This window comes from Yimella radicis, assembly GCF_054778255.1.
This window is the reverse complement of record NZ_BAAGZR010000007.1, coordinates 1-115343: the sequence shown is the minus strand read 5'-3', so window position 1 is coordinate 115343 and position 115343 is coordinate 1. Positions and strand designations below refer to the sequence as shown.

Annotated in this window: 95 protein-coding genes, 1 other RNA gene and 2 pseudogenes (1 of these 98 running past the window's edge); 58 read left to right on the top strand and 40 right to left on the bottom strand. The window is 67.1% G+C overall.

Features of this window, described 5'->3' with window-relative positions; all coding sequences use genetic code 11:
- Positions 1–1407 carry the 3' portion of a hypothetical protein gene (locus ACYU8W_RS05095; RefSeq protein ID WP_499467177.1) on the top strand. Its footprint begins 237 nt before the window's first position, so the window shows 1407 of its 1644 coding nt (coding positions 238–1644); its start codon lies off the left edge, out of view; the stop codon is at positions 1405–1407.
- A gap of 31 nt (positions 1408–1438) precedes the next feature.
- On the opposite strand, the gene ACYU8W_RS05090 is transcribed toward ACYU8W_RS05095, so the two are convergent.
- The 5 genes from ACYU8W_RS05090 to ACYU8W_RS05070 are packed head-to-tail and all read right to left on the bottom strand — an operon-like array spanning position 1439 to position 7579.
- Positions 1439–2890: a serine/threonine-protein kinase gene (locus ACYU8W_RS05090; RefSeq protein WP_499467175.1), complete on the bottom strand. Its 1452-nt coding sequence runs from the start codon at positions 2888–2890 to the stop codon at positions 1439–1441.
- Positions 2883–3698, bottom strand: a complete 816-nt coding sequence (locus ACYU8W_RS05085; protein ID WP_499467173.1) for a hypothetical protein — start codon at positions 3696–3698, stop codon at positions 2883–2885. The genes ACYU8W_RS05090 and ACYU8W_RS05085 overlap by 8 nt, the downstream gene beginning before the upstream one ends.
- Positions 3698–6016: a glycosyltransferase family 2 protein gene (locus tag ACYU8W_RS05080; RefSeq protein ID WP_499467171.1), complete on the bottom strand. Its 2319-nt coding sequence runs from the start codon at positions 6014–6016 to the stop codon at positions 3698–3700. Before ACYU8W_RS05080 ends, ACYU8W_RS05085 begins: the two co-directional genes overlap by 1 nt.
- Positions 6017–6018: 2 nt before the next feature.
- Positions 6019–7077, bottom strand: coding sequence for a pseudaminic acid synthase (gene pseI, locus ACYU8W_RS05075; RefSeq protein WP_499467169.1), 1059 nt, complete (start codon positions 7075–7077; stop codon positions 6019–6021).
- Complete coding sequence (locus tag ACYU8W_RS05070; protein WP_499467167.1) at positions 7070–7579, bottom strand: GNAT family N-acetyltransferase; 510 nt, start codon at positions 7577–7579, stop codon at positions 7070–7072. The genes pseI and ACYU8W_RS05070 overlap by 8 nt, the downstream gene beginning before the upstream one ends.
- An 81-nt stretch (positions 7580–7660) precedes the next feature.
- On the opposite strand from ACYU8W_RS05070, the gene ACYU8W_RS05065 reads away from it, so the two are divergent.
- The 4 genes from ACYU8W_RS05065 to ACYU8W_RS05050 are packed head-to-tail and all read left to right on the top strand — an operon-like array spanning position 7661 to position 10332.
- Positions 7661–7912 (top strand): acyl carrier protein, encoded by a 252-nt coding sequence (locus ACYU8W_RS05065; RefSeq protein WP_129625812.1) that lies wholly within the window; start codon positions 7661–7663, stop codon positions 7910–7912.
- 3 nt (positions 7913–7915) lie between these two features.
- Positions 7916–9151: an AMP-binding protein gene (locus tag ACYU8W_RS05060; protein WP_499467165.1), complete on the top strand. Its 1236-nt coding sequence runs from the start codon at positions 7916–7918 to the stop codon at positions 9149–9151.
- A complete protein-coding gene (locus ACYU8W_RS05055) occupies positions 9144–9890 on the top strand; it encodes an SDR family NAD(P)-dependent oxidoreductase (RefSeq protein ID WP_499467163.1) in 747 nt (248 codons plus the stop codon). Before ACYU8W_RS05060 ends, ACYU8W_RS05055 begins: the two co-directional genes overlap by 8 nt.
- A 7-nt stretch (positions 9891–9897) precedes the next feature.
- Positions 9898–10332, top strand: coding sequence for a hypothetical protein (locus tag ACYU8W_RS05050; protein ID WP_499467161.1), 435 nt, complete (start codon positions 9898–9900; stop codon positions 10330–10332).
- A 195-nt stretch (positions 10333–10527) separates the two neighbouring features.
- On the opposite strand, the gene ACYU8W_RS05045 is transcribed toward ACYU8W_RS05050, so the two are convergent.
- Positions 10528–11898, bottom strand: a complete 1371-nt coding sequence (locus ACYU8W_RS05045) for a hypothetical protein (RefSeq protein WP_499467160.1) — start codon at positions 11896–11898, stop codon at positions 10528–10530.
- A gap of 34 nt (positions 11899–11932) precedes the next feature.
- The gene (locus tag ACYU8W_RS05040; RefSeq protein WP_499467158.1) at positions 11933–12589 is read right to left on the bottom strand and encodes a class I SAM-dependent methyltransferase; all 657 of its coding nucleotides are present in this window, start codon (positions 12587–12589) and stop codon (positions 11933–11935) included.
- 47 nt (positions 12590–12636) lie between these two features.
- Between ACYU8W_RS05040 and ACYU8W_RS05035 the strand changes: the two genes are divergently transcribed.
- Genes ACYU8W_RS05035 through ACYU8W_RS05020 form a run of 4 tightly spaced genes read left to right on the top strand, consistent with a single transcriptional unit; the run spans position 12637 to position 16215 of the window.
- Positions 12637–13509: a glycosyltransferase family 2 protein gene (locus ACYU8W_RS05035; RefSeq protein ID WP_499467485.1), complete on the top strand. Its 873-nt coding sequence runs from the start codon at positions 12637–12639 to the stop codon at positions 13507–13509.
- Positions 13509–14495: a polysialyltransferase family glycosyltransferase gene (locus tag ACYU8W_RS05030; RefSeq protein ID WP_499467156.1), complete on the top strand. Its 987-nt coding sequence runs from the start codon at positions 13509–13511 to the stop codon at positions 14493–14495. The genes ACYU8W_RS05035 and ACYU8W_RS05030 overlap by 1 nt, the downstream gene beginning before the upstream one ends.
- Positions 14492–15277, top strand: a complete 786-nt coding sequence (locus tag ACYU8W_RS05025) for a hypothetical protein (protein WP_499467155.1) — start codon at positions 14492–14494, stop codon at positions 15275–15277. The genes ACYU8W_RS05030 and ACYU8W_RS05025 overlap by 4 nt, the downstream gene beginning before the upstream one ends.
- Complete coding sequence (locus ACYU8W_RS05020) at positions 15274–16215, top strand: DNA-3-methyladenine glycosylase family protein (protein WP_499467154.1); 942 nt, start codon at positions 15274–15276, stop codon at positions 16213–16215. The genes ACYU8W_RS05025 and ACYU8W_RS05020 overlap by 4 nt, the downstream gene beginning before the upstream one ends.
- Before the next feature lie 32 nt (positions 16216–16247).
- Here ACYU8W_RS05020 and cuyB read toward each other — a convergent pair whose 3' ends face one another.
- From cuyB to cofD, 4 genes are read right to left on the bottom strand one after another with little or no spacing between them, the layout of a single operon-like run.
- Entirely contained in the window at positions 16248–17006 is a 759-nt protein-coding gene (gene cuyB, locus ACYU8W_RS05015) for a cysteate racemase (RefSeq protein ID WP_499467152.1), read from the bottom strand.
- Positions 17003–18286 (bottom strand): carboxylate--amine ligase, encoded by a 1284-nt coding sequence (locus ACYU8W_RS05010; protein WP_499467150.1) that lies wholly within the window; start codon positions 18284–18286, stop codon positions 17003–17005. Before ACYU8W_RS05010 ends, cuyB begins: the two co-directional genes overlap by 4 nt.
- Positions 18287–18297: 11 nt before the next feature.
- Positions 18298–19341: a coenzyme F420-0:L-glutamate ligase gene (gene cofE / locus ACYU8W_RS05005; protein WP_499467148.1), complete on the bottom strand. Its 1044-nt coding sequence runs from the start codon at positions 19339–19341 to the stop codon at positions 18298–18300.
- Complete coding sequence (cofD, locus tag ACYU8W_RS05000; RefSeq protein ID WP_499467146.1) at positions 19338–20315, bottom strand: 2-phospho-L-lactate transferase; 978 nt, start codon at positions 20313–20315, stop codon at positions 19338–19340. Before cofD ends, cofE begins: the two co-directional genes overlap by 4 nt.
- A gap of 157 nt (positions 20316–20472) precedes the next feature.
- Here cofD and ACYU8W_RS04995 point away from each other — a divergent pair, with 157 nt between their 5' ends.
- The 3 genes from ACYU8W_RS04995 to ACYU8W_RS04985 are packed head-to-tail and all read left to right on the top strand — an operon-like array spanning position 20473 to position 25433.
- Positions 20473–20730 carry a WhiB family transcriptional regulator gene (locus ACYU8W_RS04995; protein WP_129625853.1) on the top strand — a complete coding sequence of 86 codons (258 nt, stop codon included), beginning with the start codon at positions 20473–20475 and terminating at the stop codon, positions 20728–20730.
- 24 nt (positions 20731–20754) lie between these two features.
- Positions 20755–24000, top strand: coding sequence for a glycosyltransferase (locus ACYU8W_RS04990; RefSeq protein ID WP_499467144.1), 3246 nt, complete (start codon positions 20755–20757; stop codon positions 23998–24000).
- Positions 23997–25433, top strand: coding sequence for a DUF5719 family protein (locus tag ACYU8W_RS04985; RefSeq protein WP_499467142.1), 1437 nt, complete (start codon positions 23997–23999; stop codon positions 25431–25433). The genes ACYU8W_RS04990 and ACYU8W_RS04985 overlap by 4 nt, the downstream gene beginning before the upstream one ends.
- A 30-nt stretch (positions 25434–25463) precedes the next feature.
- Here ACYU8W_RS04985 and ACYU8W_RS04980 read toward each other — a convergent pair whose 3' ends face one another.
- On the bottom strand, positions 25464–26294 hold the full coding sequence (locus tag ACYU8W_RS04980) for an SDR family oxidoreductase (RefSeq protein ID WP_499467140.1): 831 nt from the start codon (positions 26292–26294) through the stop codon (positions 25464–25466).
- Positions 26294–26695: a metallopeptidase family protein gene (locus tag ACYU8W_RS04975; protein WP_129625797.1), complete on the bottom strand. Its 402-nt coding sequence runs from the start codon at positions 26693–26695 to the stop codon at positions 26294–26296. The genes ACYU8W_RS04980 and ACYU8W_RS04975 overlap by 1 nt, the downstream gene beginning before the upstream one ends.
- Before the next feature lie 119 nt (positions 26696–26814).
- On the opposite strand from ACYU8W_RS04975, the gene ACYU8W_RS04970 reads away from it, so the two are divergent.
- From ACYU8W_RS04970 to ACYU8W_RS04950, 5 genes are read left to right on the top strand one after another with little or no spacing between them, the layout of a single operon-like run.
- Positions 26815–27153, top strand: coding sequence for a DUF3499 domain-containing protein (locus ACYU8W_RS04970; protein ID WP_499467139.1), 339 nt, complete (start codon positions 26815–26817; stop codon positions 27151–27153).
- Between the two features lie 24 nt (positions 27154–27177).
- The gene (locus tag ACYU8W_RS04965) at positions 27178–27843 is read left to right on the top strand and encodes an MOSC domain-containing protein (protein ID WP_499467137.1); all 666 of its coding nucleotides are present in this window, start codon (positions 27178–27180) and stop codon (positions 27841–27843) included.
- Positions 27844–27848: 5 nt separating this feature from the next.
- Positions 27849–29282: a phosphomannomutase/phosphoglucomutase gene (locus ACYU8W_RS04960; protein WP_499467135.1), complete on the top strand. Its 1434-nt coding sequence runs from the start codon at positions 27849–27851 to the stop codon at positions 29280–29282.
- A 17-nt stretch (positions 29283–29299) separates the two neighbouring features.
- Positions 29300–29506, top strand: a complete 207-nt coding sequence (locus tag ACYU8W_RS04955; protein WP_499467134.1) for a Trm112 family protein — start codon at positions 29300–29302, stop codon at positions 29504–29506.
- Positions 29507–29552: 46 nt separating this feature from the next.
- Complete coding sequence (locus ACYU8W_RS04950) at positions 29553–30728, top strand: SIS domain-containing protein (protein WP_499467132.1); 1176 nt, start codon at positions 29553–29555, stop codon at positions 30726–30728.
- A gap of 141 nt (positions 30729–30869) precedes the next feature.
- Here ACYU8W_RS04950 and ACYU8W_RS04945 read toward each other — a convergent pair whose 3' ends face one another.
- Positions 30870–31946, bottom strand: coding sequence for a DUF2330 domain-containing protein (locus tag ACYU8W_RS04945; protein WP_499467130.1), 1077 nt, complete (start codon positions 31944–31946; stop codon positions 30870–30872).
- A 24-nt stretch (positions 31947–31970) separates the two neighbouring features.
- On the opposite strand from ACYU8W_RS04945, the gene ACYU8W_RS04940 reads away from it, so the two are divergent.
- Genes ACYU8W_RS04940 through ACYU8W_RS04915 form a run of 6 tightly spaced genes read left to right on the top strand, consistent with a single transcriptional unit; the run spans position 31971 to position 40272 of the window.
- Positions 31971–32810: a tryptophan 2,3-dioxygenase gene (locus tag ACYU8W_RS04940; RefSeq protein ID WP_499467128.1), complete on the top strand. Its 840-nt coding sequence runs from the start codon at positions 31971–31973 to the stop codon at positions 32808–32810.
- A 23-nt stretch (positions 32811–32833) separates the two neighbouring features.
- Complete coding sequence (gene kynU, locus ACYU8W_RS04935) at positions 32834–34039, top strand: kynureninase (RefSeq protein WP_499467483.1); 1206 nt, start codon at positions 32834–32836, stop codon at positions 34037–34039.
- Between the two features lie 57 nt (positions 34040–34096).
- Positions 34097–36670, top strand: coding sequence for an AMP-binding protein (locus ACYU8W_RS04930; protein ID WP_499467126.1), 2574 nt, complete (start codon positions 34097–34099; stop codon positions 36668–36670).
- Positions 36667–37704, top strand: a complete 1038-nt coding sequence (locus ACYU8W_RS04925) for an iron ABC transporter substrate-binding protein (protein WP_275578382.1) — start codon at positions 36667–36669, stop codon at positions 37702–37704. Before ACYU8W_RS04930 ends, ACYU8W_RS04925 begins: the two co-directional genes overlap by 4 nt.
- A complete protein-coding gene (locus tag ACYU8W_RS04920; protein WP_499467124.1) occupies positions 37688–39238 on the top strand; it encodes an ABC transporter permease in 1551 nt (516 codons plus the stop codon). The genes ACYU8W_RS04925 and ACYU8W_RS04920 overlap by 17 nt, the downstream gene beginning before the upstream one ends.
- Positions 39235–40272 carry an ABC transporter ATP-binding protein gene (locus tag ACYU8W_RS04915; protein WP_141929038.1) on the top strand — a complete coding sequence of 346 codons (1038 nt, stop codon included), beginning with the start codon at positions 39235–39237 and terminating at the stop codon, positions 40270–40272. The genes ACYU8W_RS04920 and ACYU8W_RS04915 overlap by 4 nt, the downstream gene beginning before the upstream one ends.
- A gap of 3 nt (positions 40273–40275) precedes the next feature.
- On the opposite strand, the gene ACYU8W_RS04910 is transcribed toward ACYU8W_RS04915, so the two are convergent.
- Both ACYU8W_RS04910 and ACYU8W_RS04905 read right to left on the bottom strand, forming a co-directional pair.
- Positions 40276–41772: a GAF domain-containing sensor histidine kinase gene (locus tag ACYU8W_RS04910; protein WP_499467121.1), complete on the bottom strand. Its 1497-nt coding sequence runs from the start codon at positions 41770–41772 to the stop codon at positions 40276–40278.
- A 10-nt stretch (positions 41773–41782) separates the two neighbouring features.
- Positions 41783–42157 (bottom strand): pyridoxamine 5'-phosphate oxidase family protein, encoded by a 375-nt coding sequence (locus tag ACYU8W_RS04905; RefSeq protein ID WP_141929036.1) that lies wholly within the window; start codon positions 42155–42157, stop codon positions 41783–41785.
- Positions 42158–42233: 76 nt separating this feature from the next.
- Between ACYU8W_RS04905 and ACYU8W_RS04900 the strand changes: the two genes are divergently transcribed.
- Positions 42234–42923: a response regulator gene (locus ACYU8W_RS04900; RefSeq protein ID WP_499467119.1), complete on the top strand. Its 690-nt coding sequence runs from the start codon at positions 42234–42236 to the stop codon at positions 42921–42923.
- Here ACYU8W_RS04900 and ACYU8W_RS04895 read toward each other — a convergent pair.
- The 4 genes and pseudogenes from ACYU8W_RS04895 to ACYU8W_RS04880 form a co-directional block, all read right to left on the bottom strand.
- Positions 42894–43577 (bottom strand): DUF6596 domain-containing protein, encoded by a 684-nt coding sequence (locus tag ACYU8W_RS04895; RefSeq protein WP_499467117.1) that lies wholly within the window; start codon positions 43575–43577, stop codon positions 42894–42896. The genes ACYU8W_RS04900 and ACYU8W_RS04895 overlap by 30 nt on opposite strands.
- Positions 43574–43852: pseudogene (locus ACYU8W_RS04890) on the bottom strand (YciI family protein); the annotation flags it as partial. The pseudogene ACYU8W_RS04890 and the gene ACYU8W_RS04895, both read right to left, overlap by 4 nt.
- 39 nt (positions 43853–43891) lie before the next feature.
- On the bottom strand, positions 43892–45289 hold the full coding sequence (locus tag ACYU8W_RS04885) for an MFS transporter (protein WP_499467115.1): 1398 nt from the start codon (positions 45287–45289) through the stop codon (positions 43892–43894).
- Positions 45286–46572, bottom strand: coding sequence for an MFS transporter (locus ACYU8W_RS04880; RefSeq protein WP_499467113.1), 1287 nt, complete (start codon positions 46570–46572; stop codon positions 45286–45288). The genes ACYU8W_RS04885 and ACYU8W_RS04880 overlap by 4 nt, the downstream gene beginning before the upstream one ends.
- Before the next feature lie 239 nt (positions 46573–46811).
- Here ACYU8W_RS04880 and ACYU8W_RS04875 point away from each other — a divergent pair, with 239 nt between their 5' ends.
- From ACYU8W_RS04875 to narI, 4 genes are read left to right on the top strand one after another with little or no spacing between them, the layout of a single operon-like run.
- Entirely contained in the window at positions 46812–50492 is a 3681-nt protein-coding gene (locus ACYU8W_RS04875; RefSeq protein WP_499467111.1) for a nitrate reductase subunit alpha, read from the top strand.
- 29 nt (positions 50493–50521) lie between these two features.
- Positions 50522–52171: a nitrate reductase subunit beta gene (gene narH, locus ACYU8W_RS04870; RefSeq protein WP_129625781.1), complete on the top strand. Its 1650-nt coding sequence runs from the start codon at positions 50522–50524 to the stop codon at positions 52169–52171.
- On the top strand, positions 52171–52914 hold the full coding sequence (gene narJ / locus ACYU8W_RS04865) for a nitrate reductase molybdenum cofactor assembly chaperone (protein ID WP_499467109.1): 744 nt from the start codon (positions 52171–52173) through the stop codon (positions 52912–52914). The genes narH and narJ overlap by 1 nt, the downstream gene beginning before the upstream one ends.
- The gene (gene narI / locus ACYU8W_RS04860; RefSeq protein WP_499467107.1) at positions 52911–53648 is read left to right on the top strand and encodes a respiratory nitrate reductase subunit gamma; all 738 of its coding nucleotides are present in this window, start codon (positions 52911–52913) and stop codon (positions 53646–53648) included. The genes narJ and narI overlap by 4 nt, the downstream gene beginning before the upstream one ends.
- Positions 53649–53737: 89 nt before the next feature.
- On the opposite strand, the gene ACYU8W_RS04855 is transcribed toward narI, so the two are convergent.
- Positions 53738–54196, bottom strand: a complete 459-nt coding sequence (locus tag ACYU8W_RS04855; RefSeq protein ID WP_499467105.1) for a hypothetical protein — start codon at positions 54194–54196, stop codon at positions 53738–53740.
- Positions 54197–54325: 129 nt separating this feature from the next.
- Here ACYU8W_RS04855 and mtr point away from each other — a divergent pair, with 129 nt between their 5' ends.
- From mtr to ACYU8W_RS04835, 4 genes and pseudogenes are all read left to right on the top strand, one after another.
- Complete coding sequence (mtr, locus tag ACYU8W_RS04850) at positions 54326–55696, top strand: mycothione reductase (RefSeq protein ID WP_499467103.1); 1371 nt, start codon at positions 54326–54328, stop codon at positions 55694–55696.
- Between the two features lie 231 nt (positions 55697–55927).
- Positions 55928–56917 carry an ABC transporter ATP-binding protein gene (locus ACYU8W_RS04845; RefSeq protein ID WP_499467101.1) on the top strand — a complete coding sequence of 330 codons (990 nt, stop codon included), beginning with the start codon at positions 55928–55930 and terminating at the stop codon, positions 56915–56917.
- Entirely contained in the window at positions 56914–57882 is a 969-nt protein-coding gene (locus tag ACYU8W_RS04840) for an ABC-2 transporter permease (RefSeq protein ID WP_499467099.1), read from the top strand. Before ACYU8W_RS04845 ends, ACYU8W_RS04840 begins: the two co-directional genes overlap by 4 nt.
- 102 nt (positions 57883–57984) lie before the next feature.
- Positions 57985–58143, top strand: a pseudogene (locus tag ACYU8W_RS04835) (DUF255 domain-containing protein); the annotation flags it as partial.
- A 150-nt stretch (positions 58144–58293) separates the two neighbouring features.
- On the opposite strand, the gene ACYU8W_RS04830 reads toward ACYU8W_RS04835, so the two are convergent.
- The 8 genes from ACYU8W_RS04830 to ACYU8W_RS04795 form a co-directional block, all read right to left on the bottom strand.
- The gene (locus ACYU8W_RS04830) at positions 58294–59460 is read right to left on the bottom strand and encodes a Wadjet anti-phage system protein JetD domain-containing protein (protein WP_499467097.1); all 1167 of its coding nucleotides are present in this window, start codon (positions 59458–59460) and stop codon (positions 58294–58296) included.
- Positions 59457–62855 carry an ATP-binding protein gene (locus ACYU8W_RS04825; RefSeq protein ID WP_499467095.1) on the bottom strand — a complete coding sequence of 1133 codons (3399 nt, stop codon included), beginning with the start codon at positions 62853–62855 and terminating at the stop codon, positions 59457–59459. Before ACYU8W_RS04825 ends, ACYU8W_RS04830 begins: the two co-directional genes overlap by 4 nt.
- Entirely contained in the window at positions 62848–63426 is a 579-nt protein-coding gene (locus tag ACYU8W_RS04820; RefSeq protein ID WP_499467093.1) for a DUF4194 domain-containing protein, read from the bottom strand. Before ACYU8W_RS04820 ends, ACYU8W_RS04825 begins: the two co-directional genes overlap by 8 nt.
- Entirely contained in the window at positions 63423–64868 is a 1446-nt protein-coding gene (locus ACYU8W_RS04815; protein WP_499467091.1) for a DUF3375 domain-containing protein, read from the bottom strand. Before ACYU8W_RS04815 ends, ACYU8W_RS04820 begins: the two co-directional genes overlap by 4 nt.
- Positions 64869–64917: 49 nt before the next feature.
- The gene (locus ACYU8W_RS04810; RefSeq protein ID WP_499467089.1) at positions 64918–65733 is read right to left on the bottom strand and encodes a GSU2403 family nucleotidyltransferase fold protein; all 816 of its coding nucleotides are present in this window, start codon (positions 65731–65733) and stop codon (positions 64918–64920) included.
- Positions 65705–66838: a helix-turn-helix domain-containing protein gene (locus tag ACYU8W_RS04805; RefSeq protein ID WP_499467087.1), complete on the bottom strand. Its 1134-nt coding sequence runs from the start codon at positions 66836–66838 to the stop codon at positions 65705–65707. The genes ACYU8W_RS04810 and ACYU8W_RS04805 overlap by 29 nt, the downstream gene beginning before the upstream one ends.
- 81 nt (positions 66839–66919) lie before the next feature.
- The gene (locus tag ACYU8W_RS04800; RefSeq protein WP_499467085.1) at positions 66920–67201 is read right to left on the bottom strand and encodes a hypothetical protein; all 282 of its coding nucleotides are present in this window, start codon (positions 67199–67201) and stop codon (positions 66920–66922) included.
- A 588-nt stretch (positions 67202–67789) separates the two neighbouring features.
- Positions 67790–69196, bottom strand: coding sequence for a site-specific integrase (locus ACYU8W_RS04795; RefSeq protein WP_499467084.1), 1407 nt, complete (start codon positions 69194–69196; stop codon positions 67790–67792).
- 106 nt (positions 69197–69302) lie between these two features.
- Here ACYU8W_RS04795 and ACYU8W_RS04790 point away from each other — a divergent pair, with 106 nt between their 5' ends.
- From ACYU8W_RS04790 to ACYU8W_RS04775, 4 genes are all read left to right on the top strand, one after another.
- Positions 69303–71270, top strand: a complete 1968-nt coding sequence (locus ACYU8W_RS04790) for a thioredoxin domain-containing protein (RefSeq protein ID WP_499467082.1) — start codon at positions 69303–69305, stop codon at positions 71268–71270.
- A 21-nt stretch (positions 71271–71291) separates the two neighbouring features.
- On the top strand, positions 71292–72314 hold the full coding sequence (locus ACYU8W_RS04785) for a DUF808 domain-containing protein (RefSeq protein WP_499467080.1): 1023 nt from the start codon (positions 71292–71294) through the stop codon (positions 72312–72314).
- Between the two features lie 101 nt (positions 72315–72415).
- Positions 72416–73144, top strand: coding sequence for a class I SAM-dependent DNA methyltransferase (locus ACYU8W_RS04780; protein WP_499467078.1), 729 nt, complete (start codon positions 72416–72418; stop codon positions 73142–73144).
- 30 nt (positions 73145–73174) lie between these two features.
- Entirely contained in the window at positions 73175–74500 is a 1326-nt protein-coding gene (locus ACYU8W_RS04775; RefSeq protein WP_499467077.1) for a metallophosphoesterase family protein, read from the top strand.
- A 9-nt stretch (positions 74501–74509) separates the two neighbouring features.
- On the opposite strand, the gene ACYU8W_RS04770 is transcribed toward ACYU8W_RS04775, so the two are convergent.
- Complete coding sequence (locus tag ACYU8W_RS04770; protein WP_499467075.1) at positions 74510–74779, bottom strand: hypothetical protein; 270 nt, start codon at positions 74777–74779, stop codon at positions 74510–74512.
- A 338-nt stretch (positions 74780–75117) separates the two neighbouring features.
- On the opposite strand from ACYU8W_RS04770, the gene ahcY reads away from it, so the two are divergent.
- The 7 genes from ahcY (at position 75118) to ACYU8W_RS04735 (ending at position 83958) form a co-directional block, all read left to right on the top strand.
- Positions 75118–76569, top strand: coding sequence for an adenosylhomocysteinase (gene ahcY, locus ACYU8W_RS04765; RefSeq protein WP_499467073.1), 1452 nt, complete (start codon positions 75118–75120; stop codon positions 76567–76569).
- Positions 76570–76713: 144 nt separating this feature from the next.
- On the top strand, positions 76714–77394 hold the full coding sequence (mtrA, locus tag ACYU8W_RS04760; RefSeq protein WP_129625770.1) for an MtrAB system response regulator MtrA: 681 nt from the start codon (positions 76714–76716) through the stop codon (positions 77392–77394).
- Positions 77387–79078, top strand: coding sequence for an MtrAB system histidine kinase MtrB (gene mtrB, locus ACYU8W_RS04755; protein WP_499467071.1), 1692 nt, complete (start codon positions 77387–77389; stop codon positions 79076–79078). Before mtrA ends, mtrB begins: the two co-directional genes overlap by 8 nt.
- Entirely contained in the window at positions 79075–80874 is a 1800-nt protein-coding gene (locus tag ACYU8W_RS04750; RefSeq protein WP_499467069.1) for an LpqB family beta-propeller domain-containing protein, read from the top strand. Before mtrB ends, ACYU8W_RS04750 begins: the two co-directional genes overlap by 4 nt.
- Before the next feature lie 27 nt (positions 80875–80901).
- A complete protein-coding gene (locus tag ACYU8W_RS04745) occupies positions 80902–81687 on the top strand; it encodes a ComF family protein (protein ID WP_499467067.1) in 786 nt (261 codons plus the stop codon).
- 303 nt (positions 81688–81990) lie between these two features.
- On the top strand, positions 81991–82641 hold the full coding sequence (hpf, locus tag ACYU8W_RS04740; protein WP_129625766.1) for a ribosome hibernation-promoting factor, HPF/YfiA family: 651 nt from the start codon (positions 81991–81993) through the stop codon (positions 82639–82641).
- A 96-nt stretch (positions 82642–82737) separates the two neighbouring features.
- Entirely contained in the window at positions 82738–83958 is a 1221-nt protein-coding gene (locus tag ACYU8W_RS04735; RefSeq protein WP_499467065.1) for a winged helix-turn-helix domain-containing protein, read from the top strand.
- 7 nt (positions 83959–83965) lie between these two features.
- Here ACYU8W_RS04735 and ACYU8W_RS04730 read toward each other — a convergent pair whose 3' ends face one another.
- Positions 83966–84505, bottom strand: coding sequence for a CGNR zinc finger domain-containing protein (locus tag ACYU8W_RS04730; RefSeq protein WP_499467063.1), 540 nt, complete (start codon positions 84503–84505; stop codon positions 83966–83968).
- A 39-nt stretch (positions 84506–84544) separates the two neighbouring features.
- On the opposite strand from ACYU8W_RS04730, the gene ACYU8W_RS04725 reads away from it, so the two are divergent.
- Both ACYU8W_RS04725 and ACYU8W_RS04720 read left to right on the top strand, forming a co-directional pair.
- Complete coding sequence (locus ACYU8W_RS04725; RefSeq protein ID WP_499467061.1) at positions 84545–85516, top strand: EamA family transporter; 972 nt, start codon at positions 84545–84547, stop codon at positions 85514–85516.
- 128 nt (positions 85517–85644) lie between these two features.
- Positions 85645–86556 carry a hypothetical protein gene (locus tag ACYU8W_RS04720; protein WP_499467059.1) on the top strand — a complete coding sequence of 304 codons (912 nt, stop codon included), beginning with the start codon at positions 85645–85647 and terminating at the stop codon, positions 86554–86556.
- 54 nt (positions 86557–86610) lie between these two features.
- Here ACYU8W_RS04720 and ACYU8W_RS04715 read toward each other — a convergent pair whose 3' ends face one another.
- Positions 86611–88887, bottom strand: a complete 2277-nt coding sequence (locus tag ACYU8W_RS04715) for a GNAT family N-acetyltransferase (protein WP_499467057.1) — start codon at positions 88885–88887, stop codon at positions 86611–86613.
- 142 nt (positions 88888–89029) lie between these two features.
- On the opposite strand from ACYU8W_RS04715, the gene secA reads away from it, so the two are divergent.
- Positions 89030–91759 (top strand): preprotein translocase subunit SecA, encoded by a 2730-nt coding sequence (gene secA / locus ACYU8W_RS04710; RefSeq protein WP_499467055.1) that lies wholly within the window; start codon positions 89030–89032, stop codon positions 91757–91759.
- A gap of 57 nt (positions 91760–91816) precedes the next feature.
- Here secA and ACYU8W_RS04705 read toward each other — a convergent pair whose 3' ends face one another.
- Positions 91817–92326: an Rv3235 family protein gene (locus ACYU8W_RS04705; protein ID WP_499467053.1), complete on the bottom strand. Its 510-nt coding sequence runs from the start codon at positions 92324–92326 to the stop codon at positions 91817–91819.
- Positions 92323–93072 (bottom strand): LysM peptidoglycan-binding domain-containing protein, encoded by a 750-nt coding sequence (locus tag ACYU8W_RS04700; protein WP_499467051.1) that lies wholly within the window; start codon positions 93070–93072, stop codon positions 92323–92325. Before ACYU8W_RS04700 ends, ACYU8W_RS04705 begins: the two co-directional genes overlap by 4 nt.
- 85 nt (positions 93073–93157) lie before the next feature.
- Between ACYU8W_RS04700 and ACYU8W_RS04695 the strand changes: the two genes are divergently transcribed.
- Positions 93158–93703 carry a hypothetical protein gene (locus ACYU8W_RS04695; RefSeq protein ID WP_129625758.1) on the top strand — a complete coding sequence of 182 codons (546 nt, stop codon included), beginning with the start codon at positions 93158–93160 and terminating at the stop codon, positions 93701–93703.
- Here ACYU8W_RS04695 and ACYU8W_RS04690 read toward each other — a convergent pair whose 3' ends face one another.
- Complete coding sequence (locus ACYU8W_RS04690; RefSeq protein ID WP_129625757.1) at positions 93704–93913, bottom strand: helix-turn-helix domain-containing protein; 210 nt, start codon at positions 93911–93913, stop codon at positions 93704–93706.
- A 170-nt stretch (positions 93914–94083) separates the two neighbouring features.
- On the opposite strand from ACYU8W_RS04690, the gene ACYU8W_RS04685 reads away from it, so the two are divergent.
- The 4 genes from ACYU8W_RS04685 to ACYU8W_RS04670 are packed head-to-tail and all read left to right on the top strand — an operon-like array spanning position 94084 to position 97921.
- Positions 94084–94794, top strand: coding sequence for a CpaB family protein (locus tag ACYU8W_RS04685; RefSeq protein ID WP_499467048.1), 711 nt, complete (start codon positions 94084–94086; stop codon positions 94792–94794).
- Positions 94794–96050 carry a CpaE/TadZ family protein gene (locus tag ACYU8W_RS04680; RefSeq protein WP_499467046.1) on the top strand — a complete coding sequence of 419 codons (1257 nt, stop codon included), beginning with the start codon at positions 94794–94796 and terminating at the stop codon, positions 96048–96050. Before ACYU8W_RS04685 ends, ACYU8W_RS04680 begins: the two co-directional genes overlap by 1 nt.
- Positions 96051–96075: 25 nt before the next feature.
- Positions 96076–97485, top strand: a complete 1410-nt coding sequence (locus tag ACYU8W_RS04675; protein ID WP_499467044.1) for a WS/DGAT/MGAT family O-acyltransferase — start codon at positions 96076–96078, stop codon at positions 97483–97485.
- A 19-nt stretch (positions 97486–97504) separates the two neighbouring features.
- Positions 97505–97921 carry a DUF6912 family protein gene (locus ACYU8W_RS04670; RefSeq protein WP_499467481.1) on the top strand — a complete coding sequence of 139 codons (417 nt, stop codon included), beginning with the start codon at positions 97505–97507 and terminating at the stop codon, positions 97919–97921.
- A 457-nt stretch (positions 97922–98378) separates the two neighbouring features.
- Here the strand turns inward: ACYU8W_RS04670 and ACYU8W_RS04665 are convergent, their stop codons facing one another.
- Positions 98379–99815, bottom strand: a complete 1437-nt coding sequence (locus ACYU8W_RS04665) for an HNH endonuclease (RefSeq protein ID WP_499467042.1) — start codon at positions 99813–99815, stop codon at positions 98379–98381.
- Between the two features lie 363 nt (positions 99816–100178).
- On the opposite strand from ACYU8W_RS04665, the gene pruA reads away from it, so the two are divergent.
- Positions 100179–101807, top strand: a complete 1629-nt coding sequence (gene pruA / locus ACYU8W_RS04660) for an L-glutamate gamma-semialdehyde dehydrogenase (RefSeq protein ID WP_499467040.1) — start codon at positions 100179–100181, stop codon at positions 101805–101807.
- Between the two features lie 185 nt (positions 101808–101992).
- On the opposite strand, the gene ACYU8W_RS04655 is transcribed toward pruA, so the two are convergent.
- Together ACYU8W_RS04655 and ACYU8W_RS04650 are read right to left on the bottom strand one after the other, a co-directional pair.
- Entirely contained in the window at positions 101993–102493 is a 501-nt protein-coding gene (locus ACYU8W_RS04655; RefSeq protein WP_141929003.1) for a DUF2505 domain-containing protein, read from the bottom strand.
- Complete coding sequence (locus tag ACYU8W_RS04650; RefSeq protein WP_499467038.1) at positions 102490–103017, bottom strand: hypothetical protein; 528 nt, start codon at positions 103015–103017, stop codon at positions 102490–102492. The genes ACYU8W_RS04655 and ACYU8W_RS04650 overlap by 4 nt, the downstream gene beginning before the upstream one ends.
- Before the next feature lie 118 nt (positions 103018–103135).
- Between ACYU8W_RS04650 and ACYU8W_RS04645 the strand changes: the two genes are divergently transcribed.
- Both ACYU8W_RS04645 and ACYU8W_RS04640 read left to right on the top strand, forming a co-directional pair.
- The gene (locus tag ACYU8W_RS04645) at positions 103136–107992 is read left to right on the top strand and encodes an NAD-glutamate dehydrogenase (protein ID WP_499467036.1); all 4857 of its coding nucleotides are present in this window, start codon (positions 103136–103138) and stop codon (positions 107990–107992) included.
- An 84-nt stretch (positions 107993–108076) separates the two neighbouring features.
- Positions 108077–109555 (top strand): sensor histidine kinase, encoded by a 1479-nt coding sequence (locus ACYU8W_RS04640; protein WP_499467034.1) that lies wholly within the window; start codon positions 108077–108079, stop codon positions 109553–109555.
- 50 nt (positions 109556–109605) lie between these two features.
- Here the strand turns inward: ACYU8W_RS04640 and ACYU8W_RS04635 are convergent, their stop codons facing one another.
- Complete coding sequence (locus ACYU8W_RS04635) at positions 109606–109854, bottom strand: WhiB family transcriptional regulator (protein WP_115922524.1); 249 nt, start codon at positions 109852–109854, stop codon at positions 109606–109608.
- A 286-nt stretch (positions 109855–110140) separates the two neighbouring features.
- Between ACYU8W_RS04635 and ACYU8W_RS04630 the strand changes: the two genes are divergently transcribed.
- The 3 genes from ACYU8W_RS04630 (at position 110141) to ssrA (ending at position 112977) form a co-directional block, all read left to right on the top strand.
- Complete coding sequence (locus ACYU8W_RS04630; RefSeq protein WP_499467032.1) at positions 110141–110545, top strand: hypothetical protein; 405 nt, start codon at positions 110141–110143, stop codon at positions 110543–110545.
- Between the two features lie 56 nt (positions 110546–110601).
- Positions 110602–112473, top strand: a complete 1872-nt coding sequence (locus ACYU8W_RS04625) for a DUF2207 domain-containing protein (protein ID WP_499467031.1) — start codon at positions 110602–110604, stop codon at positions 112471–112473.
- Positions 112474–112609: 136 nt separating this feature from the next.
- Positions 112610–112977, top strand: a transfer-messenger RNA (tmRNA) gene (gene ssrA, locus ACYU8W_RS04620).
- 16 nt (positions 112978–112993) lie between these two features.
- On the opposite strand, the gene ACYU8W_RS04615 is transcribed toward ssrA, so the two are convergent.
- A complete protein-coding gene (locus ACYU8W_RS04615; RefSeq protein WP_499467029.1) occupies positions 112994–113644 on the bottom strand; it encodes an SIMPL domain-containing protein in 651 nt (216 codons plus the stop codon).
- A gap of 62 nt (positions 113645–113706) precedes the next feature.
- Between ACYU8W_RS04615 and ACYU8W_RS04610 the strand changes: the two genes are divergently transcribed.
- The gene (locus ACYU8W_RS04610) at positions 113707–115155 is read left to right on the top strand and encodes an NAD-dependent malic enzyme (RefSeq protein WP_499467027.1); all 1449 of its coding nucleotides are present in this window, start codon (positions 113707–113709) and stop codon (positions 115153–115155) included.
- The last annotated feature ends 188 nt before the right edge of the window (positions 115156–115343 follow it).

The window sequence follows — 115343 nt, the reverse complement described above, 5'->3', positions numbered from 1 at the left end:
AGTGCGACGATCGGTGACCTGCTGCAGGACACCCCGGGCGCACGGGTGGTCGCCACCGACCTCACCCTCGCTGCGCCGCAGGAGACTTACGACCTCGTCATCGCTCTCGACGATGTCGACCGTGTCTGCTCCCTGGAGACCGATCCGAACACCTGGCAACAGATGTTCGACCTGATCACCGGCCTGGTCGCCGAGGGTGGACGGCTCGTGTTCGTCACCGAGAACGAGTTGGGTCTGCATCGCATGACAGCAGTTCGTTCGCGGTTCACGTCGAACGAGGACAGCGACTGGTCGCCGACCGAGACCTTCGACCGGTCGCGTCCGCGGGACCCGGGTGCACTGACCGCAGCGGTCCGAGCCGCCGGGCTCACCGCCCTGCGTGGCGGGGTCGTACTTCCCACCTGGGAGGACCAGAGTGTCTGGGTCGCCGGCGGCGACGAACTCGACGACGGCGGGCACGCGATCCTCGGGGCGCTCACCCTCGGCTCGCCCACCTTCCGACAGGTTGGATCGGACCCGACGCGCCTCACCCGTGCGGCCGTGCTGGCACGTCGGTTGCCGCAGGTGGGCTCCGGCTGGTGGGTGGTCGCCGGCCGTGGGGTGGCGGGCGAACCCCAGGTCACACGCATCGCGGCGTCCGCGTCCGACGGCAGCACGATCGAGTTCTGCTTCGACGGCGGTCGGGTGCTGCGAGGCGATGAGTCCGTCACCGTTCCGGCCGATGGTCGGGCCTTCGGCGAGGAGCTCCTCGACGCCGCTGCCGATGGCGATCTGAGTGTGATGCGGTCGATGGTGCGGACGCTGGTCGGCTATGTCGACGAGCACGCCAGCGACGGATCCGTCGCTGCCGAGCACGCCGATGCACGACCCGACAACCTCCTCCTGAGCAAGAGCGGCCTGTACTCGGTGACCCGGGCAGCTGCCGCTGCGCCGCGCGACGAAGTCATTTGGCGGGCTCTGGCCGACTTCATCCAGGTGATTCGGGCCCGTGGTGCGCGGCATCCCTGGCCATCGGCCACCGACGACCGGACGATGTTCGCCAGCCTGGCTGCGATGGCAGGCGTCGAGCTGCCCGAGGACGTCAACGACTGGGTGCTGCCGGCCGAAGACGAGGGCCGCGCTCCGGTGGCGGACGTGTCCGGACTCATTGCCGTGGTCGAGCGACTGACCGAGACCAACAAGGCGTTGGCCTCCCGCGCCACCTGGTACGAGCAGCGTCTGGCCAGCACCGAGCGCGACCTGAAGATGCGGACCGAACGCCACCGGGCCCAACTAGCGACCGCGGCGCGTCAGCAGGAAGTGCTGCGCGGCAGCGCTGAGGACCTTCGCCGGTCCCTGACCTACCGGTTGGGTAACGCGGTTCTCGGCCCCGTTCGCAACCTGCGCAACAGCACCAGAGGCGACTGACCGTCGCGGGACTGCGGCGGATGCGCCGGCCTCAGCGCATCCGTCGGATCTTCTTCACTCCGGTGTCGAGCTTGTTTCCGATCACTCGGACGGACTCCTTCGGGTCGGACAGCAAGGTGATGCGCCGCGCCAGCTTGTAGGCCCGTCCGCGTCGCAGCGCGGCCGTCTCGCGCTCGGCCTTCACTTTGTCCTCCTGCGCTTGGAGCAACTGCGAGCGCAACAGACGAACAGCCGTCTCCCGGATCTTCAGCTGGCTGTCCCGCTGCTTCAGCGCGTCGTTGGCGAGTCGAAGGCGCTCCTCCACAAGATCTGCTCGTTCACTGATCCTGTTGAGCGCCAACGCATTTCGCTGCTCGGAGCGCGTGTCCGAACTCGCGGGTGCCGGAAGTGCGGCGTCCTGGTCGGCTCCCGACATCCGCAGCCACGAGCGCACCAGGTCGACGTCGTCGGTGAGTTCGGGCCAGGGGAGTTGGTCGCGCCGGAAACCCAGGCGATGCATGAAGTCCCACCAGGCGTCGGCGAGCAACGCGTCCGCCGAGAGCGCGGTATCGGCCGGGGTGGGCGGCACGATCCAGCCGATCTGCCCACCGTCATCCATCAGATGGCGGAGTCGTAGCGAGCCGAGTGCGGTCGCTGCGGGGTCGGTGCGGACGAACGCGCCGATCCGATCGGCGAGCGATCGGAAGTCGGCCACCTCGGCCGAGACCAACGCCGCGCGCAACTGCGCCTCGACCGAAGGTTCTGCGGGCAGGACGCGGTCGGGCAGGACCCACCGACGTCCGGAGTCATCGGATTCGGCCCAGGTGGGCTGACCGTCCTGTTCGAAGTACAGGTCGTGACCGCGACCGCCGGCAACGGCGACGAAACCGGTGGCGGCAACGTCGAGGGCGCCGACCTGGGCTGCTCGATCGAGTGCATCCCCGGTTTCCAGCAGCGTCTGACCCGACGTGGATCCCATGAGGGCTTCTTCCACAGCGAGGGCCGGCAGCGTGCCGGGGCGGGCGCGGCGGGCAGCGTCTTCGGTGAGAACCGCCGAGGGTCGCTCGGGATCACCGAAGAGCAGATGAACGGTGGTGCCGCGCAGGCCGGCCGTGCGAAGGGCGTCCTTGAGTTGGGTCGCCGAGCGGGGCGTGGTCGAGTCGGTCACCGGGGCGGTCGGGACGCTGGTGATCAGTGTGGCGAGCGTGGACTCACCCTGCAGACCCAGGATGAGGGTGCCGCCGGGACAGACGAGCCCGGCGACGCGGGCGCATGCTTCCTGCCAGGTGAGATGTTCGTCGAGTGCGTACTGTGACAACCCGCCGGCGGCGATCACGAGCGCGCAGGGTTCCGCGTCCGCGGTCGGACGACGTGCGCTGATGCCCCGCTCGTCGAGCAGTTGGGTGAGGGTGTCGTTCAACCGGTCGTCGGCATCACCGATCACATAGGCGTCCTTGGTTTTGGGAAGGACGTCGCGCAACAGTGCGCGCAACAGATCAGCCACGTCGGGCACTCCATTCGAAGAGGTCGTTCAACTCCTGCGGCTCGAGCATGTCACCGCGGCCCAGTTCGTCGTCGGTCATGGCGACCAACTCCTCGGCCGTCGCTGCGGGCGGGCGCCCGTCCGGGGACGGACCCACCACCGCGATCGGTCGCTCCAGCGATGTCGCGTAGAACAATTCCTCACGTGCGGTGTTCGCCGCGACATGGGCGAAATTCTTCATCAGGCGGTACAGCCGAAGCAGTTCGCGCGGTTCAGCGCTGCCGGAAGCGTCGGCAGCCGGACCCCGGTCGACGGTCTCGACGCCCAGAGCTTCGTACGCCGCGCGAATGGGCGCCGTCGCCGCGTCGCGGTGGGACAACGCCACGGTGATCGGGGAGTCGAAGGCGGCACGGGCGGCTTCGACGACCCGCGGAGCCAGCAGTCCGCCGTCCAGACCGTGCTCCACGAACAGCAAGGTGCCGGTCGGATCGATCTCTTCCTCCGTCCGTGCCTTCGGTTTGCCGGTCAACGGATCGACCGGCCGGGCCACCTCGAGCAGGTCCGGGTCGATCTGCAGCAGGTGCAACCAGGGCGATCCGGTCGCCACCTGGTTGCGGAATCCGCGCCGAGCCCGTCGGCGCACGGCGCTGCGGCTCCACACGAAGGCCGTCAGCGCGCGGGGCAGGGTCGACTCCTGCGGGCACGGGGCGAACAGGTCGCTGGAGTGCTGGACGTGCCCCGGGATGCTCGGGACGGTCCAGACGCGGTTCTCGGCGGCGGCGACAGCGAGAATGTGGGCCGCGCCGTGAGCGCGGTTGTGTGGATGCATCAGCGCACCTGGGTGCGGGTCGTGCCCGCGATCGAGAGTGCGGTGAAATATCGTCCGAGCACGGCACGCTCCTGCGGCATCTGTTGGATCGCTCCTGGTTCGGCCGCCACGGCAACCTCGGCGTCCCCGATCTTGGTGAAAAGGGTCCAGTCCGCGGCGGGCGCTCCCGGCGCGACCGAGGTCTTGACATCGCAGGGAGGAACGAGATCGCCCAGAGGGGTACGACTCGTCCAGCTTCCGTCGTCAGAGAACACCGGCGAGGCATCGACGTCAACGTGGTCGTCGGTGCCGGGGATGTACCGGCGCCAGTTCATCCACTGCGGCGGTGCTCCACGCCACCACGCGCCGCCAACCTCGACCGCGTCCTGCGTGATCTCGAGTGTCCGGGTGGAAGGACGCAACGGGGTGTGGTGCAGCACGGCTGCTCCGTAGGCAGTGCGGCTCAGGCTGACCAACCGGTCACCGTCCTCCACGGCAGCATCGTGACGGTAGGTCGTCCACAGCATCGGGAAGGATCCGAGATCGGTCGTCAATTCGAGGCGACGGGCGGACGAGAGGGTGAACGGGTCGTCCGGGGCTTCTCCGGCCAGCACCGCGGCGATCGGCAGGTCGACGGCGAATCGGGTGCCGTCGCGGGTCAGTTCGAGCTCGCAGGCGACGGTGACGTCCTCGAGCGGGCGGCGGCGCACGACGACCAGATGAGCGTGTCGGCAGGTGCCGGGGATGAAGCCCTGCAGGGTGATGCGGTCATCACCCACTTCCGTGCGGTCGAGCACCACGGGGTCGACCTCGTTGCGCAAGGTGAACTGGGTGCCGGCCGCCTTTGTGGGTTGCACCCATTCGCCGGGGCCGAGCCAACGACCGGGTGGAAAGGACGGACTTCCGCCGCGGGCCCCGCGCAGGTTGCCGACCCGGTGGATGCCCTTGACGGTGGTCTCGACCTCGAAACGCAACGGCCACACGAGAGTGTTCTCCTGCGCCAGACGGTCGATGTCGACGAGGGCCTCGAAGCCGACCGGTGTTCGTTCGGCGTGCTGGTCGACCGCGTCGATCCGCCGCACCGGCAACGGGTGCCGGTCGATGCCGTTCACCAGGTTGATGCGCAGGTCGGAGTCGGCATCGGTCGCCAGGTGCGCGATTTCGGCGACGCCCTGGACTGCCAGGTGTCCCTCGCGCCATCGCACGTCGGTCACTGCGGTGGTCTGCACCAATGAGGTGATCGGGTACTCGTACGTGGTGCGTGGCGCGGTCGAGCGTCCGCGTCCGGGGAATTCGGCTTCGAACCGCCACGGACGGGTGCGCTTGCGGGTAGCGAGGACGCCGCCGATGTTGCCGCCGTCGCGTCGGAATACCGCGAGCTCGCGCAGGAGGTCGACGTCGTTGGCCTTCAAGGCGTGGTACTGCAGCTGATCGAGCCGAGGCCGACTCTTGATGTTGAAGTGGGTGAGCCGGTCGACCAGCCGGTGGGACAGGTCGAGCACAGGCTGCGCCTCGGCATCGTCCACGGCGGAGAAGGCCTGCACCAGCGAGACGAAGTCGATCTCGCCGAGGTAGTTGTGCAGCCGCTGACGGACCGCGGGGGAGCCTTGGGAATCAGCGATGTCGAGGACCGCTTCGGCGGAGATGACGCGGTCGAGCATGTTGCCGTACTTGTAGACCTGCTGAGTGATCGAGTCGCCGGATTCACGCTCGCGCCAGTAGTAGCAGTGCGAGGACACGATATCGACGGTGAGCGCGTCCAAGTGCGCCTTGAGAGTGACCGGGTAGTCCTCGTACCTGATCGCAGGGAAGGCATATCCGTGGTCGTCCCAGAACGAGCGCCGGTACAGCTTGTTCCACACCATGCGGTCGCGGACCAGTGAGGGCCGCTCCAGGATGTGCGTGCCCAGTACCGTCCGCCTGGCGATCTCCTGATGCGTCCAACTCTGTCGCACGCCCGAGGTACGGCTGAATCGGCGGGCGTTGCTCAACACCAGGGACGATCCGCTGTACTCGATCGTCGACATCATCATCGCGAACGAGTGCCGAGTGACCAGGTCGTCGCTGTCGATGAACGTGAGGTATTCGCCGTTGCTGTTGGCCGTGCCGGTGTTGCGTGCTGGTCCCAGGCCCGCGTTCTCCTGGGTGATGATCCGGAAACGGTCGTCGCGATCCACCCACTGCTGGGCGACTTCCCGGCTGCCGTCGAGCGACCCGTCGTCGATCATGACCACTTCGATGTTGCGGTAGTTCTGGGCCGCGATCGACTCCAGGCAGTCGCCGATGTACGCCTCGACGCCGTAGAACGGTACGACGACCGACAAGAGGGGGTCGGGCATGCTCAGATCAGATCCCAGGACAGTGCAGTGCCCTTCGGGGTGTCGGCGGTAAAGGTGCGTCCTTCGACGCGCTCGAACTCCTCGGGAGGCAGGCCGTTCGCCGGGCGGATGGAGCGGACGTTCTGCGCGGTGACCGGGTCGCCGGCGCTGACGTCCTCGACGACGTACAGCGATCGGCGGAAGCGCAAGCCTTCCTTCTCCTGTTGGCGGGCACCGATGCGTGCTTGTCCGAGGCACTGCCAGCCGATCCTGGTCTGTTCCACCAGCATTCGCAGTTCTTCGGGTTCGGAGGAGAACGCCGAGTCGACGCCGCCTTCCTCGCGCGACAACGTGACGTGCTTCTCCACGACACACGCACCGAGCGCGACCGCGGTGATCGCGGCGCCGATGCCCATGGTGTGGTCGGAGTAGCCGATGAGGGTGCTGAACGCGTCCCGCATGACCGGGATGCCGCGCAGGTTCGATTCGCTGGGGTCGGCCGGGTAGTTCGCGGTGCAGGCGAGCACGACGATCTGCTCGTTTCCGGTGGACCGCGCCGCCTCGACAGCGTTCGCGATCTCACGCACGGACGCCATGCCGGTCGAGATGATGATCGGCTTGCCCTTGCTCGCCGCCAGCCGGATGAGCGGCAGGTCGACGATCTCGGAGCTGGCGATCTTGTATGCGGGCACGTCGAGTGACTCGAGCAGGTCGATCGCGGTCGGGTCGAACGGGGAGGAGAACGCGGTGATGCCGAGTTCCTTCGCGAGCGCGAAGATCGGCTCGTGCCACTCCCAGGGAGTGTGGGCCTCCTCGTAGAGGTCCCACAGCGTGCGACCTCCCCACAGTTCGTGCCCTTCGGAGAGCCGGAAGTCGGGGGAGTCGGACTGGATGGTGATGGTGTCTGGCTTGTAGGTCTGCAGCTTGATCGCGTGGGCGCCCTGCTCGGCAGCCATCCGGACGATGTCGAGCGCCTTGTCGAGTGAGCCGTCATGGTTGCCCGACATCTCGGCGATGATGTACGGCTCGTGGTCGGGTCCGATCTGGTGCTTGCCGATGCGGATCGAAGCGTTGTCAGTCATTCGGCTGCCTCCTGCGGCGGATGGTGTGAACGGTCGCGGGCTCGCCGTCGATCAGGCGTTCGTCGCTGGCGATCTCCTCGAACCCGTTGCGCTTGTTCATGCGCCGCACGGCCTCGTTGGTGTCCATGACCTCGCCGTCGAGTCGGTCGAGCAGCAGCCCCTGCGGGTCGCGGAAGGCGAACTTGACCGCCTGGCGCTGGATGTCGATGAACGCCGGCAGCATCTCGCCGCGCTCTGTCAGGCCGGCGTTGTCGAGGTAGAAGCCCCACATGGCCGATTTCTGCTGCGGGTCGATGTCGAAGAAGGTGACGACACCGGCCGGCCGTCCGCCGCGTTCGTACATGTAGACCTTACGAGATTCGTTGCCCTGCAACGATTCCCAATAGCTGTCGTGCTGCTCAGCGGAGATGACGTCGCGCGTCAGCGAGACAGCCCTCACCTCGGGGTGGTTTCGCCAGTCGCGAACCAGCTCCTTGTCGGCCTCGGTGACAGGGCGCAGCATCAAGCCTCCGGCGGGTCCAGTGGGGTGGGTCAGGAACGCCGATAGACTAACCGACGGACCACGACGACCCCCGGAGGATTGATGACCACGCTGAGCCGTGACCAGGTGCGTTCGATGATGGCCGAGGTGCTGCAGGCCCAGGGCAAGGAGCTGCCCGAGGGTGACGACACCTCGCTGTCCGACATCGGATTCCGTTCGCTCGACTTCTCCGAGCTCGCCCTTCGGGTGGAGGACGAACTCGACACCGAACTGAACTTCGACGCTCCCGGCCTTCGTTCGATCGAGACGGTCGGCGATGTGCTCACGTTCATCGAACAGCTCCAAGAGGGCTGAGGTTTGACCGACCTGCCGGCCGGTTCGGGCAACCGGATCATCACGGCCTCCTTCCAGGGCACCTGGGCCGATCTCGGCGCCGCCGATCCCGCCTGGCCCGCGGCGTCCGCCTTTCTGGTCGACGACCACCTGCAGGCGTTGCGCGCCGTGTGGGCGCACGCGGCGGGCGGTCGCGAGACGCTCATCGCCGGCAGCGGCCGGGTCGGTGACGAACAGGCCGCCGGTTTCCAGGAGTCCGGTCTGGCTCTGGTGCGCGCCGATGGCGTGTCGCAGGCCACGGCCGGTCACGACGTCGAGGACGGCCGGGTGTGGTTGCTCACCAGCGGCTCCACCGGGCGTCCCAAGCAGGTCGCTCACACGCTCGACTCGCTGACGACCGTCGCCGGCCAGCAACCGGCCCGCACCTGGCTGTGCCCCTACGCGGTCGGTGCTTATGCCTGGTGGCAGGTGGTCACGCTCTCGCTCAACCTGCCCGGTCAAGACGTGCTGTTCATCGAACCGTCGCAGTTGGAGCAGTGGCCGCAGCTCGCACTCGACGCGGGTGTCACCGCCGCGTCCGGCACCCCGACGTTCTGGCGTCAGGCGCTGTGGCGCTCGGGTGAGGTGATGGCGAAGCTGCCGTTGGAGCAGGTGACCCTCGGCGGCGAGCCCGTCGACCAGGCGATCCTCGATCGACTGCGCGAGGTGTACCCGGACGCTCGCATCTCCTGGATCTACGCCTCCTCCGAAGCCGGCGCGGCGATCGCCGTCCACGACGGAAAGGCCGGCTTCCCGCAGGCCTGGCTGGACCGTGAGGTCGAAGGCCGCCCGCGGTTGTCGGTGCAGGACGGCGAACTGGTGATCGCCTCCAGCAAGGCGGCCGAAGGCATGGATGCCGAGATCCGCACCGGCGACCACGTCGAGATCGAGGACGGGCGGGTGCTGATCACCGGTCGCATCGCCTCCGACGAGATCAACGTCGGCGGGTCCAAGGCCTCGGCCTCCAAGGTGCGTGGTGTCCTGCTCGACCACCCCGCCGTTGTCTGGGCCTCCGTGAAGGGGCGCAAGGCGCCCCTGGTAGGCATGGTGGTGGCAGCCGAGGTCGTGCTCGACCGCGATGCCGCGTCCGACCAGAAGCCCGTGACCGATGCCGACCTGCAGTCCTGGTGCGCAGAACGACTGCCCGACTACTGCGTGCCGCGGCGGATCCGCGTACGTGACGAGATCCCCTTGAAGGAGACGCTGAAGAGCGATGTCTGAGAACACCCCCATCCCCGCAGCCTCGTGCGTCCTGGTCTCCGGCGGTTCCCGCGGGCTCGGCCTCGAACTGGTCAAGGACGCCCTTGCCGGCGGAGCCAAGGTCGCGACCTTTGCCCGCACTGTCACTCCCGAGCTCGAGCAGCTCGTCGCCGACAACCCCGACCACGTGTTCGTCGGCCCGGTCGACATCACCGACGAGAAGGCGATCAAGTCGTTCATCAAGGACGCCTCCGCCAAGCTCGGCCCCATCGACGCGCTCGTGAACAACGCTGCGATCGGCCAGGATTCGATGCATCTGCACACCTCGCCGGAGCGGATCGACCAGATCATCTCGACCAACCTCACGGCCACGCTCGTCCTGACCCGCGCCTTCCTGCGTCACGCGATGGCGAAGTCGGGACGTGGACGCATCATCAACGTCACCTCCATCTGCGCCCAGCGCGGATACGCCGGTCTCGTCGCCTACTCGGCAACCAAGGGAGGGCTCGATTCGGCGACGCGCGCGCTCGCCCGCGAGATGCACGGCCGGTTCCTGGTCAACTCGGTCGCTCCGGGGTTCTTCGCCTCGGAGATGTCGTCGGTGCTCGGCACCGAACAGTTGTCGACGATCACCCGTCGCACCCCGACCGGGCGTCTGGTCGAGCCGGAGAACATCTCACCCATCGTCCACTCGCTGCTGTTCGACGACACGAACATGAACGGTCAGGTCATCGTCGTCGACGGTGGCGGCTCGATCTGAGGCCGCGATGACCTCCGCCACCGGTTCCGCCGCACGCCAAGCTCTGCTGTCGCAGTACGTCGGCGCCGAACATCTGGTACTCGGTGCGCACGTCAACGGCGAGACCTACCCGGGTACGGCTCGCTCCTACCTCGCCGACGGTCGCGGGGTCGCCTGGCAGGTGCCCCAGCAGGACGGTCTGGCGTTCGCCATCGACGCCGAGATCGCCGACCAGCCGGTCTCCGCGATGCTCGGCCGTCGTGCCCGCTCGATGGACCCGGCCGTCGTCTGGCCGCTGTGGACCGGCTGCGAGGCCGCCGCGAAGGCGCTCGAGTTGCCGGTGCTTTCCTGGCTCAACTGGCCCGGTTTGAAGCTCCCCGCCGAGATCGCCGAGAAGGTGTCCCTTCAATGGGAGCAACTCGACGACATCCTGGTTTGCTACGGAGTCGCGTCGACGACGTGAGCCGCGAGGTCACGGGCGGGTCGAGTTCGCGGTTGCTGCCGGTGGCTTCGGTTCCTGCGGATTCCTTCGTCATCGGCAGGGCTCAACCAGCAGAGTCGGTCGAGCGCTCGGGGTGGGCGTTGTTACCGCTGGTTGAGCCGCAGGACTGAGGAACGAAGTCCTGCGCGCCGAAACCACGGCGAGTTGTACTGGGGCTCAACCGATCCGGCGTCGGCGCAATGCTTCGAGGAGTCGCTCGGTCGGGGCGGTCATCAAGAAGTAAGCACGCTTCGCGCGAGGACCCGACTCTGTCGCCAGCGCATGTTCGAGGGCTCGCAGGTGACGACGGTCCTTCGCCAGGTCTGACTTGAGCGCTGCCAACTGGGCGTCCTTGCGGCGCACTTCCTCGATCAACTTCGTTGTCGCGGAGTCGGTTTCGGGTACACGGCGAGCGAATGCCATGGTCTCGTAGGCCGACGCGGCACTCTGGATCTCGGCCTCGGGGTCGCTCGTGTCCGCCGCCAGGCGCAGCAATTCGACGGCGATCTCGTTGCGGGTGCGCTCGGGACCGAACGGGTGAACGCCGGGACTGTTGACGAGCACGCCGGCCAGATCGACCATCGCCGTCGGCAGGTCGGCGTCCTCGACTGTGGGGTCGATCACCTCGAATCCGCTGCGCCCGGCAATCACATTGCGCAACAACGGGGCCGGGCGACCGTCGGCCCATCGCGCATACGCTCGCAGTCCGGCGCTGACTCGTTGCAGATCGCGCACCAGCAACTGGCGGACGCGGAACTCGACGGGCGTCCCGTCAGCGACCGGGAGTCCGGTCGCCACGACTCCACCCAGTCCTCGGTATGCGACGGCGTCCCCGCCGCCGAGAGTGCCGACCAACCAGCCGTTCGCGGCAAGCATCGGCGTGGCCAGGAGCGCGTCGAATCGCAGGTCGTCGCTGCACAGCGAACGCAGCAGCGTCCGGGCCTGTGCCCTGTCGATCGCCACCGAGCCGACGACAGCCCGGTCGAACACTGCCGCCGATGCTTGTTCAGGCAGTTCCGCGAAGACCGGCGAGCGCAGGTCGTAACCGGTCCCGAAGGCGCTGAACTGATGGTTCTCCTGCGGTGCTCGTGCCTGTCGGTCGAGAGCCGCGGGGCTCGCCCCGTTGTCGAGGTACGCGATGTATGAGGACCCGAGTCGGCGTAACACATCGATGAACTCCAGTGCGCCGACGCCGTCCGACAGCGGCGGCAGGATGTCGTCCACGGAATCCAGGGCGATGGCCAGGTCGAAGCCGCCTGGCGGTGTCCAGGCATCGAAGGAGCCGCACACGACGTCGGCTCCTGAGCCCGAGGCGGAGCGCGCATCCGACTCGCCGCGCACGAGTAGAGTCACCGAGAATCCTTGTCGCAAAAGACGATTCGCCAGTTTCGCGGCACGCGCTCCTACCAGGAGCGCAGAGCCGGGACCCTGGGGGAGGAGTTCCGACACATACCGGACCCGAAGATCGTCGGCGGGCACCGGATCGGACCAGCCGTCCATTTCGCCGCCGCAGTACTCGATCTCGCGCTCTGTGTGCTCGCCGGTCATGCGGTTCAGCCTATGGTCCCTCTGCGCATCCGCATCAGCGCGCGTGCGCCCACTCGACCTGCGGTGTGGCGACGTCGCGCAGCCGCAGCAGGTGCACAGCGTAATTACCGTGCGGGTCGTAGGGGTGCAACTCGTAGGTGCCGAACCTGGCCTCGATGGCGAGGCCGGCGGCGTACGCGTCCCGGGCGAACTCCTCGACCGAATACTCACGGGAGTGCGGGGGAGTGGCGTCGGTGTGGAACCCGACGAGCAGGCGCCCGGACGGCGACAGCAGCGCGGCCATCCGTTCGAGCATGAGCACCTCGGTGTCCGGCTCGCCGAGGATCATTACGTTGCCGACGCACACGATGACATCGAAGGACGTCGGAAACGACTGTGCGGCAAGTGACTTCGCGTCCAGGTCATCGATCCGTGACTGCATCGTCGGTAACTGCGGGTAGGTGTCGCCGGCCTGTCGCAGGAGTCCTTCGTCGAGGTCGACGCCGTACGCGTCGTGTCCACGAGCACGAAGCGCAGCAGCGACACGTCCCATGCCGCAACCGGCGTCCAGGATCGTGGCTCCGCGCGGCGCCATCACGTCAGCGAGACGCGCCTCGCCCTCGATGTCGTCACCGGCTGCATGCAGATCGGCGAACTTCTGACCGTATCCGCGGTGGTCGGTCTGCTCCCAGCGGGTGGGCTGTCGTGACATGGGCTCTAGCCTAGGCAGTCGTGCCGCCCGAAGGAGATTCAGTGCAGATGCAGGAGCGACCGAGCGTCGGTGTGGTCGTGTTGTCGATGGGCAACCGTCCCGTCGAACTCACCGAAGCCATCCGCACCGTCCAGATGCAGGAAGGTGTCGATCTCGACATCGTCGTCGTCGGAAACGGCTGGCGTCCCGAAGGCCTGCCCGAGGGTGTCCGCTCGGTGTACGAAACGGAGAACACCGGTATCCCGGAAGGTCGCAACATCGGCGCGTCCGAGGCGATCGGTGAGTTCCTGTTCTTCTTCGACGACGACGCGACGATCCCCGAGCCTGACGTGCTCGCTCGACTGGCGGCCAAGATCCAGGAAGCGGACGACATCGCACTCTGCCAGCCCGGACTCACCGACCCCGAGACCGGTGAGGCGCCCCGGCGGTGGGTGCCGCGTCTGCGAGTGAAGCCGGGTGAGTTCCAAGGCGGCCAGGTGGCGACCTTCTCCGAAGGCGTCGTGATGATCCGCCGCTCCGCGTTCGTGCAGGTCGGTGGCTGGCCCGGCAGGTTCTTCTTCGGCCACGAGGGCATCGATCTCGCCTGGCGACTCATGGACGCCGGGTGGCGGCTCTGGTACGCCCCCGAGATTCCCGTCAATCACCCGTACACCGAGGCGGCTCGGCATGCCGTCTACTACCGCACCAACGCCCGCAACAGGGTCTGGGTGGCCAAGCGGAACCTGCCCGCACCTCTGGTGCCCGTCTACCTCGCCACCTGGACCGCGCTGACGCTCGCGCGGGTGCACGACAGGGAAGCACTCAAGGTGTGGTTCCGCGGATTCGGCGAGGGCGTGCGCACGGACGCCGGGGAGCGGTTGCCCATCTCGTGGCGCACCGTCCGTGCCCTGACCAAGGCCGGCCGGCCACCGATCATCTGATGAAGTACGTCATCACCGGGGTTCGCAGCAAGACCCACCTCGTCCACATCGCCGCCTACATTCGGCGCGAACTCGATTCTGCCACAGAGGAACTCGACGTCGCCCACATCGGCGGTGGCCGTTTTCTCGCACGCTCGAGCGTGACGCCGGACGACGTGCGGCGCCTCCTGCCCGACCACCCCCGGCTGCGTTTGTCCTTCCCCGAGGGCGCTGATCGATGGCACCACGAGGCGGCCGACCTGACCTACATCGCAGTCGGCGCGCCCGGCATCAAGCCGTGGATCCGACTGCGCCGCGATGCCCCGTTGCGTCCCATCCACGTGGTCGTCACCGACGAGGGCATCGGCACCTACGGCGACTGGCGGACCCGCAGGGACGCGCTCGCTCGGCAGGGCGCGCACGAACCCTGGCGCACAGTGCGTCCCCTGGCCATTCGCGCCGCCGATCGCGGGCTCACCGGGGAGCGCTTCGCGATGTACGACAAGGCATCCGAGTGGGCGCTGGACGAGGCGATCGCGAGCGAGTTCCGACGTCTCGTTCCGGCTGCCGCGGTGCCCGGTGAACCCAGCGACCGGGTGGTCTTCCTGTCTCAACCGTGGGTCGACCTGGGCATCCTGAGGCGGGACGCCCACCTCGCTCACGTCGCCGAGATCGCGGACGCCGTCGGCGCCCAAGGATTGCGGCTCGCCGTCCGACCGCACCCGGCGCAGGACAGTTCGATCTACGCGGGCTACGAGGTGCTCGATGAAGCGTTCACCGCCGAGGCCGACCCTTCGATCGTCCACGCCGCAGGTGTGGTCGGTGGGACGAGCACCGCGTTACTGAACCTGGCGGCGTTGTACCGCCTGCCGGCTGCGCGTCTGGTCGAGCCGGGACTGGAGCACCTCGAAGGAGAACTCGGCGCGGACCAGCGGGCGCTGTTGAACACCTACCTGCCGAAAGCCACCGAGGTCCGTCGGTGGGGCGGGTTACAGTCGTCGGTGTGAAGGGCAGGGCATCGACGGCCGACTCGGCCGCACGCTTCGGCAGCAACCTGTCGTCCTCGCCTGCGGTGCAGCGTGTGGTCGACCGGGCTCGCCAAGCTGCGCGCGACACTGCAGCGCGTCTTCCGCAGGGCGAGGGAGCACCACCCGTGCGGGCTCTCGACCTGCAGCACATCCGGATGACCGATCTGCTCACCGACGGACGCGTGGCGCGCGACGCCCGGCGCCGGGCCCGCCGGCTCGGTCTGCCGCGCACCATCGACGACACCTCCGCCTGGGCCTCGCTCGGTGCGCTCGCCGCGCTGCTGCGGGTGGTGGACGACGGCTCGCGTCGCGCAGTGGTGCTCGATTCGGTGGGGGAGCGCTCGACCTTCAGCCGTTGGGCGACCAGCGCCGGCTTCGCACCGCTCGCGTTCGACGTCATGCGCGCCGACGTCGTGGGTGAACAGGTCGCCGAACGCAGCGTCGACATGGTCGTCCGGCTCCACCCGCACTCGGCATCGGCCGAGACGGTCGACGAACACCTCATCCGGGCGTCCTGGGCGGTCCGTCGGGGCGGCCTCATCTGCATCACGATGAAGCTCGGGCCGGCGCACGAGCACGGCGTCTGCGTGGCCGACATCCGGTCGTTGATCGCTCGCAGCGCTGACCGCGGCCTGAAGCTCGTCGGCCAACTCGACATCGACGACGGCCTGCGCGCTCGCGAGGCGTCCCGCCAGGAAACGGGATCGTTCGGGCTGGCGTTGCTGACGTTCCGTGTGTCGGTGCCGCACAGTTCCTCGTGACCGGCCGCCGGGACGAGCGTCTCGACACCGATTTCGCACCCGGTCGTCCGGTTCCGCTTCGGGCGATCATCGGCTCGCTGCGCCGTGGGGCGGGTGACCCGACCTGGCTGCAGACCGGTGAAGGGATCTGGCGCGCGTGCGTCACCCCCGAGGGCCCGGTCTCGATGCTCCTTCGGGTAGACCGGACGGGGGTCGGCAACCGGGTGGTCGCGCGCGCCCACGGGCCCGGATCATCGTGGATTCTCGCTCGGTTGCCAAGCCTGTTGGGGGCCGACGACCCGGCGCACGAGTTCGTTCCTCACCATGACGTGATTGCCGAAGCCTTTGCGCAGCAACGTGATTGGCGTCTCGGAAGGACGGGTCTGGTCATCGATGCACTGGTGCCGGCGATCATCGAGCAGCGGGTAACCGGGAAGCAGGCCTTCGGTGGGTACCGGATGTTGGTGCGCCGATTCGGGTCGCCCGCTCCGGGGCCCGCAGCCGATCTCGGGCTGCGGACACCACCGTCGGCGGACGGGTGGGCGAAGATCCCCTCCTGGGAGTGGCTGCGTGCGGGGGTCGACGCGCAGCGGGCCGACACGATCATGCGGGCGATGCGAGTCGCGCACGCCCTCGAGGAATGTGCCGATCTGCCGCGGGAACAGGCCTGGAAGCGTTTGCGTTCGGTGCCGGGCATCGGGGTCTGGACGACGGCCGAGGTGGCACAACGCGCGTTGGGCGACGCCGACGCCGTCAGCTTCGGCGACTACCACGTCGCCAAGGACATCGGGTACGCGCTCACCGGACGTCCGGTCGATGATCTCCAGCTCGCGGAGCTGTTGAAACCGTATGCGGGACACCGGTATCGGGTTCAGTACCTGGTCAATGCCGCGGGGTTGAATCGCCCGCGCCGCGGCCCGCGGTTGAGCCTGCCCACCCACCTTCCGAGTCGCATGTGACCAACAGCCAGCTCCGACGTCAGCCTACGACGTCAGCGCGGTTCGCGTCCGGCTCGGCGGATCGTGGCCCGTGCGAGCGACTCGGTCGAGTCCACCAGCTCGCCCCGGCTCGACCAGCCCTGGGTCGCGTGGATCACCGACAGTTCGGTACACCCGAGCACCACCACGTGGCTGCGTTCGAGAAGGCGCTCGATGACGCCCTCGAGGCCGGCGACGTCGACCGGGCCGCCTGCCTTGACGCCGTCGTAGATCACCGACATCGTCAGCGACTGGTCGTTCTCGTCCGGGTACACACTGCGTGCGCCCAGAGAATCGAGCACCTTCTCGTAGACGCCGGCGGTCCGCGTGCCGTCGGTCACCAACAGGCCCACCCGCGAGCCATCGGCACCGGCCGATCGTGCTGCTGCGGTCAGAGCCGCTCGTGCGGTCGCCTCCACGATGGAGAGCACCTCCTGCGACGTGGCCGCCTGGATCTGAGGCAGGAAGTGGTAGGCGGTGTTGCAGGGCAGCACGATGAAATCGGTGCCGAGAGCGTCCAGGCGCGCCGCGTCCCGCGCCAGGACCGGTCCGGGGTCCGGCGCGTCGGCGGACAGAATGCGCGCGGTCCGGTCCGGCTGCGTCGAGTGCACCAGAACCACCAGATCCAGATGGTCCTGATCCCGCGACGCCGGGGTGAGCTTGACGACAACATCCTGGAACAGCGCAGTTGCTGCCGGGCCGTTGCCGCCGATCACGCCGACCACCGGACCGGGGTAGGCGTCGTCCTCGCGGACCGGGAGCAAGGTGGTCACACCAGCGCCTTCGGCTCCGGGTAGTACCGCCGGTACTTGCGCACGTAGTTGACCTGGTTCATCGCGATCCACTGCCAGCGCTTCGGGTGCTTCTCGGCACCGTAGAACCAGGGGTTTGTGACCTCGCCCGCCTTGATCAAGCCGTTCAGTTTCTGCTTGGTCGCAGGATCGGTCACGTAGCGCTTGAGCAGACGCATCGGCACCGCGCTGAACACGTGCTCGTCCGTCGTTTCGACCACGGGTCGCCCTTCGAGCGACCGGCCCTTCACCCACTCGTTCACGTACCACTCGACGACGTTGTGACCGGCTGCGGTGATGTAGAAGCTGGTGCCGCCCAGGCGGGGGTTCAGTTCGAAGAACACGGTCTCGCCGGTGCGCGGGTCGTACTTCATGTCGAAGTTCGCCCAGCCGCGCCAGCCGACGTGCTCCAGCAGGCGGGTTGCCGCGGCCACCGCTTCGTGGTCGACCCCGGTCATGATCGCCGCCGGGAAACCACGGGTGTCGGGGGCGTGCTCCTCCAGCAGGACCCGACCGAAGCAGGCGAACTTCACCTCGCCCTGTTTGCTGACGTAGCAGGTGAGGACCCGCATGTTCTGGTCGTCGCCGGGGATGACGTCCTGCAGGATGAACTTGTCGGTGTAGCCGGAGCCGTGCAGCCGGGTCAGCAGGTCGTCCAGTTCCTGCCGCGAGGATGCGGAGTGCACCTTCTGCTTACCGGTGAAATCGACGCCGGCGTACGCCTCGGCGTTCGACGGCTTCGCGATGACCGGGAAGGTCAGCCCTTCCAGTTGCTGTGCAGCAGAGTCGGATCCGTGGTCGCTGACGTCGTACACGACGGTCTGCGGGTGCGGAATGTCCAGTTCCCGGCACAGGTCGGCGAAGTTCTCCTTGCGCGTCAGCCGGTCGATCAGCTCGGGCTCGCTGTACGGAATCACGTAAAGATCCTCGAGCTGGTGCTTGACCCGGGCCAGGACGCTGACGACGTGGTCGGTGGTCGCCAGCAGCAGGCGCTTGTCCGACCCCACCTTCGGCGCGAGGTCGCGCAGCGTGCGCACCAGAAGCTCGGGATCCTCAAGCGAGGCGATCGGGCGGTGCTCGACCAGAGTGCTGTGTGCGATCGGTCCGGCGACCATGCGGGAGACGATCAGGGTGCGGTACCCGTACGCCATGTGGAACGAGCGCGCCAGGCTGTAACCCAGGCGGTCGCCGCCGAGTACTACGGGGACGAAGTCCTGTCCGGGAATGATTGTGTGGGGGCCGGGCGCGACGATGTCAGGCATGGCACCCGAGCCTAATGGCGCGGCTGGGCGATCCCGACGCGGACGCTCCCCGGGTTCGGTGTGAGCTCGGCGACGAGGCGCTCGCCGGCCAAGGCCACCTCGAAGCGGGCTGCGATGCGTCCGAGCACATACGGATCGGCGCAGGTGACCGACCATTCCTCGTCGGCGCCGTCGAGGGCGGCGTCCTCCCCGGCGGGGTCGGGCAGGACGGCGGCCGACCAGGCGCGACGCACCCGGTCCGTCACGGTCTCGGGATGCACCGACTCGATGCCGACCTCGACCGACATCGCCGAACCCGCAGGCACGCCGAGGGCGTCACGGACGGCTTCGGCGCGGCCGAGCGCGAACCAGTCGGTCGGGCCCGAGCGCACCAGCGTGCGAGACCCGTCGGCGTCGGGATGCAGAAAGCGTCGGTCGAGGCCGCGGACGATCGCGACCGGCACCCGGTCCAGCTTGCCCTTGACGAGATCAGCCGCCGCTGCGACCTCGTCGGCGATGTTGCGCACGGTCACCGCGAGATCGTGCCCGTGGGTGTCGGCGAGACCGCGCAGGTCCTCGAGCGGGGTCAGGCCGTGCGTGCCGAGTGCGAAATCGGTGAGTCCGCTGCGCCACGCCCGTCCGGAGGTGTCGCTGAGCACGACGGCGAAGTCGGCGTGCCCCGCGACGTCGGCCAGGCGTCCGTGCAAGGACGCAGCTTCAGCGTCGGGCTCATGCGGCAACAACAGCCGTACGTCGTCATCGGCGTTCGAGGAGTCGATCCCGGCACCGGCCATCACCGGCCCGGCCTTGGCCTCGACGACCCGGGTGAACCCGGTGGACGTCGTGCGCTCGGCCACGACCCGCTGCGACTCCTGCAGTACCAGGTCGGCACGCTCGACGTCGTTCGAGCCGAGGAGGCCGAGAGCCTTGGAGACCACCTTGCTGGTGACGACCACGACATCGCCGGGTTCGATACGCATGGCTCCCGACTGGGCCACCGCTTCGTGGACGAGTGTGGCGAGATCGTCGCCGGCGCGGACCTCGGGCACCCCTGCCAGCGGCAGGATCGTGATCACGCGCGGTCCCGCAGACGCAGTCCGAGGTCGACCGCCGCTGCCGCCATCGCCTCGGCGGTGGGGAGGTCTTTCATCAACAGCGGGACAGCCTCGGTCGTCAGGCCTGCCGGTCCACCGAACGACTCGGCGTCGCCGCTGTCGATCAGCCAGCCGTCGAGGAAGTCGCGGTACAGCCCGGCGACACCACTGGGGGAGACCTCCACCCCGAGCGTCGCCAGGCAGGCGTCCGCGTGACCCCGCACCGGTCCGCCACCGATGATCGGGGAGACGCCGACGACGGGAGCAGCTGTGCCGCGCAACGCATCTCGGACGCCGGGCACCAGCAGGATGATTCCGATGGACACGACAGGGTTGCTCGGAGGAAGAATGACCAGATCAGCGGTCCGGATGGCCTCCAGGACCCCCGGAGCTGCCGCGGCACGATCGAGGCCCGCCACGACGAAGCGCTGCGCGGGCACCGCGGCCCGCAGTCGGATCCACCACTCCTGGAAGTGCACGGCCCGTTGCTCGTCGCCGTCATCGAGCACGACGTGTGTCTCGACGAACGCGTCCGTCATCGGCAGCAGGCGCACGTGCTGGTCGGGAAGACCCCACCGCCTGGCCAGACGAGCAGTCACCTCGGACGGGGTGGCTCCCTGGGCGAGCCACATGCTGCGGGCGACGTGGGTGCCGAGGTCCTTGTCGCCGAGTCCGAACCATTGCGGCTCGACACCGTATGCGGCCAGTTCACCCTGCAACGTGAAGCTTTCGTTCGCCCGTCCCCAGCCCTGCCCCTCGTGGATGTCGCCGCCGAGGGTGTAGAGCAGGGTGTCGACGTCCGGGCTCACCCGCAGTCCGAAGAGCGTGATGTCGTCGCCGGTGTTCGCAACGATCGTGATCTCGTGCGGCCCGTCGTCCAGTCGGTCGAGATGGCTACGCAGTCCGCGCAGGAATCGGGCGCCGCCGACGCCTCCGGCCAAGGCAGTGATCCGCATGCCGGGCAGTGTGTCAGTCCTGTCTCGTAGCATCAGGAGCGGGCCGCTGCCGGCTTTCTCACTTACTCCTTCGCACTTGACTTATGCGTAACGACACGCGTGTAATAACAGCGTTGTGATTTCGTCGACATCAGGAGGAGCAGTGCAGGAATTCTCATTGTTCGCCGTGCAGCCGCTCGATGTCGATGACGACGGAGCGCTCGCCTGGCAGGAGAACGCGCTGTGCGCGCAGACCGACCCCGAGGCGTTCTTCCCGGAGAAGGGCGGCTCCACCCGTGAGGCCAAGAAGGTCTGCATCGGGTGTGAGGTCAAGGCCGAGTGCCTGGAGTACGCCCTCGCCAACGACGAACGCTTCGGGATTTGGGGCGGCTTGTCCGAGCGCGAGCGCCGCAAGCTCAAGAAGCGGGCGGTCTAGCCGCCTGCGCCCGTGGTGACCCAGATGCTCACCTCCGACGCAGACGGGTCGCTGCTGGTCACCGATGACGACGGCCCGAGGCTGAACGTCACGGCCATGCTCGTCGTCCGCGAGGGCGGCGAGCGATTACATGCCACCCTCCGGGCGCTGCTCGACCAACATCGCAGGCCCGACCGGCTGGTGATCATCGACACCACCCCGGAACGGTCCACCCACCGAATCCCCGACGAACACCCGCAGATCCGTGCCGGCTTCCCGGATGTCTCTGTCGTCACCGTCCCGCCCGGCTCGAGCTTCGCCGACACCGTCGACATCGCCGTCGAGGCACTGCCCGATCCCGGCGAGGACGCGGTCGTCACCAAGCGCAGCCGCACGAGGGCCGACAAGCGCCCCATCCGTCCACGGGACCGGCATGAATGGCTCTGGTTGTTGCACGAGGACAACCAGCCGGACGCGAACGCGCTCGCCGCGCTCACCGAGGCCGTCGGACGCACCACCCGCATCGGCATCGCCGGTTGCAAGGTGCGCGAGCTCCACCGACCCCGCCGACTGGTCGACGTCGGACTCGACGTCACGCGTACCGGCCGCCACATCGGTGAGCAGATGCAGGGCGAATTCGACCAGGGACAGCACGATCTGCGCACCGACGTCCTGGCGGTCAGCAGCAGCGGCCTGATGATCCGTCGGGACGTCTATGCGAGCCTCGGCGGGTTCGACCCGGCCTTCGACGGCGACGGCGACGGACTGGACCTGTGCTGGCGGGCTCACCTGACCGGTCACCAGGTGGTCGTGGTCACCGACGCGATCGTGCACCAGGACGTCGATCCCACTCCCAGCGACGGAACGGGCAAGCGGCGTCCTGACCCAGACCTTCCCGCCCCGCAGAGCCCGCGGACGCTGCGCCGTCACCGGCAGGTCGCGCTCGCGCGCGCCTCGCTGTTGGGCTGGCCGTTGATGAGCCTGTGGATCCTGCTGTCCGGTCTCGTGCTCGGCGTCGGGATGCTGCTGGTGAAGCACCCGCGCCGCGCCTTGGCGGAATTCGCCCAGGCCACAGCGCCGTTCGGCCTCGGTCGCATCGTCGGCGCCCGGGCTCGGTTCTTCGGACGGCCCACCGCCCGTCGGCGTTACCTGCGTCCGTTGTTCGTGGGTGCGGGCGCCGCCTGGATGAGCGCCCGTGACTCGCTGCGCGCCGCCGTCACGCTCGACGACGTCCCACCCGAGCACGCTCTGGTCGACGAGGGAGCCGGCGAAACGGGGCCGGTCGACGAGCACGCACAAGCCCTCGCCGTGCCGCGGCGTCCACTCGCGCAGATGTGGCGCAGCCCCGGCCTGTGGACCGTCCTCGCCGCGCTGATCGCCGCCGGTGTGCAGTGGCGTGGATTACTCGGCAGCCACTCCTTCCAAGGGCGCTCCGGCGCGATCAGCGGCGGCGAACTGCGCGCGTTCGGCACCGACTCCGGCGGCATCTGGCGGCTGTATCGCGACGGCTGGACGGGCGCCGGCCTCGGCGGGCCGAATCAGCACGCCGAATACCTTCCTGTGCTGTGGCCGCTCGCCTGGCTGGTCGAACACGTTCCCGGTCTGGCGTCGGCAACCAGCGGTCACACGGCGGTCGTCTGGCTGCTGGCGCTGACCATGCCGTTGTCTGCACTCACCGCCTATCGCGCCGGACGCGTGCTGACGCCTCACGGCTGGCCCCGCGCAGTGGTCGCCGCGCTGTGGGCCAGTTCCGCGCTCGCCACCACCGCGTCTGCGCAAGGACGCCTGGGTCCCGCCATCGGTCACGTGCTCGCGCCGCTGGTGTTCGCCGGCGTGGTGGCCATCGCCCGTCCCAGAGGTTCGGCCACGATGACCTTCGCGACCGTCACTGTCGCCGGGATCATGGGGGCGTTCAGTCCGATCCTCTTGGCGTTCAGCACGATTGCTGCGCTGCTGGTCGCCCTGTTCGGAGCCCGATGGGCGCGCCTACGCGGGCTGATCCTGGCGACAGTGCCGTGGGCGCTGTTGGGTGCCTACACCCGCGACCTGCTCTCCGACCCGCGCCAGATCTTCGCCGGACCGGGCAACCTGATCACCGGCGCGCCGACGCAGGCGGAACCATGGCAGCTCGCGCTGTTGCACCCCGGCGGTCCGGGCTCCTATCCGGTGCTGCTGGGCCTGCCTCTGCTCGTCCTGGCCGTGCTCGGCCTGTGCAGTCCCGGGCGTCACCGCTTCATGCTCGCCGCGTCCGCCCTCGCGCTGACCGCGCTCACGGGTGCCCTGCTGTCCCCGTCGCTGGTGGTGATGTCCACGCCGGACGGACCACGAACTGCCTGGGCCGGAGTGCCGCTGCAGATCTTCGCTCTGTGTTGTGCGGGGATCGCCCTCGCCGGACTGGCGCCGCCGTACCCCCGGAGCAAGCCCGCGCGGGCGGTGCTGCACCCGGCGATGGGCGTGCTCGCCGGCCTGCTCGCTGCTGTCGTCGTCGGTTTCGCGGCTTGGGCCGGACAGGTGACAGCTCTGCGGCCGGTGGATCGGCCGCTGCCCGAACTCGTCCAGAAACAATTCACCGGACCCCGCTCGATACGGTCCCTCGTCCTCACCGTCGGCCGCGACGGCACCGTGGCCTACCGCCTGCAGGGCCGAGAGGTCGGACGTCCGGTGGCCGACCTGACGCTGCCCGCTCCGAGCGGCGCGGCTGATGCGGGACGGGCGGTCGATGCCCTGGTGCGCGGGCAGGGCGAAGCAGCTGCCGCCGGTCTGCACCGGCTCGCTGTGGGTTACGTGGTGTTGACCGGTCCAGGTGCAGCCGGCTCCGATGTCTCCTCCTCGCTGCAGAGCGGCGGTTCACTCCTACGGATGCACAGCGTGCGCGACGCCCAGGTCTGGCGGGTTGCTCCGATGACCACCCCCGCAGGCGATCGTTCGGTGGCCAGCAGTCGACTCGTCCTGCTGACCGCAGGCACCCCGACTCAAGAACTGCGCACCGACGATTGGCACGCCGCCACTTCGTTGCGCCTTCCGGCGGCCAGGGTCGCGCGAACGATCGTGGTCGCCGAGCCGGGTGGTTGGTCGAGCCGGGCCGAAGTCACGTATGACGGGAAGCCGCTGCGTGCCGAGGTGGTCGGGCCGACCGTCCAGTACGAACTGCCGACCGCTGCGGGTCAGCTGGAGATTGCGCCCCGTCCGGCGTTCGAGCGCACCAGGTGGGCGCAGGCGGGCTTGTGGCTGCTGGTCGTGTTCATCGCCCTGCCGTTCGGCAACCGCGCGTCCCGCAGGAGGGCGTGGTGAGGGGTCTGTCCGTCGTTCGGGCCGTCGTGGTCGCGGCCGCCGCCGGGGGAGTGGTGTTCGGGTCGGCCGAGGTCGACGTCGATGCCGACTGGTCACGCGCGAGCGACACCCGTGCCGCTCAGAACGCCAGTGCCGCTCTCAACACCACGCTGGTGTGCCCCGGCCCCGATCGCCCGGGCACGCCCGGGTACGAGGACGCGAAGCAGACCGTGGACCTCGCCACCGGCGGCGCTCCGGCAAGCGTGTTGAAGCCCCACGGTGAGGGCGCGGTCCGCGCCGCCCGCTTGCCCTCCGGTGCCGGCGCAGCGCCGCCCACCCGCACGGCGCCCGTTCAGGTTGCGCGCGACCGTGTCAGCGGTGCCGGCGGCGTCCACCTCGATGGTTCGGGCAGCGCCGCGACCGGTCTTGCTGCCCTTCAGTCCTGGGACGACGAGGAGCAGAGCGTCGGCGGCTTTGCGATGGCACCCTGTGGCGTCCTGACCAAGGACACCTGGTTTCCTCTGGGCGGCAACCAATCCGGACGTGTCGGACGTGTCGTGATCAGCAACCCTTCGTCTGCGCCGGTGACGGTCGACGCCGAGATCCTCGGCCGGGGTGGAGTCGACGCCGACCAGGGTGCCAAGGGCTTGGTCGTTGCGCCCGGCGACCGGGCGGTCGTCGGCGTGGGTGACTTCGGCGACGATCTCAGCGACGCCTTCGTCCATGTGGTCGCGCGCGGTGGAGCCGTCGCCGTGTCCGGCGTCGACGCCTGGATGACCGGTGAGACACGCTCGGGACAAGCCGGTTCCGCGCCCGCAGCCGCCGGAACGGATCTGGTTCTCCCGCAGGTCCCGGTTGTCGCGGGTACGCCGACCGTGCGGGTGGCGGTGCCGGGAGCCCTCGGCACCTCGGTACGGGTACGGGCCATCGACAGCGCCGGCCTGGTCGTCGCAGACGAAGTCACCGATGTCGATGCCAAGTCGACCGTGGCGGTGCCCCTCACGGACGTCCCGAAGGGCAGCTATGCCGTTCGTGTGACCTCCGAGCAGCCGGTGGCCGCAGCGGTACTGGCGATGGCGAACACCTCCGGCACCTCCGACATCGGGTGGGCGACTCCCGTTCGAAGCAGTGGCGCGTTGATCGGCTCGCCGCTGCCGAAACTGCCGGAGGGTGCCGGCGCGACGCTCGGGTTGTTCTCCGCAGACCGTCCGGCGACGGTCGACGTCGTCACCGACGACGGCGCTCCCCGGCGGGTGCACCTGGAGAAGGACCGCCCACTGCGGCTCGACGTGAGTGGACGCGACTCTGTGTGGGTGCGTGTCCTCGCCGGGTCGGTGCGCGGATCGGTGGTGGTCTCCGGACAGATCGAGGACCGGCCCGTGCTCGAGGTCAGTCCGCTCGAACCGGTGGCGGTCGAGGCCACCGTCCGGGAGTCGACCGCCGAACGAGACTGAGCCGCAGCGCGATTCGGCCCGTGTGCGTTTCTACTCGCGCGTCAACCAGCTGGCGTAGGTGCGACCGCCGCGCCGGGCGTCCGGCCCGGGAAGGTTCGAACCGTTCGCAAACGCCTTCAGCACACCACCGACCCGAGGCACGGCAAGGCTGCGACGTAGCTTCACCCCACGGACGTGCGCGGTGAGGACGGCGATCTCGCGGGCACTGAGCACCTCCGGGCCGGCCAGTTCGATCGGGCCCGTGGCATGGTCCTCGGCGAGCGCCACGTCGACGAGCGTCTTGGCGACCCACTCGGGATCGACCGGGGCCATGCGAAGTCCCTTGGGCGCCAAAGCTATTCCGGCCGCGTACGGTCCGAAATACCGCGCCGCCAGGGCGTGGAACTGCGTCGCTCGGACGATCGTGTGCGGCATCCCGGACTCGACGACCACCGTCTCCGCCTGCGCCTTCGCGCGGTAGTAGGGCAGCGGGTTGTCCCAACAGCCGACGATCGACACGTGCACCAGCCGAGGTGCCGGTTCGGCGTCGAGCGCGGCCAGGGCAAGCCGTCGGGTGCCGTCGACGTCGACGTCCTGTGCGTGACGTCCGTCGGTTGCGCAGTGGATGACTGCCTCCACTCCGTCGAGCGCCTCGGACAAACCCGAGCCGTCGCGAAGATCGCCGGTCACGTAGCTGACGTCGGCCTCGGCTCCACCATCCGACGAACCGCGGGTGAGGACGCGAGCCGGCACCTGGGAGTGGACCAATTCGGCGACGACTGCGCGTCCGAGTGTGCCGGTGCCACCGGTCACCAGAACGGGGCGTCGGCCGACGGTGGGCAGTCCGGGAAGAATCGTGGGTGGTGCTGCGGCGTCCGACATCAGCGGTCCTTCAGTTCGTCCGGGTCGAGGCCGAGCAGGCCGGCGATCTGTTCGCAGATGACCAGATCGACCAGTTCGACGAGATCGGCCTCGCAGGAGGACCTCGTCTCGATCGGCCGGCGGTACACGACTACGCGGGCCGGCAGCGAGCCCTCGGCGGGAAACGCACGGGCCAGGGCGATCTGATCCTCCCACGGGGCGGGATCGCTGGGCGGGACGTCCTCGACCGCCAGCTCGATCGGCGACTTCTTGATCTCCGCCTTGGTGCACACCTGTTCGAAGGCGTCGAGCACGACCTCGTCGAAGCGTCGGCTGCGCGACCGCATCGCCGGCACACGGGGCCAGGCGACCGGGCCGCGCATGCCACGTCCGCGACGGCCCGCGCGGCGGTTGGAAGTCATGTGACGCAGCCTAATTGCTGCGCACCGCGACATCAGGACGTCGGCGTTCGGCGCGGCACACACAGCATGTCCGTCGACGGGCCTAGAGTCGTCGCCGTGATGAAGACGGGTGCGCCGCGATGCTGAAGCGACAGTGCTGCCGGGCCGGTTGCGGCCAGGGCGCCGTGGCCACCCTCACGTATGTGCACCGCGACCAGACGGTGGTTCTCGGACCGCTCGCAACCTACGCGGAGCCGCACGCGTACGACCTCTGCGCGAACCACGCGTCCCGCCTGACTGCGCCTCGTGGCTGGGACGTCGTGCGCCTGCCGATCGACTACAGCGAACCCGTGCCCAGCCAGGACGACCTGCTCGCGCTCGCCGATGCCGTGCGTGCCGCGGGCACCCCGCAGCCCGCACCCGTCGAGGTGCAGCAGCCCGACGAGGCACCGCGACTGCGGGTCGTCCGCTCCCGCTGACCTGCCCGCCGCTAGCGTGGAGCGGTGACTTCCGCGCGCATCCTGTCGACGAACGTCGCCTCGCCCCCGCCTGCCCGTAAGAGTCGACGGTCCACGGGGATCGTGAAGCTGCCACACGAATCGATCGAGGTGTTCGCGCCCGGCCCTGACTACGGGGACGGCTCCGGTGTGGTGGGCGATCTCGTCGGCAACCGCAAGCATCACGGTGGAGCGCAAAAGGCCGTGTATGCCTACGCGCGTGAGGAACTTGACCACTGGGGCCGCGAATTGGGCGAGGAGTTCCCGGATGGATGGTTCGGGGAGAACCTCACCACGACCGGTATCGACCTGGAGCGGTTGCTGATCAACCAGCAACTGCGGATCGGCTCCGCACTGTTGGAGGTGTCGATTCCGCGCAGCCCGTGCCGTACCTTCGCCGACCACCTCGGAGTGCGCGGTTGGGTGAAGCGATTCACCACGCACGGGCGCTGCGGGGTCTACCTGCGTGTGGTCGAGCCGGGCACCGTTCGTCCGGGTGACCCCATCGAACTGATCGGTCGACCCGACCACGAAGTCGACATGAAGATCGCCTTCGCCGCCGCGATGGGCGACGACGACGCCTCCGAACTCGTGGTGCGAGCCGGGTGCCTGCCGCCGATGTACCACCAGCGACACGTCGAGCGACTGGCCGCGCGCTCCCGTCTTCAGTGACCACTATGCTTCGCCGGGTGAGTCGAGTGGACCTGTCCGAATTCATCAAGGCGTACGACGTCCGCGGCCTCGTGCCCGAACAGCTCAGCGAGTCGGTGGCGCGAGCGCTCGGCTCGGCGTTCGCGCAAGTTGTCGTGTTGCCGGCCGAGGAGACCGCGGTCGTGATCGGACACGACATGCGTCCGAGTTCACCGGGTCTGTCGCGCGCGTTCGCCGAAGGTGTGGTTGCGCACGGTGTCGACGTGACGCTCATCGGACTGTGTTCGACCGACGGTCTGTACTACGCCTCCGGCGCTCTCGACGTGCCGGGCGCGATGTTCACTGCGAGCCACAACCCGGCCGAGTACAACGGCATCAAACTGTGCCGTGCAGGTGCCCGTCCGGTCGGACAGGACAGCGGCCTCGCCGAGATCCGCGACCTGGCGCAGTGGACGCTGGACCGGGGTGATCTGCACCAGCTGTCGGGTGCCGCGCGCACCGGCACGATCACCGAACGCGACCTGCTGGACGACTACTCGCATTTCCTGCGGCACCTGGTGGACTTGCGGGACGGCCGGCCGCTGAAGGTGGTCATCGACACCGGCAACGGCATGGGCGGCCACACCGTCCCGGCGGTCCTCGGTGATGGTGAGCTGCCACTGGAGATCGTGCCGTTGTATTTCGAACTCGATGGCACATTCCCCAACCACGAGGCCAACCCGTTGGAGCCGGAGAACCTGCGTGACCTGCAGGCAGCGGTCCGCGAACACGAGGCCGACATCGGCCTGGCCTTCGACGGGGACGCCGACCGTTGTTTCGTCGTCGACGAGAACGCAGACCCGGTCAGCCCGTCCGCGGTGACGGCGCTGGTGGCGACACGCGAGATCGCCAAAGCCGTTGCGGACGGGTCGGATCCGTCCGATGTTGCGATCGTCTACAACGTGATCTCGTCGCGCGCGGTGCCGGAGATCGTAGAGGCCACCGGTGCCCGCACCGTGCGCACCCGCGTCGGCCATTCCTTCATCAAGGCGCAGATGGCCGAGCATGATGCAGTGTTCGGTGGCGAGCACTCGGCGCACTATTACTTCCGTGACTTCTGGTTCGCCGACACCGGCATGCTGGCCGCCCTGCACGTGCTGGCCGCGCTCGGTGAGCAGGACGAGCCGTTGTCGCAGCTGATCGCGCAGTTCGCCAAGTACCCGGCGTCGGGGGAGATCAACTCCAGGGTGACCGACCAGGCCGGTGCGACCGCTCGCGTCCGCGAGTGGGCTGCCGAGCAGGGTGAGGTCACCGAGGACCAACTCGACGGACTCACCATCACCCATGAGGGCGCGCCGATGTGGTGGCTGAATGTCCGCGCGAGCAACACAGAACCGTTGCTTCGCCTGAACGTCGAGGCCGCCGACGATGAAACAATGACACGAGTGCGTGACGCTGCGCTGGCAGCGATCCGTTCCTGACGCCCGAGGAGAAGCTGATGACTGCACAGATCGACGGCTGGCTGCGCGAGATCCTGCGCTGCCCTGTCTGCACCAGTGAGTTGATCGACGGCACCGCACCCGATGGCGCTGCGGAACTGCAGTGCGCCGGCGACTGCGAGCAGCCGGGGCAGCGCCGCGGTTACCCGATCGAGAACGGCATCCCGGTGATGCTCGCCGACGAGGCACGAGTCTTCACCGTCTGAGTCTTCGTCCGGCCGGCCGAAGGACACCGCGCACCGAGGAGGGTTCATGCCCGAGCTGCAGGAATCGTGGGTCGACGACCCGGACGAACTCGCGTTGCGTGATTCGCGCGGCACACTCCGGGCACTCGCCTCGGCCGGCGCACAGGTGCGCGAGAGCATCACTTTGTCGCAGGAGGCCGGCATCGAGCGCGTCGGTGATGGCACGCGTCCGCGCTCTGTGCTGGTGGCCGCTGTCGGCGGCACGAAGGTCGTCGGCGATGTGCTTCGGGTGCTGGCCGAAGCCGGTTCGCCGGTGCCTGTCGCGAGCCGCAGCAACGTTCCTCTCCCCGGATGGGTCGGACCGCTCGACATGGTGATCGCGGTGTCGTTGTCCGGACGTGCTCCCGGTCCGCTCGGGCTCGCCACCGAAGCTGCTCGGCGCGGTGCGTCACTGTTGACCGTGGGTGCGCAGGATTCACCGCTGGCAGACGTCACCCGTCAGGCCAGGGGAGTTCACGTCGGAGTCGGACGTGGGAGGTCTTCCAGCCGGACCGCGCTTTGGTCGTTGCTCACCCCAGTACTGCTGGGTGCCCATCAGCTCGGGATCGCCGATGCGTCAACCGACGCGCTGAGCGAGGCGGCGACGGCGCTCGATCAGAAGGCGGAAGAGTGCCGTCCGTCGTCCGAGTCGTTCGTGAATCCGGCGAAATTGGCCGCCGCGACGCTTGCCCCGACGGTGCCGATGATCCTGGGTGACGGCGCGTTGGCCGGCGTGGCTGCGGTTCGGGCGGCCGGCATGCTGGCCCGGACGGCTCGGGTGCCTGCGTCATACGGCTCACTTCCCGATGCCGCGTCCGAAGTCGTGGCGTGCTTCGACGGACCGTTCACCGCCGGCGGTGGGAACGGCACTTCGGCCGGCCGCGAGGCCGACATCTTCGCCGACCCGTTCCTGGACGGGCCGGCCCAACCCCGGCTGGGCCTGTTGATGCTTCGGGACGTCGCGAGCGATAACCCGGATTCACTGCGTCAGGTCGCGCTCGCCGACGCGGTCAAGGCAGAAGCTGATGCGGCCGGATGCAAGATCGTCGAACTCGTTGCGGCGCAAGGACATCCGATCGCGCGCCTCGCCGGGCACCTGGCGATGGTCGACTACATCGCGACCTACCTTGCCATCGGCACCGGTATCGACCCGTCGATCTCGCCGCACGTCGCCGACCTGCGCGACCGCACCCGCGGCTTCTGAGCGACGAAGGATCGTCCCCACTTTCGCTGGTTGAGCCCTGCGGCGAAGGTCACCACCGCCGGCCGCAGGTTTCGGGGGCTCGGCCACCTTCGCTGGTTGAGCCCTGCGCCTGAGGTAGGAGGGCGCAGTCGTCTGCGCTGCTCAAGCAGCGGAACGCGTCCGGCGCCGCCGGTCGACCAGCACCACGATGCCGGCCATCATCGCGACGAGTGCGAACACCACGAACGTGAACTGCGCCGGCGTGAAGACGTACTTGTCGTTGTAGGCGACGGGGATGTGCTCGGCGTCCGTCGCCGCGCGACCAAAGGTGAAGTCGCTGAGGATCTGCTTGTGCGGAGCATCGAAGCCCTGCTCGAGCACAGTCAGGTAGGGCGCCTTAGCCACTGCATCCCGGATGGGTGCCGTCACGGTGCCACGGCGCTTGCGCATGTCAGCAGCGAATTTCGTCTCCACCGAGGTGGAGCGAGCGGAAGAGTCGGTGCGCTGCACACGGCGGTCACTCAGCACATACGTCGTCACGACCGGGTCGATCGTCGCTGCCTGCGACAGCAGCATCGGGTAGACGAACTGCTTGTCGGCGTAACTCATCGTCACCGGCGGAATGTCTCCGTAGAGTTTCCTGCCGGCCGAGGTCAACTGCATCGCCACGAACGCCCAACCCTTCGCGACGTACTGGTCGAGGATGTGCTGGACAGCCGGACGCACCGTGTAGCCGCGCGTGCTCAACCCTTGCCGTAGCGATGCCGGGTCGCCGGCCTTGAGCGTCGTCGCACGCAACGGACCGAGGTCGATGCTGGACAGCTCCTGGACGCCGCTGGCTTCGGGGGCGCCGTCTGGAGTCGCTGCACCGGACACCGCTGTGTCGCCGTCACTGCCGATGAGGTGCCAACGGTCCTTGCGGATGGGGCGGGTGGCTCGATCGAGGGCGAGGAAAGTGTCGTTGTCCGCGAGTGAGACCGTCGCCGGTGCCGGCGTGGGCACCACCAGACCGGCATCGCCGACCTCGGAGCGCACCAGCAGACTCATCGTCACGTCCGTGCGGCCACCCGAATGCACCACCAACGCCTTCTCGGTCGGCACGGTCAGGCTCGATCCCTCGCGCACGAACATCCCGCCGCACGCGCAAGCGTCCGCCGTCGGGAGCGCGAAGAGGCCGGTCACCGTCGTGAGCACGGCAGCCAGCACCAGGCGAAGCACTTGCCTCGTGGCGAATCTCATCTCAGTCCCCGTAGTCTCGCTCTCGTGACCCACGATGTGACCCACGACTCATCCGGAATGTCGTACGGCGATTACCTCGACCTCGACATCCTTCTGGACGCCCAGCACACCCGCGCCGTTCCGCCGCAGCATGATGAGCTGCTGTTCATCATTCAGCATCAGACCAGCGAACTCTGGTTCAAACTCGTCATCCACGAACTGCGCTCGGCACGCGAACTGATCGCCGCCGACCAGTTGGCGCCGGCATTGAAACGACTGGCCAGGGTCAAGCACATCCAGGCGACGCTAAGCCAGCAGTGGACCGTCCTGGCGACGCTCACGCCGAGCGAGTACGCCCAGTTCAGAAGGTTTCTTGCGACCTCGAGCGGTTTCCAGTCGCTGCAGTACCGCATCGTCGAGTTCATGCTCGGCAACAAGAACCCCGACATGGTCAAGGTCTTCGAAGGGCGTACGAACGCCATCGCCGAACTCGAGCGCGAACTGCACGAACCCAGTCTCTACGACGTCTTCCTGCAACTACTCGCTCGCCGCGGGTTGCCGGTGCCGCCCGAACTGCTCGACCGCGACTGGTCGCGGCCCTATCCGGCCTCGGAGGATCTCGTCGACGTGATCGCGAGCATCTACCGCAAGCCCGACGAGTACTGGGACATCTACGAAACCTGCGAGGAACTCGTCGACCTGGAGGACAACTTCCAGCTGTGGCGATTCCGCCACCTGAAGACCGTCGAACGGATCATCGGCATGGGACGCGGCACCGGAGGCAGCGCAGGCGTCCCCTTCCTGCGCCGCGCCCTCGAGCAGACCTTCTTCCCCGAGCTCTACGCCGTGCGTGGGCGCATCGCCGAAGGGACGATCGGTTCGTGATCGACGAACTCGTGCGCCGGGCGATGGACCTCGACCTCGACGACCCGTTACAGCCCTTCCTGGACGATTTCGTCCCGGCGAAGCAGGGTCGCCTGGCCGCCTACCTCGACGGCAACTCGCTGGGCCGCCCGACGAAGGCCGCCCAGTCGGCACTGGCCGAACTGGTGACCGATGCCTGGGGGAGCGAGTTGATCCGCGGCTGGACCGACGGCGACGACCCCTGGATGCAGTGGCCCGAGCAGACCGGCGACCTCATCGCCGATGCCTGTCTCGGAGCCGCTGACGGACAGACCGTCGTGGCCGACTCGACCACCGTCATGCTCTACAAGCTTGCGCGAGCTGCCGTCGACGCGGCCCCGGACGGACGCGACGAGATCGTCCTCGACACCGACAATTTCCCGACCGATCGCTATGTGCTGGAAGGGATTTCGCGCGAACGTGGCTTCACCCTTCGGTGGATCGATGCCGACCCCGACACCGGCGTCACGCCCGATCAGATCGCCGCAGTGGTGGGGGAGCGCACCGCGCTCGTCGTGCTCAGTCACGTCGCCTACCGCTCCGCATGGCTGGCCGACATGCCGACGATCACGAAGATCGTCCACGACGCCGGCGCCCTGGTGCTGTGGGATCTGTGCCACTCGGTCGGGGTCGTTCCCATGCAACTGGACGAGTGGGGTGTCGACCTCGCGGTTGGCTGCACCTACAAGTACCTCAACGGTGGCCCCGGTGCACCGGCCTTCGGTTACGTCGCGCGGCGCCATCATGGCAACCTGCGCCAGCCGATCCATGGCTGGATGGGACGAACCGAACCGTTCGAGATGGCGCCCGGTTACGTGCCCGCCGGTGGTATCCGGTCGCTGGTGAGCGGCACTCCGCCGATCGTCGGCATGGTGCCGGTGCGAGCCGGTGTGCAGATGGTGCAGCGTGCGAAGGTCGAGGCGATCCGAGAGAAGTCCGTCGCGTTGACCGAGTTCGCGATAGAGGTGCACGATGCGTGGCTCGCCCCGCTGGGTGTGCGACTGGCGTCGCCTCGCGATGCTGAGCGGCGAGGGGGGCACATCACGTTGTGCCGCAACGACTTCCGGGAGGTCTATCGGCAGCTGTGGGACGACGGTGTGATCCCCGACTTCCGTGCTCCCGACGGCATTCGGATCGGCCTGGCGCCACTGACGACCCGGTTCACCGATGTCACCACGAGCATGGAGCTCATTCGCGGTTCACTGGGCTGAGAGTCGACCGTCCCGGCCGATTCGGAGTCTGCACTTAGTGCAGGCTAACCTTACGCCGTGCTGCTGGAACCGGCGTTCGCCTCGCCGCGCCTTGCTGCGTTCGCGAGCTCGACGCGGACGCAGCTCGACGCTTGCGCGATCACGGCCAACGGACGCGACATCAGCCGCGCGGAATTGACCGAACTTGTGCACACGCGGGCGGCGCTGTTGCCCGACCGCCTCGACGGCCGCTGTCTGGTCCACATCCCGTTCGAGCGCACGTTCGAGGCGGTCGTGTCCTATCTCGCCGTGCTGGAAGCCGGTCACGTCGCCCTGGTTCTTTCACCGGCTCCCAACGACGAGCTGCTGCAGGTCTACTCACCCGACTTCCGGCACCGCGACGACGCCTTCGAGCGGGTGTCCTACGACGGGCGACCCACCCATCTGCTGCACGACGATCTCGCCGTGCTGACCAGCACGTCGGGCAGCACCGGATCGCCGAAACTGGTGCGTCTGTCGCACGACAACCTGCGCGCGAACGCTGCCGGTATCGCCGAAGCGCTCGCCCTCACGCCGCAGGATCGGGGCATCACCGCCCTGCCGCTGTTTTATTGCTACGGGCTGTCGGTGCTGCACTCACACCTGATGGCGGGCGCGTCCATCGTGCTGCACGACGGATCGTCGATCGACGACGAGTTCTGGGACCTCGTTCGCCGCGAGCGCGTCAGCAACGTCCCGCTGGTGCCGCACTCGGCCCAGTGGATGCTCGAGCACGACGTGCTCGACGCAGCCTTCCCCGACCTGCGGATGCTCACCCAGGCCGGCGGACGATTGGCGCCCGAGGCGGTGACCCGGCTCGCCGGCGCAGGATCCCGCCAGGGCATCGATCTGCGCGTGATGTACGGCCAGACCGAGGCCACAGCCCGGATCGCCATCGCACCCGCCGGGGCCGCATCGACGCACCCCGACACCGTCGGAGTCGCCATCCGAGGCACCCAGGTGCGGCTGGATCACACTGTGCCGGAGGCTAATTCGGACGGCGTCGGCGAACTCGTCGTCACCGGAGACAGTGTGATGCTCGGCTACGCCGAACATGCGGACGATCTCGCACTCGGGCGCATGCAGCACGAACTGCGCACCGGCGATCTCGCACGCATCGACGACGGCGTCATCCGGATCGTCGGCCGACGCAGTGGTTTCGTGAAGCTGATGGGTCTGCGGGTCGATCTCGGACGGGTCGAGCGCCTGCTCGGCGACGCCGGGTACGAGGCCGTCGTCGGTGGAGACGACAGCGGCCTGCGCATCGCGGTGGCACCGCGAATCCGGGAACTACGCCAGGCCGCCAAGGTCCGCCGAGCGGCAGCCGTCGCGAGCGGGGTCGGCCCCGCCGTCATCGACGTCGCGGTCACGCCGATTCCACTGCTCGACAACGGCAAGGTCGACCGAATCGGCGCGGACGCACTCGTGCGCGCCGCCACCCGCGACGAGTGCTCACAGACCCGTCGGGCGGTCGACGGCGCCGGTACGGGTGCGACGGTGTCCATGGTCGCCGCGACGATCGGCGACGTGCTCGCGCTCGACGCCGTCGACCCCGACAAGTCGTTCGTCGAACACGGGGGTGACTCACTGACCCACGTCCCGGCGACCGCGCGTCTCACCGCATTGGTCGGGGATCTACCGCGCGACTGGCACCGGCGACCCGTCCGCGAACTCGCGACGGCAACCACCCGACGACGAAGCACCATCGAGACCTCGGTCGTCGTCCGCGCCATCGCCGTGGTGATGATCTGTGCCTCGCACACCCAGGTGGTCGACCTCGCCGGCGGAGCGCACATCCTGCTCGCGCTCGCCGGCTGGAGCGCCGCCCGCTTCGGGCTGGCGCTGCCCGACACCGGACGCCGGTGGCGCGCGACCCTGCGATCGGTGATCGGCATCGGCGTCCCGACGGCCTGTGCCGCGTTCATCGGCATGGTGCTCACCGAACGCTACGGCTGGCCGAACGTGTTCATGCTCAACTGGCTGTTCGGCAGTACCAGCGACTCCCGCGTGGAATTGTGGTTCATCGACGCCCTCGTGTTGAGTCTGCTCGTGCTCACCGCACTCGTCGCGATCCCGGCGGTCGCGAGGGCACGGGATCGCGACCCTTGGCGTCTGTACTTGCTGATCGCCGCTCTCGCCCTGGTGCCCCGGTTCGTCACGCAGGCCGTCACCGATCGCCCCATCGACGGACTGCCGTACACCGTGTTCTGGATCGTCGCCACCGGCGCGGCGCTCGCGCACGCCGACGACGTCGTCCGCAAGCTGGTCACGATCGCGGTCGTGGTGGCAGGCATCGCCACGTTGTTCCCCGACCCGCACCGCAGCCTGATGGTCGTCGCCGGCGTGACGGTGATTGCGTTCGTGCCGGAACTGCGCGTGCCAGTACGGATGATCGCGCCGATCGTGCTGCTCGCCTCGGCATCGCTGTACATCTACATCTTCCAGTTCCAGCTGTTCCAGGCCGTCCCGGACACCGGGATCGGGACCGTCACTGCGATCATCAAGACGCTCACCGGCCTGGCCGGTGGTTGCCTCATCTGGTGGCTCGCCGACCCAGCCGTTCGCCGGCTGCGCAATCGGCTTCCCGCCCAACCCGATCGGAAGGATCACTGACCGTGCAACCGAACCTGCGTCGACGCACCTTCATCGCGGGCCTCACGGCCGCCGCACTCACCCTGACCGCCTGTGGTGGCAGTGACGACGAGTTCAAGGCCGACCCCGACGCGCTGGTGATCTACTCCTCGCAGCACGAGAACGTCACCCAGGCGTGGGCTGAGGCCTTCACCGAGGCGACCGGGGTCAAAACCCAGGTCCGCCCCGGCAAGGACTCCTCGATGGGGCAGCAGATCGTCGAGGAGGGCGCCAAATCGCCCGCCGACGTCTTCCTCACCGAGAACAGCCCGGCGATGACCGTGGTGTCCCGCGCGAACCTCCTCGCGCCCGTCGAAGCGGCGACGCTCGCCCAGCTGCCCCAAGGTTTCGCGCCGTCCAGCAAGGACTGGACCGCGATCGCCGCGCGCTCGACCGTCCTGGTCTACAACCCGTCCAAGATCAAGGAATCGGCGCTGCCGAAGTCGATGATGGATCTGCAGCAGCCGCAGTGGAAGGACAAATGGGGCGGCGCACCGGGCGGCGCCGACTTCCAGGCGATCGTCGCCGGGATGCTGGCGATGAAGGGGAAGCCCGCGACGCAGGCGTGGCTGAAGGCGCTGAAGGCGAACGCGAAGATCTATCAGAACAATGTCGCCACCATGAAGGCCGTCAACGCCGGCGAGGTGCCGGTCGGGATCATGTACCACTACTACTGGTACCGCGACCAGGCGAAGACCAAGGAGGGCAGCAAGAACACCAAGCTGCACTACTTCAAGGGCGAGGACCCGGGCGCCTTCGTCAGCCTCTCCGCCGGTGGCGTGCTGAAGAGCTCGAAGAAGGCGGACAAGGCGCAGCAGTTCCTGAAGTTCATCACCGGGCTGCAGGGGCAGCAGGTGCTGACCGACAGCAAGTCGATGGAGTACGCCGTGGGCAAGGACGCCAAGTCCGACCCGGCGTTGCCCGCGCTCAACTCGCTGCAGGCGCCGAAGGTCGACCCCTTCAACCTCAACTCCGACATCGTGATCCAGATGATGACGGATGCGGGCATCCTCTAGAAGCCCCCTCGTCACGCTGCTCGCTGCCCTCGTTGCGGCGTCCATCGTGCTGCCGCTGATCGTCATCGCGGTGCAGGCGTTCTCGCTCGGCTGGGACGCCGCCGTCGAGTTCCTGGTGCGTCCTCGCATCGGTGAACTGCTGCAGCACACCGGCCTGCTGATGGTCGTGACCGTGCCGGCCGCCGTCCTGATCGGAGTCGGCGCCGCATGGCTGGTGGAACGTACCGACCTGCCGGCCGCCGGGATGTGGCGGACGTTGCTGCTCGCCCCCCTGGCTGTCCCGGCGTTCGTGAGTGCGTACGCCTGGGTCTCGGTGCGCCCGCAACTGAGCGGGTTCACCGGAGCCGCGCTGGTCACGACCTTCGCCTACTTCCCGTTCGTCTTCCTGCCTGTCGCAGCGCTGCTTCGCGTGCTCGACGGGGCCGACGAGAACATCGCCCGATCGCTCGGGCTGAACCGCAGGCAGGCCGTGCTGCGCACCGTGCTGCCGCGCCTGCGTCCGGCCATCTGCGGCGGAGCACTCATCGTCGCGCTGCACCTGCTCGCCGAGTACGGCGTGCTGGAGATGATGCGCTACCAAACCTTCACCACCGCGATCCTGCAGCAGTACGCGATCGGGTTCAGCAACGCACAGGGAAGTCTGCTGGCCGCTGTCCTGCTGCTGCTGTGCGTCGTCGTCCTGACACTCGAGGTGGTGCTGCGCGGACGCGCACGCGTGGCTCGTGTGGGTGGCGGAGCGCCTGAACGTCCGCAGCGAGTCCCGCTGGGGCTGTGGAAGATTCCCTCGCTCTTGGCCCTGTCCGCGGTCGTCGCGGTGTCCGTCGTCGTCCCCGTCGTGCTGGTCGCCCGCTGGATGCTCACCGCGATCGGCAGGAACGCCGTCGACGTGCCGGCGCTGCTGCGGGTCACCGGCACGAGCCTCGGCCTGGCGGTCGCCGGCGGGCTCCTCGCGGTGCTCGCCGCCCTGCCGGGGGCCTGGTTGCTCAGTCGCCGCCGTGATCTGACCGCCATGAGCCTGGAGCGGATCACGTTCGTCGCGTCCGCATTGCCCGGAGTCGTGGTGGCGCTGGCGCTGGTGACGCTCAGTGTTCGCTGGGCCGACTGGCTCTACCAGTCGGTCGCGCTGCTGGTGCTTGCTTACGTGATTCTGTTCGTGCCACGGGCGATGGTCACGCTGCGTGCCGGGCTCGCGGCGGCGCCACCGGAACTGTCGGAGGCATCCCGTTCGCTCGGTGTCGGCGGTGCCGGGACGTTCGCGCGCGTGGTCTTTCCGCTGGCGCTGCCGTCCTTTCTGACCGGGTTCGTACTGGTGGCGCTCGCGGTGTCCACCGAACTGACTGCGACCCTGCTGCTGGCTCCCACCGGCACGCGGACACTTGCTCTGGCCTTCTGGGGTGCGAGTGACGAACTAGACTACGTGGCCGCGGCGCCTTACGCGGTCATGATGATCGCGCTGTCCGTGCCGATGACGCTGCTGCTGCGACGGCAACTGCGCCGCACAAGCAGCCGTGTGAGCCCGAAGGAGATGGCGTGAGCGACGTCGAGGTGCGAGGTCTGCGCACCGGCTACGGTTCGACGCCGGTGCTGCACGACATCGACCTGCTGGTTCGTTCCGGCACCACGACCGCCGTGCTCGGCGACTCCGGCAGCGGAAAGTCGACCCTGCTGAAGGCGATCGCCGGCTTCCTCGTACCGCTGGCCGGGTCGGTCCTCATCGACGGCCAGGTGGCCGCCGACGGCAAGACGTTCGTCGCACCGGAAAAGCGTGGTATCGGCTATGTGCGCCAGGACGGCGGACTCTTCCCCCACCTGTCGGTTGCCGGAAACATCGCCTTCGGACTACCGTTCCCGCGCCGTAAGCACCGTGGACGCGTCCTGGAACTGCTCGAAATCGTAGGTCTGCCAACCGAACTCGCAGACCGTCGTCCGGATCAGCTGTCGGGTGGACAGCAGCAACGGGTCGCGCTGGCGCGCGCGCTGGCACTCTCGCCCACGGTGGTGCTGCTCGATGAACCCTTCTCCGCGCTCGACACCGCGCTGCGGGAAGCAACCCGCGAAGCCACCGCGCAGGCGCTGCGCGAGACCGGCGCGACTGCACTGCTGGTGACCCACGACCAGCCGGAGGCGCTGTCGTTCGCCGACGAGGTCGCCGTGCTGCGCGATGGACGCTTCCGCCAGGTCGCGCCACCGCGCACCGTCTACGGCTCGCCGGTCGATCCCCACGTCGCCACCTTCCTCGGCGAGGCGATGATCCTGCCGGGCACCCCGTCGCAGGGGAAGGTGCACTGCCGGCTCGGCGATCTGACGGTCGCCGGATTCATGCCCTCCGGCGCCTGTGAGGTCATGGTGCGTCCCGAGCAGGTGCAGGTGTCACCGGCCGGCACCGGGGCGGTGGACGCCGTCGTCGAGTCGTGTGTCTACTACGGCCACGATGCGTTGATGAACCTACGCATCGGGGACAGCGACACGGTCAAGGCTCGAGTGGTCGGTGCCGACTCGATGGAGCCGGGCGAGCACGTTGCGCTGACGGTCCGGGGTCCGGTGCGGGTCTTCGCGGCCCAGGACTGAACCTCAGCCCGTCGGTGCCTGCCAGTCGACGCGGGTACCGCCTTCGGGGCGGGGTTCCACCTTGCAACTGCCGCCACGGGCAACGGCGCGGTCGCGGATGTTCGCCAGGCCGCTGCGCCTGGACACCGTCTGGTCGATGCCGACTCCGTTGTCCTGCACAGTGATTCGCACACCTGATGGGTCGACACCGATGCGTGCGGTCGTGACGTCGGCGTGAGCATGCCTTGCCACGTTGGCGAAGCACTCACGCAGCACGGTGAGAATGTCGGCGGCGAGTTCGTCGGACAGACATGAGATATCGCCGTGCAGTTCGATCTGCGCGGTGTGTCCCATCGCGGTCGCGCTGTCGTTGGCCAACGCATTCAGCTGGGCGGGAAGGGTCAGGGCTACCGGTCCGGTCTGCAGCTCGAAGATCGTGCGGCGGATCTGTTTGATCGTCTCGTCCAGGTCGTCGACCACCCGGTTGATGCGTGGCTGAGCGGCAGCCGGAAGCGAACCCAGCGTGGCCTGCACCGAAAGACCGGTGGCGAACAGGCGTTGGATCACCACGTCGTGCAGGTCGCGGGCGATACGGTCGCGGTCCTCGAGCACCGCCAGTCGCTCCAGTTCGGCACGCCGACGGCCGAGCAACCAGGCTCCGGCGACGCGATCGGCCAGCGAACGTCCTTGTTCGACGATCGGGTCGCGCACGGTGTCCTTGCCGCCCCGCCAGGCCAGTTCCATCGCGCACAGACGTTCGCCACCCGCCTCGATCACCAGTAATAGTCCGGTGTCGCGGGCCGGGATGAGTCCCCAGGCGCTCAACTCGTCGTCGGTCAGCAGGCGGGTCGACTCGTCGGGTGCGTCACGCAGGCGTACCAGGTCTGCGCCGACGACCGACCGGAGATGCTGGCTCAGTCGTTGCCAGACGTCCGGCGTCCAGCCCTCCGTCTCGATGATGTCGACTGCGTCCACTCCCGCCTGCAGCCACCGTTCCCGCGCGGTGGCTGCCTGGAACAGCTGTGCGTTGTCGATCGCGATCGATGCCGCCGCCGCAAGGGACTGGGTGATCGCGAGATCCTCGTCGGAGAACTCGTTCGCTCCGATCTTCTCGGTCAGATAGAGGTTGCCGAACACCTTGCCGCGACCCTGTACCGGAACACCGAGGAAGCTTTCCATGTGTTTGTGCGCGGCAGGCATGCCCACCGACACGGGGTGGTCGGTCATCTTCGCCATCCGGATGGGACGCGGGTCGTCGATCAGCAGACGCAGGATTCCCCGGCCGTGCGGAGTCTCCCGGATCGGGCACTTCGACGCGTCGACACCGTGGAAGATGAGCCCGTGCAACTCGCCTGCGGTGTCGACGATTCCGAGCGCGCCGTAGCGGGCTCCGACGAGTTCACATGCGGTGCGGACAATGTTGTCGAGGACGCTCTCGAGCTCGAGTTCCCCGGTGACCTGGGCGACCGCGTCCAGAACCCGCCGGATCGGATCAGCGGTGGGCAGCAACCGTTCGGGCATGCGTCCGACCCTAGGCGGTGCCCACCGTGGTGCCCTTCACCGGTGGGCCGAGGTGAAGCTCGGTGAGAGTGATGATCGTCGGGAAGAGGCACACTGAACAAGGGGATTCAGGCGCGAGGACGCCGGTCACCACCACGCTGCACCCGCCGCCGTCCGTTCTCACGTCGTCGACCTGAAAGGCGACCACGTCGCCGGACTCTGCGGCGCGGGCGAGTGTCTGGTCGTCGCTGCGCAGCAAGATGCGGTCGTCGTCGGTTTCACAACGCACGACCAGGACGACCGGGAGAGCGCCGCGCGACAACGCGACGCGGCCGAGACCGACGGTGTTGATGAGCGTGTCGATCAACGACCGGCTCTGCGCGGGCAGGATCGTCTGCTGAGCCATGACGCAAGTGTTGTGAGTCACGGTGGAGATCTCCAGGGACCAAGGTCCCGAGGAGGGCCTGGCAGAATGCGGGAGCGTGAGCACCTTGACGAACACTCCCGTGAAGATCTACCTGGTCGACGACCACGAGATCGTCCGCCGGGGGTTGGCCGAGGTGCTGTCGCAGGACGGCCGCTGCGAGGTCATCGGCGACTCCGGTTCCGCCGTCGAAGCCATTGCGCGGATCCCCGCCCTGCGCCCGGACGTCGCGGTGCTCGACGGCCGCCTGGGTGACGGCTCGGGAATGGACGTCTGCCGCGAGGTGCGCTCGATCGACCCGCACATCCATTGCGTCATCCTCACGTCCTACGACGACGACGAAGCGATGATGCAAGCCATCCTGGCGGGGGCTCAGGCGTACGTTCTCAAGCAGATCCGCGGCAACGAGCTCGTCGATGTCGTGCTGCGCGTGGCCGCAGGGGAGAACCTGCTGGACGACGGCGCCGCCCGCGAGGTGCGTGACCGGATCGCCGCGACCGACATCTCGCATCACCCGGCGCTGGAGGAACTCACCGAACAGGAACGCAGGGTGCTGCTGCTGGTCGCCGACGGGATGACGAACCGGCAGATCGCCGGCGAATTGTTCCTCGCCGAGAAGACGGTGAAGAACTACATCACCAGCATCCTGGCCAAACTCGGCCTCGGCTCCCGCACCCAGGCGGCCGTCCTCGTCGAGCGGTTACGCACCCACGCCTTATCAGCACCGAACGTCCGCAACTTGGCATAGGTGAGCCGCGCGTCCTGCGGACAGTCGAGATCGAGTGTCCGCGGGACTGGTCAGCTGACCCGCGAGTTCTGCGGACCTTTCACTCCGCCGACTCGGCTCGTCTGCCTTCGAGGTGAGCGCGCTCGACAGGGTTGTCGCAGTGGGCGATTGCTTCGTCGTAGGCGGTCCGTGCCGAACGACCGGTGATGCGAGTGCCGGGTGATCGAGGAGACCGAGTCCCTCGGCGATCTCGTCGTGGTGCCAACGGCTCCGGTCCTGATCGGCGAGGAGGACGAGCGTGCCGTCCACGACACGAGCATCGCGTCGCGCGTGCTGCAGCAGCATCAACGCCAGCAACGCCTCGTCCATCCGCCGGCTATGGCGATGCTCGGTGTCCTCGGCCTGTCGAAGCAGTTCGTCCGACCGGCTGCGGGCAGTGTTCTCGGCCCGCAGCGCATCGATCAGGCGACGGCTCGCGACGGTCATCAACCAACCGGTCGGGTTGGTCGGACGGCCGTCTCGTGGCCACGTCCGCACTGCCGCCTCGCAGGCGTCCGCCAACGCGTCCTGGGCGAGGTCCACTCGCCCAGTGCGTCGCACCAGCAGCGCGGTCAGGCGCCCCCAGTCGCGGCGCACTGCCTCGGCGAGTGCGTCGGCGGCGTCCGCATCGTTCACACCGGGTCGACCACCGGCGCGACCTGGATGTCGTAGGCGGGCAACAGACGCAGCAGCTCGAACAGTGTGTCGAGATCGGGACTCTCGACGAGGTAGAAGCCGCCCAGCCCCTCGATCGCTTCCGCGTAGGGACCGTCGGTGATCGAGACCTGACCGGCACGCGAGCGCATCACCTTCGCATCTCCAGGCGCGCCTAGTGCCTCGCCGGCGAGGATCTGGACGCCGCTGCGCTGGGCGCACGCGGCGGAGAATGCGCCGAACTTCTCTATCGAGGCGGCTTGTTGCTCCGAGTTCGAATCGACGGGGACCGAGCGTCAGCTCTTCTTGGGAGCTCCCGGACGTGCGTAGCGCCACCAGGTGATGGCGATGCACATGACCGCCCAGGCGACACCCAGCCAGTAGAAGGCCGGGCCACCCATCGTGGTGATGCCGATACCGAACAGGAACGGACCGAACGCCGCGATGGCAGCCGTCCAGCCGATCACACCGCCGGCCTGGCGCCGCTCGAAGATCATCGGCATCTGTTTGAAGGTGGATGCGTTGCCGATGCCGGAGAAGAAGAAGATCGCGAGCATCCCGAACAGGAACTGGTTGAAGCCCGAGTCCAGCGCTGCGGCGGACGAGGTGTCCGGCGTCAGGCCCGGGATCGTGTAGATGATCGAGGCGACCAGTCCGATGCCGGAGATGAGCGACCAGATCGCTCCGCCCATGCGGTCGGTGAGCGGGGAGAACAGCACGCGCGCACCGGCACCGATGAGCGGGCCGAGGAAGACGAACTTCACCGGGTCGGGCAGCGTGTAACCCTCGACCAAAACCCTTGCGGCAGCACCGGATCCGCTGACGATTTCGCTGTTACCGGTGCCGTACAAGTTGGCCATGAGCAGACCGAACTGCGCGGACAGGCCGGAGAACGTGCCGAAGGTCATGATGTAGAGCAACGTCATCCACCAGGTGTCCTGGTTCTTGAAGATGTCGAACTGCTGCTTGACGTTCGCCTGGATCGGCACCGACTTCAGCATCGTCCAGGCCAGGATCGCGCCGATTATCATCAGCGGGATCCAGATGAACGCGGCGTTCTGATACCAGACCTGCTCACTGGCCTTGCCCGGCGACTTCATCATCTGGCTGCCGCCGAAGATGGCCAGGCCGCTCATCGCGATCAGGTACGGCGTGGTCAGCTGGACGATCGAGACGCCGAAGTTGCCCAGGCCCGCCTGCAGGCCGAGCGCGGTGCCCTGCTTGGACTTGGGAAAGAAGAACGAGGTGCTCGGCATGAAGCCGGAGAAGGCGCCTCCACCGATACCGGCGAGGAAGGCCAGCACCATCAGCTCCCAGTACGGAGCGGTGGGGTTCTGGACGCGGACGCCCCAGCCGAGGGTCGATGCGACCAGGAGCAGGGTGGTCAGCGACACCATCTTGCGGGTGCCCATGATGGGCGGCAGCACCATCCAGATCAGGCGCAGCAGACCGGCGGCGAGGCCGGGCATCGCGGCCATCCAGTACAGCTCGGACTTCGTCCAGCTGTACCCGAGGGCATTGAGCTTGGGGATGATCGCGCTGGGCAGGAACCAGGCGATGAACGCCAGGGTCAGGCAGAAGGTCGTGATCCACAGGGTGCGCCAGGCGAGACCGGAGTCCCACTGCTCACTCTCGGGATCCCATTCCTCGAGCCACTCCTTGCCGCGGCGTTGCGGCGCGGTCGTACTGGTCATCGTTGTGCTCCAACTGTTTCGGGCCGCTCGATGCGGTCGGCGATTTCGGGGGAGTGCTCGCGGTGCATGCGCAGGACGGTCAGGTGCATCCAGATCGCGCAGATGGCCGTGAGCAGGAAGAGGACGAAGAAGGTGCTGGACGGGAAGCCGGACCACTGTTTGGTGTAGGCGAACAGCGGGGGCAGGACGAATCCGCCGAGACCACCGAACATGCCGACCAGGCCACCGACCGAACCGACGTTGTCGGGGAAGTACTCGGGGATGTGCTTGTAAACAGCGGCTTTCCCGATACCCATCGCGCAGCCGAGCAGGAACACCAGCACTGCGAACGGGGCGATGCCGAGGTTCCAGGCAAGGTGCTGACTGGTGTGGCCGTCCGGGTGCGCGATGACCAGGTGTCCGTTCGGCATCATCAGGATGCCGGTGGTCACCAGCATGACGCCGAAGGTGAGATACATGACCTTGCGGGCGCCGAGGCGGTCGGAGAACGCGCCGCCCACCGGACGTAACAAGGACGCCGGGAAGATGAAGGTGGCGGTCAGCAGAGCAGCGTCGTGCAGCGAGACGTCGAAGTTGTCGACGTAATACTTCGGCAACCAAGCCGACAACGCGACGTACGCACCGAACACCGCGGCGTAGTACAGGCTGAAGCGCCACACCCGCATCTGCTTCAGCGGCTCGAGCATCTCGCCGATCGGCTTGCCCGCGCCGGCCATCCGGTCCGTGCGGGGAGTCACGACCAGGATGAGGACGGCGACCGCCACGAGGGCGAAGGAGTAGATCACCGGGAACAGACGCCAGCCGCCCTCGATGAAGCCGAAGTAGGTCGCGCCTGCCGTGGCGGTGAGTACGGTCGGGAAGACGACGAGCATCAGCTTGGTGACCGAGGCGCCGACGTTGCCGGCACCGAAGACCCCCAGCGCGAAGCCCTGGCGTTCCTTCGGCGTCCACGCCGAGTTCCACGCGACGCCGACGCTGAACAGGTTGCCGGCGAAGCCGACCAGGAAGGCCAGCATCAGCAACATGCCGTAGCTGTGTGCGTGCGCGACCAGGTAGCAGGGGATGGCCGTCAGCAGCAGCATCGCGATCGTGACGACGCGTCCACCGATGCGGTCGGTGAGCATCCCGGCGGGCAGGCGCCACAGCGAACCGTTGAGGACGGCGACCGCGCTGATCCAGGCCAGCTGCGGGTCGCTGAGCTTCAACTCCTTCTGGATCGGCACACCGAGGATGCCGAACATCAGCCACACCGCGAACATCAACGTGAAGGCGATCGTGGACATCACCAGGACCCTGGTGGAACCCTGCGACGTGTCAGCCGGTGTGGTGCTGGATGCCGTAGCGGACATCGCGTGTGTGCTCCTTGGATCATTCGGGGCGCACGGTAGACAACCGTGCATTGCACAAATTAGGAGGATGGACGCGTCCGCAATAGGGACGTTGGTCCTCTTCCGGACGGTTCTGTTCCTCCCTAGTGTCAAGGGAGTTGGGACAGCTGTGCCGAGTGTGAGGAATTGATCCGATGTCGATCGACGACCCGATGACCAATGCGCTGTTGCGCACGCGGCGTCATTTCAAGCCGCAGAAGGTGTCGCCGGACCTGCGCACCCTTTATAAGGAGGGCGGCCGTTCGGGTGATGCGTTCTACCGTGACCGTTGGGCCCACGACAAGGTGGTCCGCTCGACCCATGGCGTGAACTGCACCGGGTCCTGTTCGTGGAAGGTGTACGTCAAGGACGGCATCATCACCTGGGAGGCGCAGCAGACCGACTACCCCAGCGCCGGGGCCGACAAGCCCGAGTACGAACCGCGCGGCTGCCCGCGGGGCGCCGCGTTCAGTTGGTACACCTACAGCCCGACCCGGGTGCGCTACCCGTACGTGCGCGGTGTGCTGCTGGAGATGTTCCGTGCGGCGAAGGCCGAGCACGGCGGCGACCCGGTGCTGGCCTGGGCCTCGATCGTCGAGGACCCGGAGAAGGCCCGTCGGTACAAGCGCGCTCGCGGCAAGGGCGGCCTGGTGCGGGCTACCTGGGAGGACGTCGTCGAGATCGTGGCGGCCGCCCACGTCCACACGGTCAAGCAGTACGGTCCCGACCGCATCGCCGGCTTCTCACCGATCCCGGCCATGTCGCCGGTGTCCTACACCTCCGGTGCTCGCTTCCTCGAACTCGTCGGCGCGCCCATGCTGTCGTTCTACGACTGGTACGCCGACCTGCCCAACGCCTCGCCGCAGATGTTCGGCGACCAGACCGACGTCCCCGAGTCCGGTGACTGGTGGGACGCGGGCTACCTGATCATGTGGGGCTCGAACGTCCCGCTGACCCGTACGCCCGACGCGCACTGGATGACCGAAGCCCGCTATCGCGGCCAGAAGGTCATCGCCGTCGCCCCCGACTACGCCGAGAACGTGAAGTTCGCGGACGAGTGGGTCACCGCCGCGCCCGGCACCGACGGGGCGCTCGCGATGGCGATGGGCCACGTCGTGCTCAAAGAGTTCTTCGTCGAGCAGCAGGTGCCGTTCTTCGAGGAATACAACAAGCGCTTCACCGACCTGCCGAACCTGGTCGCCCTGACCCAGGGCCCGGACGGCGTGCTGCGGCCGGGCAAGTACCTGGTGGCAGGCGATGTCGAAGGCGGACCGAAGTCCGACTCCGAGAACGCCATGTGGAAGACCGCCGTATTCGACTCCAACACAGGAGAATTGGCAATCCCGAACGGATCCATCGGGGACCGTTACGGCGAGGAGGGTATGGGCAGGTGGAACCTCGAACTCGAGGGAATCGACCCGCTGCTCAGCGTCTACGACACCCGTGACGACGCCGTCGAGGTCGAGCTTCCGCGCTTCGACGCCGGCGACGGAAAGGTCGCCTACGAGAGCCGGGGTGTCCCCGTCCGCCGCGTCGGCGAACGTCTGGTCACCACCGTCCTTGACCTCATGCTGGCGCAGTACGGCGTCGGACGTGAGGGCCTGCCGGGTTCGTGGCCGACCGGCTACGACGACCCGTCCGCACCGGCCACTCCGGCCTGGCAGCAGGAACACACCGGTGTGCCGGCGCAGCAGGTCGAGCGCCTGGCGCGCGAGTGGGCGCAAAACGCGATCGACACGGGCGGCCGCGGCATGATCCTGATGGGCGCAGGCGTGAATCACTGGTTCCACTCCGACCAGATCTACCGCGCGATGCTGGTGCTGACCACGATCACCGGTTGCCAAGGACGCAACGGCGGCGGCTGGGCGCACTACGTCGGCCAGGAGAAGATCCGACCGATCATGGGCTTCCAGCACATGGCGTTCGCGCTCGACTGGCACCGCCCGCCACGGCACATGAACCAGACCTCCTACTGGTACGTGCACACCAGCCAGTACCGCTACGACACCCACAACGCCGACGACCTGGACGCCGGCACCGGCATCTTCGCCGGCAAGGGAGTGATGGACCTGCTCGCCCAGTCGGCCCGTCTCGGCTGGAGTCCGAGCTACCCGACCTTCGACCGCAGCAGCCTCGACATCGCCGACCAGGCCGAGGCCGCCGGCATGGAGGTTCCTGCGTACGTCGCGTCCGAATTGAAGTCCGGCGCAATGAAATTCGCGGTCGAAGACCCGGAGAACCCGGTCAACTACCCGCGCGTGCTGTCGTTGTGGCGCTCCAACCTGCTCGGCAGCTCGGCGAAGGGCAACGAGTACTTCCTGCGTCACCTGCTCGGCACCGACAGTGCCGCGACGGCCGTTGAGGCCTCGCCGGAGCACCGTCCGACGTCCATCGAATGGTCCGACGAGGCGGGCGAGGGCAAGCTCGACCTGCTGATGACCATCGACTTCCGCATGACCAGCTCGACGATCCTGTCGGACGTCGTGCTGCCGGCGGCGACCTGGTACGAGAAGCACGACCTGTCGACCACCGACATGCACCCGTTCATCCATTCCTTCAACCCGGCGATCAACCCGCCGTGGCAGACGAAGTCGGACTGGGAGGCGTGGAAGGCTGTCGCGAAGAAGTTCAGCGAACTCGCCGTCGAGCACCTCGGCACGCGCAAGGACGTCATCGCCAAGCCGCTGTGGCACGACACCCCCGAGGCCATGGCCACCGTTCACGGTGAGGTGAAGGACTGGAAGCTGGGGGAGTGCGAGCCGATCCCGGGCAAGACGATGCCGGTCATCGCCGTCGCCGAACGTGACTACACCGCGGTCTACGACAAGATGACGACCATCGGCCCGTTGCTGGAGAAGGTCGGCATGCTCACCAAGGGCGTCGCCTACCAGGTCGGACGCGAGGTCGACATCCTGCGGCAGCGCAACGGGGTCGCGATGAGCGGCGCCGGCAAGGGACAGCCGAAGGTCGAGACCGACGTCCAGATGGCCGACGCCATGCTGCACCTCGCGGGCGTCTCCAACGGTCACCTGGCCACCCAGGGATTCAAGTTCCTGGAGAAGCGCACCGGTACCCAGCTGGCCGACCTGTCGGCCGAGCACGAGGGCAAGCAGATCACCTTCGCCGACACCCAGGTCTCGCCGGTTCCGGTGATCACCTCACCGGAGTGGTCCGGTTCGGAGTCCGGCGGACGCCGGTACAGCCCGTTCACCATCAACATCGAGCGCAAGAAGCCGTTCCACACCCTCACCGGACGGCAACAGTTCTATGTCGACCACGACTGGTTCATCGGGATGGGCGAGGCGTTGCCGGTGTACCGGCCACCGCTGAACATGACCCAGTTGTTCGGTGAGGCACCGATCGGTGAGCAGAACGAACTCGGTGTCTCGGTGCGCTACCTCACGCCGCACAACAAGTGGTCGATCCACAGCGAGTACCAGGACAACCTGTTCATGCTGTCGCTGTCGCGCGGTGGCCAGTCGGTCTGGATGAGCGACCGCGACGCCGACAAGGTCGGCATCAAGGACAACGACTGGATTGAGATGGTCAACCGCAACGGTGTCGTGGCGGCGCGGGCGATCGTCAGCCACCGCATGCCCGAGGGCACGGTCTACATGCACCACGCACAGGACCGGCTCATCGACGTCCCGCTCACCGAGCGTGACCGCAAGCGCGGCGGAATCCACAACAGCCTCACCCGAATTCTGTTGAAGCCCAACCACATGGTCGGTGGCTACGCCCAGCTGGCCTACTTCTTCAACTACATCGGGCCGATCGGGAACAACCGTGACGAGGTCACGATGATCCGCAAGCGCACCACCCCCGTCGAGTACTGAGCCAGCGGCGAAGAAGAGGAGACGAAGACATGAAAATCATGGCTCAGATGGCGATGGTGATGAACCTCGACAAGTGCATCGGGTGCCACACCTGCTCGGTCACCTGCAAGCAGGCATGGACCAACCGGGCCGGCACCGAGTACGTGTGGTTCAACAACGTCGAGACTCGTCCCGGCCTCGGCTACCCACGCACCTACGAGGACCAGGAGGAGTGGAAGGGCGGCTGGACCCTCGGCAAGAACGGCAAGCTCCAGCTCAAGGCCGGCGGTCGGTTGAAGAAGCTGGCGAACATCTTCAGCAACCCCAAGATGCCCTCGATCGACGACTACTACGAGCCGTGGACGTACGACTACGAGACGCTGCTGACCTCGCCGGCCACCAAGAACTTCCCGGTCGCCCGGCCCAAGTCGCTGCTCACCGGCAAGGACATGAATGTCCGCTGGTCGGCCAACTGGGACGACGACCTCGGTGGTTCGAAGGAGATCGCGGTCAAGGACCCGATGCTGAAGGGCATCGAGGACAAGGTGAAGTTCGAGTTCGAACAGACCTTCATGTTCTACCTGCCGCGGATCTGTGAACACTGCCTCAACCCGTCGTGTGCGGCCAGCTGTCCCAGCGGTGCGATCTACAAGCGTGAGGAGGACGGCATCGTCCTGGTCGACCAGGACCGCTGCCGCGGCTGGCGCATGTGCGTCTCGGGATGCCCGTACAAGAAGGTCTACTTCAACCACAAGACCGGCAAGGCCGAGAAGTGCACTTTCTGCTACCCGCGCGTCGAGGTCGGCATCCCAACCGTCTGCGCGGAGACCTGCGTCGGACGACTGCGGTACATCGGCCTGATGCTGTACGACGCCGACCGCGTGCTGGAAGCGGCCAGCGTCGAGAACGATCACGACCTGTACGAGGCGCAGCGCTCGGTCTTCCTCGACCCGAACGACCCCGAGATCGCTCGCGCCGCGGAGGAAGCGGGCATCCCGGGCGACTGGGTCGAAGCAGCCAAGAAGTCGCCGGTGCGCCGACTGATCCAGGATTACAAGGTGGCGCTGCCGCTGCACCCGGAGTACCGCACCATGCCGATGGTCTGGTACATCCCGCCGCTGTCGCCGGTGGTCGACGTGATCAAGGAGACCGGTCACGACGGCGAGGACAAGAACAACCTGTTCGCCGCGATCGACACCCTGCGCATCCCGGTCGAGTACCTCGCCAACCTGTTCACCGCCGGTGACGTCGGACCGATCAACGACGTCCTGCGCAAGCTCGCCGCGATGCGGTCGTTCATGCGCGACATCAACCTGGGCGGCGACCCGGACGAGTCCATCGCCGAAGCCGTCGGCATGGACGCCGAGTCGATGTACGAGATGTTCCGGTTGCTCGCGATCGCCAAGTACAACGAGCGCTACGTCATCCCGACCGCCCACGCCGAGCAGGCGCACGGACTGGAAGAACTCGCGACGGACTGCCCGGTCAACTACGACTACGACGGTGACGGCAATGACCCGTTCGGCGAAGGATCCGGTGAGCTCACCCCGGTCGCGGTGGAGAACTTCCGGATGCTGCAGGAGCGTCAGACCAGCGAGGAACTCGTCGGTGGAGGCACCAAGCGCGGACGCGTGAACCTGCTCAACTGGGATGGCAAGGGCAGCCCGCGCGGGCTCTTCCCGGGCCGGAAGGACAAGTGATGAACATCTTCCGCCGGGTGGCCAAGAGCAACCGTTCGCGATTGCCCGAGGGTCAGTTGCGCGTCGTCTGGCAGGCAGTGTCGTTGCTGCTGGAATACCCGCACGACGACTCCGACGAGCAGCGCGCGATGATCCGGGCGTCCATCACGGATCTGCCTGCGACAGTGCGGGATCCGTTGAACGCCTTCCTCGACCATGCGCAGCAGGTACCACTGCAGGACCTGCAGGCCGACTTCGTCGAGACCTTCGATCACACCCGGCGCGGCTGTCTGTACCTCACCTACTTCGCGTACGGCGACACTCGCCGTCGCGGAGTGGTGCTGGTGCAGTTCAAGCAGGCCTACCGAAAGGGCGGAGCCGAGTTCGAGTCCGACGAGTTGCCCGACCACATCGCAGTGGTGCTCGAGTTCGGTGCGACGGTCGACGTCCAGACCTCCTGGAAGTTGCTGGGTGACTACCGCGCCGGTGTCGAGATGCTGCGGATCGCGCTGCAGGACAAGGGTTCTGCTTGGGCGAACGTGCTGATCGCGCTGTGCGCAACGCTCCCGCCCCTCGGCGACGACGAGGTGCAGGCGGTAGCTCTCCTGATCGAACAAGGTCCTCCTCAGGAGGACGTCGGGATGGACGGCTACGGAATGGACCCCGCCCTCGACGCACCCTCACCCGGCGCCTTCACGCCGCCGACCATTGCCAACGCGCCCGAGTTCCTGGGCAACGAGATTCCGGTGGGAGCCCCCCGATGAACACCTTCCTGTGGGTGATCGTGCCCTACATGTGCCTGGCGATCTTCGTGGTCGGGCACTGGTGGCGGTACAAATACGACAAGTTCGGTTGGACGACCCGCTCCAGCCAGCTGTACGAATCGAGCCTGTTGCGGTGGGGCAGCCCGCTGTTCCACTTCGGAATGTTGGGTGTGGTCGGCGGCCACATCATCGGTCTGCTCGTGCCGCGTTCGTGGACCGAAGCCGTCGGCATCAGCGACCACGTGTACCACCTGGTCGCGGTCATCGGCGGTCTGTTGGCAGGCATCATGACGATCGTCGGCCTCGCGATCCTGATCTACCGTCGCCGGGTCACGGGACCGGTGTTCTCCGCGACCACTGTCAACGACAAGGTGATGTACGTCTTCCTCGCAGCGGCCATCGTCCTGGGAATGTGGAACACCATCGCCGGTTCGATCTTCACCGTCGGCGGCGAATACAACTACCGCGAAGGCGTGTCGGTCTGGTACCGCTCGTTCCTGGCATTCCAGCCGGACGCCGACCTGATGGCGCAGGCACCGATCGGGTTCAAGTTGCACGCGCTGGTGGCGTTCGCGCTCTTCGCGATGTGGCCGTTCACCCGGCTTGTGCACGTGTTCAGTGCACCGCTGCAGTACCTGTGGCGCCCGTACATCGTCTACCGCTCGCGCGATACGCAGCGCGGTCGCGTCACGTCCACGACCCGCGCCTGGGAGCGTTCCGAACTCAAGAAGTGAGTGCAGCACGTCCCGACGTGGCGCACCGCACGACATGAACCGAAGGCCACCCGCTGGTGCGGGTGGCCTTCGGATGTGCGTGGTGCGGCTCAGATACCGCCGATGCTGATCGCCTTCTGACCGGCCGTGCAACCGCCGGTGACCGTGCTGCCCTGGGTGAGGATGCCGCACTTCCAAGTCTCACCGTTGTGGTTCACATCGCCGGAGGCGATGGCCTGGTCCTTCTGGGAGAACTTGCCCCAGATCTGAGTGGCGTCCTCACAACTGATGCCCACCGCCTGAGCTTCCAGTTGTTCGCCCTTGCGCTCCAGCTTGCAGTTCTGTACCCCGCCGACAGCGCCGCCGGAGCTGGTGGTCTCGCTCGCGGGCGGCTCGCTGCTGCTCTGGGCGGGAGTCGACTCGCTCGACGACTGGGTCTGCGGGGTGGTGGACGAGGTCTGCGAGGCCGCGCCGGTCTCCTCGGACTTCTTGTCGTCCGACCCGCAACCGGACAGGCCGATCGTCACGGCCAAGGCACTTGCTGCGACGAGCGCATTCAACTTCTTCACGAGGTCTCTCCCTGAACTTCACGAATGATGTCGACCCTGAGTGTGTCACGGGCGTTGCAACGGCGGGCGATTCGGCGCTGCCGGTCGGCCCCTGGACGATGGCCGTGCGCCGTCAGTGACAATGGCGGAATGCATTTCGACCTCGCGATCATCGGTACGGGCTCAGGCAACTTTCTGGTCACCCCTGAATGGGACGGCAAGCGGGTCGCGGTGATCGAGAAGGGACTGTTCGGCGGTACCTGCCTGAACGTCGGCTGCATCCCGACCAAGATGTTCGTGTACGCGGCCGAGGTCGCGACCACGATCCGTGGGGCATCACGCTACGGCGTCGATGCCCGGATCGACGGCGTCCGCTGGCGTGACATCCGTGAGCGCGTCTTCGGCCGGATCGACCCGATCGAGGAGGGCGGGCGGGAATACCGCGTCAACGGCGACAACACGACGGCATTCCTCGGCACCGCGCGGTTCACCGGACCGAAGACCATCGTGGTCGACGTCGAGGGGCGCGAGCAGGAGATCACCGCCGACCGTATCGTGGTCGCCACCGGGTCGACTCCTGTCGTGCCGCAAGTGATTGCCGACTGCGGGGTGCGCTACTACACCAACGAGGACGTCATGCGGATCGATGAACTTCCGCGGCGTATGACGATCGTGGGCGGCGGTTACATCGCGGCCGAGTTCGCGCACGTCTTCGGCTCGCTCGGCGTCGAGGTCACGATGGTCACCCGGGGTCCGGTGATGCTGAGCCAGCAGGACGACCTGATCAGCACCGAGTTCAGCGCGCTCGCCAGTGAGCAGTGGAACGTCCGCTTCAACTGCACCGTGTCGGCCGTCGTCCAGAACGACGACCACATCGAGCTGTCGCTGTCCGACGGAACGAGAACGGAGACTGACCTGCTGCTCGTTGCCACCGGTCGTGAACCGCTGGTGCCCGAGGGTGCTTCGTTGGCCGGTATCCAGACCCGGGAGGACGGCCGCATCCTCGTCGACGAGTACGGACGCACCACAGCGGACGGCGTCTGGACGCTCGGCGACGTCAGCTCCGACTACCAGCTCAAGCACGTCGCCAACCACGAGGCGCGGGTCGTCGCGCACAACCTGACGCATCCGGACAACCTGCAGACCTTCGACCACCGCTTCGTCCCGGCGGCGGTGTTCACCCACCCGCAGGTGGCGTCCGTCGGGCTCACCGAGCAGCAGGCGTCCGAGGCCGGACACGACATCACGGTGAAGGTGCAGAACTACGGTGACACCGCCTACGGCTGGGCGATGGAGGACACCACGAGCATCGTGAAGCTGATCGCCGGCCGCAGCTCGGGGCAGTTGCTTGGGGCCCATTTCATGGGGCCGGACGCCAGTTCGTTGATCCAGATCGTCATCCAGGCGATGAGCTTCGGGCAGTCGGCCAAGGACCTCGCCCGCGGCCAGTACTGGATCCACCCGGCCCTTGCCGAAGTGGTGGAGAACGCGCTGCTCGGCCTCGAGTTCGACCAGGACTGAAGCGGACCCGCCAGCGCGACCCCGGGATCGCGACCTACTGCATGCGGTTCGAGCAGTTGCGAGCCCCAGGGCGAGTGCCGCGATCGAAACCTGGCACGACGCGCGCCGAAACCTCCACGCTGGTCGAGTAGGTGCGAGCCCCGTGGGGTACTCCTCGAAGACCAGAACTCCCGACGGAACATCGTCAAGAGTCCGTAAAGGTCCCGAGGTCTCAAGGTCGGCCGTGATCGAATGTCTCCCAGCCGGCGGTCACTTCCGATCGTCATCGACTCGGGGGAGCGCATGGGCGCCGAATTTGCTGTCCGCACAACAGGATTGCGCAAGGTCTATCGAGGTCGTCGAGGCCGCCACATCGCCGTGCAGGGGCTCGACCTCAACGTGCCGGTCGGAGGTGTGCACGGCTTCCTCGGACCGAACGGATCGGGCAAGACAACCTCGCTTCGCATGCTGCTCGGACTCATCCGAGCCGACGGCGGCAGGATGGAGATCTTCGGACGCTCGGTGCCTGATCACCTGCCGGAGGTGATCTCGCGCGTCGGCGCGATCGTCGAGTCGCCCAAGTTCTTCCCTGCCTTCAGCGGTCGACAGAACCTGTCGCTGCTGGCCGACGCCATCGGTGCCGATCGCTGCGCGGTCGACCGGGTGTTGGAGGAGACCTCGCTGAAGGAGCGCGCCGGTGACCCCTTCAAGTCGTACTCGCTCGGCATGAAGCAGCGCCTGGCGATCGCCGCCACGCTGTTGAAGTCGCCCGAACTGTTGATCTTCGATGAGCCTACGAACGGCTTGGACCCGGCAGGCATTCACGAGATCCGGCGCACCATGCGGTCCTTGGCCGACGAGGGGCGCACGGTGCTGGTGAGCAGTCACATCCTGAGTGAGATCCAGCAGGTCGCCGACACGGTGTCGATCATCGGTCAGGGACGGCTACTGGCCGAGGGATCGGTGGCCGAGCTGATGGCGCAGGGCGGTGGGGGCGCCACCGTCCGGACGACGGACGACGAGAAGGCCCGCGAGGTGCTTGCGGGAGCCGGTCTGTCGGTGAGAACCGAGCACGGACATCTTGCCCTCGAGGACGTCGCTGATCCTGCGGTGATCTCCGAAATGCTTGCCGCACATCGGATCTGGTTGCGGGAACTACGTCCTACCGGTCACGATCTGGAGTCGGTGTTCCTCGAACTCACCCGTTCCGAAGGCCTCGAGGCGACCGGCGGTGTGCGATGACCCGATTGATCAAGGCGGAGTTCCGGCGTGCGTTCGCTAGGGGCATCACCAAAGGCGTGCTGTTGCTGGCGCTGCTGTTCGCCGGGTTCACCATCTTCGCGATGTACCAGCAGGTGTCGAACATGCCGACCCAGGTCGAGTTGCAGCAGTCCTTCAGGTTCGCCCACGACGACTGGGCGAAGAATCACCAGAGGTACGAGAAGGACTGCCTTGCGAGCACTCCCGAGTCGGAGCGAAACAACGCGCCGACGGACTTCTGCGACTTCCCTGAACCGGAATTGTCGGACTTCGTCGGCCAGAACGGCACCCTCGGCGGGGTACTGAAACAGGGGACTTCGGGCCTACTGATGGTGGCCGCACTTGCTGCCCTCGTCTTAGGCGCGAGTCTGGTGTGCGCCGAGTTCGCCTCCGGATCGATGATGACCTGGCTGACCTTCGAGCCCCAACGCATCCCCGTATATGCCTCCAAGGTGTTGGTGGCGACGCTGATGGGGCTGCTGCCGGTCCTGGTGCTCGTGGCGATCGCCGGTCCGGGTTTCTGGTTGGCCGGCTCGTCCGGGGAACTGGAGTTCGCTGCGGGTGAGCAGTCGACCTATCTCGCGACCTTGGGACGGCTCTTCGGCGTCGGTATGTTCTGCAGTCTGGTCGGCACAGCCCTTGGCTTCGTGCTGCGCCACACGACGGCCGTCCTCGGGTTCGCTGCCGTCTGGGTCATCGCGGTCGAACTGATCGGGGGGAATTCGATCGCCGACGCTCGTCGTTGGACCATCGGCACTGCGTTGAGTGCGTTCGTCGACCACGGCAAGAAATGGGAGACCTATCCGCCGTGCTACAGCGGTGGAGCCGACTGCAGACCGGTCATCCACTGGCTCGGTTTCTGGCCTGCCACGAGCTATCTCCTCGTCGTCGCGGTGGTGGGCTTCCTGATCGGCCTGGTCACTTTCCGCCGCCGCGACGTCGGCTGACGTCGGCTGACGTCGGCTGACGTCGGCTGACGCGCCGAGTGTCAGACGGTTTGCTTCATCCGTGACTCAAACCGTCTGACACCCGGCACGTACGGTCGAGGCATGTCCAACCGCTTGCAGCACGCGACTAGCCCCTACCTGCTCCAACACGCCGACAACCCGGTCGACTGGTGGGAGTGGGGGCCGGACGCGTTCGCCGAGGCTCGGCGCCGCGGCGTCCCGGTGCTGCTGTCGGTCGGGTACGCGGCCTGCCACTGGTGCCAAGAGGTTCCTCGCTTGGCGGCTGTCAGCGAATTTTGGCGAAACCGCAGGTCAGAGCGGGTGTGGCGGTTCACGCCGGTTCAGCTAAGGCCGCCGGTGGACACCGATTCCGGGCCTTCGTGCATCACTCTCGTGCATCACTCTCGTGCATCACTCGGGCTCGTCTTGCTGAGCCTGCTCGAGGGCGGTTGTCGCAGCGGCCCAGTCGACTCGCTCCTGCTCGAGGCGAACCCGTAGGCCCAGCCGATCGGTGACGAGATCGGTGTAGAGGTCGAGTTCGGCCGCGGTCAGGCGCGTCAGCGATGACGTCGCCGGGCGGTCCTCACTGACCCAACGCTCGCGGTGAGCGAGCAGAGTCTCTCGGTCCATCAGGATCGAGCGAGCAGTGGGCAGCCAGGTGCGCAGACGGTCGAGGATCGCGAAGCCATGGCTGTCGATGTCGCCCCAGTAGATGACCGGGATGTCGGCGAGCCACGGGAGGCGGCCAACGCGGTCTACCTCGAAGCCCTTGCCCCAAATGACGATTCCGTCGTCGGGCACGTCGACGCTCAGATAGGTGACCTCGTTTTCGATGACGATTGCCGTGCGAGGTGCGATCGCCAGCTCCCGCAGCTCTGTCGCTCGGAGCGCCAGCTCAGAGATGGGCTCAGGGAGCCCGAGCGACGGCGAAACACGGATTCGCACCATCTCTGGTTTGGCACGAAGGCCTAGGTCGGTGAGGAACCCTGCGGCCGTTGAGGACACCCCGAGCATCGCGGCGAGCACGGGCCGATGATTCTCGGCGAACTTGGTGTCAACGCCTGGAGCGCTGATCTCGCGGAGGTACTTCCCCGAGCCGCGGTGGGCGTCGAGCCACTCGAAGGCAGAGAGAAGTCGGGGCATCGCTTCGCCGAGCTCGAGGGCGCGATGGGGATGGGTGAGCACCCATGTGCGCACCGCCGGCGTCTCAACGGCGAGCTCCAACAGCTCGCCGAACCGGTCAACCTCTCGCCTGACGCCCAGGAGCGACCAAGCCTGGTCCATGGTCGAAACAACCACTCGCGACGGCAGTGCGTTGCGGCCGATGTGGCGGCCGCCGACCTGACCGAGGACGACGTCGTATTGGCGCCCGGTGTCGCTCCCCGCGCTGAGGGCCGAGATCCACTCCCGGACAGCAACGAGGTCGTCGCCGATCTCCGATGCCTTGGGGCCTCGCACGGGAATCTCGATCGCAGAGAACTCCGATGCTCCGGCATGGGCACGCAGGAGCGAGCCGTCGTCCCAGCGCCGCCGGACTCTCTCCTCGATGTTGCGCCGAGTAGTCCAACCTTGTGTCACGACGCTCGCCCGTCTCGACGTGAGCGGTACTCCTCGATCGTCATGGTCTGGAGTCGGGAGAAGGTGCCGCCCGGATTGTCGACGAACCCGATGGCCTTCACGTAGGGCTCGATCACGTGGACCTTCTGGAGCGGGGTGACGATGAGCAACTGCAGTCCCAGCTTGGCAAAGAGCTCCAGGGCGTAACGTGTGGACACATCGGAGCCGCGGCCGAACGCCTCGTCGATCACGGCGAAACGGAAGTCGCGGGATTTCTCGGCGCCCCACTCAAGACCGAACTGGTAGGCGAGCGAAGCGGCCAGGATCGTGTAGGCCAGTTTCTCCTTCTGTCCGCCAGACTTCCCATCAGAGTCCGAGTAGTGCTCCCACTCCTCGTTGGTCTCGAGGATCCGTTCGGATGCGGAGAACACGAACCAATTGCGCACGTCTGTGACCCGACGTGTCCATGCCTTGTCGGAGTCGGCGTAGCCCTCGCGGCCACGGAATCGTTCGATGATGCGCTTGACGTCGAGGAACCGCTGCTCCGAGTAGTGGTCATCGTCGCCTGACAACGTATCGTCGGTGGCGCTACGCAGTTCGGACCGGAAACTGGACACGTCCTGGTTGACCGTCGGTTGCTTCTCCAGACGGATGTAATGGCCCGGGTTGTAGGGGATAGCGCCGAGTGCTTCGTTGATCTTTGAGACGCGCTCGTCGATCTCCTCTGCCTGCCGTCGCAGCCATGAGTTGAACTGCGCCAGTTCACGGATCGTCTCGGTGTTGAGCTGCCGCTTGAACTCCGCCTCGAACCGGGGGAGATCATCGTCGCGGACCGAGGCATGCAAGGCCACGTAGTCCGCCCGTGCCTCGGCCGTCGCGTCCATCTCGCTGCGCAACTCCGGCCAACGCCGCAGCACCTCCGCCATGTACTGGCCGAGGCTCTGGCTGAATCCACCGAGCTCCCGGTTAATGCGGTCGATCCGCCTGTACAGCTCTTCCGTCAGCCGTTCTCCGGCCTCTGGCCACTGGCTGGAGTGTGAAGGACGGTTCCTTCCGAGTCGGACCTCGAGAGCTTCGTACGCGTCCTGCGCAGCCGCAAGATCGCTGGTTGACTGGTCAGCGACGAAGGCGTCGTCGCGAGTTTTCTCGGTCTCCGCAGCGTGCACGGAGGCCTGAAGCTTCGCGAGTCGACCGATCAACTCACCGACGTGCGTCTTCACCTCTTCTTGTTGCTTCTCCACGCGTCCGAGGGCGAGCTTGATCTCCGCAAGTCGCGACGAGCCGGCCTCGAGCCGTGCCTTCTCTTCCTCGTGCAGGGCAGCGCGTTCTCGTGCCTCCACGACGTCCAGCTCACTCCACGACGGGAACCCGGCAATCGAGGTGAACGCATCGAGGCGTTGCTGGGCCGCCGCCCGCTCGGCCTCAACCTCGCGCCACAACTTCTCCGCTGCTCCCCTGGTCTCCTCCAACTGTGCGAGCTCCTCGTGCAGGGCGGCGATCTTGCGTTCGTTGGCCCATCCGAGCACCCACGTGCGCGGATCATCGACACGGGTGCGGTCGTCCTTCTCGTGTCGTTCACCCGAGCGGACCTGCCCCTCACGAGTGACAGCGCGTCGTTCCTGTCCGAACTGAGCGAGCGTGTCCACGCATCGGTAGTCGGCGCGTTTGATCAACTCGTCGGCTAGGTAGTCGGCGAAAGCTCCGGCCTTGGTTTCCAGGCAGTCAGCGAGGATCAGGTGGTCGTGCGCCGTCGGCCTGAGAGGGATACGGCGATCCGGAACGCGTTCGTAGACCAGTTTCGTGCCGATCTGGCGACCGTCCCGGCCGCGGAAGCTGAGTCGTCTCCCGTTGACCCACCTCGCAACCTCGTCGTAGTGGACCTGGGGGACCAGCAAGGAAAGCGCGAATCCGCGAAGCACCCGCTCGGCGGCGCCGCGCCACTCGCTTTGGTCTTCGACGACGTCGAGCAGTTCGCCGGCGTACGGAAGCTCCTCTGGGGTCAGCCCAAGGTCCTTGCAGCGCTGCTCCCTCAGGTCGGTGTGGGAAGCAGGCAGGTTGCTGGTCCGCTTGGTCAAGCTGTCGAGCTCGTCGGTGAGGACCCCGGCTTCGCGATCGATTCGCGAGATCTCGCCCAGCCAGCGGGCAGCGTCATGGCCGATCTGGCTACGCCGCGATTCGAGCTCGGCACGCGTGTCCGCGATGGTGGTCGTAAGAGAGCTGAAGTCGCTTGGGCTCTCGACCGCTGCGTGACCAGCCTGCTTGACAGCGGCGTCGAACAGCGTGCGGCGTGCGGCACGTTCTTCGGCCTGTTCATGAGCCGCGCGGGAAAGGCGCTCAAGCTCGCCGATCCGGTCTCCGCCGGCCCGCGCCCGTTCGGCGATCAACTCGTCCCGCTCGGATTCGAGGCGTCTGGCCGACACCTCGCGGTCGGACTTCTCGGTGAAGAGCCGCTCAGCCTCACGCTTCTGGGCAGCAATCTCCTCGCCGAGCATCCGGGAGCGTGCCTCGGCGACGAAGAGTCGGACAGCGTCTCGCTGCCGTTCCTGATCCGCGCGCTCGGTAAGCGCTGCGTCGTACTTCTCGGCCGTCGAAACGATGGGGGCGAGGGCTTCCAGCTGCTCGCGCGCCCGCTTGACCGCGTCATGAGCCTTCGTCAGATCCTCGAAGTGGGCGATGATGTCGCGCACCCGACCACTGGCATCTGATGGCTCAAGCATGTGATCGCGCACGAACTCGTTGAGATTGCCGACCGACTTCATCGACACCGTCTGGTGGAAGAGGTCCAGCGCCTGCTCAGAACGGATGCCGAGAAGGCGGCGCAGCGAGGTGCCGTACTTGGGGAAATCGTCGAAGATCTCAGCGCCGCTGGCCCGGAGGCGCTTGCGAAGGTCGCGCAGATCGGAGCCGAAGTCAGCGAAATCTGTCGCGATAGCGAGGGCCTTACCGGCCGTGACGAAGAACCGATACGGCTGGCCTGTCTGTTCGCGCTGTTGGAAGACTTGGGCCAGGGTCACGCTTTCGCCGTAGCCGTCGTTGACGAAGACGCCGAGGATCACCGAGTAGGTCTCGCCGCTGGTGCGGAGGCCGATCGCCCGTGAGTGACCAGATGCCTCGACGCGCTCGGACTTGTAGTGCCCTTCGACATACGAGCGCAGTGTCCGCTCCTTGGCCTCTGCACCTGCGGCCTTGTTGTAGGCGATCCGGTTCGCGGGCATCAGCAATGTCGTGATGGCGTCGACGATCGTGGACTTGCCAGAGCCGATGTCTCCGGTGAGCAGCGATGTCTCAGCACCAGGAGTCAAGCGCCAGACGTGCTTGTCGAAGGTGCCCCAGTTGAAGACCTCGACGTGATCGAGGCGGTATCCGGCACGACCGCTGCTGCTGAGCTCGACTGCCGAGAACAGTCCCTCATTCATCGGAGGCCCGCTTTCCGGCGTACTGCTTCAACTTGCCGGCGAAGTCCGAGAGGGTTTGGGCATCCACGTAGGCCTTGAGGATGCGGCGCACTTCCCAATGGTCGGGCTGTCCGCGCAACGGCCGAAGGAAGCCGAGCTCGACTGCCTTCGCGATCGTGCGCTCCGCGTGATCGGTGACGCGCGCTTCGTTGGAAGAGTCGGCTTGGAAGACGCGCAGCATCTCCAGGATCTGGTCTCGCGTGAGGACCAGTCGGCCTTCACTTCCTGCGGTTTCGAACTCGAGCAGACGCTTGCGCAGGAGCACCAACAGTAGGGAGACGTTGTACGTCAGCGTCCGGCGCCTGACCAGTCGTGGCAGGACCTCTTCGTCCTCGCCATCGGGACGTGATCGCAGGTATGCGTAGCCCTCGGAGTCGTCGACCACGATCTCGACGCCGATGGTCGCGAAGTGATCGCGGACGCCCGCACCGGCGCGTTCCAGTGTCAGCCAGGTGTCCTCGTCGAGCTCGCGGTAGACGACGCCTTGCATCAGACGGATGATCGCGGACCCGATCGCATGTGCGTCGCTCATGTTCGCTTCACCGTCACCTTCGCAAGCCTGACCCGTCGGGCGTGCTCGGGGTCCTCGGGGTCGCTGATCTCGAGCAAGGTCTCGTCACTGTCGTCCATCTCGACCTCGATGTCGTCGTCGGAAAGCGCGAGATATCCGACCAACTCGGCCGCGCCCTGTTCGATCGGGTACATCGCGATGATGTCGCTCAGCAGGGCAGTGCTGTGTTCGGGAAGGAGGGACCGGATGTTGCCCGCCAGGCGCGCCGAGTCGATGTGGGTCTGATTGAAGAGTAGGTCAGCCTCCAGTTCAGCGTCCTCTGCTGGCGGGATCAGACTCTCGACCTCGGAGGCGGGTGGCGGCGAGTACAGCGGTCGCTCGAAGGGCAGCGAGATCTCGATGCCAGGTTCGTCCACCTCCAAACCAATCTCGGGCGGGTCTGCGCGTAGTTCGAGGGCGTTTGCCTCGACGGCGCGAACCAGTTCGAGAACACGTCGATTCTCAAGCCAGACCTGGTCGTCCAGGAAGCGACGCAACTGTTCCGAGATCTGCCGCACGGTGCCCTGCGCTCGCTCGGCGGCCTCCGCCCAATCGTGGTGGATCGACCGCACGCGGTGATCGTGCTCCACCGCTGGCAAGTTGCTGACCTTCGACAGCAGATCGGAGAGCTCATCTTGGCGGGACTCGGACAGAAGGAAGTCGTAGAACGACTGGAAGGTCCGACCTTGGTCGGATCCGGCGATGTCGGAGCGTGAACCCATCAGGTCAGCGAGCAACTCGCCCTTACTGCCGTCCCATGCCGCGATTCGCTCTCGCGCTGCCCTGTCTAGGCCGCGGAAGTTCTCCTCCACCTCACGGAAGTCGCTCAACAGGTCGCGAGCGGTCGACGAGAACTGCTGATAGCGATCTCTCACGCCGGTTTCGTCCAAGACGGGGACCTGGCCGGCTTCAACCGCAGCGATCTGCGCGTCGATCTCGTCGCGCTGACGCCGTAGCTCTGCCAGTCGCAGATCGGGGTCGGACTCGGATCCGTGCACGATCTGCCTCAGCAGCTCGACGATCGTGTGTAGACGCGACTCGGTGCCGACGAAGCTCCGCGCCTTTAGCGACTCGACCCAGGCGTACGCCCGCTCGAAGGCTGGGGTCGCCTCGTAGTGGACCTCGTCGTCACCGGCCGGATAGAACCGACGAAGGAAGCCGGCTTCGGTGGCCGACCAGTCCTCCAGATAGGCGCGCGGATCTTTCGGAAAGCGGTTTTCGCCTTCGTCGCCGCCGGCCTCGCGGTTGAGCGCGTAGAGCTGATCATCCAGGGCCGCGGCGACGACGCTCGCCGAGGAAGCGCCGCGGTTGTTCTGGACGAAGAAATCACCGAGGAACGAGAGGATCAGGCTCGCGTTGTTGGCGCGCAGCAGGCGCCAGGCAGGGTGCCTCGCCCGCAGAGCGTCGATCGCCTCGTAGTCCACCCGCGAAGCCTACGGTTCAGGTCCGACACGATTCAGCAAACCTGACTGATCAAGCCAGCGCCGTCAGCAAATCCTGGGCCAGGAAGCTGACGGAGGCCGAGACGGTGTCCGGCTGGCCGACACCTTCTTCGGCTCGGCCCGCCATCGTCGATCCGAGCGCATCTGGTCCCGCGGCAAAGAGCTGCTGGATGAACTCAAGCGCCCGGGTCGTGGCTCGCTGCGACAGCTCGTCTGCGAGGAGCCGCCGAATGGTCGCGGCGAGCTCGGGCGTCTCGATCGCGACGAGCAGGCGGTAGATGTCGTGCGCGTCCTTGTCGTTCAGGCGGTCGGGCGTGTCCACTCGCTCGCCGAGCTTGTGGAGCTTTGCCACGAGGAGCGCGGCGGGTCCAGCGACATTGATGACGGCACGACGTCCGTCGCCGTCCAGCGACTCGACCCTCATGGGGGACTGGTCGATGATTGCTGCTTCGAGTCCGGCGGCTCGCCGAGCCGAGTGCTTGTCATGGGGCGGGATCCGAACGCCACGGCGACTCCCTGAGCCGGCTAGGTTCTCGGGAACCATGAGGTCGACGGGGATCCCGTTGGGTGACATCCAGGCGCCGGGCTGCTTGCTCACCGGGTTGAGGATGAATCCTGCGCGCGTCATCGCCTCCTCAAGGAGCGGGTCCTCGCCGAGCGCTCGAGCGTCGATCGCGAGATCGGAGTCCTTGGTTGCCTCGGCGAGGGCGAACGTCGCGTGGCCGGTGTGCAGATAGATCGCCTGAGCACCGATGAGGATCACCGAATCCTTGTGCGCCTCGAGAGCTGCGACAGCGTCCAGCAGAGCGGCACGCGCCTCAACGATCAAGTTGTCTGCGCCAGGCATCCGGGTTCTCCTTCATCCAGTCCAGCAGGAATTCGCCTTCGGCGGGGTTGCGGCCGGGACCTCCAAGAAGATCCGCGGCTGCCTGGCTGGGCGCGACGATCGTGATGTCGCGCCAGGTCGATGTGCGCTCGAAGACCACGGGCGAGCGCGGTGTAGCGAGGATGACATTGGCCCCCGACTCAACGGGACGCAGCCCAAGATCCGCAGCCAGAGCCATCGGGTCCTCTGCATAGATCAGTCCCAGACGAGCCTCGGCGTAGGGAGCATAGGGCTGGGTCGCCAGCGAGCCACTCACTGCGTAGCGCTGCGGTGACGTCGTCTTGCCGAGCTTCTGGACGACGCTGTCGACGCCGCGTGGTTCGAGGAATCCGCGCGTGCTGTTGGCGTTGAGGACTGGAGCATCTTGGCTCCAACGCCGCAAGAGCTCGGGCCAGTCGACCTCGGTGATTGGTCCGCGGTCTACTCGCGAGAGCAATCCCTCGTTCGTCAGGTAGTCGACGAGACGGTAGGCAGCGCCGATGGACGCCCCAGCGACCTTCGCCAGCTCGGGAACCGTGAGAGGCGGCGTGTAGTCGGCCAAGGCTCGCACCATCAGCGCCGCCGGCAGCCCTTTGAGACTCGTGGTCGGCCGGCCGGCTCCCCGCCACGGATCGGCAGTCGCGCCGCGTTCGGAGATGACGACGAGCGGCTTCTCTGCGCTGATGAAGATGTTTCCGGTTGCGTCGATGTAGGAGACGTCACGCTCACGGAGCAGGTCCTGGATCTGCCTGCTGAGGTAGCGCGTCGCAAGCAGCCACGGTTCCGCCTCGTCGGTCTGTCGCGCGAGGCGCTCGGTGATGTAGCGCTGTTTGCCTAGCAATGAGAGCACGTCGGCTCGGGTGACCGTGCGCTTGATCTCGACGCGGTAGGTGAGGACAGATGAGCCGAAGCGCTCGAACTCGAGCCTGGTGTCGACCTTGGGGTCAGTGCTCGTGGTGACCTTGATGTCCCAGCCTTCCGGCAGATTTGCCTGAAGCTGCTCGGATGCGCGCAGCAGCACTTCCCGCTCGGACGCCGGCTCGGGTCCGTCGGGCACGACGGTGGGGGTTCGCTGCGCACGGGGCACTTCTCGATAATAACGGAGTTCCGTCTTGTACGGAACTCGATGGTTTCCGGAAACTCGTCGTTGGCCCTGGTTTCTGGAAACTCACGCCGATGGCCGCTGTCGCTTGGCCTGTGGGAGCAGGTCGACGAGCCTCACCTCCTCCCGCCGCGGCGCGACGAGCGCATCTCGCGCGGCCTCGGCGAGCGCCATCCGCCGCTCCTCCCACGCCAGCAGCTGGTCGAGCCGCCAGCGATCCGGATGCGTCATGACCGGGGCTGGCACGAGGTCCCTGTCCTTGAGGTTCTGGTAGCCCTTCGTCTTGCCCCAGCTGTAGCGAGCCATCACCTCGCTCGCGCTGAGGAACACGTGGCGCGGGTCGTCCATGGGTCTCACACCGCCTTCGGCTTGCCGAGCACGGGCTGGGAGGCGAGCCGCTGGGTGCGGATGAAGGTCCGCAGGTCGCCGACGGTGGTGTAGAGCCGCCGGCCGATCTTGAAGAACTCCGGGCCGGTGCCCTCCTGGCGCCACCAGCGGACGATGTCACGGTGTGTGTGAGCGAACAGTGGCCGGGCTCATGAACGATTTGTACGTCATAAGGGCCGAGCCGAAAGGATGGCGCAAGTGGGGAACCGGTCGGTTGCTCGACCACCTAGAAGCGGAGGGCCTCGTCGATCCACGCGTTGTCGATGCAATCCGCTTCGTCAATGACGCGCGGGTTCCCCTAGTGCACTGGCGCGGGCCCGGCGAGCCCGAGTCGCTCTCCGGGGTCGGACTGGCGGCTTACCAGCGTGGAGTCCGTGAACCCATCGAGGAAACGCAGGATCGCCACGTTGCCCAGGTGGCGTTCCTGTGCGCCCGAACTGCGCTTCGCGTTCACTTCGGAGACCTACTCCGGTATATCGGGCACCCGGTGCCGTGGCTCCCAGTGGCATAGCTGGCACTTGGAGGCCGGATCCAGGCGAACGCCATCGCTCACCGGCCTGCCAGCTTGCTGACTGAGTCGCGAAGTGCGTCCTCGCCGGCGCGGACGTAGTGGTTCAGGACGGTGGTGAGCTTGTCGCCGAGGTACTGGGCGACGACCTCCCAGGGCTCGCCCAACTCCTCGTGGAACCATTTGGTCGCGGCGTGGTGGCGGAGGTTGCGGTAGACGATCGTGCGGGGCCAGGCGTTGTCGGGGTCGTTCTCCTCGACCAAGGCGCGGACGCGGTGCCAGCGCTCGTTGTGCATCTCGGGTTTCACCGGAAGACCGGTGATGGTGTCGACGAAGAGCCACAGCTCGTCCTCGGGTGGTACGGGGTAGTTCCACCAGGCGAGGTTCTTGTCCTTCTCGCGCGCCGCCAGAGACGCGCGGCGCTGACGCTCGGCCTCCTGGGCGTTGACGACCTGCTGAAGCGACGCCTTCGCAGGCAGGTCGAGCAGCTCCTTGACGCGGGGGAGGAGCTCGTCGTGCATCAGCGAGTTTGGCAGCGGCACCTCGTGAAGCGTGTGGTTCTTCACCGGGCCGCGGAACCCGGCCTGGCCGCGCGGGGTGATCCACGAGCCGTTCACATGGACGTAGCCGCGGTCGAAGAACACCTCGATGGCGCGGAGGGCGTTCTGTTCGCCGAGGCGAAGGCCGCCGAAGGCCGCCACGCGGATCTTGGTGCCGAACATGGGGAGGCGCGTCATCAGCGGATCGGTGCCTTCGGGGCCGCACAGCGTGTCGGCGGCGTCGGCCATCGCGCGGACCTGCCGGGTCTCGGGGCGCAGCCGTGGATCGACGTACTGCGCTGTCGCTCCGTGCAGTACGTTCGCTCGTCCGATCTCCAGTCCGTCCAGCGGGTCGACGCTGCGATCGAGCCAGCCAAGCCGCCAGGCCAGCTTCCGCATCGCGGCGAGCTGGCCGCGCAGGTCCTCGCGGCCGCGCACGGAGAAGAGTGTCTTCGACCCCTTCTCCATCACCATTCGGCTGTGCTCGACCCGCCACTTCGTCACCGGCACGTCGCCGATGGTCGGCAGGATGTGGGCGTTGAGGCGGGACTCGCGCCCCTCCATCGTCCGCGGCTGTTTGCCACGCTCGATGCTGTCCTTGAGGTACTCGTCGCCGAGCATCCGGATTGTGCGGGAGGCGCGCACATCGGCACCGACAGGCAGGTCCTTCTCGGTGTCCAGCGCGGCCTCGGCCTGGGCGAAGATCTTGCGGGCCTCCTCCTCCGAGGCAGCGCGGCGCAACACCCGCTTCCACGGTTCACCCTTGTCGGCAGGTGCCCGGAAGTAGACCTGGTACTTGTTGGTGCCAGGCGTTGGTGCGTAGAGCCGCACCCGCCACGGCCGCGAACCGCCGCCCGACGTGCGCGGCTTGCCCTGCGCGAGCAGCTTGGACTGAGAACGCGTCGCCACGAGACCTCCTACGCTGGAGAAACCATCGTACGCTGGTTTCGTGCATCACTCTCGTGCATCACTCTAGGAAAAATGATGCAGGTGCCACTCGTCAGGAGTCACAGGAATGGCCAACCGCCTCGCCAACGCAACCAGCCCCTATCTGCTTCAACACGCGGAGAACCCAGTGGATTGGTGGGAGTGGGGACCCGAGGCGTTCGCCGAGGCGAAGCGTCGTGATGCACCAGTTCTGCTCAGCGTCGGGTACGCCGCCTGCCACTGGTGCCACGTGATGGCTCACGAATCGTTCGAGGACGACGCCACGGCCGCGTTGATGAACGAGCACTTCGTCAGCATCAAAGTCGACCGCGAAGAACGCCCGGACATCGATGCGATCTATATGAACGCCACCACCGCGATGACCGGGCACGGCGGCTGGCCGATGACCTGCGTCCTCGACCACGACGGCTCGCCGTTCTTCGCCGGCACCTACTTTCCGCCGCAGCCGCGCTACGGTCAGCCCGCCTTCCAACAGGTGCTCGGCTTCCTCGCCGACGCGTGGGAGAACCGGCAGGACGACATCCGCGGCGCGGCCGATGCCCTGCGCCAGCACCTGAACCGCGAGTCCGCTGCAGCACGCCCCGTCACGGGTGCCGAACTCGATACTGCGGTCGCGCTGTTCGAACGCGAATTCGACCGCCGATCAAAGGGATTCGGGGGTGCACCGAAGTTCCCGCCGTCCATGGTCCTGGAGTTCCTGCGCCTACGGGCGACGCCCGGCGACGGGTCGGCGGCGACGATGCTCGAGCAGACCTGCGACGCCATGGCGCGCGGCGGGATGTACGACCAGCTCGGTGGTGGCTTCGCCCGCTACAGCGTCGACAGCGACTGGGTCGTGCCGCACTTCGAGAAGATGCTCTACGACAACGCACAGCTGCTCGGTGTGTACGCCCGGCTCGGCACGCCGCTGGGCGACCGGGTCGCGCAGCAGACCGCCGACTTCATGCTGCGCGAACTGCGGACCGACCATGGTGCCCTGGCCAGTTCCTTGGACGCCGACTCCGAAGGCGTCGAGGGCAAGTTCTACGCCTGGACCCCGGAACAACTCCTCGAAGTGCTCGGTGAGGACGACGGCCGGTGGGCGGCAGAGGCCTTCGGGGTCACGCGCACCGGCACCTTCGAGCACGGCAGTTCGGTGCTGCAACTGAGCGACGACGTCGACGAGACACGACTCGCCGACGTCCGGCAGAAACTGTTGGACGCGCGCGAACTGCGGATCCGCCCCGAACGCGACGACAAGGTGGTCGCCGCCTGGAACGGCCTGGCGATCAGCGGACTGGTCGCGGCGGCGCAGGCGCTCGCCGATTCCCAGTACCTCGACGCGGCGCGCGCGATCGCCGATCACCTGCTCGAAGTGCACCTGGTCGACGGACGCCTGCGGCGGGTCTCCCGCGACGGCGTCGTCGGCAATCCGGACGCCGTGCTCGAGGACCTCGGGTGCCTCGCTGCCGGCCTGCTCGACCTCGCAGCGGCCACCGACGACAGCGTTTACTTCGAGGCGGGCACACAATTGCTCGACGACGCGCTGGCCAGGTTCCGGGCGGACGACGGCGGCTTCCACGACACCGCGACCGATGCCGAGCAATTGATCGCCCGCCCGCGGGAAGCGGCCGACAATGCCAGCCCGTCCGGGTTGTCCGCCACCGTGAACGCGATGGTCACGGCCACCGCTCTCGGCGGGTCCGGTCGGTACGAGGAAGCAGCGCGGGAAGCTCTCGCCACCGCCCACGAGGTGATGACCCGTGCGCCCCGGTTCGCCGGATGGGCGTTGGTGGCTGCGCAACGTCTGGCCGCCGGCCCGGAGCAGGTCGCGGTGGTGGGCTCACCTGGGACCGATCGCGACCGGCTCGTCATGGCCGCCCTCCGACGGTTCGGGGGACCGGTCGCGGTGGGTGCGTCCGGCGATGCGGAGTTGTCCGTACTCGCCGATCGCGGTGCTGTCACCGAGCCCGCGGCGTTCGTCTGCCGGGGCCGAACGTGTGATCTTCCGGTCACCGACCCGGATGCGTTGCGCGCTGGTCCGAACCAGGCCTGATCCACCCGTACGATTACGCGCATGGCCGGAGGACTTGCTGCACTTCTCGACGACATCGCGACCCTTGCTCGCGCTGCCGCCGCGTCCGTTGACGACGTGAGCCTCGCGGCCGGACGGGCCAGCGCGAAGGCCGCCGGCGTGGTGGTCGACGACACCGCGGTGACCCCGCGCTATGTCACGGGCATCGACCCCAAGCGCGAATTGCCGATCATCAAGAAGATCGCGATCGGTTCGCTGCGCAACAAACTGCTGTTCATCCTGCCGGCCATCATGCTCGCCTCGCAGTTCCTGCCCTGGATCATCATGCCGGTGCTGATGATCGGTGGCGCCTACCTGGCGTTCGAAGGTGCGGAGAAGCTGTACGAGGCGCTCACCGGCAAGCACGAAGAAGACAGCAACGAGGGCAAGTCCGAGGACGAGATCGCCTCCGGCGCCATCCGCACCGACTTCATCCTGTCCAGCGAGATCATGGTGATCTCGCTGAAGGAGGTCGCCGATGAGCCGTTCCTGTCCCGCCTGGCGATCCTGATCGTCGTCGCGATCTTCATCACCGTGATCGTCTACGGCGTCGTCGGTCTCATCGTGAAGATGGACGACGTCGGCCTGGCCATGGCGAAAAAGGAATCCAGCGGCGCGCGCAAGTTCGGCAACGCGCTGGTCAAGGCCATGCCGAAGGTGCTGTCGGTGCTGTCGGTCGTCGGCATCGCCGCGATGATCTGGGTCGGTGGACACATTCTGCTCATCGCGCTCGACGACATCGGTTGGCACTGGCCCTACGGCCAGGTGCACCACTTCGAGCAGTGGGTCAAGGACTCCACCGGCGCTCTCGGCGGAGTGCTCGGCTGGTTCGCGAACACGCTCGCGTCCGCTCTGGTCGGCCTTGTGGTCGGCGGCATCATCACCGCGATCGTGCTGAAGTTCTTCCACAAGGACCACGGAGAACGCCATGCCGAGGGTCATGCTGAGGGTCATGCCGAAGGTCGTGACGGCGAGGCGGACGGCGTCGACCTCGACAAGGCCGACCCGGAGCCGCACGGCAACTGATCCGGCAGCACCACCTTCGGCTTCATTGAGCCGGCGACTTCGGGCCTGGCCGGCGGCGAAAATCGGTCGCGCCCGTCGGGGAGCCCCAGCAGGATTGCCGCATGACAAGCAGCGATCTGTGGGACAGCGAGGCGGCGCTCCGTTATGACGAATCGTCGGCGTTCATGTTCGAGCCCGACGTGCTCGATCCGGCCGTCGACTTCCTGGCCGCGCTGGCCGACGGTGGCTCGGCGCTGGAGTTCGCCATCGGCACCGGACGTGTCGCGATCCCGTTGGCCGACAGGGGAGTCCACGTCGAAGGGATCGAGCTGTCGGAGCCGATGGTCGAGCAGCTCCGTTCGAAGGATGCCGATCTTCCGGTCTCCGTCGGCGACATGGCGACCACGACTCGTCCCGGTGCCTTCGCCCTCGTCTACCTGGTGTGGAACAGCATCGGGAACCTGCGCACCCAGTCGGAGCAGGTTGAGTGCTTCCGGAACGCGGCGCGCCATCTCAAGCCGGGCGGTCGCTTCGTCATCGAGCTGTGGGTGCCGGGGATCCGCCGCTTCCCGCCGGGCCAGGCAGCCGTGCCGTTCCACGTGGGCGAGCACCACGTCGGCTTCGACACCTACGACATGACCACGCAGCAGGGCACCTCGCACCACTACACCCGCGGCGACGACGGTTCGGTGCGCTACGGCGCGAGCAACTTCCGCTACATCTGGCCCGCAGAATGCGACCTGATGGCGCAGCTCGCCGGCCTCGAGATCGAAGCGAGGTACGCCGATTGGTCGAAATCTCCTTTCACCACCGACAGTGAGAGTCACGTGTCGGTCTGGCGCAAGCCCTGACCGTCGGGCTCGCGGCCTATCGTGGCGGGCATGGACCGCATCGCGCTCATCTCCGACGTGCACGGCAATCTCACGGCGCTCGAGGCGGTGTTGGCCGACATCGACGCACGCGGAATCGACCGCATCTACAACCTCGGCGACTACGTCGGCAAGGGCCACCGCGGCCGCGAGGTGATCGAGCTGTGTCGGCAGCGGTGCGAGGTCAACATCCTCGGCAACTGGGACGACTTCCTGCCCGCCCTGGAGGAGTTCGGCAGCGCTGCAGACAATCCCGCGCTGCGGTGGTGGCGCGACGAACTCGGTCCCGGGCAGGGGGAGTGGTTGCGTGCCCTGCCGTTCAGTCACGACTTCACGATGAGCGGCCGGCGCATCCGGCTCTTCCACGCGTCGGCGACCAGCGTGCACAACCGGGTGCGGTTCGACCACGACGCCGGCGAGTTCTTCGGCATGTTCCAGAACACCCCGGCCACCGGCGACGGCCCCACTCCGACCGTCGTGGCGTACGGCGACACGCACGACTCCTTCCTGGAGACCGAGTTCGGGCTGACGCTGATCAACACCGGCAGCGTCGGCAACGCGCTCGACGACAACATCCCCGTCTACGTCATTCTCGAAGGCGTGCTGGACGGCGAGGAGCCGGCGCCGTTCGGTGTGCAGTTCGTGCGGGTGCCCTACGACATCGAGGCGGAGCTCGCCCACGCGAAGCAGGTCGACGCACCCGAGTACGAGCTCTACGTCGCCGAATTGCGCGACCGCCGGTACCGGGGCGACGTGCGCGCCGGCCGCCGTCCGGAGTACCACCGCACGTCGGTCGTTCCCGCCGACACGAAGGACTGGACCTGGACCCTCGAAAAGGCCTGCCCTGATTGCGGATTCGTCGCGGCGGAGGTGAACGGCGCCGATGTGGGCGACCTCGTCCGCAAGTTCACCGCACCCTGGGCCGACATCGTCACCGACCGGTCCGCCCGGCGCCGTCCGGAGCCCTCGACCTGGTCACCGCTGGAGTACGGCTGCCACGTGCTCGATGTCTGCAAGGTCTTCGACGGACGCCTCGCGCTGATGCTCGAACACGATGCACCCGGTTTCCCGAACTGGGACCAGGACCAAGCCGCCATCGACGGTGACTACGCGACGGCCGACCCGGCGCAGCTCGTGCCCGACCTGAACGCGGCCGCCGCGCGGCTCGCCGCCGCGTACGACGCGGTGAAGCCCACCGAATGGGAGCGCACGGGGCTGCGTTCCAACGGCTCGGCGTTCACCGTGCTCAGCCTCGGCCAGTACCTGCTGCACGACCTCGCGCACCACCTGCACGACGTCGGCGCGTCGTGGCAGCAGGCGAAGGACAGTCAGGCCTGACGGCGCCGATCAGGTCTGCTGACCGTCGGTGGGCTCGGCCGAGCTGCGGTTCTCGCGGTCGGGACGCGACGTGTGGTGCTGCCCCTGCTCCTCGTCGGTCGAGTCGTTCTCGTCAGTCGAGTCGGCCTCGTCGATCGAGTCGGTCTCGTCGGTCAAACCGGCTTCACCCTCGCCGACCATGATCGGTCGCTCGCCGTCGTCGACGCCGTAGTCGCCCTTCGCGTCGTCCCAGGCCTGCAACTTCTCCTGATCGACGTCGACCTTGAGTTCGTCGGGCATCTCGGCGGCGCGCTGCTCGCGGGTCGGTTCCGGGCGCGAACCCCCGTCGCCATTGTCGGTGGACCGGTTGTCGTCATCGGATGCGGACAGCGACTGCTCCTGAACCTCGTCGGGTGGCTGTGCCTCTCATTAAGCCACCCGCACGACCGCCGGACGGCGCTAACGACGAGCCGAAACTGCACCTGACCGCCGACACGGGTTTTCGCGGACGCCGGTGCCCGCCGGTATCCTCGCGGGGCCGGCATGGGTGATGACCCGACCAGCCCAGATGGGCGATGCCAGCGTCCGACACATGAAGTCAAAGTCGCGTCACGCGGCAGAAGGAGTACAGGACACTCATGTCCTTCGACTACAAGGTTAAGGACCTCAGCCTCGCCGAGGCCGGCCGTCACCAGCTTCGCCTCGCCGAGCACGAGATGCCCGGCCTCATGGCGCTGCGCGAGGAGTTCGGCGAGTCCAAGCCGCTCACCGGCGCCAAGATCGCCGGTTCGCTGCACATGACCGTGCAGACCGCCGTGCTCATCGAAACCCTCACCGCCCTCGGCGCCGAGGTGCGCTGGGCCTCCTGCAACATCTACTCGACCCAGGACGAAGCCGCCGCCGCCGCGGTCGTCGGCCCGAACGGCACCGTCGACAACCCGCAGGGTGTGCCGGTGTTCGCGTGGAAGGGCGAGAGCCTCCCGGAGTACTGGGACTGCACCAACGAGATCCTCACCTGGCCCGGTGGCGAGGGCCCCAACATGATCCTCGACGACGGCGGCGACGCCACCATGCTCGTGCACAAGGGCAAGGAGTGGGAGGCCGCCGGTCAGGTGCCCCCCACCACCGAGGACGACTCCGAGGAGTTCTCGGTCTTCAAGGACCTCGTGCGCAAGACCCTCGCCGAAGACCCGCAGAAGTGGACCGAGATCGCCGCCGGAATCAAGGGCGTGACCGAGGAGACCACCACCGGCGTCCACCGCCTCTACGAGCTCGCCAAGTCCGGCGAACTGCTCTTCCCGGCGATCAACGTCAACGACTCGGTCACCAAGTCCAAGTTCGACAACAAGTACGGCTGCCGCCACTCGGTCGTCGACGGCCTCAACCGCGCCACCGACGTGCTCATCGCAGGCAAGACCGCCGTCGTCGCCGGCTACGGTGACGTGGGCAAGGGATGCGCCGCAGCGCTGGCCGGTCAGGGTGCACGTGTCGTCGTCACCGAGGTCGACCCGATCTGTGCGCTGCAGGCCGCGATGGAGGGCTTCCAGGTCGCCAAAATGGACGACGCCGCCGAGTACGGCGACATCTTCGTCACCACGACCGGTTGCTACGACGTCATCACCTCCGAGCACATGTCGAAGATGAAGAACAAGGCGATCGTCTCCAACATCGGTCACTTCGACAACGAGATCGACATGGCCGGCCTGGCCAAGCTTCCCGGCATCACCAAGACCGAGATCAAGCCGCAGGTCCACGAGTGGACCAAGCAGGACGGCAACTCGATCATCGTGCTGTCCGAGGGACGCCTGATGAACCTCGGCAACGCCACCGGTCACCCGAGCTTCGTGATGTCCAACTCGTTCGCGAACCAGACGATCGCCCAGATCGAGCTGTTCGAGAAGTCCGAGGAGTACGTCGACGAGGACGGAAAGCCCACGGTCACCACGCTGCCCAAGCACCTGGACGAGAAGGTCGCCCGTGCGCACCTCGCCGCCCTGGGTGTCGAGCTCACCGAGCTGACCAAGAACCAGGCCGAGTACCTCGGCGTCGACGTGGCGGGCCCCTACAAGCCCGAGCACTACCGGTACTGACCCGGGAGCATCTGGAATCGGCGTGAGTTCGTGCCCTTCGCCAGGCCTGGCGAAGGGCACGAACTCACGCGCATTCTCGTTGCGGATCCGTTTGCCTTCTGTGTGAAGATAATTCGAGGTGAACGCGAGAAAGGCTGGATCTGAATGAGTGCCCGAGTGCTTGTGGTGGACGACGACCCGTCGCTCGGGGAGATGCTCGGCATCATCCTGCGCGGGGAAGGGATGCAGGTCGCCCACTGCTCGACGGGGTCCGGCGCATTGGCGGCGTTCCGCGATGCCAAACCCGACATCGTTCTGCTCGACGTGATGCTGCCCGGTACCGACGGCGTCGAGGTCTGCCGACAGATCCGCGCCGAGTCGCACGTACCGATCGTGATGCTGACCGCCCGCACCGACACCACCGACGTCGTCGCTGGACTCGAGGCCGGCGCCGACGACTACGTCAATAAGCCATTCAAGCCACAGGAACTGGTCGCCCGCGTCCGTGCTCGGCTGCGCCGCGGCGACGAACCCGAGGTGGAGCAGCTCCGCCTCGGCGACCTCACGATCGACGTCGCCGGTCACTCCGTCGTCCGCGACGGCGCGCAGATCTCGCTGACCCCGTTGGAGTTCGACCTGCTGGTGGCGCTCGCGCGAAAGCCGTGGCAGGTCTTCACCCGGGAGGTCTTGCTGGAGCAGGTCTGGGGTTACCGGCACGCCGGTGACACCCGACTGGTCAACGTGCACGTGCAGCGTCTGCGCTCCAAGGTCGAGCGCGACCCCGAGCACCCCGAGATCGTCCTGACCGTGCGAGGAGTCGGCTATAAGGCCGGACCGAGTGCCTGACCTCGGCGAGCCGCACGCGCAGCAGTCCGCTGCTCGCCGGTGGTTCGCCGCGCTCGGCGCGGCTCTGCTCGCCACCGCGCGCAGCGTCCGACACTCCTGGCGTCGTTCTTTGCACACCCGCGTGGTCACCACGACCGCGCTCGCCGGCGCGATCGTGACGCTGGTGCTCGGCTCCTACATGTACCACCGGATCGCGACGGACCTGGTGGAGTCGCGGACATCGTCCGCCGAGGCCGAGAGCCAGAGCCGCCGCGCCGACGCGCAGGAGATCTTCGCCAGTACCCCGAACACCGACCTCAGCTCGTTGCGGCAGCTCGCCAGCGACATGGTTCAGCAGGTCAGTTCGCCCGGGGACGACCTGTCCCGCCGGGTCGTCTTCATGCAGGCGGCTGACAACACCGCGCAGCCGATCCCGAAAGTCTCCTCCGCGCAGGCGAGTCCGGAGATGATCCCTGAAGCGATCCGGACGGCGTTGAAGGACGACCCCGATCACCAACAGGTGCAGATCATCACCGTCCCGCAGCCGGACGGGGATTCGGTGCCGGCGGTGCTGATCGGTTCGCGGGTGTCGGTGCCGAACGCCGGCCCGTACGACCTGTTCTTCATCTTCCCGATGGACAACGAGGTCACGACGCTGAACATCGTCAAGGGCAGTTTCGCCGCCGGCGGTGTCGCCCTGCTCGCCCTGCTCGCCGCTCTCGCCTACCTGGTGACGCGCATGGTGGTGACGCCGGTGCGGTCGGCCGCGCACGTCGCCGAACGGCTCACCGCAGGTGCGCTCAACGAACGCATGCAGGTGTCCGGCGAGGACGACCTGGCCCGCCTCGCGACCTCGTTCAATGCGATGGCCGACAGCCTGCAACGGCAGATCCGACAGCTGGAGGATCTGTCCTCACTGCAGCAACGGTTCACCTCGGACGTCTCGCACGAGTTGCGCACGCCCCTCACCACGATCCGCATGGCCGTCGACATGATTCACGCGCACCGCGCCGACTTCAGCCAGCCGCTGTCCCGCTCGGCCGAACTCCTCAGCGCCGAACTCGACCGGTTCGAGGCACTGTTGTCCGATCTGCTCGAGATCAGCAGGTTCGACGCCGGGGCGGCTGCCCTCACCCTCGGGCCGGGCGACATGCGTGACCTGGTGGATCGCGTCGTCGACTCCGTCCAGATTCTCGCCGAACGCAACGGCACCGAGATCACCGTTCTCGGCAAGCGCGGCGTCGTCGTCCCGATGGACCACCGACGCATCGAGCGCATTCTGCGAAACTTGGTCACCAACGCGATCGAGCACGGTGAGCGCAAGCCGATCGAGATCGACATCGGTTCCAACTCCGGTGCCGTGGCAGTGACCGTGCGCGACCATGGTGTCGGGCTCGAACCCGGTGACGCTGTCCGGGTGTTCAACCGTTTCTGGCGCGCGGACCCGGCGCGTGCACGTACCACCGGAGGTACCGGCCTCGGCCTGTCGATTTCGCTTGAGGACGCCCGCCTGCACGAGGGCTGGTTGCAGGCGTGGGGATCGCCCGGTGAAGGCAGTTGTTTCCGACTCACCCTTCCGCGTCGGCCGGGTCAACCGATCGGTCGCTCGCCGCTGCCTCTGGCGCCCGACGACTCCCAGGTCGGGCGGGTCATGCCGGCCGGCAACTCACTCACCCTGGGCACGAATTCCGGGAGCCAGACATGAGCCGCGTCCTTCGTTCGATCCTGGTCGCCGTTGTCGCCTTCGTGCTGGCAGCATGTGCCGGCCTTCCGACGTCCAGCGATGTCGAGGCTCGTCGACCGATCTCCGACACACCGAGTGCACCCCCGGCCAATGTCGAGTTCTACGGACCGCGCAACAATGCCGACCCGGTCGAGATGGTGAAGGGGTTCCTGCGCGCCAGCGGCAGCGTCGATGAGGACTTCGCCGTCGCACGGCAATTCCTGACCACGGACGCCAGCCGCGGCTGGGCGCCCGGCGGACGTGTCGCGATCAACCAGGGTGAACGCGACTTCGCGGTCACACAGGTGGTCCCGGGCCACGTCTCGCTCACCGCGACGCAGTGGGCCGAACTCGACGCCGGCGGACACCTTCGTCAGTTGGCGGTGCCCCGCCACCGCACCGTCGACATCGGCCTCAAACAGGTCGACGGACAATGGCGCATCTCGCAACTGCCGGCCGACTTCGGACCGTACCTGTCGATGCGTGACTTCCGGGACCGGATGTACACGCCCTACACCGTTTACCTGGCCGAACGCCGCACCCGCACCCTCGTGCCCGACCAGCAGTGGTTCCCTCGCACCGGACTCGCTGCAGCCCTCGCCCGCGCCGTGCTGCGCGGTGCGCCGGAATGGCTGGCCCGGGCGCAGGGCACGACGCCCGACCTCAACCAGGTGCCGGGCGGTACGCGCCTCGCGGTCGACGCCGTCCCGATCGATCAGGACGGAGTCGCGACCGTCGACCTGACCGAGGGCGTCCGCACCGCCGACTCCGCCACTCGAAATGCGCTGTGGGCGGCGATGATGGCGACCTTGAACCAGGTGCCCAGGATCCACCGGGTGGCGATCACCGTCGGTGGTTCGCGTCTGGACACTCCTGATCTTCCGGACATGCCGGTCACGCCGACGGACGTCGGGTTCACCGTGCCGGCGACCAAGGACAACGGCGTGATCACGCGGTCGGGGCAGACGCTGCGATGGCGTGCCGACGCCGGCGCGGCGCAGCCACGTGGTCGAGTGCGACCAACTCTGCCGACATTGAACCGCAACTGGTACATGCTGGCGGCCGATGCCGACGGCGGACAGGTCGCGGGGATCAGCGGCGATCGCAAACTGCTCGGACGTTGGGTCAGTGGTGGCCAGGCCTACCAGGTTCCGGCGTTCGGACGACAATTGACGCGCCCGAGCTTCAACTCACTCGACGAGCTCTGGCTCGCCGGCCTGTCGTTGTCGAATGCGGGTCCCGACCGCGAAGTCTCCAGCGGCGCCGCTGTCTGGGTCATGGACACCACGAACTTCGTCGCGACGACGCGTGCTCAGGCGGTGTCGGTTCCCTGGTTGCGCGACGCGCAGGTGCTGTCACTGAAGTCCTCACGCGACGGCCAACGGGTGGCAGTCCTGACCCGGACGCCGAGGGGCGTCACCAAGTTGCTGCTCGCGTTCGTGATCCGGGATGCCAACGGCCAGGCCACGGCGTTGACCGAACCGATCGAGGTCGGGCAAGCCGTCAGCGATGTCAGCGATGTCGCGTGGGCCAACGACGTCACCCTTGCCGTCATCGGGCGAATGCGACCGGACGACGGTCAGCAGATCATCGAGGTGCCACTGAGCGGGTTCGTGAACCCGATGGGCGCCGTACCGGGTGCCGTACACATCGTGGGAACGGGCCGCGGCACCGGCGAACTGTTCGTCGTCACAGGCGATCCGGGCGTGCAGGAGCGCATCGGCGGTGGCTGGCGGCGCGTGCCCGGCGTCCTCGACGTGGTGGCACCGGGAAGCTGACTTTCCACACGCCGACAGTTGCTCGGCGTGTCGTCCACAGCGCTTGCTCGTCGCTCCGACGGCACGCGTGCATCGGGTTGGCTGGCCGCCATGCAGCGAATCACCCGAGCTCTGCGCCATGCGGCCTTCGGGCTGGAGCGATTGGGGGAACTCGCCGCGCCGCAGTCGTGTGGTGGATGCGGTCTGCGCCACCAGCGCCTGTGCGAGCCGTGTCGGGTGGGTTTCGAACAGCGTCTGGCTCAGCCCTCACTCGGTTGGGTCGAGCGCCCGCTGCCGGGTAGTCCGCCGTGCTGGTCCCACCTCGTCTACGAGGGTGCGGTCACGCGCATGCTTCCCGCGTTCAAGGACGACGACCGAATCGATCTGCTGCCACCGTTGGCTGCGGCGGTGCGGGCTGCCGTGGAGGGAGTCTTCGACCAGGAGCCTGCACTGGAGCGTGCCTTGCACACCGGTCGCCTGGTCGTCGTGTGTACGCCGTCGACAGCCGCGTCGGTGCGGTTGCGGGGTCGACTGCCGCTGCGGGACCTCGTTCGTCGAGCCCTCGAAGGGTCCTCGATGCAGGTGGCCCCGCCAGGCGCACTGCGCTTCGGTCGAGCCGTGCGCGACCAGGCGGGTCTCGGAGTGACGCAGCGGGCCCGCAATCTGTCGGGTTCGATGCGCGCCACCGACGTACAAGGGCGACTTTGCCTACTCCTGGACGATGTCATCACCTCGGGCGCGACCTTGGCGGAGGCAAGTCGTGCCTTGCGCGTCGCCGGCGCGGACGACGTGGTGGCCCTGACTGCTGCTGCTGCCGTGCTGCGTCGACGCTGACGATGCGTGCCGTGCTGACGGTCGACCAGGCGAAAACCGTTGGACCTCGTCGTTCTTCGTGTTCGTTTCGTTCCCGCTGCAGCGCTCTGTCTCACCGTCGTGACCGACTGGCGGACGGTGCGCGATGGGTGCGTCGATCTGTGGACGCGGCGTCCGCGGTGGCATAGCGTTGGGTCATGGAGAGGCCTTGCGAAATCTCAGTTCGCAGCCGGCCTTGTGTCGCCACCGGAAAGGCAGGTGGTTCATCAGGAGATCAGGACGCAGAAGTCCGCACGACACTCTTGTAGAACACGAGGAGATTCCATGGAGATCACCGTCACCGGACGTCACACGTCCGTGCCCGAGCGTTTTCAGCGCCACATCGAGGAGAAGCTGGCGAAGGTCAACCAGCTCGACCCGCGGGTCACCCGTTGTGAGGTCGTCGTTTCCCACGAAGCCAACCCACGCCAGGCCAAGGAAGCCGAGCGCGTGGAGATCACCTGCTTCGGCAAGCGGGCCGTAATTCGCGCCGAGGCCAGTGCCGATGACACCTACGCAGCGCTCGACCTGGCGACCACCCGACTCGGGGAGCGATTGCGCCGGCAGCACGACAAGCGCAGGGTGCATCGCGGCGGACGCAAGGCACCCAAGTCTGTGCACGACGCCACTGCACCGCTCGCAGACCTCGACCTGTCGCCCGCACAGGGTGGCGCCGAGCAGGAGCCACCGGTGCCCGAGTCGATCGCGAAGCTCGGCGGTGACGCAGACTGCCCGGTCGAGTTGCGCGAGAAAGTGCACAGCACGTCTCCGATGACGGTCGACAACGCGCTCAGCGCCATGGAAGCCGTCGGACACGACTTCTTCTTCTTCCACGACGTCGACTCCGACAAGCCCACCGTCGTCTACCGGCGGCGCGGTTGGTCGTACGGAATGATCACCCTGGACATTCAGGAGCAGACGGAGCAGAGCGCCTGACAAGTCGAGCGACGGGCGGCGGATCCCTGGCGGGTCCGCCGCTCCCGCGTACCGGGCTACGGGTTGTTGTCGGTGGCGCGGTCTAGGCTCGAACCGATGACCGACCAACCAGACCTCACGGCTGTCACCGAGACGCTCACCAAAGCGCAGGCGCGACGAATTGCGTTAGCCGCGCAGGGTTTTCACGACCGACGCCCGGAAGCTTTCGCGGCTTCGATGAGGCACGTGCAGCGAGTGATCGACCGGGTCGGCATCATCCAGATCGACAGCGTCAACGTGCTGGCGCGCAGTCAGTACCTCCCGCTGTTCTCCCGCCTCGGGCCCTACGACACCTCATTGCTCGATCGTGCTCGCGACACCGCGCCACGACGGCTCGTGGAGTACTGGGCTCACGAGGCATCCTTGATCCCGCCGACCACCTGGCCGCACCTCACGTTCCGAATGCGGCGTGCCGAGTCGGAGGCCTGGCGTGGGATGCAGTGTGTGGCCCACGAGCATCCTGAGGTGGTTGCTGCGGTCGAGACCGAGGTGCTGCGCTTCGGGCCGCTCACCGCGCGTCAGGTGGAGGCTCGCCTCAAGCACGATGTGCCGCGCAGCAAGGATCAGTGGGGCTGGAACTGGAGCTTGGTCAAGAACGCACTCGAGCATCTGTTCTGGGCGGGCCGGATCACCAGCGCCGGACGCACGACCCAGTTCGAGCGTCGGTACGCGGCAATCGAAACGGCCTTCCCGCCGGCAGCACGCGCGGCCGCCGGGCCTGAGGCGAGGCCGGCCGAGCAGGAGTCCTTCATCGAACTCGTCCGCATCGCTGCGCGGTCCCACGGCATCGGCAGCGAACTGTGCCTGCGCGACTACTTCCGGCTCAAGACCGAACAGGCCCGCCCCGCCATCGCGGAACTGGTGCGTACGGGCGAGTTGCGCCCGGTCGAGGTGCGCGGTTGGAAGCGTCCGGCATTCCTGTACGTCGATGCGGCTCGTCCGCGGCGGACCGAAGCCGAGGCCCTGCTGAGTCCGTTCGATTCGCTGGTCTGGCAGCGCGAACGCACGCACGACCTGTTCGATTTTCATTACCGCATCGAGATCTACACGCCGGCCGCTGATCGGGTGCACGGCTACTACGTGCTGCCGTTCCTGCACCGCGGCGAACTCGTCGGCCGCGTCGACCTCAAGGCCGATCGCAAGTCGAGCGTGCTTCTGGCACAACGAATTTCCTGGGAACCGGAAGCTTCACCGACCGCCGCGGAAGCGTTGATACGCAATCTGCGATCGATGGCCGACTGGCTCGAGCTCACCGATGTTGCGATGCCGAGCGACTGATCCTCGGTCAGTCGTTCCGTCGCTGCCGCTCGCGGTAGGCGGCAACGGCCGCGGCGTTGCTGCAACTGGGGGAGCAGAAGATCTTCGACCGGTTGCGGGTCAGGTCGAGCACGACGCCGTCGCAATCGTCCGCCTCACACACGGACAGTCGCGATAGCTCGTCGGCGCGGATGAAGTCGATCATCGCCATGGCCGTCTCGACCAGGATGCGCACATCCAGGGGGCGGTCGTCGGCCACGACGTGCAGGTGCCAGTCCAGGTCGTCGTGGCGCACCAGGCGGGGCTGCGTCTGCACCTGCGCGAGCGAGTCATTGACCAGTTGGGCCGCGCTGTCCCGATCGGCGGTAAGGATCGCGCGTAGTCGCGGACGCAGCGCGCGGACGGCATCCAGGTCTGCGCGCGTTCGTGGGGCCTGTCCGGTGTACCCCTCGCTGCGGTAGAACTCGTGCAGTTGTTCGAGTTCAGTCATGGTATCCGGCTCCGATGCCGAATTGACCAAGCGTACGGCGGCACGCAGGGCAGGCTCGGTGTCATGAGCAAAGCGCATGTTGACACCTTACATCCCGCCGTCCTACTGTCATGAGTCATGACCACCTTGACTCATGACGACACGCACGTCGCCCCAACCGTGAAGAACTCGCGTGGGTTGATGTTCGCCCTCCTGTCGGCGCTGACGTTCGGTGGTTCGGGAGCGCTCGGACGCGGACTCATCGAGCTCGGCTGGACACCCGGTGCCGCCGTGTTCTACCGAATCCTGGTCGCTTCGCTGGCACTCAGCATCCCGACCGCGCTCGCCCTTCGTGGACGGTGGCATCTGCTGCGCCAGGGCGCCCGACTTGTCGTCGCCTACGGCTTGGTCGCGGTCGCCGGCACGCAATTGTTCTACTTCAATGCGGTGCAGACCATGCCGGTCGCAATGGCATTGCTGGTCGAGTACGCCGCGCCGATCGCGGTGGTGGCGTTCCTGTGGGTGCGGCACGGTCAGCGTCCCTCCCGCACAACCGTTGTGGGGGCGGTGGTCGCGATCGTCGGGCTCGGGCTGGTTCTCGACCTGGTGTCGGGCGCGAGCGTCGACGTGGCAGGGATGACCTGGGCGTTGCTGGCGACGTGTGGTGCGGCGGTCTACTTCATCCTGTCTGCTCAGGAGACGCACCTGCCGCCGCTGGTTCTGGCTGGTGCCGGGCTGTGGGTCGGTGCTCTCGCGATGGGCCTCGCCTGCGCGACCGGAGTCGTGCCTTACGCAACGGCGACCGGCACCGTCGACTTCAGCGTCGGCGACGTCCCGTGGTGGATCGTGCTGCTCGTGCTCGGCCTGGTGACTGCTGCGCTCGCGTATGCGACCGGTATCGCTGCTGCCCGGGCGCTGGGCTCCCGGGTGGCCTCGTTCTTCGCGTTGATGGAGGTGCTGTTCTCGCTGATGTTCGGTGCGATCCTGCTCGGCCAGCAGCCCGGGCTCCTCCAGTTGGTAGGCGGCATTCTGATCCTCGGTGGTGTGGTGCTGGTCAAGCTCGGCGAGCCCGTCCCCGAACTCGAGCCCACCATCCCCGACCCCGTCTGACTCACCGAGTGGCTGGGCTATGAACCAGTGGCCGCCCTATAGCCCGGCCGCTTGTTCATAGCCCGGCCACTCGGTGAGCGCTGTGTATAAGTCTGACGGGGTCGCAAGCGAGCGGGCACCATCGCCGCATGGATGAGCCCGGACTGCCACCGCTGCTGGCCCGTTCCCGCGTCGAGTTGCTGCGGTGCTCGGACGACCCCTCGGACCTGGTGAAGGTTCGTCATAACCGGTACACCACGGCTGCCGGATGGGCCGCGCTCGATGATCGTCAGAAGGTCGTTTTGCGTGCGCACGCTGCACATGCGGAGTTGGAGGGACCGATCTTCTCGCACAGCACAGCTGCTGCATTGCAACGGATCCCGCTGCTCGGGCAGTGGCCGGAGCACGTCGAAGTGCGATCGGCAGACGATACTCGCGGACGCGCCCATTCGACTGTTCGGCATCGCTGTCAGACCGACCCGAGCACCGTGAAAGTTGATGGTCTTGTCGTCACCTGTCCCGCTCAGACGGCGATCGACATCGCCCGTCTGAGCGGGCTGGCAGCCGGCGTGGTTGCAGCGGACGACGTACTTCGGCGGGGACTGGCCTCACGTGGTGATCTTCAGTCGTGCTGGCAGGCAATTCCGCGCGGTGGTCGGGGGCGGCGGATCGCACAACTCGTGGTCCAACTGGCCGACGGTCGATCCGAGTCACCGGGCGAGAGTCTCAGCCGAGTTCGTATGTATGAGAACGGATTTCCGAAGCCGGAACTTCAGCACCGGGTCTTCGATCACATGAGCCTCGTCGGCGTCACGGACTTCTGGTGGGAGAAGCTGCGATTGGTCGGTGAGTTCGACGGGAAGCTCAAGTATCAGCGTGACGACGGCGCCGGCGATGCGGACGCCCTGCTGGCCGAGAAGGTGCGTGAGGATCGCATCCGAGGTACCGATCGTCGCTTCGCCCGCTGGGTATGGAGCGATGCGCGACCGGCGGGGGCGGAAGGAATGTGCACGCTACTGGTCGCGCGCGGACTCGTACCTGACCACAGCGCCTGGTTCTGACTACCGAGTGGTCGGGCTATGAACCGGTGGCCGCCCTATAGCCCGGCCGCTTGTTCATGGCCCGGCCACTCGGTCAGTCAGGGCCAGGCGTTCGAAGCGCAGGCGGTCGACGACGCGGCCGTCGCCCAGCGGCTCGGTCAGGCTGTCTCGTCCGGTCTGCCGGAAGCCCGTCCGCCGCGCCACTGCGATCGACGGCTCGTTACCTTCGGCCACATTGATCGAGAGCCGTCTCAGCGCGAGACCTTCGGGTGAATAGGCATATCTTGCAGCAGCATTCACCGCTGCGACGGCCAGGCCGCGACCGCGCGCGTCCGGGTGCACCCAGTAACCGAGCTCGCCCGACCGGGTGCGCTGATCGATGTTCTGGACCGTGACACAGCCGAGGAACTCATCGCCGTCCGGTGCGCAGATCGCCCACCGCTGCCGGTCGGCGGTGACCTGACGTTCTCGGCTGAGCCACTCGCGCGTCTGCTGCAGGGTGCGGTCGGCGGGCCCGTCCAGCCACAGCACCCAGGACGGATCGACGGACGCCTCGTGCGCGCGGTCGAGATCGGACGGCTGCAGCGGACGCAGCCGCACATCATCGGTTCGGACCGGGTGCGGCAGGCGCTCGTCGACCGTGCAATGGCGCTCGGTGGCAAGCAGTTCGAAGTACGCGCCGTCGGTCACCGACCCGTCCGCGTTTGTGTAGGCCTGATGATCGGCGCCCCACTGACGAAAGCCCGCCGTCATCAGGATCTTCTGCGAGGCGATGTTGTCCAGGTCGGTGGCGGCATGGATGCGGGTGAGACCCAGTTTGTCGAAGCCGTGGTCGAGGACGGCAGGGAGTACCTGCGCGATGACCCGTCGTCCGCGCGCGCTCTGCCACAGCCAGTAACCGACCTCGGCGTTGCCGGTGGTGCCCGCTCCGATGTCGAACAACCCGACGTTGCCGAGCGGTTCGCCGCTGTTGGCGTCCTCAATGCACCAGTTGAGCGACGTGCCCCGGTCCAGCCCGAGACGGTGGCGACGCATGAAGTCGGGGAAGGTCTGCTCGGTCGGAAGTTCATTCGCCATGAATCGCCGGGCGTCGGGGTCGGTGACCTGCTCCGGACGTGGAGTGTCGGCGTCCGTCCACTCACGCAGCACGAACCGCTCGGTGCGAAGCGTGGGGATCGAGAAGGGTGCAATGCGCCCGGTAGCGCGATCGTCGGACGCCAGGAGTTCGAAGCTGATCGCGCCGGAATGCGGTCGGTCGTCGTGGGCCAGCGCAGCCCGCTCGGTGGCGCACTCGTTGAAGCCGGCCCGTCGCAGCGCACGCTGCGAGGCACCGTGGTCCTCGTCCGTGCCGGCGTACAGACGGTGCAGACCCAACCCACCGTCGACGCCGGCAGGATCGGTCCGATCGGCGAAGGCATGCGGGATGAGCAGGTCGAGAGCCTCGGCCAGCACTCCGCGTCCTCGGGCCGACGGGAGCAGCCAATAGCCGACCCACCCCGTGCCGCGGATGAAGTCGACGTCGAGGCGGGTGACCTGGATGTGGCCGAGGAGTTCACCGGTCACTGCATCGGCGATGCACCAGAAGACACCCTCGCCGATCGCCATCCGCCGACGCCGGTCTCGCAGCCATCGCGGAAAGTCGCCGGCTTGCGGCTGCATGTCGGCGTTGAAGCGCTGCGCGATCTCGTCCGGGCCGCCCGGCAACTCCTCGTGGTCCCGGTACGGACGCAACACCACGCGCTCGCCGCGCAGCAGCTTCGCCTCCCACCACGGACGTGCTGCACGGTGCTCCCGCCCGAGCGACAACCCCCATTCGGCGCGAGTGAGCGAGCCCAACCAGAGGTTGTCCGAGTCACCGAACGACCTACGGTGCATGTGGCGCCAGACGCCGTCGAAGGCGAAACCCGCCGCCCAGACCGCGCGCCAGGACGCGAAGTTGCCGGCGCCGCAGCGCCAGGTGACGGCCAACGCGTCCAGAGCGTCGAACGCGTGATCGACCACCAACCGGACGGCGCGGGTCATCACCCCGCGCCCGCGCAGTCCAGGGTGCATCGAGTAACCGACCTCCCACGTCCGCGAGCCCCGAGGGTGCAGGTTGATCCCGCCGGCGAACTGCCCGTCCACCTCGATCGCCCACACCGGGTGCACCGGATCGGCAGCCCAGTTGATCGCGACCGAGTCGAGGAACTCCTGCGCCTGCTGCGGTCCGTAGGGATCGGGGAGCGAGATGAACCGCCGCGACCGCTCGTCGTTCGCGAATTCGATGATCCGGTCGACGTCGCCGGGGTGGTGCGCTCGCAGCGTCACGACGTCGTCGGAGAGCGTCGGGACGTCCGCCGGGAAATTGACCATGTAACGAGCCAATCAGAACGCGGCGATGGGATCCTCCGATTAACTTCGCCCGTTGGTGCAACAGGCGAGGATCGGACGCCACCGAATCGTCATTGCGTCGCCCATTAGTCTTGGTGGGTCTGTACACGAACGAGGAGCAACAGTGCCGAAGGTAGTCGAGAAGGTCCTGCGGGCCGGTGAAGGCCGCACGCTGAAGAAGCTGCAGGGTCTCGCGGCGCAGGTGAACCTGCTTGAGGACGACTTCAAAGCGATGACCGACGCGGAGTTGCGAGCAGAAACCGACAAGTTCAAGGAGCGCCTGGCCGACGGCGAGACGCTCGATGAGCTGTTGCCGGAAGCGTTCGCCGCCGTTCGCGAGGCGAGCGTCCGCACGCTGGGCAAGCGTCACTTCGACGTCCAGCTGATGGGTGGCGCCGCGCTGCACCTCGGCAACGTCGCCGAGATGCGCACCGGTGAGGGCAAGACCCTCGTGGCGACCCTGCCGAGCTACCTCAACGCGTTGTCCGGCAAGGGTGTCCACGTCATCACGACCAACGACTACCTGGCCGAGTACCAGTCCGAGCTGATGGGACGCGTGCACCGCTTCCTCGGCATCGAGACCGGGTGCATCCTGTCCTCGATGACGCCTGACCAACGTCGCGCCGAGTACAACAAGGACATCACCTACGGCACGAACAACGAGTTCGGCTTCGACTACCTGCGCGACAACATGGCGTGGAGTTCCACCGAACTGGTGCAGCGCGGCCACAACTTCGCGATCGTCGACGAGGTGGACTCGATCCTCATCGACGAGGCGCGCACCCCGTTGATCATCAGCGGTCCGGCCGACGAGGCCACCCGCTGGTACACCGAGTTCGCCAAGATCGTCGAGCACCTCACCTGTGCGCCGAAGAAGGCCGGCGAGAACAAGCCGGGCGATGGCGACTACGAGATCGACGAGAAGAAGAAGTCCGTCGGCATCATGGAGTCGGGTATCGAGAAGGTCGAGGACCTCCTCGGTATCGACAACCTCTACCAGGCCGAGAACACCCCGCTGATCGGTTACCTGAACAACGCCATCAAGGCCAAGGAACTGTTCAAGAAGGACAAGGACTACGTCGTCAAGGACGGCGAGATCCTCATCGTCGACGAGCACACCGGACGCATGCTCTCCGGCCGTCGCTACAACGAGGGCATGCACCAGGCGATCGAGGCCAAGGAGGAGGTGGAGATCCAGAACGAGAACCACACCATGGCCACGATCACCCTGCAGAACTACTTCCGCATGTACGACAAGCTCGCCGGCATGACCGGTACGGCCCAGACCGAGGCCGCCGAGTTGCACCAGATCTACAAGCTGGGCGTCGTGACCATCCCCACCAACAAGCCGATGGTCCGTAAGGACCAGGCCGACCTGATCTACCGCACCGAAGAGGCGAAGTTCCGCGCCGTCGTCGACGACATCGTCGACCGCCACCGCGAGGGACAGCCGGTCCTGGTCGGTACGACGAGCGTCGTGAAGTCGGAGTACCTCTCGGAACAGTTGCGGCGCAAGGGAGTTCCGCACGAGGTCCTCAACGCAAAGTTCCACGAGCAGGAAGCCCAGATCATCGCGCAGGCCGGCCGCAAGGGCGCCGTCACGGTCGCGACGAACATGGCCGGTCGAGGCACCGACATCATGCTCGGCGGTAACCCCGAGCACATCGCTGTCGCCGCGCTGAAGCGCAAGGGTCTCGACCCGGAGCAGACGCCCGAGGAGTACGAGGCTGCCTGGGACGAGGCGCTCGCGAAGGCGGAGAAGGCGGTCGAGCAGCAGCACGAGGAGGTGCTCGAACTCGGAGGCCTGTACGTGCTCGGCACCGAGCGCCACGAGTCGCGCCGTATCGACAACCAGCTGCGTGGTCGCGCCGGCCGCCAGGGCGATCCGGGCGAGAGTCGCTTCTACCTGTCGTTGCAGGACGACCTGATGCGCCTGTTCAACGCCAGCATGGTCGACCGCTTCATGCAGACCGCGAAGATCGAGGACGAGGTCCCGATCGAGTCCAAGATGGTCAGCCGCTCGATCCAGTCGGCGCAGACCAGCGTCGAGGCGCAGAACTTCGAGATCCGCAAGAACGTCCTGAAGTACGACGACGTGCTGAACCGGCAGCGCGAGACCTTGTACAAGGAGCGCCGCCGCATCCTCGAGGGCGAGGACCTCGAGCCCCAGGTGCGTCACTTCATCAACGACGTGGTGGACGCGTATGTCGACGGAGCGACCGCGCAGGGCTTCTCCGACGACTGGGACCTCGACGAACTGTGGTCGGCGTTGCGCGACCTCTACCCGGTCTCGATCACGATCGAGGAGATCGAGGACGAGGTCGGCGGCCGAGCCGGTTTGAACCGCGACATCCTCGTGCAGGAGATCCGCTCCGATGTCCACCACGCCTACGACACCCGCGAGAAGGCTTGGGGCGCCGATGTGGCTCGTGAGGTCGAACGCCGCGTCATGCTGTCGGTTCTGGACCGCAAGTGGCGCGAGCACCTCTACGAGATGGACTACCTCAAGGAGGGCATCGGCCTGCGCCAGTTCGCCCAGCGTGACCCGTTGGTCGAGTACCAGCGAGAGGGTTACCAGCTCTACTCCGCGATGAACGACGGGATCAAGGAGGAGGCCATTCAGAACCTCTTCCACGTCGAGGTCGACCCGGACGAGGTGCAGGCATCCCTGCCGGAGAAGACCAACGAGAAGCTCACGCTGACCGCACCGGGCGAGGACGGCCAGGCGCACCAGCACGAGATCACGGACGACGGTCGTGTTCTCGATGACGAGGACGACAGCCAGTTGCCGCGTGCGCAGCGCCGTGCCAACGCGCGCAGGGCGAAGAAGGCGAAGGCATCTTCCCAGAAGTGACCTGCACGATGAAGGCGGCCGTCCCTCTGGTCGGCCGCCTTCGTCTTTCGTTGCACGTCAACCCATTTCAAGCTCGGTGAGCAACCAGCGTCCGTCGCATCCGCTGAGCCGCATCGCGACAGCGCGGACACGACCGCGGTCGTAGACGACCGCACTCACCTCGGCGATTCCGTCAACGGCATCACACACGCGCACGCGTAGTACGCGACTCGGGCGTCCCGGCCGTGCGCCGCGACGAACCGCGGTCGCGTACGCACGGCGGACCCGTTCGCGCAGTTCGAGGGTCAGACAGCGCTCGATCTGCGACGGTGGACGGACCCCGCTCATCACCTCGAGCAGGCCGTGCACCAGCCGCGTACCCCACGCCGTCGGGTCGGGCAGGTCACCGGTACTGGAGTGCTGCGGACCGAACTCGACGTCGTGCCGTCCCGACCGGAAATCGACGGCGAGCGATGACTGGTCCAACGAGACCGACTGCAGATGGCGGCGCGGTCGGGCGGCCGGCAGCAGGCTCGGCGCCGGCCGGGAGTGGACCGGCGTGGGTACGTGGACGGGTGCGACGCTCATCGGGAACTCCCCTGTCTGGCAGTGAAATCGGTATCGGTGGGCGGGTGAAGGATCTGGCCCGCGAGCAGTAGGTCCGGGTTGTCGCCGATGACCGTTCGGTTGGCCTCGTGCCAGGCAGGAACAGCCCGCGCGATCTGCGCGGCGGACGCGTCAGGGCCGAGAGCTCGTCCGACGATCGCCCAGAGTGTGTCGCCCCGGTGCACGACGACCGAGTGATCGTTCGCGGCACCGGGCATCACGAGCGCGCTCCGGTTGGCCGGGTCGACCGCCTTCGGTGCGGTCGGCAGCCATCCGGGGTCCGGTGCCGGGTCGTCGGACATTGCACTCGGAGCCGCCCGGAAGTCGGGGGTCGGCAAAGGAGAACCGTTCGTGGACAACGCAGTTGCCGGGGACGTGGCGACTGCGTCCGGGCCCGTCGGTGATGCCGACGCCGGTACTCCTGAGAAGGACACCGTCCATCCGGCGATCGCGATGAGCGCCGTGGCAACGAGGCGGGTGGCGCCGTCGACGCGCATCCTCGGACGGGCGATCTCGGTCCGCGCCACGAGCGCGACGGCGCCTGCCCACGCGCACGTGATGGCCAGCGCGGTCAGCAGCGCGGTCGACCACAGGGAATCGAAGGACACGAACGGTTCGCGACCCTGCTGCAGGAGTGTCAGCACGCACCAGGACGACGCGGAAGCTGCGACAGCGGCGAGCAGGAGTGCGAGAGCTCGTGCTCTCCTGAGGGTGGACTCATCGATCATAAGATGACAATAAACGTAAGAAAACGTCATCAACAGTCTTCACGCGTAAGATGTGAGTAAAGTTCTGCGCGGGTACTCTCCGGGCATGCGGTGGGACCACTTGTTCGATGACCTCGAAGCACAGTTCGCGCAGCGCGAACGCCAGGAAGTTCTGGCCCAGGTACCCGATCGCACCCGCCATGAGCGGGCTCAGGTCTCGTGGTTCGACCGGGTGGCGGCGGGAGTCGGCACGAAGATCGTCCTGTCGACGGTGGCCGGTCCGGTCGAGGGAGAACTCACCGACCTGGGCCGCGACTGGGTGGTCGTCGAGGAGCCGGGCCGTTCGAGTGCGATCGTTCCGGCGACGGCGATCGTCAGCATCGGCGGACTGGGCCGCCGCAGTGATCAGGCGCCTTCGGTGACCCGCCGGTTCGGGCTCGGTGTCGCCCTGCGCGGAATCTCCCGAGACCGTTCAGCGGTGGCTGTCCACGACACGGCCGGATCGGTGTGGGTGGGCACGATCGACTTCGTCGGAAGTGACCACGTCGAGGTGGTGCTGCACCCAGCGGATGCGGTGCGCCGAGGCGGCGCGGTGACCGGCCGCCGGGTTCTGCCATGGGCGGCGATCGCGGTCATCCGGCGGATCGGCTGATCACTCGGTCACGGTGCCCGACTCGACCTTCGAGCGGGTGTCGGCGTACGCCCGTTGGATGTAGGCCTCGAGTTGATCGGCTTCGATACGCCACGACTTGCCCACCTTGATCGCCGGTAGATCCCCTGAACTGATCAGGCCGTACACGGCTCGCGCTGAGATGTTCAATGTCTCCGCGACATCCGAGATCTGCAGAAAGCGGGCAGGCACCGAGGCGTCCTTTCCGGTCGGCCGAAGTGGTGGTCATCGGGCTGAGCACGTGCTGTGGCCATTGTGGCGCATCGCAGGTTTGAACAAGTTTTTACCTGTGAACAACTCGCCTTGGCGTGGATCCGAACGCAAGATGAAGCGGATAACACGTATCGACGGGAGAACGACCGATGGGCGACACCCACACCACGACGTCTCGCATGACGCCTCGCGCGACGTCGCAGTCGGCTGCCGACGGGCGTCCGGCCCAACGCCTGCAGAAACCGTCGTGGAAGGACGGTCGCCTCATCGCCGGGGTGCTGCTGGTGATCCTGGCGATGCTCGCGGGCGCGCTGACCCTCAAGCAGTTCGACTCGTCCGTCGAGGTGCTCCGTGCGAAGCGGACGCTCCTGCCGGGCGACTCCGTGGCGGCATCCGATCTCGAGGTGGTCAAGGTGCGGATCGACAACGGGCGAGAAGGTTACTTCGGCACCGGCAAGAAGCCGACAGGCACCGTGCTGCGGGAGGTCCGCGAAGGGGAACTGGTGCCGACGAGCGCCATCGGGTCGGCCGGCGAGGTGAACGCGAAGAGCATCGGTCTGCCGGTCGCCGGCTCGCAGGCGGCCGCACTGGTGCGCGGCTCGGTCGTCGACGTGTGGGTCGCGCGACGCACGCCGGGTTCGACCGGTACCAACGACTTCCAGCGTCCGACCAAAGAGGTACAACGGGCGACCGTGCATCGTGTGCCCACGTCAGGATCGGGTCTCGGAGTGTCGTCCGGCGGGGACCAGGTCTACGTCCTGGTGCCCGATGCGAAGGTCGCCACGATCATCGAATCGGTGAACGGTGGTGCGAAGGTCACGCTGATCCCCGCCGCGGGTTCACCGATGAAGGGCAACTGATGGCGATCGCGGTCATCACCGGGGTCAGTGCGCACGCCGAGGCGGAGATCGCTGCGGTGCTCGGCGCGGCGAACGGGGTGGATCTGGTCCGACGCTGTGCTGATCTCGCTGAGGTGCTCGCCGTCGCTGCCGCCGGTCGTGCGGAGGTGGCGCTGGTCTCGGCGGACCTGCCCGGTCTCGATCTGTCGTCCGTACGCGAACTACGCGACCAGGGCGTACGTGTCATCGGCGTGTTCGCCGACGAGTCGCAGGAGCGCACACTGCGTGAGTGGGGTGTCAGCTGGCTGATCGGTGATCGAGCTGCCCAGGACGAACTCCTCGAGCAGGTGCACGCGGCGGCGACGACCGACGTACCGCGTGTGGTAGCCCTGCCCGAGGAGGATGCCGGTTCTCCGGCACCCAACGAGCAGGACGAGGACGGCAAGGTCATCGCGGTATGGGGCACCGGGGGCGCACCCGGACGTTCGGTCGTCGCAGCCAACCTCGCCGTCGAATTCGCGTCTGCCGGAGAACCCACGATGCTGATCGACGCCGACACCTATGGTGCGTGCCAGGCCCAACTGTTCGGCGTGCTGGATGAAGCACCGGGCGTCGCCGCTGCGACACGGCTGGCTGAAGCCGGACGCCTCGACACCGTCTCGCTCGCCGGGCTGGCGCCGATGGTGGGGGAGAGGTTGCGCATCCTGACCGGCCTGCCGCGCCCGGACCGTTGGCCGGAAGTTCGTTCTGCTGCACTGCAATCGGTACTGGAAACCTCGAAACGGATGCATCGATGGACCATCGTCGACATTGCGGCACCGACCGATCTGGACGAGGAGTTGAGCTTCGACACCGTTGCGCCGCAACGGAACATGGCCACTCGTGCAGTGCTCGACAACGCGGACGAGGTGTTGGTCGTGGCTGCCGGTGACCCGATCGGAATCGGCAGGCTCGTGCGCGCGATCGACGAGGTCAAGGAACTCACCGTCGCTCGGTCGACGGTGGTGGTCACCAAGGTTCGCGCATCGGCCGCCGGTCGCAACCCGCGTCAGGAGATCGAGCACGCGCTGCAGCGGTTCGCCGGCGTCGAACCGGTGTTGATCCCGGACGACCGCGACGCGTTGGACGCTGCGCTGCTCGCCGGCAGGGCACTTGCCGAAACCGCCCCGTCGTCGCCGGCGGCAGCAGCGATCCGCGCACTCGCGCACGAACGGATGGGTCTGGCGCAGGGCCGTCCCGCGCGCCGGGGAAGAGGTCTGCGTAAGCGAGCGGGCTGACCACCAGGGATGAGAACATAGCCGCGTGGCTGATCGACTGACCTCACTCGACGCGTCCTTCCTGTACCTGGAGGACGCCACCACGCCTATGCACGTCGGTTCGGTGATGGTGTTCGACCCGCCGGCGGAGGGGTTCGAGTACGACAACATCATCGACCTTGTCAGCAACCGCATCGCCTTCGTGCCGCGGTACCGCCAGCGGGTTCGGCACACCCCCGGACGCATCAGCAACCCGGTCTGGGTCGACGACCGGGACTTCGACATCACGTATCACGTACGTCGCTCCGCGCTGCCGAAACCGGGCAACACCGCCCAGTTGGAGGAGTTCGTCGGACGTATCCAGTCGCGCGCGCTGGATCGGGATCGTCCGCTGTGGGAGCTGTACCTCGTCGAAGGGCTTGAGCGCGGACGCTTCGCGATCGTCACCAAGACCCACCAGGCACTCGTCGACGGTGTGAACGCGATCGACATCGGCCAGGTGATCGTCGACTCCGACGCGGGCCGCGAGGACCAGATCCCGCACACCTGGCGGGCGCGTCCGGAGCCGTCGGCGATCGAACTCGTCGCCGACAGCATCTTCTCGATGCTGCGCAGCCCGGGGCGAGTGATCCGCGAGGGAGTCGAGGTACTGACCAACGTTCACACTCTGGGTCGGCGAGTCGCGGGCACGGCAACCGATCTGTTGGGTGTGCTGGCCCGGAGCACCGCGATGCGGGCGCCGAGCAGCCCGCTCAATGCGCAGGTCAGTGGGTACCGGCGGTATGTGATGCTGGAAAGCAAGCTCGCCGATTACCAGAAGGTGCGTACCCGCATCACGGCCGACAGCTCCAATGAGCACGTCACCGTCCATGACGTCGTGCTTGCTGCGGTCGCGGGCGGTCTGCGGGCGTGGCTGATGTCGCGTGGGCAGGCAGTCGACAGCGGTGCGACGATCCGCGCAATGGTGCCGGTGAGCACGCACTCCGTCGACGACGACCCGGACCAGGACCAGGTGACCGCATGCTTCATCGACCTCCCCGTCGGGGAGCCGAATGCACGGATGCGACTGCACCAGGTCGCGTACGCGATGCAACAGCAGGTTGATTCGCGCACCGCCGTCGGAGCGCGGTCGCTGTCGGGCCTGTCCGGGTTCGCGCCGCCCACCCTGCACTCTCTCGGGGCTCGCCTCGGTGGTGTGATGTCCCGCCGGATGTTCAACCTGGTCATCACCAACGTCCCCGGGCCGCAGCACGAGCTGTACGCCGCGGACGCCGAGATGATCGGTTCCTATCCGGTGATCCCGATCGCCAAAGGTCAGGCGCTCGCCATCGGTCTCACGTCGTACAACGGCAAGGTGTTCTTCGGCCTCACCGCAGACCGCGACTCGATGCCTGACGTCGAGATGCTCGGCCAATGTGTCGAGGAAGCACTTGCCGAACTCGTGTCCGAGAGCTGAGGAGGCACCCGTGACCACCATGCGCCGGATCTACCTTCCGCTGACCACCGAGCAACTCCTCGCGCTGCGCGACGGACGTGAACTCACCGACGAGCGATTCGACGCATTCGCGGTGACGGACGCAGCTCGTGCCGGACGCCCTGGTGTCGACGACGACGAGGTGCACGAGTACGCCGCGAGCCAGGACGCCGCGCTGGCCGCGATCGCGCTCGGGGCGCAGGTCGTCGCCGCTGCTGACGTCGCCGAAGGCTCGGTGACGGACGGTAATGCCGACGCGAAGGTGGTCGCCTGTGGACCGTTGCCGCTCAAGCGGTTTGCCAGCTTTCACCTGATCGATGGCGACGCGGCCGCCGAGCATCCGGACCAGGACATCGAACTGTCCTGGTTCGACGCCACGGAGTTGGGACTGCTTCTCGACGTGATCGACAACCAGTGACCGAACCATAGAAAGCGATTGGTTTCCTGCTGGCCACGATCGGCATGGCAGGGAACCGGCAAGGGTCTCGAGGCCGCCGTCGCCGCGTGGGCGAAGACCAGCCCTGATCCGTGGACCCGGTGGCGTGAGGACTGGCAGGTCGCCTGGGACGGTGCCGACCAGTCGGCGCAACGGCAGTCCAGGATGTCGAGCCCTGGGTGCCGCCGCCGAGGAGGACCGGGTCGGACGAATCGGTATTCGCGGGCGAGTGATTCAACGCGATGGTTGCCGCGATGGCACCCACTGCGACGACGCCCACAACTGAGGCACCCGCCCGCCTGGAGACCTTCGGTCTTTTCCTCGTTACCAGAGCGTAGGTCTCCGAGCGCTGAACAGGACGGCAGATCGTCTGAATCGCCGATCAGCAAAGAGTCCGTGCAGGGTTTGTACTGCCGTGGAATGGCCCGCTGCACACTGTTCAGGCGGCGTTGACGCCCTTGTGGTGGTGCCAGGTCACGGTGTGGTCGGTGACGGTGGCGGTGAGGTGGTCGCGGTGCACGATGCGGTGGTGGGTGGTGCACAGCAGGGCTGAGTTCGCGAGGGACGTTTCACCGCCGGCCCACCAGGGGGTCACGTGGTGCACTTCGCACATGACGGGTGGTCGGTCACATCCGTCGTAGGTGCAGTGTTTGTCGCGTTGGATCACGGTTCTTCGGAGTTCTTTGTCGACCAGCCGGACCTTGCGTCCGACGTTCAACGGTTGGGACTTGGACCCGAGGACCATCGGGATGATCTCCGCATCGCAGGCGAGTTGTCGGATCGTGTCGGGGGTGACACCTACCCCGGTGTCGGTGACCCCGAGTCCGGCGAGGGCTTTGGCGAACACGTCGTAGTCGATGGTGACAACCAGCCGGGCCGAACCGAACGTCTTGATGCTGCCGTCACCGTCGATCCCTTGGGCGCCCATGGCGATCAGCGTGAGTAGCGCGTCTGCGCGTCGTTTCCCCGGGGGCCGGGTGTCCGGTTCACCCGTCTTCGCAGCACCCTCGTTGTGGCGGTGGTTCGGCTCGTCACAGCAATCGGTGACCGGCGCCGGGGCGGACAACGCACCGATGGCGTGTTTCACGATCTCCGCGTGATCGGGTGACAGGTCCGCGATCAGGCGGACCATGCCCTCGGGCAGGTTCATCCACGTCAACGATTCGTGTGCCCGGACCGCGTCTTCCGTCTCGTCCAACACCTCATCACCGAACATCGCGATGATTCGTTTGGTCAGTTCGTGGACGGCTTTGGCGCCGGAGCCTGGTTCGAGGCCGAGGAACCAGGAGAACACCTCACCCCGGTCCGCCGTGGGGAGCACCGCTTTGATCTTGTCGATGTTGTCCAACGCGGTCTTGGCGATGGTGGTGTTCACCGATCCGGTGCAGACCGCGTCCGCCAACACCTGGTTCAACGGGGACCGGCACGCGTCGGCGAGTTTGCTGATCCGGGCCGCGTGCGCCGGCTCGATGCCCGACCGAAACGGCGACGGCTCCAACTCGACGGGTTCACCGGTGGCGCTGGCAGGGTCACCGGCCGGCGCGGACTCAGGCACCAGTGGACCCGCCACGGACAAAGTCCCCGCGCCCAACAACCCGGGCACGGGTTCACCGGTCGACAACCGTTGCACCCACTGGGACGCGTTCGCGGCGGTGGACCGGTCGATGACACCCCGTCCGATCGCGTCCGTGGTCAGCGCGACCAACGAGGCTTCGGCCTGCTGCATCATCACCACCAACGACTGCGCAGTGGCCGTGAGTTCGACATCGGTCAGGTTCGACGACACCTTCCCGAGGCGTCGCACCGACGCCAACGCGTCGGTCGCGGTGGCAACGCATTCGGCTGCTTCACCGGGGTAGGAGGTGGTCTCGAACATGTCTTCATCGTACAGGTGTTCGAACCCGTGCGAAAGCCTTTCCACACCCCGATTTCGTTCGCTGACAACGAAATTCGCTACCGACGGGTATCCACAGCCCTGGTGACAGTGACGAGTTGTCCACACGGATGAGCCGGAGACTTGACGCGGGTAAGGGCTGGTGCTTGACGAGTTCGTTGCCCGGCCTACGAGGGGAATGGACGCTGGTGATCGAGCAGGCCGACTTCTCCGGGCCATGGCGTTCACGCGTAACCGGACAGTTCGACGTCGAAAGACTGCGGGCGCCGAGCGTCTGAGACGATGGCCGGACGAACGTCCGCAGCTTTGCCGGACACTTCCGAGCACGACAAGGAGCCACCCTTCATGGACGCAGTGACCACTCCGCCCGCACCGGTCAACGAACCGGTCCTCGATTACGCACCCGGAAGTCCGGAGCGCGCCTCGCTCGAACTCGCCCTCGTGCAGATCGGCGGCGAGCAGGTCGACCTGCCCCACACCATCGGTGGCAAGCGAGTCATGGGCGGGGGCAGGGCCATTGCCGTACGTCAGCCGCACGCCCACAAGAAGGTGCTCGGCACCCTCAAGAACGCGACCGTGGCCGACGCGGAGGCGGCGGTGCAGGCGGCCAAGGACGCCGCTCCGGGCTGGCGTGAACTGAGCTTCGACGACCGCGCAGCGATCCTGCTCAAGGCCGCCGACCTGCTAGCCGGCCCGTACCGCTCCCGCATGAATGCAGCGACCATGCTCGGGCAGAGCAAGACCTGCTACCAGGCCGAGATCGACGCCGCCTGCGAACTGATCGACTTCTGGCGTTTCAACGTCCACTTCGCCCGACAGATCCTCGCCGAGCAGCCGCCGGCCAACGCGCGCGGCGTGTGGAACCGCACCGACCACCGTCCGCTCGAGGGCTTCGTCTACGCGATCACGCCGTTCAACTTCACCGCGATCGCCGGCAACCTGCCGACCGCTCCTGCGTTGATGGGCAACACGGTCGTCTGGAAGCCGAGCCCGACGCAGAACCGCGCCGCGCAGCTGACGATGGAACTGCTCGAAGAGGCCGGCATGCCCCCGGGTGTGATCAACCTGGTCACCGGCGACGGACTCAACCTGAGCAAGGTCGCACTGGCCGACCGCGACCTCGCAGGTATCCACTTCACCGGATCCACCCCGACCTTCCAGCACCTGTGGAGCCAGGTCGGTGCCAACCTGTCCGACTACCGCACCTACCCGCGCCTGGTGGGGGAGACCGGCGGCAAGGACTTCATTTTGGCCCACCCGTCCGCCGACCCGGACGTGTTGCGGACCGCGATGATCCGTGGCGCTTTCGAGTACCAGGGCCAGAAGTGCTCGGCCGCCAGCCGCGCGTACGTGCCGGCGAGCCTGTGGAAGAAGATCAAGGCCGACCTCGTCTCGATCACCGACTCGCTCACCCAGGGTGATGTCACCGACTTCTCCAACTTCATGGGTGCGGTCATCGACGAGCGTGCGTTCGCCAAGCACAAGGACGCCATCGACATGGCACATGCGCACAAGGACATCGAGGTGCTGGCCGGCGGCACCTACGACGACTCGGTCGGCTACTTCGTGCGCCCGACCGTGCTGGAGATCGGCGACGCCGACAACGAGATGTTCTCCACCGAGTACTTCGGTCCGATCCTCGCGGTGCACGTCTACCCCGACCGCCAGTTCGACAAGGTGCTCGACCAAATGGAGTCGGTCGCGCCGTACGCGCTCACCGGTTCGATCATCGCCACCGACCGGGTGGTCATCGCGGACGCCACCCGTCGCCTGCGGTTCGCTGCCGGCAACTTCTACATCAACGACAAGCCGACCGGCGCCGTCGTCGGCCAGCAGCCGTTCGGCGGGGGCCGTGCATCGGGCACCAACGACAAGGCCGGCTCACCCGCGAATCTGATGCGCTGGACGAGCCCGCGCTCCATCAAGGAGACCTTCGTGCCGCCGACCTCCTACGAGTACCCGCACATGGGCTGACCTGCAGCACAACATGCGCAGTCCTGGGCCCGGAGGTTCGGCGGGCACACCCGATCACTGCACCTGCAGGGGACTTTCGCCTTCCGGGTGAACACCACCGAAGCCAGCGTGGTGCTCAACTCCAACTGACAACAACGCGAGTCGGTCTGGGAAACAACGTGATTCCCAGACCGATCTGTCTACGCTCAGTTGCCGGCGAGGTATTCGGTGCCGATGCGTTCTTCCTGCTCGAGTGCGTGGATGAAGGACGGTGCGGCGGCTTTTTCGATCTTGCCGCCGATGATCGGGATGCCGCCCTTGAGGTCTCCGTCGACGTCCAGTCGGGTCTGTGTGTCCGACACCGGGGTCAACGTCACCGTGCCCTTCATCGACGCCGGCGTGCCCTTCACGTCGACCGCCAGGTCGGCGACCCGCGAACCGTCGTCGCCGGCGAGACCCCAGGTCTGGGTCTCGACCACCGTGATGGTGTTGCCGACCATCGCCCTGATGTTTTCGGGAAACGCATCGGTGGGCAGCACCCGGGCAACGGTGATGAGGTGTCCGCCATCGGCGGTCTGGGCGAGTTCGACCGTGCCGCCGTCGGTGCTGGTCGCCTCCGATTTGCGTCGCTGATAGGCCTCGTCGGTCACCATCGCGTACACGTCGGCCACGGGGGCGGGGTAGGTCCAGGAACGCTTGATCTTCATGCGCGCAGCGTATCGAGCACCCTGCGGTGCAGGACGCGTTCGGCGACACTCAGTCGCGCCTGTCGGGTGTCGGCTGCTCCACCGCCCCCCGGCAGTAGTTCGCGTACCTGCGCCACGTGATCCTGCAGCACCTCGGCGAGCCCGCGCAGCACATCGGTCAACTCCTGTCCGGTGGCGCGCGACGCCTCGCCGGGTACCTCGTCCACGACAGTCTGCAGCGTTGCGGCACAACGGCGCAGGTCGTACGCGGCCGACGCCAGCGCGGCCGGATCGACACTCGAACCTGCGCGCGGACGGAAGGGTCCGGTGGGTGCCAAGCCGTCACTCAGACGCAGTTGCACGGCCGACCCGCCGACCAGCCAGTCGTGCCACGCCAGCAGCGCTTCGGCGACATGTTCGATGGCCTGCCCGATCGTCGCCGTGGCTGTGTCGGTGGCGGTCTCGACCCGCACCGACAACAGCTGTGGAACCGTCGCCGCGAGTCTGCGAAGGGCGTCGTCGCGGACCTGGGTCGAGGAAGGCATGCGGGCCAGGCTAACCCGCCCAACCTGACCGTGGCGTACTTCACAGGGGCGATACAGTCGAAGGGCGGCACACAACGACGTGCGCCGCCACGCTACGCACCCATGAGGTTTGTTGGCTTTGTCTGCTGACTTGTCCGGTCACCACCGGCAGGAAGTCCTGCGCGAGAGCGCTTCGCACGACTGCGGCGACGGGGGGTGCACCGACCCGCTCACCGAGCGTTACTTCCGGCACGTCGCCGACGAGGACATCAACGCTTTGGGATCCGCGAATCTCCACGGCTTGCTGCACGCGCATCAACAACTGGCCAAGCAGCGTCCGCCGGGTCGAGCCAACATCCAGGTGTTGCACCCCAACAAGGACGCCGACGGCTGGAGCTCGTCGTACGCGGTCCTGCAGATCGTCACCGACGACATGCCGTTCCTGGTCGATTCGGTCACCGCGGCGCTCGCTCGTCTGGGCCGCCGCGTCCACCTGCTGATCCACCCTCAGCTCTGGGTGGAGCGGGACGCCTCCGGCGAGCTGCGCGAGATCCTCGACACCGATGACCAGCCCCAGCACCGTTCGGGCGCGGCCGATCCCATCGCCGAGTCGTGGATGAACCTGCAGATCGATCTGGCCGCCGACGAGTCCGGCGACGCCGACCTGGTCGCTGTTCTCCACGAGGTGCTCGACGACGTCCGCGACGCCGTCACCGACTGGGAACGCATGCGCGCACAGTGCGATGTCATCATCCGCGACCTGGAGGCCGACCCGCCGAGTTCGGTCGGCAAGGACATCGTGGAGCGCACCCAAGGTTTCCTGCGGTGGCTCGCCGACGAACACTTCACCTTCCTCGGTTACCGCGAGTACGTGTTGGACGAGGTCGACGGCGAGGACGTCCTGCGCGGCGTCGCCGGTAGCGGCCTCGGTCTGTTGCGCTACGACGCCCCGGCGTCCGAGGCGTTCTCGCGCCTCACCCCGCACGCGCGACGCACTGCCCGCGACCCGCACCTGTTGACGGTCACCAAGGCGAACTCCCGCTCCACGGTGCACCGGCCTGTCTACCTCGACTACATCGGCCTGCGCACCTTCGACGCTGCCGGCAATGTCATCGGTGAGCGCCGCTTTCTCGGGCTGTTCTCCTCCAGCGCCTATGTCGAGTCGGTGCGTCGCGTGCCGATCCTGCGCGAGCGGGTGGCTGCGGTCGTGACCAACTCCGGGTACGCCCCCGACAGCCACTCCGGCAAGGACCTCATGCAGGTGCTGGAGACCTACCCGCGTGACGAGTTGTTCCAGATCCGCACCGAGGAACTGAAGTCCATCGCGAGCCAGGTCATGCGCGTCCAGGAGCGACGCACCCCGGCGGTGCTGCGCCGCGACGACGAGTTCGGCCGGTTCACCAGCGTCGTCGTCTACATCCCGCGCGACCGGTACAACACCCGTGTACGGCTGGCGATGTCGAACATCCTCAAGCGCACCTTCGACGCCACGGCGATCGACTACACGACCCACGTGACCGACGCCGAGATGGCACGCATCCATTTCGTCGTCCGTGTCGATCCCGGCACCGGCGTGCCGCAGGTCGATGACGAGGCACTGCGCGAGGAACTGCTGCGCTCCACCCAGACGTGGTCCGAGCAGCTCGGAATGCATGCCCGCGACGAAGACGGTGAGGACGCGTCCGCGCGGGTGATGTCGTTGTACGCCGATGCTTTTCCCGAGGCGTACAAGGAGGACTTCGGTCCGCGTCAGGGCGTCGCCGACCTGCGCCACATCGAGTCGCTGAAGGACGGTGACGACACCAGTCTGACGCTCTACCGTGACCCGTCCGGTGACGCGCGGGAGCGCCGGTTCAAGTTGTTCCGCCGCAACGGGGTGCTGCTGTCGGACGTCATGCCGATCTTCACCGACCTCGGCGTCCGGGTCACCGACGAGCGTCCGTACTCGATGAACCGCGCCGACGGCGAACTCATCCACATCTACGACTTCGGCCTACGCGCCGACGACGCGGACGTGTGGGGCACCGATGCCGAACTCGCTCAGGTGCGCAAGCGCTTCCAGGACGCGTTCGCGGCGGTGTGGAACAAGCACAGCGAGTCCGACGGGCTCAATGCGCTTGTATTGCAAGGTGGTTTGACTGCCCGGCAGGTGGCGGTGCTTCGTGCGATCGCCCGTTACATGCGCCAGGTCGGCCTGCCGTTCAGCCAGGAGTACGTCGAGCAGGCGTTGGTCACCAACGTCGAACTCACCCGCGATCTCATCGCGCTGTTCGACGCCCGGTTCGACCCGACCGCCGAGCAGGACCGTGAAGCCGCTCAGGCCGAGGTGAACGAGCGCATCGACGCCGGGCTCACCCAGGTCGCCAGCCTCGACCAGGACCGCATCCTGCGTTCCTTCCGCGGAGCGATCATGGCGATCCTGCGCACCAACGCCTTCCAGGACGGCGGACACCGTCCGGTGATCAGCTTCAAGATCGACTGTGCGTCGGTACCCGGCATGCCGCACCCGCGGCCGATGTTCGAGATCTGGGTCTACAGTCCGCGCGTCGAAGGCGTGCACCTGCGCTTCGGCAAGGTCGCCCGCGGTGGTCTGCGCTGGAGCGACCGGCGCGAGGACTTCCGCACCGAGGTGCTCGGGCTGGTCAAGGCGCAGATGGTCAAGAACGCGGTCATCGTCCCGACCGGTTCCAAGGGCGGCTTCTACGCCAAGCAGTTGCCGAGCCCGAGCGACCGCGATGCGTGGATGGCCGAGGGCATCGAGTCCTACAGACTGTTCATCGGCGGGCTGCTCGATCTGACCGACAACCTCCTCGACGGTGAGGTGGTGCCCCCGCAGGACGTCGTCCGTCACGACCCGGGTGACACCTACCTCGTGGTGGCGGCCGACAAGGGCACCGCATCCTTCTCCGACATCGCCAACGGCGTCGCGCAGGAGCGTGGGTTCTGGCTGGACGACGCGTTCGCGTCCGGTGGCTCGGCGGGCTACGACCACAAAGGCATGGGCATCACCGCCCGAGGCGCGTGGGAGTCTGTCAAGCGGCACTTCCGCGAGATGGGCCACGACACGCAGACGCAGGACTTCACGGTCGTCGGCGTCGGCGACATGAGCGGCGACGTGTTCGGCAACGGCATGCTCCTGTCGGAGCACATCCGGTTGGTGGCCGCGTTCGACCACCGGCACATCTTCCTCGACCCCGACCCGGACGCTGCGACCTCGTACGCCGAGCGCCGTCGGTTGTTCGACCTGCCGCGTTCGTCGTGGGAGGACTACGGCAGCTCGCTGATCAGCGCGGGTGGAGGGGTGTACCCGCGAACGGCCAAGTCGATCCCGCTGACCGACGAGGTGCGCGAGCGCCTCGGCATCGACGAGGGCATCACCGAGATGGCGCCGTCCGACCTGATGAACGCCATCCTCAAGGCGCCTGTCGACCTGTTCTGGAACGGCGGCATCGGCACGTACATCAAGGCGAGTACCGAGTCGAACTCCAGGATCGGCGACCGTGCGAACGACGCGATCCGGGTCGACGGACAGCAGATGCGCGTCAAGGTCATCGGTGAGGGGGGCAACCTCGGCGCCAGCCAGCTCGGACGCATCGAGGCCGCGCGAAACGGCGTCCGCGTCAATACCGACGCGATCGACAACTCCGCCGGCGTCGACACCTCCGACCACGAGGTCAACATCAAGATCCTGCTGACCGACCTGGTCAAGCGTGGTCAGTTCGATCTCGACGAGCGCAACGAGATCCTGTCCTCGATGACCGACGAGGTCGCTCACCAGGTGCTGCGTGACAACTACGAGCAGAACACTCTGCTCGGCAACGCGCGCGCCCAGACGGGTGTGATGGTCACCGTCCACCAGCGTCTGATCAAGTGGCTCGAGGCACGCAAGGAACTCGACCGCGGCCTGGAGTTCCTGCCGAGCGATGAGGAGATCGAGCGCCGTCTCGAGGACGAGGGTGGTTTGACCTCGCCGGAGTTCTCGGTGCTGGTCGCCTACGCCAAGCTCGCGCTGAAGAACGACCTCACCGGCAGCGACCTCACCGACGACCCCTGGTTCACCCGGACCCTCGGCGAGTACTTCCCGCAGCGGGTCCGCGACAGCTTCGCGGACGCTCTCGCGCAGCACCCGCTACGTCGCGAGATCGTCATCAACTCCGTCGTCAACTCGATGATCAACCGGGGCGGCATCACGTTCGCGTTCCGGGTGATGGAGGAGACGCAGGCCTCGGCCCCACAGATTGCTCGGGCGTACGTCGTGGCCCGCGAGGTCTTCGACCTGACCGGCTTCGTGGCCCAGGTGGAGGCGCTGGACAACATCGCCTCGACCGATGCCCAGACGACGCTGTACCTGGAGTTCCGCCGGTTGCTCGACCGTGCGGTGCGCTGGTTGCTCAACAACCGGCCGACGGCGCTCGATGTCGGCAGCGAGATCGACCGGTTCTCGGCCGACGTGACCACGCTCGCGCCGAAGGTGCCCGATCTGTTGCGCGGTACCGAGCGCAAGCGGTGGGAGAGCAACAAGGCGTCGTTGGTGGACCAGGGCATTCCGGACGAACTCGCCGGCCGTGCTGCCGCGCTGCTCGACCTGTTCTCGGTGCTCGACATCACCGAACTCGCGGTCAACAGCGACCACGACATCGAGACGGTTGCCGGTGCGTACTTTGCGGTGTCCGAGCGGGTAGGGATCGACACCATGCTCGGTGCGGTCTCGGCACTGCCGCGCGACGACCGCTGGGACTCCTTGGCTCGTGGCGCGATCCGCGACGACCTGTACCTGGTGCTGGAGTCGTTCACCGCGGCTGTCCTGGCCGGCACGCCGGACTCGGCGGCTCCGGCCGACCGTGTCGCGAGCTGGCTGGAGCAGAACCCCGACTCGGTCGGTAGGGCCCTCGCCTCGCTGGACGCGATCAAGACGCTGCCGCACCCGGGGCTCGCCCCATTGTCGGTAGCGCTGCGGACGTTGCGCGGGGCGATCCGTAGCGGCACCGCCAGCTGAGCCGATCACGTCACCGGGCCCGGGAACGCCGTCGCGTCCCGGGGCTCGGCCGTAACGGGGTCATCCACCGCATAGGCTCCCGCCGTGCCCACATTGAGCGACGTGCTGAGCCGGCACGAGGTGACCGCGGCCGATTCGGACTGGCTGCACCGCCTCGTCGGTGACTGGCAGCTGATCGCAGACCTGTCGTTCGCCGATCTGGTCCTCTGGGTGCAGTCGCAGGCGGGGGAGTGGTTCGCCGCGGCGCATGCCCGTCCGACCACCGGCGTCAGCGTCTTCACCGAGGACCTCGTCGGTCAGCCGGTGGCGGTGCCTCGCGCCCGGATGGTCCAGGCCGCACGGGATCAGCAGGAGATCGTCCGAGCCGGACAGACCGTCTGGCGCGACGACATGCCGATCCGCGAGGAGGCGATCCCGGTGGTCCGCTACGGACGTGTGGTCGCGGTGCTCACCCGGCACACCAATCTCGCCTCGATGCGCACGCCGAGCCGACTCGAGGTCACCTACCTGGCGACCGCCGACGCGCTCGCCCGGATGATCGCTGCCGGTACCTTTCCGCAACACGAGCCGGCCACCCACGTCCGGCGCGGCACCCCGCGGGTGGGCGACGGGGTGCTGCGCCTGGACGTCGACGGCCTGGTCACCTACGCCAGCCCGAATGCGGTGTCTGCGGTGCACCGCCTCGGGTACGAAGCCGATGTCATCGGGATGCCGCTGGCCTCGGCCGTCTACGACCTGCTGCCCGCGCGTTCACCGGCCGACGAGGACCTCACCCAGGTGCTGCGCGGACGCGTCGCGCACCGCGGTGAGGTACGCATCCGGTCGGCGAGCGTGATGGTTCGTTCCATTCCGTTGCAGGAGAACGGTCGTCGCATCGGTGCCGTGCTTCTTGTGCGCGATGTGAGTGAGCTGCGTCGTCGTGAGCGTGAACTCGCCACCAAGGACGTCACGATACGCGAGATCCATCACCGGGTGAAGAACAATCTGCAGACCGTCGCCGCTGTGCTTCGACTCCAGGCACGGCGGGTCGACGATCCGGCCGGCCGCGCAGCCTTGGACGACGCGGTCCGTCGGGTGGCGACGATCGCCTCGGTGCACGAGACGCTCTCGTCCCGGCTGGACGACCACCTGGATTTCGACGAGGTCGCGCAGCGCGGAGTGCAGGCAGCCCTCGACCTGGGCAACCGCTCGGGCGTGCGGGTCAGCGGCGCGATCGACGGCAGCTTCGGGACGCTGTGTTCCGAGGACGCGACCTCGATCGCGATGGTGCTCGCCGAACTCGTCCAGAACGCCGTCGAGCACGGCCTCGCGCAGCAGGACGGTCACGTGCAGGTGACAGTGCGTCGGGAGCAGAGTCGTGACGGCGACCTGTTGCGGGTGGAGGTGGCCGACGACGGTGCCGGGTTACCGGACGATTTCGCGCCGGGCAGCGGCGGACTCGGGGTGCAGATCGTCCGGTCGCTGGTCGCCGACCTGAGCGGCGACATCGACTGGGAACGGACAGAAAACGGCACCGCCGTGAAGTTCACGGCGGTGCTGCGGGATATCCCGGTGGAGCGTTGACTTCGGCGGACTCAGCCTGCGCGTTCAGCCGGTACGTTCAACCGGCACGTTCAACCGGCGCGGCGGGCGCGTGCATTGCGCCGCTTCATGGCGCGTCGTTCGTCCTCCGACAGTCCACCCCAGACGCCGGCGTCCTGCCCGCTCTCGATGGCCCACTTCAGACAAGTGTCGATGACCTCGCAGCGTCGACAGACAGCCTTGGCGTCCTCGATCTGCTGCAAGGCAGGGCCCGTGTTCCCGATGGGGAAGAAAAGCTCCGGGTCCTCTTCCAGGCATGCAGCGCGGTCGCGCCAATCCATAGTCGTCCTGCTCCTTGAGTAGATGTTCCCGGTGCCGGGCCATGCGTCGTGCGCGTGAACCGACGGGGCACCCATCGTTCGTCGGTTCGTTTCGAGTGGCTACGCTGTGGTTGGGCGTGCCGACTGTCAAGGCTCACAGATGCTGCCTGTGTTGCACAAGGGGTTTGACCGAATCTTTTCTTTTCGAAGGTGAGTCCTTGGTCACACCACGCCCCCGACCTGCCCCGAAACTCGCGCTTTTCAGCGTTTCGCCTGTTCTGTCCGTGCCCCGGAGGAAGGATCCCGTATGTCCGATCAGACATCTTCACCGCTGCGCGAGGCGACCGCGGGAGTGACCACCCCATGGCGGGTGGCCGCCGCCCTCATGGTCGTGCAGGCAGTGGCTCTGTTCGCGGTGGGAATCTGGTCGGGGTTCGACGGCGTCTCAGCGCGTTCGTGGTCGTTCGCTGCAACGCTGGTGGTGCTCGCCGGATGTGTCGCCTCGCTCGCCTGGCTGCTGAACGCGGGACGGTCCGCGGCGCGCACGCCGACGCTGCTGTGGAACGCGCTGCTCCTGCCGATCGGCTTCACGGTCGGTGACGGCGGCGCTCCATGGGCCGGATGGCTGATCATCGCGGTCGCCGTCCTCACCTTCCTCGCCACCGTTCTGGCGCGCCCGCACGAAGTCGCCGCACGCGACGGCCAGGACTGATCCACCGGATCCAGGCGCCCGCCTCGTAGGGTTCAGTCATGCGAAGGTTCTGGGCCGTGTTGGCCGTACTCCTCTGGTCGGCAGCGGTTGTGTTCTTACCCGTCTCGAGCGCGAGAGCGGCAGGTGGGGAACGGATCCTGTCGTTCACCGCCGACTACGACGTGCAGCCGAATGGCTCGGCCGAGGTGACAGAGACGATCAGGTACCAGTTCGCCGGCGACCAGTCGCATGGCATCAAGCGATCGATCATCACCTCGCAGGGCTACGACCCCGAGCCCGACAAGTACCGCGTCTACCCGATGACCGACGTCCGGGTGAGCAGCCCGACCGGCGCACCGGACGATGTCGACCTGTCCGACTTCGGTGCGATGACCGTCATCCGGGTCGGATCCGCCGACGAGACGGTCCGTGGCACCCACACCTACATCGTGAAGTACAAACTCGGTTCCGTCGTCAACAAGCAACCCGACGGGACCGTCGAACTCTATTGGAACGCAACAGGATCCCAGACCGGAGTGCCCACCGACGAGGTGCGGATCTCGGTCACCGGCCCGGCCGCCGTCACGAACGCGGTGTGTTACTACGGCGTCACGAAGACGTCCGACAAGTGTGAATCGTCCGCCGGGCAGAAGGCCACGTTCAGCGCCTCGTCCCTCCAGCCGTTTCAGCAGGTGACGATCGGAGCAGCGTTCCCTGCGGCGCCTTTCACCAGCACCGCACCCGACCTCGAACAAGGCACGGTCGACGACTCCAAGGGCGGCGCTGAAGACTCGTCGCTGACCCCGCAGCAGCAGGACACGCTGCGAGCGGTGGGTTCCGGTGCTGCGGTGGGTCTGCCGGCCCTGGCTGCGGCGGTCATGGGTCTGGCCGTCTGGAAGCGGGGCCGCGACGAGCGCTATGCCGCTGTTGCGCCCGGGCTCGAACCGGCGGACGGCCAGGACGACTCGGTGGTCCGGGGCGGGCGTCGCACCGTGGTGGTGCAGTTCCAGCCGCCGGCCGGTGTGCGCCCTGGACTCATGGGCACGGTGATCGATGGAGAAGCCGGCACCGTCGACGTCTCGGCCACGGTGGTCGACCTCGCGGTGCGCGGCTTCTTACGGATGGAGGAGGTCGAGCGCGGCGGTCTGTTCGCCAAGAACGACTGGCAGCTCACCCTTCTCGACCCGCCGGACGGCGAACAACTGCTGCCGTACGAGGAGACCTTGCTCGATGGGCTCTTTCAACTGGGTTCGCCGGTCCTGCTGTCGCAACTGCGTAACCACTTCAAGTCCACGTTGACCAAGGCGCAGAGCCAGATGTACACCGAGGTCGTGCAGCGCGGCTGGTTCCGGCGGTCACCGGAGGCGGTTCGCACCGGTTTCCAGATGGGCGGCATGGCCCTCATCGGGGCGGCGTTCTTCGGATTCTTCCTGCTCCCGGGCATCAGCGCAGCCGCCATCGGCCTGCCGATCGGGCTGGCGATCGCAGGCGTCATCGTCATGTTGATGGGCCGCAAGATGGCATCGCGTACCGCTCGCGGCTCGGCGGTCACCGATCAGTCGCTCGGGTTCCGCGAGTACCTCGTCACCGCCGAGGCGCAGCAGATCAAGTTCGACGAGGCGGAGCAGATCTTCAGCCGGTACATGCCGTACGCCGTCGTCTTCGGTATCGCCCAGCAGTGGGCCGACAAGTTCGCCCAGGTGGCGCGAGCGGCCGAAGCCGCGGGCCGGCCGCTGGTCATGCCGATGTGGTACATCCCGCTGGGCGGCGGTTTCGGTGACTTCGGCAGCATCGCCGGCGGGATCGACGACTTCGGCACCGTCTCGGCCGGCACCTTCGTGTCCACCCCCGGATCCTCGGGTGGATCGGCGTTCGGTGGTGGAGGCTTTTCCGGAGGTGGCGGGTTCTCCGGCGGCGGTGGGGGCGGTGGGGGCACCGGAAGCTGGTGATCCCGATGCACCCGACGGGAATTGGTTCGCGTCCGGCGCCGTTACACCGTTAGGCTGGCCAAGCCTTACAACTCCACAGCGTGACGTGCCCGCCGGTGCCACCCCTGAATCTTCAGGTGTGCCACCACACGAACTCGGGGGTGATCGGTTTCGACGTTGATCGCCGACGAGGGAGAAGCGGGTCGAGGAGGCACGGTTATCTCGTAAACGCTCCGTGCAAAACCAATAGGTGCCAACAACAAGCGCACCGACTTCGCCCTCGCCGCCTGAGCGAGCCTCGAAGTCCGTCAGCCTGAGTTAGTTCTCGCCTCAGTGTCTGGCGTCAGCTAGAGAACTTGCTGCGTCGTCATGTCGAGGGACGACGCGGGACTCTTACTCGACTGGGCCTGTCAGGGAACGTGTGCGCGCGAGCCCTGGGGCCGAGAAAATCCACAGCGCACTGCACCCGGAGAAGTCCCTTCTCGCGGTGAGCGGACGCGGGTTCGATTCCCGCCACCTCCACCACCACCGAATGGGCACGTCACGCTGTGGAGTCGGCCCAGTCCCAACTCACTTGCACCTGTTCGGCGACCTCGATCTCGCCGGGTGCGAACGAGCCCACCTTGGCCATCGCCATGGTCTGCCCCCTATATGTTTCCGGGCCGTCCGCGGGCATCACCGTGGTCACCGAACGCACCTCACCCAGGCTTCGTCCGGACCTCTGAGCGAGGGCTCGTGCTTGCTCGACGGCGTCGTCGTACGCGGCGGCGCGAGCGGCCGCAGCAGCCGTCGACGTGTCGTGCGCGAACACCTCGACGCCCTCCACACGGAACGCGTCACCCAGCTGTGCGCCGAGCGTCTCGAGCAGCTCTCCGGCCTGTTCGACGTTCTCTGCGACTGCTGAAAAGCGTTGTNCTGCTGAAAAGCGTTGTCGTGCAACGTATCCCACGACCATCTGGCGCTCGCCCCACTGGGCGTCGACCGAGAGTCCGGTGGTCTGGATGGACCGCTCGGCGATGCCGGCTCCGCGCAGGCCGGCACGCAACGTCCGGGCGTTCTCCGAGGACCGGGTGAGTGCTTCGGCGGCACCGGCCGCGGACTGCTCGACAGCGATCCGGAGGCGGACGCGGTCGGCCGCGGTGCTCACGGTGGACGACCCGATGACGGTGATTCCGCTCTGTGTCTGCCGCATGAACCCACCCTGACACGTGACCCCGTCCGCACGGCAGGCGTGGACACGGTAAGAAAGGAGTCATGACTGCGATGCCTTCCGTCTCCAACTCGATCACCGTCCGACTCGAGGTGCCCGGCCGGGCCACCGCGATCAGTGAGTTGACCGGCGCGATCGAGCGCACGGGCGGCCTCATCACCGGCCTCGACATCACCTCGTCCGACGCCGAGAGCATCAAGATCGACGTCACCGTCGCCGCGCGCGACGGCGACCACGCGAACGAGATCGTCGAGGCCATGCGTACCGTCGCAGGCGTCGTCGTCCACAAGGTCAGCGACCGCACCTTCCTGGCGCACCTGGGCGGCAAGATCGAGATCAAGTCCAAGCACCCGATCCGCAACCGTGACGACCTGTCGATGGTCTACACCCCGGGCGTCGCACGCGTCTGCATGGCGATCCACGACAACCCCGAGGACGCCCGCCGCCTGACCATCAAGCGCAACACGATCGCGGTGGTCACCGACGGCACCGCAGTCCTCGGGCTCGGCGACATCGGCCCGCTCGCGGCCATGCCGGTCATGGAAGGAAAGGCGGCGCTGTTCAAACGGTTCGCCGACATCGACGCGTTCCCGATCTGCCTCGACACCAAGGACACCGAGGAGATCATCGCCACGGTGAAGGCCATCGCGCCGGTCTTCGCGGGGATCAACCTCGAGGACATCTCCGCCCCGCGCTGCTTCGACATCGAGCGCCGCCTGCGCGACGAACTCGACATTCCGGTCTTCCACGACGACCAGCACGGCACCGCGATCGTCGTGCTCGCCGCGCTGCGCAATGCGCTGCGCGTGGTCGGCAAGGAGCTCAAGGACGTCAAGGTCGTTCAGTCCGGAGCCGGCGCGGCCGGTACGGCGATCACCCGACTGCTGCTCGCCGCCGGCGCCACCCACGTCGTGGTGTCCGACATCAAGGGGGTCGTCTCCCGCGACCGTGAGGACATCGTCGAGGGCAAGGACCCGTTCCTGCGCTGGGTCGCCGACCACACCAACCCCGACGGCATCTCGGGCACGCTGCGCGACTCGCTGCGCGACGCGGACGTGTTCATCGGGGTCTCCGGGCCCAACATCCTCACCGGTGACGACATCGCGACCATGAGCGAGGACGCGATCGTCTTCGCGCTCGCCAACCCGATGCCCGAGGTCGATCCGACCGCCGCCGCTCAGCACGCGACCGTGGTGGCGACCGGCCGCAGCGACTTCGCGAACCAGATCAACAATGTCTTGGTGTTCCCGGGTGTGTTCCGCGGCCTGCTCGACGCGGTAGCGGACGGCATCGACGACAACATCATGCTGGCTGCGGCCGAAGCGCTCGCCGACGTCGTCAGCCCCGACGAACTCAACCCGGCCTACATCATCCCGTCGGTGTTCCAGCCCGACATCTCGATGGTCGTGGCCCGCGCCGTCGAGAAGGCTGCCCGCGCCGAACTCGAAGGGGACCGGCACAGCACCAAGCAGGACGAGCCGTTCGAGGACTGACCGACGTTCGGGCGAAGTAGCGCGAAATGCACGAGGGAACTGCGTAGGCGCAGTTCCCTCGTGTGTGATGTCTCGTGACTTCTGGGTGTCCCGGATGTCATGACATTCGGGACACCCGAGTGTCGTGACATCCGGGACACTCATCAGGCATGGCTGATGAGATCTCGCGTGTTGTTCGTGATGCTGTG

Coding starts and splice junctions, on each gene's coding strand:
- ACYU8W_RS05070 (WP_499467167.1), bottom strand. CDS start 7,579: ATGCTGCGCCCTGTCACCGAGGCCGACAAGGAGCTGGTTCGCGACTGG.
- ACYU8W_RS04695 (WP_129625758.1), top strand. CDS start 93,158: ATGCGGTGGGACCACTTGTTCGATGACCTCGAAGCACAGTTCGCGCAG.
- ACYU8W_RS05080 (WP_499467171.1), bottom strand. CDS start 6,016: ATGCCCGACCCCCTCTTGTCGGTCGTCGTACCGTTCTACGGCGTCGAG.
- ACYU8W_RS04655 (WP_141929003.1), bottom strand. CDS start 102,493: ATGAAGATCAAGCGTTCCTGGACCTACCCCGCCCCCGTGGCCGACGTG.
- pruA (WP_499467040.1), top strand. CDS start 100,179: ATGGACGCAGTGACCACTCCGCCCGCACCGGTCAACGAACCGGTCCTC.
- ACYU8W_RS04685 (WP_499467048.1), top strand. CDS start 94,084: ATGGGCGACACCCACACCACGACGTCTCGCATGACGCCTCGCGCGACG.
- mtr (WP_499467103.1), top strand. CDS start 54,326: ATGCATTTCGACCTCGCGATCATCGGTACGGGCTCAGGCAACTTTCTG.
- ACYU8W_RS04680 (WP_499467046.1), top strand. CDS start 94,794: ATGGCGATCGCGGTCATCACCGGGGTCAGTGCGCACGCCGAGGCGGAG.
- ACYU8W_RS05065 (WP_129625812.1), top strand. CDS start 7,661: ATGACCACGCTGAGCCGTGACCAGGTGCGTTCGATGATGGCCGAGGTG.
- ACYU8W_RS05040 (WP_499467158.1), bottom strand. CDS start 12,589: ATGTCACGACAGCCCACCCGCTGGGAGCAGACCGACCACCGCGGATAC.
- ACYU8W_RS04845 (WP_499467101.1), top strand. CDS start 55,928: ATGTCTCCCAGCCGGCGGTCACTTCCGATCGTCATCGACTCGGGGGAG.
- ACYU8W_RS04650 (WP_499467038.1), bottom strand. CDS start 103,017: ATGCCTTCCTCGACCCAGGTCCGCGACGACGCCCTTCGCAGACTCGCG.
- ACYU8W_RS04800 (WP_499467085.1), bottom strand. CDS start 67,201: ATGGACGACCCGCGCCACGTGTTCCTCAGCGCGAGCGAGGTGATGGCT.
- ACYU8W_RS04960 (WP_499467135.1), top strand. CDS start 27,849: ATGCTTCGCCGGGTGAGTCGAGTGGACCTGTCCGAATTCATCAAGGCG.
- ACYU8W_RS04610 (WP_499467027.1), top strand. CDS start 113,707: ATGACTGCGATGCCTTCCGTCTCCAACTCGATCACCGTCCGACTCGAG.
- ACYU8W_RS04840 (WP_499467099.1), top strand. CDS start 56,914: ATGACCCGATTGATCAAGGCGGAGTTCCGGCGTGCGTTCGCTAGGGGC.
- ACYU8W_RS04905 (WP_141929036.1), bottom strand. CDS start 42,157: ATGGCTCAGCAGACGATCCTGCCCGCGCAGAGCCGGTCGTTGATCGAC.
- ACYU8W_RS04785 (WP_499467080.1), top strand. CDS start 71,292: ATGGCCGGAGGACTTGCTGCACTTCTCGACGACATCGCGACCCTTGCT.
- ACYU8W_RS04970 (WP_499467139.1), top strand. CDS start 26,815: ATGCTGAAGCGACAGTGCTGCCGGGCCGGTTGCGGCCAGGGCGCCGTG.
- ACYU8W_RS04810 (WP_499467089.1), bottom strand. CDS start 65,733: ATGCCTGGCGCAGACAACTTGATCGTTGAGGCGCGTGCCGCTCTGCTG.
- ACYU8W_RS04920 (WP_499467124.1), top strand. CDS start 37,688: ATGCGGGCATCCTCTAGAAGCCCCCTCGTCACGCTGCTCGCTGCCCTC.
- ACYU8W_RS04700 (WP_499467051.1), bottom strand. CDS start 93,072: ATGATCGATGAGTCCACCCTCAGGAGAGCACGAGCTCTCGCACTCCTG.
- ACYU8W_RS04770 (WP_499467075.1), bottom strand. CDS start 74,779: ATGCCCGACGAACTCAAGGTCGACGTCGATCAGGAGAAGTTGCAGGCC.
- ACYU8W_RS05055 (WP_499467163.1), top strand. CDS start 9,144: ATGTCTGAGAACACCCCCATCCCCGCAGCCTCGTGCGTCCTGGTCTCC.
- ACYU8W_RS04875 (WP_499467111.1), top strand. CDS start 46,812: ATGTCGATCGACGACCCGATGACCAATGCGCTGTTGCGCACGCGGCGT.
- ACYU8W_RS04630 (WP_499467032.1), top strand. CDS start 110,141: ATGTCCGATCAGACATCTTCACCGCTGCGCGAGGCGACCGCGGGAGTG.
- ACYU8W_RS04885 (WP_499467115.1), bottom strand. CDS start 45,289: ATGACCAGTACGACCGCGCCGCAACGCCGCGGCAAGGAGTGGCTCGAG.
- narI (WP_499467107.1), top strand. CDS start 52,911: ATGAACACCTTCCTGTGGGTGATCGTGCCCTACATGTGCCTGGCGATC.
- hpf (WP_129625766.1), top strand. CDS start 81,991: ATGGAGATCACCGTCACCGGACGTCACACGTCCGTGCCCGAGCGTTTT.
- ACYU8W_RS04665 (WP_499467042.1), bottom strand. CDS start 99,815: ATGTTCGAGACCACCTCCTACCCCGGTGAAGCAGCCGAATGCGTTGCC.
- ACYU8W_RS05010 (WP_499467150.1), bottom strand. CDS start 18,286: ATGCCTGACATCGTCGCGCCCGGCCCCCACACAATCATTCCCGGACAG.
- ACYU8W_RS04725 (WP_499467061.1), top strand. CDS start 84,545: ATGACCACCTTGACTCATGACGACACGCACGTCGCCCCAACCGTGAAG.
- ACYU8W_RS04720 (WP_499467059.1), top strand. CDS start 85,645: ATGGATGAGCCCGGACTGCCACCGCTGCTGGCCCGTTCCCGCGTCGAG.
- ACYU8W_RS04730 (WP_499467063.1), bottom strand. CDS start 84,505: ATGCGCTTTGCTCATGACACCGAGCCTGCCCTGCGTGCCGCCGTACGC.
- ACYU8W_RS04975 (WP_129625797.1), bottom strand. CDS start 26,695: ATGACTTCCAACCGCCGCGCGGGCCGTCGCGGACGTGGCATGCGCGGC.
- ACYU8W_RS04880 (WP_499467113.1), bottom strand. CDS start 46,572: ATGTCCACGATCGCCTTCACGTTGATGTTCGCGGTGTGGCTGATGTTC.
- narH (WP_129625781.1), top strand. CDS start 50,522: ATGAAAATCATGGCTCAGATGGCGATGGTGATGAACCTCGACAAGTGC.
- ACYU8W_RS05035 (WP_499467485.1), top strand. CDS start 12,637: ATGCAGGAGCGACCGAGCGTCGGTGTGGTCGTGTTGTCGATGGGCAAC.
- ACYU8W_RS04705 (WP_499467053.1), bottom strand. CDS start 92,326: ATGAGCGTCGCACCCGTCCACGTACCCACGCCGGTCCACTCCCGGCCG.
- mtrA (WP_129625770.1), top strand. CDS start 76,714: ATGAGTGCCCGAGTGCTTGTGGTGGACGACGACCCGTCGCTCGGGGAG.
- ACYU8W_RS04750 (WP_499467069.1), top strand. CDS start 79,075: ATGAGCCGCGTCCTTCGTTCGATCCTGGTCGCCGTTGTCGCCTTCGTG.
- ACYU8W_RS04980 (WP_499467140.1), bottom strand. CDS start 26,294: ATGTCGGACGCCGCAGCACCACCCACGATTCTTCCCGGACTGCCCACC.
- ACYU8W_RS05050 (WP_499467161.1), top strand. CDS start 9,898: ATGACCTCCGCCACCGGTTCCGCCGCACGCCAAGCTCTGCTGTCGCAG.
- ACYU8W_RS04775 (WP_499467077.1), top strand. CDS start 73,175: ATGGACCGCATCGCGCTCATCTCCGACGTGCACGGCAATCTCACGGCG.
- ACYU8W_RS05030 (WP_499467156.1), top strand. CDS start 13,509: ATGAAGTACGTCATCACCGGGGTTCGCAGCAAGACCCACCTCGTCCAC.
- ACYU8W_RS04735 (WP_499467065.1), top strand. CDS start 82,738: ATGACCGACCAACCAGACCTCACGGCTGTCACCGAGACGCTCACCAAA.
- ACYU8W_RS04945 (WP_499467130.1), bottom strand. CDS start 31,946: ATGAGATTCGCCACGAGGCAAGTGCTTCGCCTGGTGCTGGCTGCCGTG.
- ACYU8W_RS04955 (WP_499467134.1), top strand. CDS start 29,300: ATGACTGCACAGATCGACGGCTGGCTGCGCGAGATCCTGCGCTGCCCT.
- cofD (WP_499467146.1), bottom strand. CDS start 20,315: ATGCGGATCACTGCCTTGGCCGGAGGCGTCGGCGGCGCCCGATTCCTG.
- ACYU8W_RS04820 (WP_499467093.1), bottom strand. CDS start 63,426: ATGAGCGACGCACATGCGATCGGGTCCGCGATCATCCGTCTGATGCAA.
- ACYU8W_RS04780 (WP_499467078.1), top strand. CDS start 72,416: ATGACAAGCAGCGATCTGTGGGACAGCGAGGCGGCGCTCCGTTATGAC.
- ACYU8W_RS04910 (WP_499467121.1), bottom strand. CDS start 41,772: ATGCCCGAACGGTTGCTGCCCACCGCTGATCCGATCCGGCGGGTTCTG.
- ACYU8W_RS05085 (WP_499467173.1), bottom strand. CDS start 3,698: ATGCATCCACACAACCGCGCTCACGGCGCGGCCCACATTCTCGCTGTC.
- ACYU8W_RS04990 (WP_499467144.1), top strand. CDS start 20,755: ATGCTCACCTCCGACGCAGACGGGTCGCTGCTGGTCACCGATGACGAC.
- ACYU8W_RS04635 (WP_115922524.1), bottom strand. CDS start 109,854: ATGGATTGGCGCGACCGCGCTGCATGCCTGGAAGAGGACCCGGAGCTT.
- ACYU8W_RS04715 (WP_499467057.1), bottom strand. CDS start 88,887: ATGGTCAATTTCCCGGCGGACGTCCCGACGCTCTCCGACGACGTCGTG.
- ACYU8W_RS04825 (WP_499467095.1), bottom strand. CDS start 62,855: ATGAATGAGGGACTGTTCTCGGCAGTCGAGCTCAGCAGCAGCGGTCGT.
- narJ (WP_499467109.1), top strand. CDS start 52,171: ATGAACATCTTCCGCCGGGTGGCCAAGAGCAACCGTTCGCGATTGCCC.
- ACYU8W_RS05045 (WP_499467160.1), bottom strand. CDS start 11,898: ATGACCGGCGAGCACACAGAGCGCGAGATCGAGTACTGCGGCGGCGAA.
- ACYU8W_RS04950 (WP_499467132.1), top strand. CDS start 29,553: ATGCCCGAGCTGCAGGAATCGTGGGTCGACGACCCGGACGAACTCGCG.
- kynU (WP_499467483.1), top strand. CDS start 32,834: ATGGACCTCGACCTCGACGACCCGTTACAGCCCTTCCTGGACGATTTC.
- ahcY (WP_499467073.1), top strand. CDS start 75,118: ATGTCCTTCGACTACAAGGTTAAGGACCTCAGCCTCGCCGAGGCCGGC.
- ACYU8W_RS04790 (WP_499467082.1), top strand. CDS start 69,303: ATGGCCAACCGCCTCGCCAACGCAACCAGCCCCTATCTGCTTCAACAC.
- ACYU8W_RS04670 (WP_499467481.1), top strand. CDS start 97,505: ATGCGCCGGATCTACCTTCCGCTGACCACCGAGCAACTCCTCGCGCTG.
- pseI (WP_499467169.1), bottom strand. CDS start 7,077: ATGACTGACAACGCTTCGATCCGCATCGGCAAGCACCAGATCGGACCC.